104 protein-coding genes, 7 tRNA genes and 1 pseudogene (2 of these 112 running past the window's edge) are annotated in these 113,849 nt (G+C 70.0%); 64 read left to right on the top strand and 48 right to left on the bottom strand.

The features are described 5' to 3' along the window. Positions 1-800, top strand: the 3' portion of a protein-coding gene (hflX, locus tag AAFO60_RS01330; protein ID WP_347954347.1) for a GTPase HflX. It extends 628 nt beyond the left edge of the window; the window shows 800 of its 1,428 coding nt (coding positions 629-1,428); its start codon lies beyond the left edge, outside the window; the stop codon is at positions 798-800. Between the two features lie 49 nt (positions 801-849). Here hflX and AAFO60_RS01325 read toward each other — a convergent pair whose 3' ends face one another. Genes AAFO60_RS01325 through AAFO60_RS01310 form a run of 4 tightly spaced genes read right to left on the bottom strand, consistent with a single transcriptional unit; the run spans position 850 to position 4,921 of the window. Beyond that, positions 850-1,110: an HPr family phosphocarrier protein gene (locus tag AAFO60_RS01325; RefSeq protein WP_347954346.1), complete on the bottom strand. Its 261-nt coding sequence runs from the start codon at positions 1,108-1,110 to the stop codon at positions 850-852. 29 nt (positions 1,111-1,139) lie between these two features. After that, positions 1,140-3,170, bottom strand: coding sequence for a PTS fructose transporter subunit IIABC (locus AAFO60_RS01320; protein ID WP_347954345.1), 2,031 nt, complete (start codon positions 3,168-3,170; stop codon positions 1,140-1,142). Positions 3,171-3,206: 36 nt separating this feature from the next. Then, positions 3,207-4,154, bottom strand: coding sequence for a 1-phosphofructokinase family hexose kinase (locus AAFO60_RS01315; RefSeq protein WP_347954344.1), 948 nt, complete (start codon positions 4,152-4,154; stop codon positions 3,207-3,209). Beyond that, the gene (locus tag AAFO60_RS01310) at positions 4,151-4,921 is read right to left on the bottom strand and encodes a DeoR/GlpR family DNA-binding transcription regulator (protein WP_347954343.1); all 771 of its coding nucleotides are present in this window, start codon (positions 4,919-4,921) and stop codon (positions 4,151-4,153) included. Before AAFO60_RS01310 ends, AAFO60_RS01315 begins: the two co-directional genes overlap by 4 nt. 107 nt (positions 4,922-5,028) lie before the next feature. Here AAFO60_RS01310 and AAFO60_RS01305 point away from each other — a divergent pair, with 107 nt between their 5' ends. After that, positions 5,029-6,744 (top strand): phosphoenolpyruvate--protein phosphotransferase, encoded by a 1,716-nt coding sequence (locus tag AAFO60_RS01305; RefSeq protein ID WP_347954342.1) that lies wholly within the window; start codon positions 5,029-5,031, stop codon positions 6,742-6,744. 33 nt (positions 6,745-6,777) lie between these two features. Here AAFO60_RS01305 and lexA read toward each other — a convergent pair whose 3' ends face one another. Next, entirely contained in the window at positions 6,778-7,437 is a 660-nt protein-coding gene (gene lexA / locus AAFO60_RS01300) for a transcriptional repressor LexA (protein WP_347954639.1), read from the bottom strand. Between the two features lie 184 nt (positions 7,438-7,621). On the opposite strand from lexA, the gene AAFO60_RS01295 reads away from it, so the two are divergent. Both AAFO60_RS01295 and nrdR read left to right on the top strand, forming a co-directional pair. Next, entirely contained in the window at positions 7,622-8,176 is a 555-nt protein-coding gene (locus AAFO60_RS01295; protein WP_347954341.1) for a LysM peptidoglycan-binding domain-containing protein, read from the top strand. 65 nt (positions 8,177-8,241) lie between these two features. Continuing rightward, complete coding sequence (gene nrdR / locus AAFO60_RS01290; RefSeq protein ID WP_347954340.1) at positions 8,242-8,691, top strand: transcriptional regulator NrdR; 450 nt, start codon at positions 8,242-8,244, stop codon at positions 8,689-8,691. A gap of 21 nt (positions 8,692-8,712) precedes the next feature. Here nrdR and hrpA read toward each other — a convergent pair whose 3' ends face one another. Together hrpA and AAFO60_RS01280 are read right to left on the bottom strand one after the other, a co-directional pair. Continuing rightward, positions 8,713-12,450 (bottom strand): ATP-dependent RNA helicase HrpA, encoded by a 3,738-nt coding sequence (gene hrpA, locus AAFO60_RS01285; protein WP_347954339.1) that lies wholly within the window; start codon positions 12,448-12,450, stop codon positions 8,713-8,715. A gap of 56 nt (positions 12,451-12,506) precedes the next feature. Further along, on the bottom strand, positions 12,507-13,085 hold the full coding sequence (locus AAFO60_RS01280) for a TetR/AcrR family transcriptional regulator (RefSeq protein ID WP_347954338.1): 579 nt from the start codon (positions 13,083-13,085) through the stop codon (positions 12,507-12,509). 77 nt (positions 13,086-13,162) lie between these two features. On the opposite strand from AAFO60_RS01280, the gene AAFO60_RS01275 reads away from it, so the two are divergent. Next, entirely contained in the window at positions 13,163-13,843 is a 681-nt protein-coding gene (locus tag AAFO60_RS01275; protein WP_347954337.1) for a DUF899 family protein, read from the top strand. 340 nt (positions 13,844-14,183) lie between these two features. On the opposite strand, the gene AAFO60_RS01270 is transcribed toward AAFO60_RS01275, so the two are convergent. Continuing rightward, a complete protein-coding gene (locus AAFO60_RS01270) occupies positions 14,184-14,723 on the bottom strand; it encodes a carboxymuconolactone decarboxylase family protein (protein WP_347954336.1) in 540 nt (179 codons plus the stop codon). 52 nt (positions 14,724-14,775) lie between these two features. Further along, positions 14,776-15,363, bottom strand: a complete 588-nt coding sequence (locus AAFO60_RS01265) for a peroxiredoxin (RefSeq protein ID WP_347954335.1) — start codon at positions 15,361-15,363, stop codon at positions 14,776-14,778. 142 nt (positions 15,364-15,505) lie between these two features. Between AAFO60_RS01265 and AAFO60_RS01260 the strand changes: the two genes are divergently transcribed. Then, positions 15,506-16,465: a hydrogen peroxide-inducible genes activator gene (locus AAFO60_RS01260; protein ID WP_347954334.1), complete on the top strand. Its 960-nt coding sequence runs from the start codon at positions 15,506-15,508 to the stop codon at positions 16,463-16,465. On the opposite strand, the gene AAFO60_RS01255 is transcribed toward AAFO60_RS01260, so the two are convergent. Together AAFO60_RS01255 and AAFO60_RS01250 are read right to left on the bottom strand one after the other, a co-directional pair. Then, positions 16,449-18,563: a DEAD/DEAH box helicase gene (locus tag AAFO60_RS01255; RefSeq protein ID WP_347954638.1), complete on the bottom strand. Its 2,115-nt coding sequence runs from the start codon at positions 18,561-18,563 to the stop codon at positions 16,449-16,451. The two genes, AAFO60_RS01260 and AAFO60_RS01255, sit on opposite strands and share 17 nt — an antisense overlap. 36 nt (positions 18,564-18,599) lie before the next feature. Further along, positions 18,600-19,571, bottom strand: a complete 972-nt coding sequence (locus AAFO60_RS01250) for a proteasome assembly chaperone family protein (RefSeq protein ID WP_347954333.1) — start codon at positions 19,569-19,571, stop codon at positions 18,600-18,602. Between the two features lie 115 nt (positions 19,572-19,686). Here AAFO60_RS01250 and AAFO60_RS01245 point away from each other — a divergent pair, with 115 nt between their 5' ends. After that, entirely contained in the window at positions 19,687-20,355 is a 669-nt protein-coding gene (locus AAFO60_RS01245; protein WP_347954332.1) for a hypothetical protein, read from the top strand. A gap of 102 nt (positions 20,356-20,457) precedes the next feature. Next, entirely contained in the window at positions 20,458-21,567 is a 1,110-nt protein-coding gene (locus AAFO60_RS01240; RefSeq protein WP_347954331.1) for a DUF4192 domain-containing protein, read from the top strand. Between the two features lie 83 nt (positions 21,568-21,650). On the opposite strand, the gene AAFO60_RS01235 is transcribed toward AAFO60_RS01240, so the two are convergent. Beyond that, complete coding sequence (locus AAFO60_RS01235) at positions 21,651-22,331, bottom strand: metal-dependent transcriptional regulator (protein ID WP_347954330.1); 681 nt, start codon at positions 22,329-22,331, stop codon at positions 21,651-21,653. Positions 22,332-22,529: 198 nt separating this feature from the next. Between AAFO60_RS01235 and AAFO60_RS01230 the strand changes: the two genes are divergently transcribed. Further along, the gene (locus AAFO60_RS01230; RefSeq protein ID WP_347954329.1) at positions 22,530-23,774 is read left to right on the top strand and encodes an acetoin utilization protein AcuC; all 1,245 of its coding nucleotides are present in this window, start codon (positions 22,530-22,532) and stop codon (positions 23,772-23,774) included. Continuing rightward, positions 23,767-26,559 (top strand): GNAT family N-acetyltransferase, encoded by a 2,793-nt coding sequence (locus tag AAFO60_RS01225; protein WP_347954328.1) that lies wholly within the window; start codon positions 23,767-23,769, stop codon positions 26,557-26,559. Before AAFO60_RS01230 ends, AAFO60_RS01225 begins: the two co-directional genes overlap by 8 nt. A gap of 80 nt (positions 26,560-26,639) precedes the next feature. Here AAFO60_RS01225 and AAFO60_RS01220 read toward each other — a convergent pair whose 3' ends face one another. Continuing rightward, positions 26,640-27,638 carry a sigma-70 family RNA polymerase sigma factor gene (locus AAFO60_RS01220; RefSeq protein WP_347954327.1) on the bottom strand — a complete coding sequence of 333 codons (999 nt, stop codon included), beginning with the start codon at positions 27,636-27,638 and terminating at the stop codon, positions 26,640-26,642. A 155-nt stretch (positions 27,639-27,793) separates the two neighbouring features. Further along, positions 27,794-28,324 (bottom strand): DUF3099 domain-containing protein, encoded by a 531-nt coding sequence (locus AAFO60_RS01215; RefSeq protein WP_347954326.1) that lies wholly within the window; start codon positions 28,322-28,324, stop codon positions 27,794-27,796. Between the two features lie 36 nt (positions 28,325-28,360). Between AAFO60_RS01215 and AAFO60_RS01210 the strand changes: the two genes are divergently transcribed. Then, positions 28,361-28,591, top strand: coding sequence for a DUF3039 domain-containing protein (locus AAFO60_RS01210; RefSeq protein ID WP_347954325.1), 231 nt, complete (start codon positions 28,361-28,363; stop codon positions 28,589-28,591). Positions 28,592-28,621: 30 nt separating this feature from the next. Here AAFO60_RS01210 and AAFO60_RS01205 read toward each other — a convergent pair whose 3' ends face one another. Next, complete coding sequence (locus AAFO60_RS01205; RefSeq protein ID WP_347954324.1) at positions 28,622-29,707, bottom strand: YihY/virulence factor BrkB family protein; 1,086 nt, start codon at positions 29,705-29,707, stop codon at positions 28,622-28,624. A 247-nt stretch (positions 29,708-29,954) separates the two neighbouring features. On the opposite strand from AAFO60_RS01205, the gene AAFO60_RS01200 reads away from it, so the two are divergent. Continuing rightward, positions 29,955-31,652, top strand: a complete 1,698-nt coding sequence (locus AAFO60_RS01200) for a DEAD/DEAH box helicase (protein WP_347954637.1) — start codon at positions 29,955-29,957, stop codon at positions 31,650-31,652. Positions 31,653-31,810: 158 nt separating this feature from the next. Here AAFO60_RS01200 and AAFO60_RS01195 read toward each other — a convergent pair whose 3' ends face one another. Beyond that, positions 31,811-31,996 carry a DUF7455 domain-containing protein gene (locus AAFO60_RS01195; protein ID WP_347954323.1) on the bottom strand — a complete coding sequence of 62 codons (186 nt, stop codon included), beginning with the start codon at positions 31,994-31,996 and terminating at the stop codon, positions 31,811-31,813. A 115-nt stretch (positions 31,997-32,111) separates the two neighbouring features. Then, complete coding sequence (locus tag AAFO60_RS01190) at positions 32,112-32,744, bottom strand: TetR/AcrR family transcriptional regulator (protein WP_347954322.1); 633 nt, start codon at positions 32,742-32,744, stop codon at positions 32,112-32,114. Positions 32,745-32,919: 175 nt separating this feature from the next. On the opposite strand from AAFO60_RS01190, the gene AAFO60_RS01185 reads away from it, so the two are divergent. The 11 genes from AAFO60_RS01185 (at position 32,920) to AAFO60_RS01135 (ending at position 46,333) form a co-directional block, all read left to right on the top strand. Beyond that, entirely contained in the window at positions 32,920-33,687 is a 768-nt protein-coding gene (locus AAFO60_RS01185) for an SDR family oxidoreductase (protein ID WP_347954321.1), read from the top strand. Continuing rightward, entirely contained in the window at positions 33,687-34,499 is an 813-nt protein-coding gene (locus tag AAFO60_RS01180; RefSeq protein ID WP_347954320.1) for an SDR family oxidoreductase, read from the top strand. Before AAFO60_RS01185 ends, AAFO60_RS01180 begins: the two co-directional genes overlap by 1 nt. Next, positions 34,496-35,479, top strand: a complete 984-nt coding sequence (locus tag AAFO60_RS01175) for an NADPH:quinone oxidoreductase family protein (protein ID WP_347954319.1) — start codon at positions 34,496-34,498, stop codon at positions 35,477-35,479. Before AAFO60_RS01180 ends, AAFO60_RS01175 begins: the two co-directional genes overlap by 4 nt. 43 nt (positions 35,480-35,522) lie before the next feature. Continuing rightward, the gene (gene fabG / locus AAFO60_RS01170; RefSeq protein ID WP_347954318.1) at positions 35,523-36,278 is read left to right on the top strand and encodes a 3-oxoacyl-ACP reductase FabG; all 756 of its coding nucleotides are present in this window, start codon (positions 35,523-35,525) and stop codon (positions 36,276-36,278) included. Positions 36,279-36,281: 3 nt separating this feature from the next. Next, positions 36,282-36,752 carry a MaoC family dehydratase gene (locus tag AAFO60_RS01165; protein WP_347954317.1) on the top strand — a complete coding sequence of 157 codons (471 nt, stop codon included), beginning with the start codon at positions 36,282-36,284 and terminating at the stop codon, positions 36,750-36,752. Further along, positions 36,749-37,780, top strand: coding sequence for a phosphotransferase family protein (locus tag AAFO60_RS01160; protein WP_347954316.1), 1,032 nt, complete (start codon positions 36,749-36,751; stop codon positions 37,778-37,780). Before AAFO60_RS01165 ends, AAFO60_RS01160 begins: the two co-directional genes overlap by 4 nt. An 18-nt stretch (positions 37,781-37,798) precedes the next feature. Next, positions 37,799-39,019 (top strand): acyl-CoA dehydrogenase family protein, encoded by a 1,221-nt coding sequence (locus AAFO60_RS01155; RefSeq protein WP_347954315.1) that lies wholly within the window; start codon positions 37,799-37,801, stop codon positions 39,017-39,019. Then, positions 39,019-40,188 carry an acyl-CoA dehydrogenase family protein gene (locus AAFO60_RS01150; protein ID WP_347954636.1) on the top strand — a complete coding sequence of 390 codons (1,170 nt, stop codon included), beginning with the start codon at positions 39,019-39,021 and terminating at the stop codon, positions 40,186-40,188. The genes AAFO60_RS01155 and AAFO60_RS01150 overlap by 1 nt, the downstream gene beginning before the upstream one ends. Then, positions 40,167-41,306: an acyl-CoA dehydrogenase family protein gene (locus AAFO60_RS01145; RefSeq protein WP_424308112.1), complete on the top strand. Its 1,140-nt coding sequence runs from the start codon at positions 40,167-40,169 to the stop codon at positions 41,304-41,306. Before AAFO60_RS01150 ends, AAFO60_RS01145 begins: the two co-directional genes overlap by 22 nt. Before the next feature lie 144 nt (positions 41,307-41,450). Continuing rightward, positions 41,451-43,142 (top strand): AMP-binding protein, encoded by a 1,692-nt coding sequence (locus AAFO60_RS01140; RefSeq protein WP_347954314.1) that lies wholly within the window; start codon positions 41,451-41,453, stop codon positions 43,140-43,142. Next, on the top strand, positions 43,139-46,333 hold the full coding sequence (locus tag AAFO60_RS01135) for an acetyl-CoA carboxylase family protein (RefSeq protein WP_347954313.1): 3,195 nt from the start codon (positions 43,139-43,141) through the stop codon (positions 46,331-46,333). The genes AAFO60_RS01140 and AAFO60_RS01135 overlap by 4 nt, the downstream gene beginning before the upstream one ends. Positions 46,334-46,410: 77 nt before the next feature. Here AAFO60_RS01135 and AAFO60_RS01130 read toward each other — a convergent pair whose 3' ends face one another. After that, the gene (locus AAFO60_RS01130) at positions 46,411-47,847 is read right to left on the bottom strand and encodes an RNA polymerase sigma factor (protein ID WP_347954312.1); all 1,437 of its coding nucleotides are present in this window, start codon (positions 47,845-47,847) and stop codon (positions 46,411-46,413) included. 212 nt (positions 47,848-48,059) lie between these two features. Further along, the gene (gene ppgK / locus AAFO60_RS01125; protein ID WP_347954311.1) at positions 48,060-48,866 is read right to left on the bottom strand and encodes a polyphosphate--glucose phosphotransferase; all 807 of its coding nucleotides are present in this window, start codon (positions 48,864-48,866) and stop codon (positions 48,060-48,062) included. A gap of 70 nt (positions 48,867-48,936) precedes the next feature. Between ppgK and AAFO60_RS01120 the strand changes: the two genes are divergently transcribed. Next, positions 48,937-49,842, top strand: coding sequence for an inositol monophosphatase family protein (locus tag AAFO60_RS01120; protein WP_424326208.1), 906 nt, complete (start codon positions 48,937-48,939; stop codon positions 49,840-49,842). 35 nt (positions 49,843-49,877) lie between these two features. Here the strand turns inward: AAFO60_RS01120 and cei are convergent, their stop codons facing one another. Further along, positions 49,878-50,561: an envelope integrity protein Cei gene (cei, locus tag AAFO60_RS01115; protein ID WP_347954310.1), complete on the bottom strand. Its 684-nt coding sequence runs from the start codon at positions 50,559-50,561 to the stop codon at positions 49,878-49,880. Between the two features lie 291 nt (positions 50,562-50,852). On the opposite strand from cei, the gene AAFO60_RS01110 reads away from it, so the two are divergent. Next, a complete protein-coding gene (locus AAFO60_RS01110; protein WP_347954309.1) occupies positions 50,853-51,152 on the top strand; it encodes a DUF4193 domain-containing protein in 300 nt (99 codons plus the stop codon). 103 nt (positions 51,153-51,255) lie between these two features. Here AAFO60_RS01110 and AAFO60_RS01105 read toward each other — a convergent pair whose 3' ends face one another. Beyond that, entirely contained in the window at positions 51,256-51,771 is a 516-nt protein-coding gene (locus tag AAFO60_RS01105) for a DUF3093 domain-containing protein (protein ID WP_347954308.1), read from the bottom strand. A gap of 75 nt (positions 51,772-51,846) precedes the next feature. Here AAFO60_RS01105 and dut point away from each other — a divergent pair, with 75 nt between their 5' ends. Further along, positions 51,847-52,392: a dUTP diphosphatase gene (dut, locus tag AAFO60_RS01100; protein WP_347954307.1), complete on the top strand. Its 546-nt coding sequence runs from the start codon at positions 51,847-51,849 to the stop codon at positions 52,390-52,392. Beyond that, on the top strand, positions 52,389-53,291 hold the full coding sequence (locus AAFO60_RS01095; protein WP_347954306.1) for a DUF3710 domain-containing protein: 903 nt from the start codon (positions 52,389-52,391) through the stop codon (positions 53,289-53,291). The genes dut and AAFO60_RS01095 overlap by 4 nt, the downstream gene beginning before the upstream one ends. Here the strand turns inward: AAFO60_RS01095 and AAFO60_RS01090 are convergent. Next, positions 53,265-53,981, bottom strand: a complete 717-nt coding sequence (locus AAFO60_RS01090; RefSeq protein WP_347954305.1) for an alpha/beta hydrolase — start codon at positions 53,979-53,981, stop codon at positions 53,265-53,267. The two genes, AAFO60_RS01095 and AAFO60_RS01090, sit on opposite strands and share 27 nt — an antisense overlap. A gap of 72 nt (positions 53,982-54,053) precedes the next feature. On the opposite strand from AAFO60_RS01090, the gene AAFO60_RS01085 reads away from it, so the two are divergent. Then, a complete protein-coding gene (locus AAFO60_RS01085) occupies positions 54,054-54,428 on the top strand; it encodes an OB-fold nucleic acid binding domain-containing protein (protein ID WP_347954304.1) in 375 nt (124 codons plus the stop codon). Positions 54,429-54,559: 131 nt separating this feature from the next. On the opposite strand, the gene AAFO60_RS01080 is transcribed toward AAFO60_RS01085, so the two are convergent. From AAFO60_RS01080 to AAFO60_RS01065, 4 genes are all read right to left on the bottom strand, one after another. Further along, positions 54,560-55,720, bottom strand: coding sequence for a globin domain-containing protein (locus AAFO60_RS01080; RefSeq protein WP_347954303.1), 1,161 nt, complete (start codon positions 55,718-55,720; stop codon positions 54,560-54,562). A gap of 11 nt (positions 55,721-55,731) precedes the next feature. Further along, positions 55,732-56,223, bottom strand: coding sequence for an RrF2 family transcriptional regulator (locus AAFO60_RS01075; RefSeq protein ID WP_347954302.1), 492 nt, complete (start codon positions 56,221-56,223; stop codon positions 55,732-55,734). 169 nt (positions 56,224-56,392) lie between these two features. After that, positions 56,393-57,055, bottom strand: coding sequence for a potassium channel family protein (locus AAFO60_RS01070; protein ID WP_347954301.1), 663 nt, complete (start codon positions 57,053-57,055; stop codon positions 56,393-56,395). A gap of 2 nt (positions 57,056-57,057) precedes the next feature. Beyond that, positions 57,058-57,720 (bottom strand): potassium channel family protein, encoded by a 663-nt coding sequence (locus AAFO60_RS01065; RefSeq protein ID WP_347954300.1) that lies wholly within the window; start codon positions 57,718-57,720, stop codon positions 57,058-57,060. Between the two features lie 78 nt (positions 57,721-57,798). On the opposite strand from AAFO60_RS01065, the gene AAFO60_RS01060 reads away from it, so the two are divergent. The 3 genes from AAFO60_RS01060 (at position 57,799) to dxs (ending at position 63,152) form a co-directional block, all read left to right on the top strand. Beyond that, positions 57,799-59,880, top strand: coding sequence for an APC family permease (locus AAFO60_RS01060; protein WP_347954299.1), 2,082 nt, complete (start codon positions 57,799-57,801; stop codon positions 59,878-59,880). Continuing rightward, positions 59,877-61,154 carry a class I SAM-dependent RNA methyltransferase gene (locus tag AAFO60_RS01055; RefSeq protein ID WP_347954298.1) on the top strand — a complete coding sequence of 426 codons (1,278 nt, stop codon included), beginning with the start codon at positions 59,877-59,879 and terminating at the stop codon, positions 61,152-61,154. The genes AAFO60_RS01060 and AAFO60_RS01055 overlap by 4 nt, the downstream gene beginning before the upstream one ends. Positions 61,155-61,223: 69 nt before the next feature. After that, positions 61,224-63,152: a 1-deoxy-D-xylulose-5-phosphate synthase gene (gene dxs, locus AAFO60_RS01050; protein WP_347954297.1), complete on the top strand. Its 1,929-nt coding sequence runs from the start codon at positions 61,224-61,226 to the stop codon at positions 63,150-63,152. Between the two features lie 176 nt (positions 63,153-63,328). On the opposite strand, the gene AAFO60_RS01045 is transcribed toward dxs, so the two are convergent. From AAFO60_RS01045 to AAFO60_RS01030, 4 genes are all read right to left on the bottom strand, one after another. Beyond that, positions 63,329-63,523 (bottom strand): hypothetical protein, encoded by a 195-nt coding sequence (locus AAFO60_RS01045; protein WP_347954296.1) that lies wholly within the window; start codon positions 63,521-63,523, stop codon positions 63,329-63,331. A 174-nt stretch (positions 63,524-63,697) separates the two neighbouring features. Next, positions 63,698-63,856, bottom strand: a complete 159-nt coding sequence (locus AAFO60_RS01040) for a hypothetical protein (protein ID WP_347954295.1) — start codon at positions 63,854-63,856, stop codon at positions 63,698-63,700. A gap of 189 nt (positions 63,857-64,045) precedes the next feature. Continuing rightward, the gene (locus AAFO60_RS01035; RefSeq protein WP_347954294.1) at positions 64,046-65,272 is read right to left on the bottom strand and encodes a ribonuclease D; all 1,227 of its coding nucleotides are present in this window, start codon (positions 65,270-65,272) and stop codon (positions 64,046-64,048) included. After that, on the bottom strand, positions 65,269-65,910 hold the full coding sequence (locus AAFO60_RS01030; RefSeq protein ID WP_347954293.1) for a DUF3000 domain-containing protein: 642 nt from the start codon (positions 65,908-65,910) through the stop codon (positions 65,269-65,271). Before AAFO60_RS01030 ends, AAFO60_RS01035 begins: the two co-directional genes overlap by 4 nt. Positions 65,911-66,081: 171 nt before the next feature. Between AAFO60_RS01030 and hemE the strand changes: the two genes are divergently transcribed. The 3 genes from hemE to hemQ are packed head-to-tail and all read left to right on the top strand — an operon-like array spanning position 66,082 to position 69,261. Further along, complete coding sequence (gene hemE / locus AAFO60_RS01025) at positions 66,082-67,110, top strand: uroporphyrinogen decarboxylase (RefSeq protein WP_347954633.1); 1,029 nt, start codon at positions 66,082-66,084, stop codon at positions 67,108-67,110. Further along, positions 67,107-68,528 carry a protoporphyrinogen oxidase gene (gene hemG, locus AAFO60_RS01020; RefSeq protein WP_347954292.1) on the top strand — a complete coding sequence of 474 codons (1,422 nt, stop codon included), beginning with the start codon at positions 67,107-67,109 and terminating at the stop codon, positions 68,526-68,528. Before hemE ends, hemG begins: the two co-directional genes overlap by 4 nt. Positions 68,529-68,565: 37 nt before the next feature. Then, positions 68,566-69,261 carry a hydrogen peroxide-dependent heme synthase gene (gene hemQ / locus AAFO60_RS01015; RefSeq protein ID WP_347954291.1) on the top strand — a complete coding sequence of 232 codons (696 nt, stop codon included), beginning with the start codon at positions 68,566-68,568 and terminating at the stop codon, positions 69,259-69,261. A 110-nt stretch (positions 69,262-69,371) separates the two neighbouring features. Here hemQ and msrB read toward each other — a convergent pair whose 3' ends face one another. Genes msrB through AAFO60_RS00995 form a run of 4 tightly spaced genes read right to left on the bottom strand, consistent with a single transcriptional unit; the run spans position 69,372 to position 73,284 of the window. Beyond that, on the bottom strand, positions 69,372-69,791 hold the full coding sequence (msrB, locus tag AAFO60_RS01010) for a peptide-methionine (R)-S-oxide reductase MsrB (RefSeq protein WP_347954290.1): 420 nt from the start codon (positions 69,789-69,791) through the stop codon (positions 69,372-69,374). Further along, entirely contained in the window at positions 69,788-71,023 is a 1,236-nt protein-coding gene (locus tag AAFO60_RS01005) for a glycosyltransferase family 87 protein (RefSeq protein WP_347954289.1), read from the bottom strand. Before AAFO60_RS01005 ends, msrB begins: the two co-directional genes overlap by 4 nt. A 25-nt stretch (positions 71,024-71,048) precedes the next feature. Then, positions 71,049-72,602: an alpha/beta fold hydrolase gene (locus AAFO60_RS01000; RefSeq protein WP_347954288.1), complete on the bottom strand. Its 1,554-nt coding sequence runs from the start codon at positions 72,600-72,602 to the stop codon at positions 71,049-71,051. Between the two features lie 10 nt (positions 72,603-72,612). Beyond that, entirely contained in the window at positions 72,613-73,284 is a 672-nt protein-coding gene (locus AAFO60_RS00995) for a dihydrofolate reductase family protein (RefSeq protein WP_347954287.1), read from the bottom strand. A gap of 152 nt (positions 73,285-73,436) precedes the next feature. Here AAFO60_RS00995 and zapE point away from each other — a divergent pair, with 152 nt between their 5' ends. Next, on the top strand, positions 73,437-74,453 hold the full coding sequence (zapE, locus tag AAFO60_RS00990) for a cell division protein ZapE (protein ID WP_347954286.1): 1,017 nt from the start codon (positions 73,437-73,439) through the stop codon (positions 74,451-74,453). A gap of 28 nt (positions 74,454-74,481) precedes the next feature. After that, positions 74,482-75,132 carry a Type 1 glutamine amidotransferase-like domain-containing protein gene (locus tag AAFO60_RS00985; RefSeq protein ID WP_347954285.1) on the top strand — a complete coding sequence of 217 codons (651 nt, stop codon included), beginning with the start codon at positions 74,482-74,484 and terminating at the stop codon, positions 75,130-75,132. A gap of 4 nt (positions 75,133-75,136) precedes the next feature. On the opposite strand, the gene AAFO60_RS00980 is transcribed toward AAFO60_RS00985, so the two are convergent. Then, the gene (locus AAFO60_RS00980) at positions 75,137-75,760 is read right to left on the bottom strand and encodes a GNAT family N-acetyltransferase (protein WP_347954284.1); all 624 of its coding nucleotides are present in this window, start codon (positions 75,758-75,760) and stop codon (positions 75,137-75,139) included. A gap of 129 nt (positions 75,761-75,889) precedes the next feature. On the opposite strand from AAFO60_RS00980, the gene AAFO60_RS00975 reads away from it, so the two are divergent. Together AAFO60_RS00975 and AAFO60_RS00970 are read left to right on the top strand one after the other, a co-directional pair. Continuing rightward, positions 75,890-76,783, top strand: a complete 894-nt coding sequence (locus tag AAFO60_RS00975; protein WP_347954283.1) for a DUF4261 domain-containing protein — start codon at positions 75,890-75,892, stop codon at positions 76,781-76,783. A gap of 147 nt (positions 76,784-76,930) precedes the next feature. Beyond that, on the top strand, positions 76,931-78,520 hold the full coding sequence (locus tag AAFO60_RS00970) for a DUF222 domain-containing protein (RefSeq protein ID WP_347954282.1): 1,590 nt from the start codon (positions 76,931-76,933) through the stop codon (positions 78,518-78,520). A gap of 9 nt (positions 78,521-78,529) precedes the next feature. Here AAFO60_RS00970 and AAFO60_RS00965 read toward each other — a convergent pair whose 3' ends face one another. From AAFO60_RS00965 to AAFO60_RS00930, 8 genes are all read right to left on the bottom strand, one after another. After that, positions 78,530-79,381 carry a DUF4261 domain-containing protein gene (locus AAFO60_RS00965; RefSeq protein WP_347954281.1) on the bottom strand — a complete coding sequence of 284 codons (852 nt, stop codon included), beginning with the start codon at positions 79,379-79,381 and terminating at the stop codon, positions 78,530-78,532. A 64-nt stretch (positions 79,382-79,445) separates the two neighbouring features. Next, a tRNA-Val gene (locus AAFO60_RS00960) sits at positions 79,446-79,520 on the bottom strand. 18 nt (positions 79,521-79,538) lie between these two features. After that, a tRNA-Cys gene (locus tag AAFO60_RS00955) sits at positions 79,539-79,612 on the bottom strand. A 14-nt stretch (positions 79,613-79,626) separates the two neighbouring features. Further along, positions 79,627-79,699: transfer RNA gene (locus AAFO60_RS00950), tRNA-Gly, on the bottom strand. 124 nt (positions 79,700-79,823) lie between these two features. After that, positions 79,824-80,759: a hypothetical protein gene (locus AAFO60_RS00945; RefSeq protein ID WP_347954280.1), complete on the bottom strand. Its 936-nt coding sequence runs from the start codon at positions 80,757-80,759 to the stop codon at positions 79,824-79,826. A gap of 99 nt (positions 80,760-80,858) precedes the next feature. Continuing rightward, positions 80,859-80,933, bottom strand: a tRNA-Val gene (locus AAFO60_RS00940). Between the two features lie 18 nt (positions 80,934-80,951). Beyond that, positions 80,952-81,025, bottom strand: a tRNA-Cys gene (locus tag AAFO60_RS00935). A 14-nt stretch (positions 81,026-81,039) separates the two neighbouring features. Further along, positions 81,040-81,112 (bottom strand) — tRNA-Gly (locus tag AAFO60_RS00930). A gap of 447 nt (positions 81,113-81,559) precedes the next feature. Between AAFO60_RS00930 and AAFO60_RS00925 the strand changes: the two genes are divergently transcribed. Both AAFO60_RS00925 and AAFO60_RS00920 read left to right on the top strand, forming a co-directional pair. Then, positions 81,560-81,631 (top strand) — tRNA-Val (locus AAFO60_RS00925). Between the two features lie 172 nt (positions 81,632-81,803). Continuing rightward, a pseudogene (locus AAFO60_RS00920) lies at positions 81,804-82,445 on the top strand (DUF6461 domain-containing protein); the annotation flags it as partial. Positions 82,446-82,504: 59 nt separating this feature from the next. Here the strand turns inward: AAFO60_RS00920 and AAFO60_RS00915 are convergent. Further along, positions 82,505-84,349 (bottom strand): ABC transporter ATP-binding protein, encoded by a 1,845-nt coding sequence (locus AAFO60_RS00915; RefSeq protein WP_347954279.1) that lies wholly within the window; start codon positions 84,347-84,349, stop codon positions 82,505-82,507. Next, a complete protein-coding gene (locus AAFO60_RS00910; RefSeq protein WP_347954278.1) occupies positions 84,346-86,103 on the bottom strand; it encodes an ABC transporter ATP-binding protein in 1,758 nt (585 codons plus the stop codon). Before AAFO60_RS00910 ends, AAFO60_RS00915 begins: the two co-directional genes overlap by 4 nt. Before the next feature lie 182 nt (positions 86,104-86,285). Here AAFO60_RS00910 and AAFO60_RS00905 point away from each other — a divergent pair, with 182 nt between their 5' ends. From AAFO60_RS00905 to AAFO60_RS00865, 9 genes are all read left to right on the top strand, one after another. After that, positions 86,286-87,635: a glycosyltransferase 87 family protein gene (locus AAFO60_RS00905; RefSeq protein WP_347954277.1), complete on the top strand. Its 1,350-nt coding sequence runs from the start codon at positions 86,286-86,288 to the stop codon at positions 87,633-87,635. Positions 87,636-87,648: 13 nt separating this feature from the next. Then, positions 87,649-89,748 (top strand): threonine--tRNA ligase, encoded by a 2,100-nt coding sequence (gene thrS, locus AAFO60_RS00900; RefSeq protein ID WP_347954276.1) that lies wholly within the window; start codon positions 87,649-87,651, stop codon positions 89,746-89,748. A 13-nt stretch (positions 89,749-89,761) separates the two neighbouring features. Further along, on the top strand, positions 89,762-90,289 hold the full coding sequence (locus AAFO60_RS00895; RefSeq protein WP_347954275.1) for an HIT family protein: 528 nt from the start codon (positions 89,762-89,764) through the stop codon (positions 90,287-90,289). Between the two features lie 8 nt (positions 90,290-90,297). Beyond that, on the top strand, positions 90,298-90,990 hold the full coding sequence (gene pgsA / locus AAFO60_RS00890; protein ID WP_347954274.1) for a phosphatidylinositol phosphate synthase: 693 nt from the start codon (positions 90,298-90,300) through the stop codon (positions 90,988-90,990). 3 nt (positions 90,991-90,993) lie between these two features. Then, positions 90,994-91,959 (top strand): phosphatidylinositol mannoside acyltransferase, encoded by a 966-nt coding sequence (locus AAFO60_RS00885; protein WP_347954273.1) that lies wholly within the window; start codon positions 90,994-90,996, stop codon positions 91,957-91,959. Next, positions 91,956-93,080 carry a glycosyltransferase family 4 protein gene (locus AAFO60_RS00880; protein ID WP_347954272.1) on the top strand — a complete coding sequence of 375 codons (1,125 nt, stop codon included), beginning with the start codon at positions 91,956-91,958 and terminating at the stop codon, positions 93,078-93,080. Before AAFO60_RS00885 ends, AAFO60_RS00880 begins: the two co-directional genes overlap by 4 nt. 81 nt (positions 93,081-93,161) lie before the next feature. Continuing rightward, entirely contained in the window at positions 93,162-93,677 is a 516-nt protein-coding gene (locus AAFO60_RS00875; protein WP_347954271.1) for an NUDIX hydrolase, read from the top strand. Between the two features lie 94 nt (positions 93,678-93,771). Continuing rightward, positions 93,772-94,677: a pyridoxal 5'-phosphate synthase lyase subunit PdxS gene (pdxS, locus tag AAFO60_RS00870; RefSeq protein WP_347954270.1), complete on the top strand. Its 906-nt coding sequence runs from the start codon at positions 93,772-93,774 to the stop codon at positions 94,675-94,677. A gap of 202 nt (positions 94,678-94,879) precedes the next feature. Further along, positions 94,880-95,284 (top strand): hypothetical protein, encoded by a 405-nt coding sequence (locus AAFO60_RS00865; protein WP_347954269.1) that lies wholly within the window; start codon positions 94,880-94,882, stop codon positions 95,282-95,284. 614 nt (positions 95,285-95,898) lie between these two features. Here AAFO60_RS00865 and AAFO60_RS00860 read toward each other — a convergent pair. Beyond that, the gene (locus tag AAFO60_RS00860) at positions 95,899-96,573 is read right to left on the bottom strand and encodes a TetR/AcrR family transcriptional regulator (RefSeq protein WP_347954268.1); all 675 of its coding nucleotides are present in this window, start codon (positions 96,571-96,573) and stop codon (positions 95,899-95,901) included. A gap of 77 nt (positions 96,574-96,650) precedes the next feature. Here AAFO60_RS00860 and AAFO60_RS00855 point away from each other — a divergent pair, with 77 nt between their 5' ends. Beyond that, positions 96,651-98,477 carry an MFS transporter gene (locus AAFO60_RS00855; RefSeq protein WP_347954267.1) on the top strand — a complete coding sequence of 609 codons (1,827 nt, stop codon included), beginning with the start codon at positions 96,651-96,653 and terminating at the stop codon, positions 98,475-98,477. A gap of 23 nt (positions 98,478-98,500) precedes the next feature. Here the strand turns inward: AAFO60_RS00855 and AAFO60_RS00850 are convergent, their stop codons facing one another. Further along, positions 98,501-99,067, bottom strand: coding sequence for a TetR/AcrR family transcriptional regulator (locus AAFO60_RS00850; RefSeq protein ID WP_347954632.1), 567 nt, complete (start codon positions 99,065-99,067; stop codon positions 98,501-98,503). 159 nt (positions 99,068-99,226) lie between these two features. Between AAFO60_RS00850 and AAFO60_RS00845 the strand changes: the two genes are divergently transcribed. The 4 genes from AAFO60_RS00845 (at position 99,227) to AAFO60_RS00830 (ending at position 102,517) form a co-directional block, all read left to right on the top strand. Next, positions 99,227-100,114: a hypothetical protein gene (locus AAFO60_RS00845; protein ID WP_347954266.1), complete on the top strand. Its 888-nt coding sequence runs from the start codon at positions 99,227-99,229 to the stop codon at positions 100,112-100,114. A 256-nt stretch (positions 100,115-100,370) separates the two neighbouring features. Beyond that, positions 100,371-101,270: a PP2C family protein-serine/threonine phosphatase gene (locus AAFO60_RS00840; RefSeq protein WP_347954265.1), complete on the top strand. Its 900-nt coding sequence runs from the start codon at positions 100,371-100,373 to the stop codon at positions 101,268-101,270. Continuing rightward, positions 101,267-102,001 carry a hypothetical protein gene (locus AAFO60_RS00835; protein ID WP_347954264.1) on the top strand — a complete coding sequence of 245 codons (735 nt, stop codon included), beginning with the start codon at positions 101,267-101,269 and terminating at the stop codon, positions 101,999-102,001. The genes AAFO60_RS00840 and AAFO60_RS00835 overlap by 4 nt, the downstream gene beginning before the upstream one ends. Before the next feature lie 102 nt (positions 102,002-102,103). Beyond that, positions 102,104-102,517, top strand: a complete 414-nt coding sequence (locus AAFO60_RS00830) for a response regulator transcription factor (protein ID WP_347954263.1) — start codon at positions 102,104-102,106, stop codon at positions 102,515-102,517. A 25-nt stretch (positions 102,518-102,542) separates the two neighbouring features. Here AAFO60_RS00830 and AAFO60_RS00825 read toward each other — a convergent pair whose 3' ends face one another. Beyond that, positions 102,543-104,501 (bottom strand): acyl-CoA dehydrogenase, encoded by a 1,959-nt coding sequence (locus tag AAFO60_RS00825; protein ID WP_432211684.1) that lies wholly within the window; start codon positions 104,499-104,501, stop codon positions 102,543-102,545. Between the two features lie 64 nt (positions 104,502-104,565). On the opposite strand from AAFO60_RS00825, the gene AAFO60_RS00820 reads away from it, so the two are divergent. From AAFO60_RS00820 to AAFO60_RS00775, 10 genes are all read left to right on the top strand, one after another. Further along, on the top strand, positions 104,566-105,420 hold the full coding sequence (locus tag AAFO60_RS00820) for an acyl-CoA thioesterase (RefSeq protein WP_347954261.1): 855 nt from the start codon (positions 104,566-104,568) through the stop codon (positions 105,418-105,420). Further along, complete coding sequence (gene pdxT, locus AAFO60_RS00815; protein ID WP_347954260.1) at positions 105,417-106,028, top strand: pyridoxal 5'-phosphate synthase glutaminase subunit PdxT; 612 nt, start codon at positions 105,417-105,419, stop codon at positions 106,026-106,028. The genes AAFO60_RS00820 and pdxT overlap by 4 nt, the downstream gene beginning before the upstream one ends. A 52-nt stretch (positions 106,029-106,080) precedes the next feature. Further along, complete coding sequence (locus AAFO60_RS00810; RefSeq protein ID WP_347954259.1) at positions 106,081-106,836, top strand: YebC/PmpR family DNA-binding transcriptional regulator; 756 nt, start codon at positions 106,081-106,083, stop codon at positions 106,834-106,836. Positions 106,837-106,954: 118 nt separating this feature from the next. Further along, a complete protein-coding gene (gene ruvC, locus AAFO60_RS00805; RefSeq protein ID WP_347954258.1) occupies positions 106,955-107,548 on the top strand; it encodes a crossover junction endodeoxyribonuclease RuvC in 594 nt (197 codons plus the stop codon). Then, complete coding sequence (gene ruvA / locus AAFO60_RS00800; RefSeq protein ID WP_347954257.1) at positions 107,545-108,141, top strand: Holliday junction branch migration protein RuvA; 597 nt, start codon at positions 107,545-107,547, stop codon at positions 108,139-108,141. Before ruvC ends, ruvA begins: the two co-directional genes overlap by 4 nt. After that, positions 108,138-109,241 carry a Holliday junction branch migration DNA helicase RuvB gene (ruvB, locus tag AAFO60_RS00795; RefSeq protein ID WP_347954256.1) on the top strand — a complete coding sequence of 368 codons (1,104 nt, stop codon included), beginning with the start codon at positions 108,138-108,140 and terminating at the stop codon, positions 109,239-109,241. Before ruvA ends, ruvB begins: the two co-directional genes overlap by 4 nt. Positions 109,242-109,295: 54 nt before the next feature. After that, positions 109,296-109,643: a preprotein translocase subunit YajC gene (yajC, locus tag AAFO60_RS00790; protein WP_347954255.1), complete on the top strand. Its 348-nt coding sequence runs from the start codon at positions 109,296-109,298 to the stop codon at positions 109,641-109,643. A 9-nt stretch (positions 109,644-109,652) separates the two neighbouring features. Further along, positions 109,653-111,278, top strand: a complete 1,626-nt coding sequence (secD, locus tag AAFO60_RS00785) for a protein translocase subunit SecD (protein WP_347954254.1) — start codon at positions 109,653-109,655, stop codon at positions 111,276-111,278. After that, positions 111,271-112,314 (top strand): protein translocase subunit SecF, encoded by a 1,044-nt coding sequence (secF, locus tag AAFO60_RS00780; RefSeq protein WP_347954253.1) that lies wholly within the window; start codon positions 111,271-111,273, stop codon positions 112,312-112,314. The genes secD and secF overlap by 8 nt, the downstream gene beginning before the upstream one ends. Then, positions 112,311-113,849, top strand: the 5' portion of a protein-coding gene (locus tag AAFO60_RS00775; protein WP_347954252.1) for an ABC transporter substrate-binding protein. Its footprint extends 159 nt past the window's final position; 1,539 of the gene's 1,698 nt are visible here — the first part of the coding sequence; its start codon is at positions 112,311-112,313; its stop codon lies beyond the right edge, outside the window. Before secF ends, AAFO60_RS00775 begins: the two co-directional genes overlap by 4 nt.

Below are 113,849 nucleotides of genomic sequence, written 5' to 3'. Positions count from 1 at the left end.
GTGAGACGAAAATCGAGACCGACCGTCGCCGGATCCGCGAGCGGATGGCCAAGCTCCGCAAGGAGATCCGCGGGATGAAGACGGCACGGACGGTGAAGCGGGCGGCTCGCCGACGCGGCGGCGTTCCGGCGCTGACCGTCGTCGGTTACACGAACGCGGGCAAGTCGAGCCTGGTCAACGCGATGACCGGGTCGGGGGTCCTGGTGCAGGACGCCCTGTTCGCGACGCTCGATCCGACGACCCGCCGCGCGGAACTGGCCGACGGTCACGAAGTGGTCTTCACCGACACCGTCGGCTTCGTGCGGCACCTGCCCACCCAGTTGGTGGAGGCGTTCCGTTCGACGCTGGAGGAGGCGGTCGACGCCGACCTGCTGATCCACGTCGTCGACGGCTCGGACGCCTTCCCCGGCAACCAGATCTCCGCCGTGCGCCAGGTGCTCAGCGAGGTGCTCGCCGAAGAGGATCGGCCCGCGCCGCCGGAGATGTTGGTGATCAACAAGATCGATGCCGTCGACGGGGTGACGATGACGGCGCTGCGCGGGGAGTACCCCGATGCGCAGTTCGTCTCGGCGCGCACCGGCGAGGGACTGGACGAGTTGTTCGCGGCGATCACGGCCTTCCTGCAACGCGACGACGTCGACGCCACCCTGCAGGTGCCCTTCGACCGCGGAGAGGTGATCGCCCGGCTGCACCAGCACGCACACATCGTCAGCACCGAGCACAACGCCGAAGGCACCCGCCTGCGTGTGCGGATGCCTTCGGCGTTGGCCGCGGAGTTCGCGGACCTGCGGGTCGACTGACCCGGGACCTCGACTGACCGGCGACGTCGACTGACCTGGGAGGAGCCGGCTACTCGGCGTCGAGATCCTGGGCGACGAGCGCGGCGATCTGGTCGACGGCGGCCTGATCGTCGCCCGCGACGGTCACCGAGGCGCCCTTCTCGGCGCCGAGCGTCATGATCATCAGGGCGCTGCCCGCGTCGACCGGATCGCCGCCGTCGACGGCGAGGGTGACCGGGACGCCGAGCGCGGTGGCGGCGTCGGCGATGACGGTGGCGGGGCGGGCGTGCAGTCCCACGGCGGAACCGACGGAGACGGTGGTGCTTGGCATGATGCGCCTTTCTCTAGAGGGGGAAGGGGTCAGGCCGGGACGGCGACCAGGTCGGCGTCGGCCGCAGACTGCGGGCGGATGTGCTTGGCGGCCAGGACGGTGACTGCGGAGACGATCACACCCGCCACGATAGCGATCAAGAACTTCCACCACGTCCCGTTCATCGCGAACAGGACGAAGACGCCGCCGTGCGGGGCGCGGAGCTGGACGCCGAGCGCCATCGAGACCGCACCGGTGACGGCGCCGCCGAGCATCATCGACGGAATCACCCGCAGCGGGTCGGCCGCGGCGAACGGAATCGCGCCCTCGGAGATGAACGAGGCGCCCAGCAGCCAGGCGGCCTTGCCGTTCTCCCGCTCGGGCTCGGTGAACGCCGACGGCCGCAGCGTGGTGGCCAGCGCCAGCGCCAGCGGCGGCACCATTCCCGCGGCCATCACGGCGGCCATGATCTCCCACTGCGCGGTCCCGGCGTCGGCGAGTCCGAGGCCTGCCACGCCGAAGGCGTAGGCGGCCTTGTTGACCGGGCCGCCCAGGTCGAAGCACATCATCAGGCCGATGACGATGCCGAGGATCACCTTGGAGCTGCCCGACATCGAGTTCAGCTGGTCTTCCAGCGAGGTGTTGATCCAGGTCAGCGGCCGGGCGAGGAGCGCGAACATGACGAAGCCGGTGATCAGGGTTCCCACCAGCGGGATGATGACGACCGGTTGCAGGCCGCGGGCCCACTGCGGCAACGGGATCCGCGACAGCCAGAGCGCGACGACACCCGCGAGCAGGCCGCCGACGAGGCCGCCGATGAAGCCCGCGTTGACGGCGACGGCGATCAGGCCCGCGGTGAATCCGGGAGCCAGGCCGGGTCGGTCGGCGATCGCGTAGGCGATGTAGCCGGCGAGCACCGCGACCATCAGGCCGATCGCGAGGTTGCCGATCGCGAAGCTCACGGCGCCGAGGTACTGCATCAGCCCGCCGGGCGGAAGGTCCCACAGACTGTTGTGCAGCGAGTAGAACATCGCATCCGAGGTGCCCTTCTCCACGGTGGAGTTCGCGATCTGGTACCCGCCGAGCAGGAAGCCGAGCGCCATGAGCAGGCCGCCGGCGGCGACGAACGGAATCATGTAGCTGACGCCGGTCAGCAGAGACTGCTTGAGGCGGCCGCCGATCCCGACGCCGGCCGGTGCCGCCTCGGCCGCGGTGCCCGGTTCGCCTGCGACCTTCGCGGCGTGCGGATCACGTGCCGCCGTGAGGGCTTCGGCGATCATCTTGTCCGGTTCGTTGATCGCCCGCTTGACACCCGAGGCGACGACCGGCTTGCCGACGAACCGGTCGCGGCCCTTGACCCCGACGTCGGTGGCGAAGATGACCGCATCGGCGTCGGCGATCGCCGAGGCGGGGAAGGGCGTCGACCCGGTCGATCCCTGGGTCTCCACCTGGAAGTCGACGTCGGCTCGCTCGGCGGCGAGCTTGAGCGCATCGGCGGCCATGTAGGTGTGCGCGATTCCGGTGGGGCACGCGGTGATCGCGATGATCCGCGGCCGCTCGGCGGCCGGGGGCGCCGCAGCCGGGGGCGCGGCGGGCGAGGCAGCCGCGGCGGCGGGTGCCGCGGGCGCCTCACCGACCGCGTCGGCGACCAGCGCGACGACGGCGTCCGCGTCGGGTGCGTCGCGCAGGGCCTGGACGAAGTCGGGTCGGACCAGCGCCCGCGCCAGGGAGCTGAGCACCTTCATGTGCGCGGCGGCCGCTCCGGCGGGCGCGGCGATCAGGAAGACGATGTCGGCGTCACCGTCGGGGCCGCCGAAATCGACGGGCCGCGAGAGCCGAGCCATCGCCAGCGTGGCCGCCGTGACGGATTCGGCACGGGCGTGCGGGATCGCGATCCGGCCGGGCAGACCCGTGGCCGACTTCTGTTCGCGTTCCATGGCGGCCGCGACGAGCACGGCCGGATCCGAGCTGCGACCGGCGGCGCCCACCAAGTCGGCCAGGGCGGTGACGACCGCGGCGGAGTCGGCGCCCGCGTCGGCGTCGAGCAGGACCAGCTCGGGGGTGATGATCGGTTGGGACATGGTGGTGACTTTCTGCCGGAGGGGAGAGAACGGCGGTCAGGACAGCCGGGTGACGGCGATGGCGGACTCGTCGAGCAGGTCGGGGGTCGGCGGGGTGGTTCCGGGAAGCGAGGCGGCCGCCGAACCATGGGCGACGGCGCTGCGCAGCAGGTCCTCCTCGTCGCCGCCGCGCACATGGGCCAGGAGGTAGCCGGCCAGCGAGGCGTCGCCGGCGCCGACGGTGCTGCGGACCGCGATCGGAACGGCCTCGGCGAACCAGATTCCGGCCGGGGTGGTCAGCAGCGCGCCCGCGCCGCCGAGCGTGGTCAGCACCGAACCGCCGGTCCGGTCGGCCAGGGCGCGCGAGGCCTGCGCGGCCGCGCTCGGATCCCCGTGGGCGGCGGCCCGTTCCATCGCGCCACCGTCGGCGCCGGTGAGTTCGGCGAGCTCGTCGGCGTTGGGTTTGAGGAGGTCGGGGCGGGCGCCGGCGACGGCGGCGAGCGGTGCGCCGGAGGTGTCCACGGCCACGCGCGCCCCCCGCGTCGAGGCGGCCTCGACCAGACCGGCGTACCAGTCGTCGGGCAGGCCGGGCGGCAGTGAGCCGCACAGCGCCAGCCACTGCGCCGAGTCCGCCGCGGCCAGGATCGCAGCGTGCAGGGCGGCCGCCGTCGATGCGGTCAGTTGTGTCCCGCCGTCGTTGATCTTCGTGGTGGTGCCGTCGGGCTCGGCGACGGTGATGTTGGTGCGCACCGGCGCGGTGGCGGCGACGGCTCGGTGCGGCAGGGCCACCTCCCGGAGGCTTTCGATGAACGGGTCGTCGGCCCGCGCGGGGAGGATCGCCAGGGTCTGCAGGCCCGCGGCGCGGACCACTCGCGCCACGTTGACGCCCTTGCCGCCTGGCTGGTCGGTGACTCGGACGGCGCGGTTGACGCCGCCGCGTTCGAGCGGCCCGGGCAGTTCGACGGTGCGGTCGGTGCTGGGGTTGGCGGTCACGGTGACGATCATGCGACCACCACCTCGATGTCGTGGGCGCGCAGTTCCGACACGAAGCCGGGATCGATGCCGGTGTCGGTGATGACGACGTCGATGTCGTCCAGGGTGCCGAAGCGCACGAGTTCCTCCCGATTGATCTTGGACGAGTCGGCGAGCACCACGGTGGTGCCGCAGGCGGCGATCATGGCGCGCTTGACCGCGGCCTCGTCGGCGTCGGGCGTCGACAGCCCGTGACCGACCGACAGGGCGTTGGTGCCCAGGAAGCCGACCGAGGCGCGGACGGTCGACAGCATGGCGACCGCGTCGGCGCCGACCGTCGCGCCGGTGGTGGGGCGAAGCCGGCCGCCGGTGAGCATCACCGCCGACCCGGGAAGTGCCGCCAGCACTCCGCCGACCTGGATGCTGTTGGTGATAAACGTCAGGCGGGTGTCGGGGTGGATCGCCGAGGCCAGCTGCAGGGTGGTGGTTCCCGCGTCGATGAGCACCGAGCCGCCGGCAGTGGGAAGCAGGGCCAGGGCCGCGAGGCCGATGGCCGTCTTCTCGATCCGCCGACTCTGTTCCCGGATCGACAGGTCGGGCTCCTCGACGACCGCCGCGACGTCCGGTCGGACCGCGCCGCCGTGCACTCGCACCAGCTGGCCGCTGCGCTGGAGGATCGCCAGATCGCGCCGGACGGTCTCCCCGGTCACCGAGAACCGCGCCGCCAGGTCGGCGACGGACACCCGGCCCCGCGAGCGGACCTCGCTGGCGATCGAGGACTGTCTCTCCTCTGCGTACACCGGGGCAACCTCCGCTGATGTGGAAATATGTTGATTCGTGTGAATCTCATTCTGTTTTTACATGCGTCTATGTTGACACGTCAAGTGGTTCTTGTAATCTGACTCACATGACCGACTCGACTCCAGCCTCGCAGCCCGACAACCCTTTCGCGGCCGAAACCGTGGTCTCCGGCACCCCCGTGGTCGGGGGACTGGCATACGGCCCGATCATCCGGCCCGGCGATCGTCCGAGTTTCGACGGCATCGAGGATGTCTCCGTCGTCGAGGAGTCGCAGCGCGATGCGGAGATGGACCGCTTCAACGCGGCTGCGGCCGCGGTCGCCGACCGACTCGCGGCCCGTGCGTCCCGCAGCACCGGGGTGGCCGCCGAGGTCCTCACCGCGACCGCGGGACTGGCGAAGGACCGCGGATGGGCCGCCGCCGCCGGGAAGTCGATCAAGGAGGGGATCAGTGCGCCGCGCGCGGCGATCGCGGCCACCGACCAGTTCGTCGAGATGTTCACCAAGCTCGGTGGCCTGATGGCCGAACGGGTGACCGACCTGAAGGACGTCTGCGACCGGGTGGTCGCCGAACTCCTCGGTCTGCCCGAGCCCGGGATCCCGACTCCGCAGACCCCGTCGATCCTGCTGGCCGACGATCTGGCGCCGGCCGACACGGCCGGGCTCGATCCCGAGCGGGTCATCGGCCTGGCGATGCGACTCGGCGGACCCAGCAGTCACACCGCGATCATCGCCAGGCAGTTGGCGATCCCGTGTGTGGTCGCGGTCGCGGACCTCGACCGCGTGCCGACCGACGCGGTCGGCTACGTCGACGGCGACGCAGGCACGGTCGGGGTGGCCCCGGACGCCGACCTGATCGAGGCGGCGGTGGCGCAGGCGCGTGACGAGGCCGCGCGCGTCGCGGCCTGGCGGGGGCCGGGCCGCACCGCGGACGGGCATCCGGTCGACATTCTCGCCAACGTCGCGGACGGGGCGTCGGCGCGGGAGGGGTCGCAGGCGCCGGTCGTCGGCGTCGGACTGTTTCGGACCGAGCTCGCCTTCCTGGACCGGTCCGCCGAACCGTCGGTCGAGGAACAGGTGTCCCTCTATCGGGAGGTCATCGACGCGTTTCCCGGGCAGAAGGTGGTCATCCGCACTCTCGATGCGGGATCGGACAAGCCGCTGAAGTTCATCACCCACCCCGATGAGGCGAATCCGGCGATGGGGGTGCGCGGCAATCGCATCGTGCAGACCCACCCGGAGATCCGCGACCGCCAGCTCGATGCGATCGCCGAAGCGGCCCGCGGCGACGGCCGGGCCGTTCCATGGGTGATGGCGCCGATGATCGCCACGGTCGCCGAGGCGCGAGAATTCGCCGCGCAGGTGCGCGAACGCGGCCTGATTCCGGGAGTGATGGTCGAGGTGCCGTCGGCAGCGATCCTGGCCGAGTCGATCCTGGCCGAGGTGGACTTCGTCTCGATCGGCACCAACGACCTGACCCAGTACACGATGGCGGCCGATCGGATGTCGCCCGAGTTGGCGACGCTGACCGATCCGTGGCAGCCGGCGGTGCTGGCGCTCATCGAGCGAGTCGGTGCCGCGGGCGCCGCAGCGGGCAAGCCGGTGGGGGTCTGCGGTGAAGCCGCGGCCGATCCGCTGCTGGCCTGCGTGCTGGTGGGACTGGGTGTCACGTCGTTGTCGTCGGCCCCGGCCGCCGCACCTGCGGTCGGTCTGCGGCTGGCCGGCGTCGGCATCGAAGCGTGCCGGGCCGCAGCCGCGGCGGCGGTCGGCGCCGCGGGACCCGCGCAGGCCCGCGCCGCGGCACGCAGCGCGATCGGCGGGTGAGTCGGCCCCGGGGGCAGCGCCCCCGGGCTCGACTCAGATTCGCCGCATGACGGTGACGACCTTGCCCAGGATGGAGGCGTCGTCGCCGGGGATCGGCTCGAAATGCTCGTTGTGCGGCATCAGCCACACGTGACCGTCGGCCCGCTTGAAGGTCTTGACGGTGGCCTCGCCGTCGATCATCGCCGCCACGATGTCGCCGTTCTCGGCGACGCTCTGCTGCCGCACGACCACCCAGTCGCCGTCGCAGATGGCGGCGTCGATCATCGACTCGCCGACCACGCGCAGCATGAACAGGGAACCGTCGCCGACCAGCTCCCGCGGCAGGGGGAAGACCTCTTCCACGGCCTGCTCGGCCAGGATGGGGCCGCCCGCGGCGATCCGGCCGAGAACGGGAACGAAGGTCGGGGTCGGCAGACCGTCGGCCGCGGACTCGGCATTGTCGGCCGGGGGCGTGCGGTGGGCGTCGCGGACGTTGACCGCACGCGGGCGGTGCGGGTCGCGCTTGAGCAGGCCGCGGCGCTCCAGCGTGCGCAGCTGATGGGCCACCGACGACGTGGACGTGAGGCCGACCGCCTCGCCGATCTCACGGATGCTCGGCGGGTAGCCGCGCTCGCGGACCGAGGTGCGGATCACGTCGAGGACGTCCCGCTGACGCTGGGTGAGGGAGGCCTCGAGCGTCGCGGTCGAGAGCATCGGATCTGGCGTGTCGGTCACGGTCGGGCCCCTTTGTCGGCGGTGTTCGAACGATGAATCCAACGGTAGTTGAGTAGGTCACAAAACTCAAACAATTGTTCGACGGGTGTCGGCGGTTGTCGGAGGGGTGGTGTTTACTGTCGAACATCAGTTCTTCGAACATCCGATCGATTGGAGTCGAGTGATGGGTACCAAGACAGCGACCGCCCCGGCCGAGCGCCTTCCGTCCCATCGTCAACCGCAGTCGCGGGTCTACCTGACCCGCGATCTTCCGGTCTGTTTTCCGAGCGGCAGACCGGAGCGGCGAGGTCGGGCGGCGCTGCCGGCGGCCGAGCGCAGCCGACTGTGCTCGGAGGCCGTGTCGGCGTTCGAGGAACATCCAGTCTTCGGGGAACATCCAGACTTCGAGGAGTACCGCCTCCTCGAACAGGCACGCCATGCGGCCGCGGTCCGTCGCCGCCGACGCTGGGGAGCCTTCGCGGTCGGTGGGACCCTCGCCGCGGTGGTCTGGGTGCTGGCCCTGGTGGGCGCAGGCTACGAGGATGCGATGACGCCGGCGACACCGTCGTCGACGCAAGTGGTGTACGTGCGCGCCGGCGAATCGCTGTCGAGTCTGGCGCAGCGGCTCGCTCCCGATCTGCCGCCCGCCGGGGTCATCAGCCAACTGCGGGAGATCAACGGACTGCAGACCTCGGGATTGACTGTCGGACAGGCGCTCATCGCACCGCGATACCGATGAACGTCGGCCGATCTGCCCGGGTGCTGCCCGCCGGGGAGTGGCCGGCCGCCAGGTATTCTGATGCCATGCGCTGCCCGTTCTGCAAGAACGACGACACCCGTGTGGTCGATTCCCGAGTCGCCGATGACGGCCAGGCGATTCGTCGTCGCCGGTCGTGCAGTGAGTGCGGCCGCCGCTTCACCACGGTCGAGTCGGCGGTGCTGTCGGTGCTCAAGCGAAACGGCATCTCCGAACCGTTCAGCCGGGAGAAGGTGATGAAGGGCGTGCGCCGCGCGTGCCAGGGCAGGCACATCGACGAGGACGCCCTCGCCAAGCTGGCGGTCCAGGTGGAGAACACCGTGCGTTCGTCCGGCTCGGCGGAGATCCCGAGCAACGAGGTCGGGCTGGCGATCCTGGGACCGCTTCGCGAGCTGGACGAGGTCGGCTACCTCCGCTTCGCCTCCGTCTACCGCTCGTTCGAGTGCGCCGACGACTTCCAGCGAGAGATCGACGAACTGCGCCGCGACCGCCGCTGACGCGATCGGGAGCCCGCCGGCTCAGAACTTGTCGATCGCCTTCACGATGCGCTGCTCGGAGACCGAGCGGCTGGTGCCCAACTGCTGTGCGAACAGGCTGACCCGCAGTTCTTCGAGCTGCCACTGAACCATCTCGGCGAGGTCGTCGTGGCGTGATTCGGGGAGCTGGGCGATGCGCCTGTTCCACGCCGCGATGACACGGTCGACGGCGGCCATGGCGTCGTTGTCGCGCCGACCGCTCTGCGGCAGGTTCTCCAACCGGAGCCGGGCGGCGGTGAGATAGCGGGGCAGCGATCGCAGGTGCTCCAGGGCGGTCAGGCCGACGAAGCCGTCGAAGATCAAGTTCGCGAGCTGATCGGCGACGTCGTCGGCCGCGAGGGTTCCGGTCCGCAGCTCGATCGCCCGGCGGACCGGCGAGTACTCGGCGAGTGCGGCGACCGCCGCGGTGAAGTACTCCGGTGCCCGCGACCGGACGATCGGAGACAACCGAGCCGACAGTGCTTCGAAGTCGGCCGGGCTGCGCAGCTCGGCGAGACCCGTTTCGCGGGCGAGCGCATCGGTGATGGCTCGGGCCGTGCAGTCGGCGAGGAGCGCGTCGAGGTCGGGGTAAGGGCTCTGGCTGAGGGCGAGCCTGTTCGCGGGCGGCAGAGCGGAGGCGAGCTTGCGGCTCGCCGGAGCGATGTGCCTGCGAAGCAGTTCGGCGGCGCCGGCGCAGATGCCGGCGTCGCGTTCGGCGACCGTGGCGGCGACCGCGACCCGCACTCCGCGGCCCGGCACGACCGCGAGGGTCGGGTAGCGAGTGATCTGCTGTCCGGCGACCGTCGCGGTCTCGGAGTCGGGGAGGGTGCCGAGGCCGTCCGCGGTCCAGCGATCGTGAACCGGCGCCTGCGTTCGGGGTCCGGCGCCGCCGAGCTGGTCGCGCAGATGGGCCAGTCGATCGCCGCGGGCGATCACCGCGCCCTTGGCGTCGGTGACGGCGAAATGCATGCGCAGGTGATCGGGCAGCGCCGACGATCGGAAATCGCGCGGCGTCAACGTGATTCCGGAGATCTGCGACAGTTCGCGGGCCAGGCCGGTCAGCAGCGGTTCGCTGCGGGCGGTCAGTCGGCTCAGCGCCAGCGCCGCGTAGCGCGAGGCGGGCGACATCGACTTGCGCAGGCCCTTGGGCAGCGACTTGATCAGCGCGGTGGCCAGTTCGGCGCGCATGCCCGGCACCAGCCAATCGAAGCCGGCATCGCGCACGTGAGGCAGCAGCGGTTGCGGAATGACGACGGTGACGCCGTCGTCGGGGGCGCCGGGCGAGAAGTTGTAGCGCAGCTCCAGCCGTGTCTCGCCCTGCTGCCACGCGGTCGGGAAGTCGGCCGCCGTCGGCGCGTCGTCGGCCCGGAGGTCTTCGGGTCGCAGGTTCAGTAGTGTCGGGTCGGTGCGGCCGGCCTTCTTCCACCAGGAATCGAAGTGCCTGGTCGAGACCACGTTCGCCGGGATCCGCTCGGCGTAGAACTCGAACAGGTCCTCATCGGACAGGCGCAGATCGCGGCGGCGGGCGCGGTGCTCGGTCTCTTCGGCATCGCGGAGCAGCTCGGCGTTGTGGGCGGCGAAGGCGTGCCGATTGCGCCAGCGGGCGGCGACCAGGGCCTCCTGGATGAAGATCTCGCGGGAGGTCTTCGGGTCGATCGGTCCGTAGTTGACGCGCCGCTGCTCGACCAGCGGGACACCGTAGAGGCTGACCTTCTCATACGCCATCACCGCGCCGCGGCGGGTGGACCAGTGCGGCTCGGAGTACGTCCGGGTCACCAGCTCTCCGGCGACCTGTTCGACGGTGGCCGGATCGACGGAGGCGACGGTGTGCGCGAACAGGCGAGAGGTCTCCACCAACTCGGCGGCGACCACGAACGCGGGCGGCTTCCCCGAGAGGAAGGAGCCGGGGAAGATCGCGAACCGGGTGCCGCGCGTACCCAGGTAGTCGCGGGTATCTCCTTGGCGAGCACCGACATTGGTGAGCAGACCGGTCAGGACGCTGCGGTGGACGGCGGCCGCGTCGACGCTCGTCTCGGGGGTCTGCCATTTGAGATCGCGGACGGTTCGAGTCAGTTGGCGGTGCAGGTCGAGCCATTCGCGGATGCGCAGATAGTGCAGGAACTCGCGTTCGCACATCTTGCGGAACTGGTTGCCCGACAGCTCGTCGCGCTTCTCGGCGAGGTACTGCCACAGCTTGATCTGCCCGAGGAACTCCGAGCCGGGCACCGCATGCCTGCGGTGTGCGGTGGTGGCGGCGTCCCTCTTGTCGGTCGGGAACTCGCGGACGTCGGGCAGGGCGAGGGCGGCGGCGATCACCAGCGTGTGATCGAGACAGCCGTTGTCGTGCCCGGCGATGAGGATCCGACCCAGCCGCGGGTCGACGGGCAGGCGCGCCAGCTCCTTGCCGATCTTCGTCAGTCGGGCGGTGGCCGAATCGGTGTCGGTGACCGCGCCCAGCTCCGACAGCAGCGACATGCCGTCGCGGATCGCACGCGGATCCGGCGCCTGCACGAACGGGAACTCGGCGATGTCGCCGAGGCGCAGCGAGAGCATCGACAGGATGACCGCCGCCAGGTTGCTGCGCAGGATCTCCGGGTCGGTGTACTCGGGCCGGGCGTCGAAGTCGTCCTCGGAGTACAGCCGGATGCAGATGCCGGGAGCGACGCGACCGCATCGACCCGCACGCTGCCGGGCGCTGGCCTGCGAGACGCGCTCGACGGGCAGGCGGGTGACCTTGGTGCGGGTCGAGTAGCGCGAGATGCGCGCGGTCCCCGCGTCGATCACGTAGCGGATGCCCGGCACGGTCAGCGAGGTCTCGGCGACGTTGGTCGCCAGCACGATCCGCCGACCGTTCGACGGCGCGAAGACCCGCTGCTGCTCGGCGACCGAGAGGCGCGCGAACAGCGGGACGATGTCGGCGTCGCTGCGCCGACGCAGCGCGTCGGCGGTGTCGCGGATGTCGCGTTCGGTGGGCAGGAAGACGAGGATGTCGCCGCGGGCGTGCGACCACAGTTCGCCGACCGCGGCGTCGATGGCGGCGATCTGGTCGAGGTCGTCGTGGTCGGAGTCGGCGTCCTCCCTCGGCCGGTAGCGGATCTCGACCGGGTAGGTGCGCCCGGAGACCTCCAGGATGGGCACCTCGTCATCCGGTCCGGCGAAGTGCCGGGCGAACCGGTCGGGTTCGATCGTCGCCGAGGTGATGATGATCTTCAGATCCGGCCGACGCGGCAGCAACTGCTTGAGATAGCCGAGCAGGAAGTCGATGTTGAGGCTGCGTTCGTGCGCCTCGTCGATGATGATCGTGTCGTACCCGCGCAGCATCGGGTCGCGGCCGATCTCCCGCAGCAGGATGCCGTCGGTCATCACCTTGACCAGCGTGTTCTTGCCGACCTTGTCGGAGAAGCGGACCTGGTGGCCGACGGCCCCGCCGACGTCGGTGCCCAGTTCGTCGGCGATCCGCTTGGCGACCGAGGTGGCCGCGATCCGGCGCGGCTGGGTGTGGCCGATCGAGGTGCGCCCCAGCTCCAGGCAGATCTTCGGCAGCTGGGTGGTCTTGCCCGAACCGGTCTCGCCCGCGATCACCACGACCTGGTGTGCGCTGATCGCGGCGGCGATCTCGTCGCGGCATGCGCTGACCGGAAGCTCCGGCGGATACGTGATGGTCAGCGACAGGGACGGGGTCGGGGTCGACGGGGCGGCCGGTGACGAGGGGGCGGCCGGTGACGAGAGCGGGGAAGACATGATGACTCCGAGTCTACGGTGGACGAGAATGCAGCAGTGACCGGCGAGGCCGCCGACTACTCGGCGCAGATGCCGCGGATGATCGCGTCGACGGTGGCTTCGGCGTGCGACCACAGCTCGCCGCGGTCGATCGCCTGAAGCGGGCCCCGCAGAGCGAGTTCGGCGAAGCCGTGGACCGCCGACCAGCACGCCCACTGCGCCGAGCCGCGACGGTCGGCGGGGAGCGCGCCGCTGTGAACCAGCAGATCCAGGCTCGTCGTCAGGGCGCGGAAGGGAGGCGTGGCGGCCAGCGTCTCGCCACTGGGCGCTCCGGTTCCGAAGAACGACACCGAGAACCATCCGGGCTCGGTCAGCGCGAAGGCGATGTAACCGAGTCCGACGGCGCGGAGTCGCTCGTGAGGGCCGAGTCCGCGATCGGTCATGGCCATCGCGTCCGCCATCCGCTGCTGGATCGCCCCCGACACCGCTTCGAGGAGTGCGAGCCGGTCGGGGAAGTGGCGGTAGGCCGCATTCGGTGACACTCCGACCGCTCGAGTCGCCGACCGGATGGTGAGTGCGTCGGGACCGCCGGTTCGGGTCGCTTCCAGTCCGGCTTCGACGAGGGCGCGCGCCAGATCGCCATGGTGGTATGCCACTGCTCATTGCCTCGGGGTCCGATTATGTATACGCTGTGAACATAGCAGATGCGGACGATGTGAACATGGAGGTTGACATGACTGCACTGCCTCCGGTCGTAGACCGGACCACCTGGCAGCACGATCTGGACGAGCTGCGTATCCGGGAGAAGGCGGCGACCCGCGAACTCGATGCGATCGCCGCGCAACGAAGACGAATGCCCGCGGTCAAGTTGCCGGAGTACCGTCTGACCGCCGAGGGCGGCACCGAGCTGTCGTTGGCCGACGTCTTCGACGGTCGGTCCCAGCTGATCGTCTACAACCACATGTGGACCGACGGAAACGACTGGCAGTGCCTGGGGTGCACCGGGTTCACGTCACAGTTCACCAGGCTCGACGCGCTCGATGCGTGGGACGCGCGCTTCGTGATCGTGAGCAACGGGCCGATCGACGAACTGGTCGCCTACAAGCACCGACTCGGCAATCAGATGACGTGGTACTCGTGCGCGGGATCGTCGTTCGGGGCGGACGTGGGATCGCCGCCCGGCGGTGGATTCGCGCTGAACACCTTCCTGCGCGACGGCGAGGACGTCTACCACTGCTGGCAGACGTTCAGCCGGGGGATCGAACAGGTGAGTCCGCTCTTCGGACTGCTCGACACTCTGCCGTACGGCAGGCAGGAGGTGTGGCAGGACGGTCCGGACGGATGGCCGCAGTTCCCGACCTATTCGAAGTGGGCGACGAGTCAGCAGCTCGCCGCCCTGTACGGCAAGCGCTGAAATTCCGTTGCGACCCGCCGACCGCCCGGCGTAGCGTTCGAGGCGTCAAGGGAAAGGAGGTGGTCCGAGAAATGGTGAATTTCAGGACTGAGGAGGTGGCCGCCGTCTGACTGGCAGATTCTGTCAGGCGATGGTCGCCCACCTGAAGTGACGGCAGGCCCCGAGCCGGCGTGAAGTCCACGCGCTCGGGGCCTGTCCGTGTTCGGCTCGTGCCCGCCCTTGGTGTCCGCACGGGTGCCGGACGCCGAAGTGCCCCCACCGGAAACCGGTGGGGGCACTTCAGTTCTGGGCTGCAGAGATCACGCTGCAGGGACAGGCCCTGCAAAGCCGGCGTGGGTCGCTAGACGCTCGCGCCGGCCAGGGCCTCGGCGGCCGCGATGGCCTGGCCGACGCCCGCGACGATCGAGGCGACCTTGAGGGCCTCGAACACGACGTCGCGGTCCTGGCCGCCCTCGCGGACGACGTTCTCGTGCGCGCCGACGCAGTGCTCGCAGCCGTTCATCGCCGATACCGCCAGCGACCACAGCTCGAAGTTCACCTTGTCCACGCCGGGGTTGCCGATGATGTTCATCCGCAGGCCGGGGCGCAGGTCGTCGTACTTGCCGTCCAGGAAGCCGCGTCCACGGTAGAACACGTTGTTCATGCCCATGATGGAGGCGGCGCCGAGAGCGGCGTTGTACGCCTCCGCCGACAGGTTGTCGGCGGCCTCGTCGGCGATCTCACGCAGGACCGTGGCGTTGCGGGTGGCTGCGGCGGTGGCCAGCAGGCTGCCCCACAGCTGCTCCTCGTTCAGCACGGTGGTGCGGCTGATCGAGGACAGGTTCAGCTTCAGGTCCTTGGCGTACTCGGGGAGTGCGTTCTTCAGGTTGTCGATGCTCATGTGAGCGAATCCCTTCGAGTTGAGGTGGCGACTGGCGGAGCGGGGCTCCGGGTCAGACGCCCGCGGTCATCAGCTCGCCGGCGTTGATGGTCGGGTCGCCCTTCTTCCAGTTGCAGGCGCACAGCTCGTCCGACTGGAGAGCGTCGAGGACGCGCAGGACCTCGTCGACGTTGCGGCCGACCGAACCGGCGGTCACCGAGACGAACTGGATCTCGTTGTTCGGGTCGATGATGAAGGTGGCGCGATCGGCGACACCGTCGGCGTTCAGGACGCCGGCTGCCTCGGCGAGCTCACGCTTGAGGTCCGAGAGCATCGGGAAGGGGAGGGTCTTGAGGTCCTCGTGCTGGGCACGCCACTGGAAGTGGACGAACTCGTTGTCGACCGAGGCGCCGAGCACCTGGGCGTCACGATCGGCGAACTCGTCGTTCAGCTTGCCGAAGGCGGCGATCTCGGTGGGGCACACGAAGGTGAAGTCCTTCGGCCAGAAGAAGACGACGCGCCACTTGCCCGCGTAGTCGTCGCTGGTGACGGTGGTGAAGTAGTCGTCGGGCTGCTGGGCGTCGACCTTCGACAGGTCGCCGCCGATGACAGCGGTGAGGTTGTATGCCGGGAACTGGTCGCCGATGGTCAGCAGAGCCATGAGATGTACTCCTTCAATTCGGGGTCATGTTGCGAGAGAAAAGAATTCGGGCTGGGGGACGATCGGTTCCCCGCCTGCAACATCTATGGTGCCCCATCCCCAATGAAAAGTAAAGGTGATGGTAGGCACTATATTGATAGGCATGACCGATCAAAGTTATCAGCCGCCCATCACCGCGCTGCGCGCCTTCGTCGCCGTGGCCAAGCACCTGCACTTCGGCTCGGCCGCGGCCGAGCTCGGGGTCAGCCAGCCCTCGCTGTCGCAGTCGCTCGCCGGCTTGGAGGCGGGGCTGGGCCTCAAGCTCGTCGAGCGCACCACCCGCCGGGTGATGCTCACCGCCGAGGGGCGCCGACTGCTCGGTTCGGCGATCGCGGTGTGCGACACCGTCGACGACTTCCTGCTCGACGCCGCGGGCGACCTCGACCCGCTGTCGGGGACGCTGCGGCTCGGCTTGATCCCGACCATCGCGCCATACATCCTGCCGCGCCTCCTGCACGGCCTGGCCGAGCGCCGACCGATGCTCGATCTGCTGGTCGTCGAAGACCAGACCGACCGCCTCCTGGGGCAGCTGCGCGACGGCGCGCTCGACGCCGCGGTGCTGGCCCTGCCCGCGGGAGCGCCCGGGATCGGGGAGATCCCCATGTACCGGGAGGACTTCGTTCTCGCACTGCCGCAAGGACATCCGCTCGCCGGCCGCAAGAGCCTGGCGCCGAAGACGCTCGAAGACCTGCCGCTGCTGCTGCTCGACGAAGGCCACTGCCTGCGCGATCAGGCGCTGGAGGTGTGCCAGCTCGCGGGCGTCTCACCCGACGTGCGTCAGACGCGTGCGGCGTCGCTCACCACGGCGGTGCAGTGCGTGGAGGGCGGGCTCGGCGTGACGCTCATCCCGCGGACCTCGGTGGCGGTGGAGACTGCAGCCGGGTCGCTGACCACCGCCGAGTTCGCCAAGCCGAGCCCGGGGCGTCGCATCGGCCTGGTGTACCGCGAGTCGTCCGGGCGCGGTGAGGCCTACCGGATGCTGGCCGCCGACATCGCCGAGCTGGTCGCGGCGAGCGGGGCGGTCGAGCGAGAGGGGCCCGGCGACGCTACGCCTGCGCCGTGAGCGCTTCCCATTCGTCGATCAGACTGGAGTCGACGCCGCGGATGAGGTCGCCGAGCTCATCGGTGATGTCCTCGATCTCGTCGGTGACCGCGGACATCGGCAGCCCGCTGTTCAGCGCGCGGTAGCAGTCGGTCAGGTAGCGGAGCACGACGCCCTCGCTGCGGGCCAGGCCGAGGTCGGAGACGAACTCGGCGAAGGTCATCGACCGCTCACGCATGTACCGCAGCACCGACTTGGGTGAGGGCGGGGTGTTCGCCAACCACGGATGCCCGCGGCGGTAGGTCTCGTAGGCGAACCCGATCTCCTCGGCCAAAGGCTGCGGCCAGGTGATCTCCTCGAGCCGCTCCATCCGCTCCTCGTACTCGATGCCGTCGGCCTTCATCTCGGCGATCGCGGCGTCGCGCGCCTGCTTGCGCTGCGCCATGAGGACCTGTCGGGGGTCGTCGAGGGTGCATTCGAGGATCGAGATCACATCGAGCGCGTACGTGTCGGAGTCGCGGTCGAGCAGTTCGAAGGCGGCGACGGCGAACGCCGACAGCGGATTGGTGAGCGCGAAGTTCTCCGGCAGGTCGATCGACAACTCGACGTGCTTGCCGTCGGGCGCCGGCCGGTCGAGCTTGGTAACGATCCCGGTCTCGCACAGGTCGCGGTACAGGGCGATGGTGTGCTTGATGTGCCGCAGCTGCCGCGCGCGCGGCTCATGATTGGACTCGAGCAGGTGCCGCAGGGCGGCGAAGCAGTCGCCGGGGCGCTCGAGGACCTCCATGAGCATCGAGGTGGTGATCCGGAAGTGCGACTTCAGCTCCTCGTCGGGCGCGTCGATCAGCGTGGTGAAGGTCTGCTCACCCCAGCTGACGAATCCTTCGGGAGCCTTGCGCCGCACAATCTTTCGGAGCTTCTTCGGGTCGTCGCCGGCCTTCGACAGGGCGCGGGCGTTCTCCACGTCGTGCTCGGGAGCCTGGGCGACGACGTAGCCGACGGTGTCGTAGCCCGCGCGTCCGGCGCGGCCGGCGATCTGGTGGAACTCGCGGGCCCGGAGCCGGCGGACCCGGTGGCCGTCGTACTTGGTCAGGCCCGCGAACAGCACGGTGCGGATGGGCACGTTGATGCCGACGCCGAGGGTGTCGGTGCCCGCGACCACCTTCAGCAGGCCCGCCTGGGCCAGGCGTTCGACGAGTCGGCGGTAGCGGGGGAGCATGCCTGCGTGGTGCACGCCGATGCCCGAGCGCAACAGCTTCGACAGGGTCGCGCCGAAACCGGTGCGGAAGGTGAAGTCGCCGATCGCCTCGGCGATCGCCGCCTTCTCCTCCTTGGTGCAGATCTTCACCGACATCAGCGCCTGCGCGCGCTCGACGGCCTGCTGCTGGGTGAAGTGCACCACGTACACCGGCGCCTGCCCGACCTCGATCAGCTCGGCGATCGTCTCGTGGATGGGCGTCATCGCGTAGCGGTGCTCCAGCGGGACCGGTCGTTGCGCGCCGGTCACCGGCACCGTGGTGCGGCCGGTGCGCCGGGTCAGGTCGTCGACGAAGAAGTCCATGCTGCCGAGGGTCGCCGACATCAGCAGGAACTGGGGTTGCGAGTCGATCGGCGCATCGGGGGCGGAGTTCGGCAGTTCGATCAGCGGCACCTGCCAGGCCCAACCGCGATCGGACTCGCCGTAGTAGTGGAACTCGTCGGCGACGAGCACCCCGACGTCGGAGTCCGATCCGTCCCGCAGGGCGATGTTCGCGACGATCTCGGCGGTCGCGCAGACGATCGGCGCGTCCGCGTTCACCGAGGCGTCTCCGGTCAGCAGCCCCACGTTGGCCGCGCCGAACTGCTCGCACAGGTCGAAGAACTTCTCGCTGACCAGCGCCTTGATCGGCGCGGTGTAGTAGGCGCGCTTGCCGCGGCCCAGCGCGAAGTAGATGGCACCGGAGGCCACCAGCGACTTCCCCGATCCGGTGGGTGTGGCGAGGATGACGTTGCTGCCGGACACCAGCTCCAGGAGCGCCTCCTCCTGATGCGGATACAGGTCGATCCCGCGGGACGCCCACCACGTCGTGAACGTCTCGAATGCGAGGTCCTCGTCAGTGGTGGGCGTCAGCGGCGACAGTTCGCCAGGTCTCTCCTCCGGAGCGGTCAGGTCGGTTCACTCCCCGTGGTGATCGTCGTCGGACTGGTCGGGCCGGTCGGCCTGCGCGGCGTGCTCGGCCAGGAACTTCTCGAACTCGGCACCCAGTTCCTCACCGGACGGGACCTCCTGGTCGGCCGCGAGCAGCGAGACCTGTTCGTCCTTGGCTCGCATGTAGGCGTCGTACTGGTTCTCCAGCGAAGCGACGACCGAGGCCACCTCGGTGTTCGACGCGACCTCGCCGTCGATCTGCTCGCGCATCTGCTCGGCGGCGTTCTCCAACGCGGCGACCGGCAGATCCAGGCCGGTGACCTGGGAGATCGCATGCAACAGGGCCGCCGAGGCGCTCGGATAGTTGGCCTGGGCGAGATAGTGCGGCACGTGCGCCGACAGCCCGGCCGTGTGGTAACCCGCCTCGCCCAGACGCAGTTCGAGCAGCATCGACACGCTCGCCGGCAGCTTCATCGGGTTGCCCCAGCGATTGAGGTCGCCGAGCGCCGCCGCGTCGTTGCCGTGCGCGGTGATCGACGCCGGCCGCGTGTGCGGCACCGCCATCGGGATCGAATTGAGGCCGACGACCTGCGAGACGTCGAACCGCTCGGCCAGTCGGATGATGGCGGCGGTGAACTGCTCCCAGCGCAGATCGGGCTCGGGGCCGTCGAGCAGCAGGAAGGGCACCCCCGCGTTGTCGCGGACCGCATGCACGGTCAGCTTGTGCATGTCGATGCCGTCGAACTCCTCGCCGCTGAACGAGATCGTCGGGCGACGGGACCGGTAGTCGATCAGCTCGTCGGCGTCGAAGGTGGCGACCAACTCGGAGTCGAGCGCCTCGCGCAGGTGGGTCGCCGCGAGGGCGACCGCATGGCCGGCATCGGCGTAGCCCTCGAGGGCATGGATCAACACCGGTCCGTCGCCGTCGGCGCCGGCCACGGCGGGTGACGGGAACTCGAGATCGTAGAGGTGGCGCGAGTCCGGTGACCGCTCGTCCATGGTCTCTCCCTTCGATGTGACTCTTCATTGTCCCGTACGGAACTCTCCTGGTTCAACAGGGGCACCCGGCGGGTCATTCCCGCGCCGCCGACTCGCGGATGGCACAGTGGACAGGGTGCGAGTAGTCACCGGAGTGAAGGTCGTGGCGGCAGTGGCGGTCGTGGTCGCTGCGGCCGCGTGTTCGGTACCGGGGGAGGCGGTCCGACCGGTCGACCTGTCGGCGAAGGCCGCACCCGCGGCGGCCTTCCCGTACGGACCCGGCCAGGCCATCGGATCGGCCCAGGTCGCGGGCCTTCTCGCCGATCTCACCTTCCGGCCCCTGCGGGGCGAGAACGATCCGGCCGACTGCACGCCGGCCCCGGTCGACACCGACACCGCCCAGGTGCGGGTGGGGCCCGGCGGTACGGCGCAGGGCACCCTCACCGCGGTCGTGGTCCGTACCGCCGAACCCTTCGACGACTTCCTCGGCCGGCTTCGCCGCTGCCCGACGTTCACTCTCGGCGGAACCGTCGGGACGACGGTGACCACCGAGGTCGCCGCCGCCGACGCGGCCGCGGGGACGGTGGAGATCGAGCGCCGGATCACGATGGGTCCGCCGCCGGCGACCGGCGGCACCCCGCCGCCACGGACGTCGGTGACCGAGTTCGTCGCCCAGCGCGGAAATCTGCGCGTCTACGTCCAGAACCGGCGCGCCGGCGACGGTGCGCTCGGCGCCGAGGAGATGACGGCGACCCGCGGCCTGTTCGACGCGGCGCGCGCGAGCGCCTTCCCGGCGGGCTCCTGACCCGAGACGTCGGGCCAGGCGAGATTGTGGATGAACACTCTCCTCGTCCACATTCGGCCGCCGGCCCTTCCGCGGCGGGGTCGGCGCGATCAGCCTGGGGACATGACGAACTCGCTGAGCCTTCCCGCAGACGGACACACCGACGGCCACCACGATCCGGACCGACTCCTCGCAGCGGTCCCGGGGCTGCTGGGCTTCGTGCCCGAGCATTCGATCGTGCTGCTGGTCTTTCGCGACGAACGGTCGGTGATGGCGACAATGCGCCACGATCTGGCGCTGACCGGTCGCGGTGCGGCGTCGGCCGGGATGCGGCAGCTGTTCGGCAGGCTCGGCTCGCTGGCCGCGTCGTACGGCTCGGTCGGCACCGTCGCGGTGATCGTCGACGACCGCTTCGCCCCCGACGACGCCCGGTACCGCCGGGTCGCCGAAGCGGCGGACCGCGCCTTCGAGCCGGCCGGCGGACTGTCGGCAGCCTTCGCGATGAACGAGGCGGCCGCCGGCGCGCGGTGGCACACGGTGTGGAGCCCCGACCCGGTGCGGGCCTCGCTGCCGTTTCCGGGGCCGATCCTGTCGACGGGGCTGCTCAGCGACCCGAACGCCTCACCGGTCGCACTCGAGCGCGCGGTCGCCTCGGGACGCCGGATCCTCGCGCGCCGGTCGGAGATGGCCGCTCTGCTGTCCCCGGAGGCGCACTGCGCGCAGACCGAGTGTCGCGAGGTGACCCCGGTGGCGGTCCGACATCCGCCGAATGCGACCGATGCGCGGGGACTGGCGGCGGTGCTCGCGGTCGTCGACCGCTTCGATCACGGTGACACCGAACTGACCTGCGCGGACCTCAACGTCGTCGCCGAAGCACTGGTGTCCGTGCATGTGCGCGATGCGCTGCTCGGGCTGGCGCTGACCGGTCTGCGCGGCACGGCCGAGGACCTGTGGCGCACCCTCGCGCGGCGCCTGCGGGGCCGGCCGCGCGCGGCCGCCGCGACGCTGCTCGGATACCTGCACTACATGGCGGGGGAAGGCGCGTACGCGGGCGTCGCGTTGCAGGTCGCCCTCGACGCCGACCCCGACTACAACCTGGCGAACCTGCTCGACACCGCGCTGGCGAACGGGATGCGGCCCCGAGAACTCGTCGGGCTGGCCGAGCTGGCCTTCGGGATCGCCGACCGGTTGGGCGCCGGTCTGCCGCCCGCGGTGTACGAGGCCGCGGGATAGCGCCCCGCCACACCGAAGGACCCCCGCCGGACAGCGTGTCCGGCGGGGGTCCTTCTCCGAGGGTGCGCTATGTCGCGGTGCGGCTACGTCTTGTGGACGAAGATCGCGTGCGAGATCTCCGACGACAGGGTCAGCCCGCTGTGGCCCGGGGTGGTGATGATGACCGCCTGCGGCGTCACCGTCACCGAGACGCGGGCGTTGGGCACCACGCCGGCCTGCCGGAGCTCGGAGATCAGTTCGGGGTCCGACTGTGCGTGCTCGGACATCCGCGCGATGATCACGGTGCTCTCGCCGTGCGGCAGATCGACGAGGCGGACCGCCTGGTCCTCGCGTGCCACGACGTCGATGCCCAGCAGATCGAGCCCGGGGATCGGGTTGCCGTACGGCGAGGTCGTCGGATTGTCCAGCACCGCGACGATGCGACGTTCGACGTTCTCGCTCATCACGTGCTCCCACCGGCACGCCTCGTCGTGGACCTCGTCCCACGGCAGGCCGATGATGTCCACCAGCAGCCGTTCGGCCAGCCGGTGCTTGCGCATCACCGACACGGCCAGATTGCGGCCCTTCTCGGTGAGTTCGAGGTGCCGGTCGCCCGCCACCCGCAGCAGCCCGTCGCGCTCCATCCGGGCCACCGTCTGAGAGACGGTCGGACCACTCTGTTCCAGTCGCTCGGCGATACGCGCGCGCAGCGGGATGATCCCCTCCTCTTCAAGGTCGTAGATCGTCCGCAGATACATCTCTGTGGTATCGACAAGATCGTTCACGAAGACTCAGTCCTTTCGCCTGCATCAAGGCTACCTGTAAGACCGTGACGCCGGGGCAGGCGATGCGGTCCCCGCGCGGCGTGAAACCGTTAGCGTGACAGTAGTGATCGGAATTTCGGGGTGATCGGAATTTCGGCGGCGGGCGGATGCACACCGGCGTCCGACCGGTCGGCGTTCATGGCGGAATGAGGCGAGACGATGAGTGCGGCGATCATCTGGAGTGAGCACTTCATGGACTACAAGTGGGCCTACACCCACCCGATGAGTCCGGTTCGACTCGCGTTGACGATGTCGCTGGCGCGCAGCCTCGACATCCTCGACGGCGTCGACACCGTCGAACCGCTGCCGGTCGACGACGCACTGCTGACCACGGTGCACTCGCAGGGCTACGTGGACGCGGTCCGGGCGATCAGCCACGGCGCGTCGTCGCTCAACGCTCCGGTGCTCGAGCGGCTCTTCGGACTCGGCAGCGCCGACAATCCGATCTTCGAGGGCATGCACGAGGCCGGGTCGATGCTGGTGGGCGGTTCGGTCGCCGCCGCGCAGGCGATCGCCTCGGGTGCGGTGCGGCGTGCGGTCAACATCGGCGGCGGCATGCACCACGCGATGAAGGGGCACGCGGCGGGCTTCTGCATCTACAACGACTGTTCGATCGCGATCCGCTGGCTGCTGGAGAACGGATACGACCGGATCGCCTACATCGACGTCGACGCCCACCACGGCGACGGCGTCCAGGCGGAGTTTGTCGGCGATCCGCGAGTCATGACGATCTCGCTGCACCAGCATCCGGCGACGCTGTGGCCGGGCACCGGCTGGGCCACCGAGGTCGGGGAGGGCGAGGCGAGCGGCACCTCGGTCAACGTCGGGCTGATGCCGGGACTGGGCGATTCGCTGTGGCTGCGCGCCTTCCACGCGGTGGTCCCGTCGATGGTCGACGCCTTCAAGCCGCAGATCCTGGTGACGCAGATCGGCGTCGACAGCCACCGTGACGATCCGCTGACCGATCTCGCGCTGACCGTCGACGGTCACGCCGCCGCCATCCGGGCGCTCCGCGACCTGGCCGACAAGCACTGCGAGGGCCGCTGGCTCGCGGTCGGCGGGGGCGGCTACGGCGTGGTGAACGTGGTGCCGCGCAGCTGGACGCACCTGATCGCCGCCGCGCTCGACCGTGACGTCGACACGCAGACCCGCATCGGCGAGGACTGGCTGGCCGGCGCCCAGGACCTGTCGAAGACCGTCCACCCGGACTACGCTCGACCGCCGGAGGCCACGATGGGCGACGGCGGCGACATCGACTACGTCCCGTGGGACGGCGACGGCGCCGCCGAGCCGCCCCCGGGTGTCTCGGAGGCGGCGCAGCGTCAAACCGACAAGGCCATCATCGCCACCCGCCGCGCGGTGTTCCCGCTGCACGGCCTGGACCCGGAGGACCCTCGTGACTGAATCACCGGCTGCCGATCAGACCACCGACTCCGCGGCCCCCGCCGACGAGCAGGCGCTGCCCCGCGAGTATCCGCGGCAGTGGGCCGCCGACGTGCTCGCCTCCGACGGCGGCGTGGTCCACCTGCGACCGATCGTTCCGGCCGACGCCGACCTGCTGGTCGAGTTCCACAACGGGCTCAGCGAACGCACCCGCTACATGCGGTACTTCGGGCCGACGCCCACCCTGCCGCCGCGCGAAGTGGTCCGGATGACCACGATCGACTACCGCAACCGCGTGGCGCTGCTGGCCTTCCTGGGCGATCGGGTGATCGCGATGGGGCTGTACGAGGGGTTGGCGGCCGACGGGAAGCCGACCGCGGCGGAGGTGGCGTTCGTCGTCGCCGACGACCATCAGGGACGCGGGCTGGGTCCGATCCTGCTCGAGCACCTCGCCGGCGCCGCCGCCGAGAACGGTTTCACCCGGTTCGAGGCCGAGGTCCTCTCGGAGAACCTCAACATGGTGGCGGTCTTCCGCGACGCCGGCTATCAGATCAGCCGGGCCTTCGACGGCAGCACCGTCCACGTCGAGTTCTTGATCGACCCCACCGAGGCGCTGACCGTGGTGCGCAATGCGCGTGAACGCGCGTCGGAGGCGCGCAGCATCGCGAACCTGCTGCGTCCGCAGTCGGTGGCGGTGATCGGCGCGTCGACCGACCCGAAGAAGGTCGGCAACGTTTTGCTGGCCAACGTGCTGGCGGCCGGCTTCACCGGGCCGGTGTTCCCGGTCAACGGCCCCGGACTGATCCCCGACGCCGCTGAGACCGAACCCGACACCCCGGCCCGCACCGGGCCGGGCGGCAAGCGCGTCGCGCCGCCGTCGGTGCGCGGCATCCGTTCGTACGCGACCGTGCGCGACATCCCCGACCCCGTCGACCTGGCGGTGATCGCGGTGCCCGCGGCCCGGATGGACCAGGTCCTCGACGACTGTCTGGCGAAGGGCGTGCGGACGCTGGTCGTGGTGTCGGCGGGCTTCGGCGAACGGGGCGAGGCCGGCCTGGAGAACGAGAAGCGGCTCGCCGAACAGGTCCGCGCGCACGGCATGCGGCTGGTGGGGCCCAATGCGCTCGGCGTGGTCAACAACCACCACGACATCGCCCTGAACGCCTCCCTCGCCCCGCGGATCCCGGGCATCGGGCGAGTCGGCTTTTTCTGCCAGTCCGGCGCCCTCGGCATCGCGATCCTCGACACCGCCGCCCACCGGCAACTCGGCCTGTCGACCTTCGTCTCGGCGGGCAACCGCGCCGACGTGTCGGGCAACGACGTCCTGCAGTACTGGGACACCGACGACGACACCGACGTGGTGCTGCTGTACCTGGAGAGCTTCGGCAACCCCCGCAAGTTCGGCCGCATCGCGCGGCGGGTGGCGGCGAAGAAGCCGATCGTCGCCATCAAGTCGGGCAGCGGCGCGATGTCGCCGGTGCATGCGCAGCGGACCGGACCGGTCCGCGACGACCGGGTGGCGCAGATGGTGCTGGAGCAGGCCGGGGTGATCCAGGTCGAGACCATCTCCGAACTCTTCGACTGCGCGACCGTGCTCGCCTATCAGCCGCTCCCGAAGGGACCGCGGACCGCGATCCTCGGCAACTCCTCGGTGATCGCCTCCCTGGCGGCGAACACGGCGCGCTCGTCGGGCCTGGAGGCGGTCTCCAGCATCGACCTCGGGCCTGCGGTGACCCACGAGGAACTGGCCGGCGCGGTGGCCGCGGCGATGGCCGACGACGACATCGACTCGGTGATCGTGGTGTTCGTGCCCCCGGTGGCGGTCGACTCCGCCGACTACGCCTTCGGGCTGATGGAGGCCACCCGGCCGGAGGGCGGCGGCGATGTGCCCGCCAAACCGGTCGTCACGACCTTCCTCGCCGTCGAAGGCGTGCCGCCGGGGTTGTCGAGGACCGGTCCCGAGGGGCTGCCGGTGCGCGGGTCGATCCCGTCGTACCCGACCCCCGAGCGAGCGGCCAGCGCGTTGGCGCAGGCGTGGCGATACGCCCGCTGGCGCGCCCGTCCCGACACCCAGCCCGCGCCGATTCCCGACGCGCACCCCGAAGACGCGCGCGGCTACGTCCGCGAGGCGATGGGCGAGGGCGGCGATCGTCGGCTCACCGACCGGGACGCCGCCTACGTGCTGGGACGGTTCGGCATCGAGGTGGTGCCATTCCGGGACGTCTCGACGATGCACGAGGCGTCGGCCGCCGCGCGCGAGCTCGGCTTCCCGGTGGTCGTCAAGTCGTCGTCGCCGCAGTGGGTGGGCCGCGTCGACCGCGAGGGCGCCCGCCTGGACCTGTCCGATGCGACGGCGGTGATCACCGCGTTCAACGAGCTGCAGGCGCTGACCGGCAGCTCCGAGCTGCAGGTGCAGCGGATGGCGGCCAGGGGAGTCGGCATCTACTTGAGCGTCAGCGACAGCCCGTCGTTCGGGCCGTTGATCTCCTTCGGGCTGTCGGGGCGGTTGTTCGAAGCGCTCGGCGACCGCAGCTTCCGGTCGATTCCGCTCACCGAGCACGATGCGCGCGAGCTCGTCGACCAGCCCAGCGTGCGCACGCTGCTGGCCGAGGACGACACCGATGCCGACGCCCTGGTGGATCTGCTGCAGCGGGTGTCGGCGCTGGTCGAAGCCGTCCCGGAGATCCGGGAACTGCGCCTGGACCCGATCCTGACCTCGCCCGACGGGCTGGCCGTCCTCGGCTCGCAGATCCGAGTGGGTCCGGTGCCCACCCTGGCCGACACCGGACCCCGACGGATCGGGTGAACAAGCGCTGAGCCCGGTGCCCGCGTCGGCGGGCACCGGGCTCAGCAGCGCGGGTACAGGGGCGCGGGTGCAGGGGCGGACTAGCTGGCGTACGCGCGGAGCTTCTCGGCGCGGTCGCCCTGGCGGAGCTTGCCCATCACTTCGCGTTCGATCTGGCGGACGCGCTCGCGCGACAGTCCGAAGGCGCGGCCGATCTGGTCGAGAGTGCGGGGCTGGCCGTCGTCGAGGCCGTAGCGCATGGTGATGACCTGCATCTCGCGCTCGTCGAGCGTTGCGAGGACCGAGCGGATGTCGGAGTGCAGCAGGTTCGCGATCACCACGGTCTCCGCGGAAGTGGCCTCGGCGTCCTCGATGAAGTCGCCCAGCGGCGCCTCCTCGTCGTTGCCGACCGGCATGTCCAGGCTCACCGGGTCGCGGCTGTGGTCCATCAGATCGGCGATCTTGGCGGCCGGGATGCCCGACTCCTCCGACAGCTCCTCATCGGTGGCCTCGCGGCCCAACTGCTGGTGCAGTTCGCGTCGGATGCGGGCCAGCTTGTTCACCTGCTCGACGAGGTGGACGGGCAGTCGAATGGTGCGGCTCTGGTCGGCCATGCCGCGGCTGATCGCCTGCCGGATCCACCAGGTGGCGTAGGTGGAGAACTTGTAGCCCTTGGCGTAGTCGAACTTCTCGACCGCGCGGATCAGACCCAGGTTGCCCTCCTGGATGAGGTCGAGCAGCGGCATGCCGCGTCCGGTGTAGCGCTTGGCCAGTGAGACCACGAGACGCAGGTTCGCTTCCAGCAGGTGAGCGCGGGCCTGCTCACCCTCGCGGACCAGGATCGCGTAGTCGCGCTTCTTGGCGGGGGTGAGCCGCTTCTTGGTGGCGAGCAGGTGCTTGGCGTACAGGCCGGCCTCGATGGCCTTGGACAGGTCCACCTCCTGCTCGGCGTTGAGCAACGCGGTACGGCCGATGCCGTTCAGGTAGACGCGGACGAGATCGGCGGAGGGGGATTGCGCATCGAGATCCTGCTCGGTCAGTGCCGGGCGCGTACGGGTGGATCGTGCTTCGGACGGGCGGGCAATCGTCGAGTGAGCCATGCGACCTCCTGGAGATGCGATTCATCGGTGCGTTCAAGGGGTACAACGCTTCCGATGCCGGAAAGGTTCCCGGGCATACTGAGAAGTTTCTGAAGATCAGGGGGAAGTTTCTGAAGATCGGGGGCTCGGTTCGCGAGGCCGTCGAGCGGCGTGCGTCAGCTCGCGGCGGCGTCGCCCGGGTGCTCGTGCGGATCCCGGTGCGAATCGCGGTGCGGCTCGTCGCGCGGCGCCTCATCCGGTCTGGGCTCGACCTCCGAGTCGATCACCGGATGGGCGGCGTCGTCGTCGTAATGCGGCGGGTGCAGGGCGCCTTGATCGTTCGACAGTTCGGGTTGCACGTTGCGCGCGTCGCCGTAGTGGTAGGTCCGCACCTCGCCGTGCTTGCGCGGTTCGGCGTCGTTCGCCTTGAGGACCGCGATCCACGGAATGGGAATGGACGCCACGATGATGGCGAGCGCGATCCAGCCGTTCTGCGTGACCCCGTACACGATCGAGGCGATGATCAGCGCCGGGATCCGAATGCTCATCATGATGAAGTAGCGCCGCTTGCGGGCGCGGAAGACGGCGTCGCGGTCGGGTGCGGCGGTGGTGATCAGGAAGCTCTCCGGATCGGCCGATCGGTGCTGATCGGCGTCGCCGTCTCGGTTCCCGTTCTCCCGATCTCCGTACCCGTGTTCGTCCGCCATACCATCCATCGTTGCACAGTGGGTCACAATGGAGTCATGGCTACTCAGACGATCGAACGTCCGGACATCGACGAGCGGACGGACAAGGACGACGACACTCCGAAAGTCTTCCACTATGTGAAGAAGGACAAGATGGCCGAGAGTGCCGTCATGGGCACTCACGTGGTCGCCTTGTGCGGTGAGGTCTTCCCGGTGACGAAGGCCGCCAAGCCCGGTTCGCCGGTGTGCGAGAAGTGCAAGAAGATCTACGAGAAGCTCAAGAAGTAGTCCGCCCGCACGACCCGGCCTCCGACCGACTCACTCGTCGGTCGGAGGCCGCCCGCCTGTGCCCGTCCCGTGTGCATTCGTGCCGCGCCCGCCGAGCGTCCGGTTGCGCAGGGTGTCGGTGAGTTCGGTGGTCTGTGCCGTGACCCAGTTGCGGACCACGCCGCCGTTGGCGCCCGACGGCCACATCTCCTCGATCGCCGCATTGAACTCGGCGCCGAGCACGATGGCGAAGCCGAGGAAGAACGTGAACAGCAGGAAGGCGATCGGCGTCGCGAGCGCGCCGTAGGTGTAACCGGTGCGCGTCAGCGCAGTCAGGTAGAACCGCAGAACGTAGGTCGCCACCCAGAAGAAGACGCCGGCCAGCAGGGCGCCGGGCAGCAGTCGGCGCCACGGCATCGGGTGGGGCAGGGCGAATCGGTAGAGGCACACCAGGGCGCCGATCAGCAGGATCCCGACGAAGGGGAAGTATCCCCAGTCGACGACGTCGGTGATCGCCGGATCCCAGGCGTCGGGCAGGATCTGGTGCAGATAGGTGGGTCCGAGCGCCACCAGCGGCAGCACCAGCACGCACGCCACGACGAAGAACAGGTAGATGATCAGCGCGAAGATCCGCTGCCACACCGGATTGCGGATCTGATGCTGCTGATGGGCGTGGACGATTGAGGAGACGAAGCACGACATCGCCGATGATCCGGCCCACAGCGACATCAGGAAGCTGACCGACATCACCGCGACGCGGCCCCGGCCGAGCACGTTGTCGAGAGTCGGGCTGATGAGATCGTCGACGACGTTCGGGGTGAAGGCCCGTTCGGAGAAGGCGATGATCCGCGCGGTGATGATCTGCACGGTGTCCGGACCGAACCAGTCGGCGATGTACCCGAGGCTGCCGAGCACGCCGAGCAGCAGCGGAGGCAGCGACAGCGCTTGCCAGAACGCCGCCTGAGCAGCCCAGCCGATGATGGAGTCGTCCCACGCCTTGACGGTCGTGCGCCACGCCAGCCGTCCGCTCGCGCGGACGGCTGCGACCGGGCCCGGCCGCGCGCGGCGGTCGTCCCCGGTGGTTCGGTCGGTGCCGGCGGGCGGCGTCTGATCGTCGATGTCGATGCCTACCAGCATGGCGGATGGGCGGCCTCGGCCCGCGCAGTGCCCCGCGTCGGGCGTGGCGGACCGGTGCCGGCCTGCGCGGATGGGGACCGGGCGCGCCGGGGGATAGAATCGCCGGAGGTTTTCTTCAGGAGGGTGCAGAGACACGGTGACCAGCGCACAGGTCGACAACGGGGTGGACGCGGCCGACGGCCGCCAGACGAGCGACGGCCGACTCGGCGACGACGACGCCGTCCGACGCGTCGGATCGGGTGCGCCGCTGCGTGCTTGGCAGCGGCGGGCGCTGACGAAGTATCTGACCCGGCGCCCCACCGACTTCCTCGCCGTCGCGACGCCGGGCGCGGGCAAGACGACGTTCGGGCTGCGGGTGGCCTCCGAGCTGCTCTCGGATCGCACGGTCGACCGGATCACCGTGGTGGCGCCCACCGAGCACCTCAAACACCAGTGGGCGCAGGCCGCCGCCCGGGTCGGAATCGCCCTCGACTCCAACTTCTCCAACTCGACGGGGTCGACCAGCACCGACTTCGACGGCGTCGTTCTGACCTACGCGCAGGTCGCCGCGCATCCGTCGCGGCACCGGGTGCGGACCGAGCAGTACCGCACGCTGGTGATCCTCGACGAGATCCACCACGGCGGCGACGCGAAGTCGTGGGGCGACGGCATCCGGGAGGCGTTCAGCGACGCCGAGCGTCGGCTGTCGCTCACCGGTACGCCCTTCCGCTCGGACGATTCGCCGATCCCGTTCGTCACCTACGAGCCCGAACCGGGCGGGGGACAGCGGTCGAAGGCCGACCACACCTACGGATACGCCGATGCGCTGCGCGACGGCGTCGTGCGCCCGGTGGTCTTCCTGGCCTATTCGGGGCAGGCCAGCTGGCGGACCAGCGCGGGCGAGGAGTTCACCGCGCGGTTGGGCGAGCCGCTGTCGGCCGAGCAGACCTCGCGCGCCTGGCGCACCGCGCTCGACCCGCACGGCGACTGGATTCCGGCGGTGTTGTCGGCGGCCCACCGGCGGTTGATGAAGCTGCGCGACTCGGGCGTCCCGGATGCCGGCGGACTGGTCATCGCCACCGATCAGAAGATCGCGCGGGACTACGCCGACCTGCTGCACGCGATGACCGGGAAGAAGCCGACCCTGGTCCTGTCGGACGATCCGAAGTCGTCGTCGCGGATCGCCGAGTTCGCCGCGTCCGAGGACGAATGGATGGTCGCCGTCCGCATGGTGTCCGAGGGCGTCGACGTGCCGCGGCTGGCGGTCGGGGTGTATGCGACCAACGCCGCCACACCGCTGTACTTCGCGCAGGCGATCGGCCGGTTCGTGCGATCGCGCCGGCCGGGGGAGACGGCGAGCGTCTTCCTGCCGTCGGTGCCGGTCCTGCTGGATCTGGCGAGCAAGCTGGAGGCCCAGCGCGACCACGTGCTCGGCAAGCCGCATCGGGAGTCGGACGGTCTGGACGACGCGCTGCTGGTCGAGGCCAACAAGCGCCAGGACGAGCCGGGCGACGACGAGAAGACCTTCGAGTCGCTGCATGCCGACGCCGAGCTCGACCGGGTGATCTACGACGGCGCGTCCTTCGGGACCACCACGCTCGTCGGCTCCGACGAGGAGTCGGACTATCTGGGACTGCCCGGGCTGCTCGACGCCGAGCAGGTGCGGACGCTCCTGCAGCAGCGGCAGGCCGATCAGGTGACCCGGCGGACGGCTGCGGCCAAGGCTCGCCCCGCCGACGACGCCCAGGCGCAGGCCGCCCCCAACGCGGCGGAGCGGCAGACCGGGGAGAACCTGCACGCCCTGCGCAAGGAGCTCAACACGCTCGTCGCGCTGCATCACCATCGGACGGGTAAGCCGCACGGTCAGGTCCACAACGAACTGCGGACTCGGCTCGGCGGGCCGCCGACGGCGATGGCCACCGCCGATCAGCTCCGGGAACGGATCAAGGCCCTGCGCACCTGGTGAGGTGCCACAGGGCCTTGACGAGATGCTCTTCGAGGGCCTTGACGGGATGCTCGTCGTCGGGGTGGTCTTCGCCGGGGTGATGCCGAGCCCTTGCGCTGCTCAGCGCCCGCGATGATCCGGGGCGGGTCGGTGAACACCGGGTTCACCGACCGACGGGATCACTCGACCACTGCTCCGATCTCGACGAGGCGTGCCTCGTGGCTGTTGTAGTGGTGGCGGCAGAACAGCAGCTCTCCACCGGTGGGCAGTGTGGCCCGCACCTTGGCGGCGGCACTGCAGCGATCGCAACGGTCAGCGGCGGTCAGCGGCGTCCGTGCGGGTGCGGTCGTGGCGATGTCACTCATGTCGTCCTCCGTCCCATAGCCGGCGAACCGCGAGTCGGTTCGTCGTCCTTCACTCTGTCAGACGTTTGCCGGTGCTGAAATGTTCCCGCGCCGTGCGGTCGCCTGGCAAATCAATTCATTCGGGGGACCGCGGAGTGGCGCCGACCACGCGAAGGGCGAGTTTCGCGTAGAAGTCGCGGATCTGGGTGGGGCTGAGGGCGCCGTCGTCGGAGTACCAGCGGGCGATGTCGATGCCCATCGACAGCAGCGTGTTGGTGGTGGTGCGGGGATCGTCGACGTCGAACTCGCCGGATTCGACCCCGCTGTCGACGATGGCGCGGACGCGTCGGGTGATGTCGCGGCGCAGCTCGAGGATCTCGCGGCGATGGTCGGGGTGCAGCGAGGCCAGTTCGTAGTTCACGATCCGCGCGCTGGTGTGACCGCGCGCATGGCGTTCGGCGAAGGCGCCCATGACCGAGGCCAGACGGGCGGCGGCGGGCGCTGCCGGATCGTCGGCTTCGACGATGGTGTCGATGGTCGCGAGGTGACCTGCGCGAGACAGCTCGTGCAGCAGGTCCTCCTTCGAGCGATAGTGGACGTACACCGCGGCCGGGCTCATGCCCGCGGCCGAGGCGATGTCCCGAGTGGTGGTTCCGTGGAAGCCGCGTTCGGCGAAGGCCTCGAGCGCGGCGTCCAGCAGCTTCTCCCGAGTGGGGTGCGGCTTCGGCCGGCTGGGCTCCGCCGACCGCGGACTCTCCTCGTCGGACACGCGATCCTCCTTTCGCGAGCAGGTCATCGGCGTCGACGCGCAGACTGGACGTCTATGAACCCGGTCTCTTCGGTGTCGATGGTTGACGTATGTCTCAGTATCGTGCAAGGTGGATCGTAACACCTAAGCAAGCGCTTAGTTACCCATTGAGTGTAGGCCATCGTTAGGAGTCTTCGTGGTTGAGATCGATCCCCAGCGCTTCACGGGGCAGACCGCGATCGTCACCGGCGCGAGCCGGGGCATCGGGTTCGCCATCGCCGACCGGCTGGTCGCCGAAGGCGCGAAAGTCACCATCACCGCGCGCAAGCAGGAGGCACTGGACGAGGCCGTCGCCAAGCTCGGCGGCCCCGAGGTGGCGATGGCCGTCGCCGGTCACGCCGACGATCCCGATCACCACGCCGACACGGTGGCCAAGACCATCGAACGCTTCGGCAGCGCCGACCTGTTGGTGAACAACACCGGCATCAACCCGGTCTACGGCCCGCTGATGGAGATGGATCCCGACGCCGCCCGCAAGATCATGGACGTCAATGTCGTCTCGGCACTGCGGTGGGCGCAGGCGGTCCACGGCGGCTGGCAGCGCGAGCACGGCGGGGCGATCGTCAACGTCGCCTCCATCGCCGGGCTGCGGCCGGCGCCCGGCATCGCCTTCTACGGCGTGTCGAAGGCGGCCGTCATCCATCTCACCGAGGAGCTCGCGTGGGAACTGGGCCCGACGGTCCGCGTCAACGCGGTGGCGCCCGCGGTGGTCAAGACCCGCTTCGCGACCGCCCTCTACGAGGGCCGCGAGGAGAAGGTCGCCCAGGCCTATCCGCTCAAGCGGCTGGGCGAGCCGGACGACATCGGCTCGGTGGTGGCCTTCCTGCTGTCGGCTGACGCGGGCTGGATGACCGGGCAGACGCTCGTCGTCGACGGCGGTGTGCTGCTCGGCGGCGGCGTCTGATGACGGCTTTCGACCCGGCCCGCCAGACGGTGGTCGTCACCGGCGCGGGCAACGGCATCGGCGCCGGTCTGGCGACCATGCTGGCCGCTCGCGGTGCGCGGGTGGTGGTCGCCGACGTGGATGCCGCGGGCGTCGACCGCACCGTCGCGGCGATCACCGCGACGGGCGGCACCGCGCTCGGCGCACCGGGCGACGCCGCCTCGCAGACCGGGGTCGACGCGCTGATCGAGACCGCCGCCCTCGCCTTCGGGCCGATCGACGCCTGGTTCGCGAACGCCGGCGTCGACCGCGGCCGCGGTCTGGCGGCCTCCGACGCCGACTGGGACCTGTCGTGGAACGTCAACGTGCTCGCCCACGTGCACGCCGCCCGCCGGCTGGTACCGGGGTGGATCGAGCGGGGCGGCGGCCGCTTCGTCGTCACCGCGTCGGCCGCCGGGCTGCTGACCATGCTCGAGGCCCCCGCCTACTCGGTGACCAAGCACGGCGCCGTCGCCTTCGCCGAATGGCTCTCGGCGACGTACCGGCACCGCGGCGTCGTCGTTCAGGCGATCTGCCCCCAGGGCGTGCAGACCCGGATGCTCGACGACTCCGGGCCGCTGAAGGAACTCCTCAGCCACGATGTCGCGCTGACCGTCGACGACCTCACCGCAGCGGTGGAACGGGCGTTGACCGGCGACGACTTCCTGATCCTGCCGCACACCGAGGTCGCCGGGTACTACGCGGCCCGCGCCGCCGACACCGGTCGCTGGCTCACCGGAATGAACAAGATCCAACAGCGGATGGAAACGCTGACCGAGGAGGACGAACAATGAGGGCATGGCGCGCTGCCGAGCTCGGCGAACCCGCCGAGGTGCTGCGGCTGGAAGACATCGACACCCCCGAACCGGCGGCCGGCCAGGTGGTGGTCCGGGTGCTGGCGTCGGCGGCGAACTTCCCCGATGTGCTGATGTGCCGCGGGCTGTACCAGGTCCGCCCGGACCTGCCGTTCACCCCCGGCGTCGAGCTGTGCGGTGAGATCGTCGCCCTGGGCGACGGCGTCGAGGGCCTGGCCGTCGGCGACCGCGTGCTCGGCGCCGCGGTCCTGCCGCACGGCGGCTTCGCCGAGTACGCGGTCATGTCGGCCGGGGAGACCTTCCCGGCTCCTGCCTCGCTCGACGACGGACAGGCGTCGTCGCTGTTCATCGGCTATCAGACGGGCTGGTTCGGGCTGCATCGGCGGGCGAACCTCCAGGCCGGACAGACACTGCTGGTCCACGCCGCCGCGGGCGGCGTCGGCAGCGCCGCCATTCAGCTCGGCAAGGCGGCCGGTGCCCGCGTGATCGGTGTCGTCGGCGGCCCGGAGAAGGCCGAGGTGGCCCGCGCGCTCGGCGCCGACGTGGTCATCGACCGGCACGCGCAGGACTTCGTCGAGGTCGTCAAGGCCGAGACCGGCGGGCGCGGCGCCGACGTGATCTACGACCCGGTGGGCGGCGAGACGTACCTGCGGTCGACGAAGTGTATCGCGTTCGAGGGGCGGATCCTGGTGATCGGATTCGCCGGCGGCACCATCACCGAGACCGCACTCAACCACGCGCTGATCAAGAACTACTCGATCGTCGGCCTGCACTGGGGCCTCTACAACCGGTACGCGCCCGACCTGGTGCGTCAGTGCCACGCGGAGCTGACCGCGCTCGCCGACAGCGGGGCGATCGCCCCGCTGGTCAGCGAACGGCTCGCGCTGACCGAGGTCGCCGATGGACTGCAGCGACTCGCCGACGGCAAGACCGTCGGGCGCGTGGTCTACCAGGCCTGACCCCCGAACCTCGTTCGACTCAACCCCTTAAGGAGAAATCGCAATGACCACACAGCGCATCGCCATCGTCACCGGTGCGGCTCGCGGCATCGGCGCGCAGGTGGCGCGTCGCCTGGCCGACGACGGGCACGCCGTCGCCGTCTTCGACCTCGACGAGGCCGCCTGCCAGAAGGTCGCCGACGAGATCAACGCCGCGGGCGGCAAGGCCATCGGCGTCGGCGTCGACGTGTCCGACGAGGTGAAGGTGGAGGCCGGCGTCAGCCGTGTCGCAGCCGAGCTCGGCGCACCGACCATCCTGGTCAACAACGCGGGGATCATCCGCGACAACCTGCTGTTCAAGATGACGCTCGACGACTGGGACGCGGTGATGGCGGTGCACCTGCGGGGCGCCTTCCTGATGTCGCGCGAAGTGCAGCAGTACCAGACCAAGCAGGGGTGGGGCCGGATCGTGAACCTGTCGAGCACCTCGGCGCTCGGCAACCGCGGGCAGGCCAACTACTCGGCCGCCAAGGCGGGCATGCAGGGCTTCACCAAGACCCTCGCCCTCGAACTGGGCCGCTACGGCGTCACCGCCAATGCGATCGCCCCCGGATTCATCGAGACCGACATGACCGCGGCGACCGCCGAACGCATCGGCGTCTCGTTCGAGGATTTCAAGACCGCGATGGCCAAGGAGATCCCGGTGCAGCGAGTCGGCCAGCCCGCCGACATCGCGCACACGGTCAGCTTCTTCGCCAGCGAAGGCGCCGGCTTCGTGTCCGGCCAGGTCATCTACGTCGCCGGCGGACCGAAGGACTAGGACATGTCAGAGAACAAGGCAACCACGATCAACTCCGCCGACGACCTCGTCGCCGCCGTCGGCACCCATCTCGGCTACTCGGACTGGTACGAGGTCACGCAGGAGAAGGTGAACCTGTTCGCCGAGGCCACCGGTGATCACCAGTGGATCCACGTCGACCCGGAACGCGCGGCCGCGGGTCCGTTCGGCGGGACCATCGCGCACGGCTACCTGACGCTCTCGTTGATCCCGGTCCTGCGGCAGACCGCATGGCGCCCGGGCAACATCGAACTGGGCATCAACTACGGCGCCAACAAGGTCCGCTTCCCGGCGCCGGTGCTGGTCGGCTCCCGCGTCCGCGCGGGCTTCGAACTCCTCGAGGTCAACGAGGCGGCGACCGGGCACCAGCTGATCGAGAAGGTCGTCATCGAGGTGGAGGGCGGCCAGAAGCCGGTCTGCATCGCCGAGACCGTCACCGTGCTGGTGTTCTCGTGACCGACGACGGAGGCTCCTCGCGCCGACATCCCGGACTCGACCTCGACGTCCTCACGCCGTGGTTCGTCGAGAACGTCGGTCCGATCGCCGCGGACCTGCAGGCGGAGTTGATCGCGGGCGGAAAGTCGAACCTCACCTACCGGCTCACCGACGGCACCGACCACTGGATCCTCCGTCGTCCACCGGTGGGGAAGCTGCTCGCGACCGCCCACGACATGGGTCGGGAGTACACGATGATGTCGGCGCTGGCGGGCACCGACGTCCCCGTCCCGACGATGTTCGCCCGCTGCGACGACACCGACCTGCTCGGTGCCCGCTTCTACGTGATGGAGGCCGTCGAGGGCACCCCGTACCGCAAGGCCGCTGAGCTGGCGAAGCTCGGCGCCGACCGGACCCGCGCGATCTCCGAGCGGCTGGTCGACACCCTGGCCGCGCTGCACGGGGTGGACCCGGCGCAGGTGGGCCTGGGCGACTTCGGGCGCCCGGAGGGCTTCCTCGGCCGCCAGGTGTCCCGGTGGCGCAAGCAGTTCGACGCCGCGCACACCCGTGACCTCCCGGAGATGGAACGCCTGCACGCGCTGCTGGCCGACCGCGTCCCCGCCGACGCCGCACCCGGCATCGTCCACGGCGACTACCGCCTCGACAACGTCCTCGTCGACGACGACGATCAGCCGCGCGCCGTCCTCGACTGGGAGCTGTCGACGATCGGGGACTCGCTGACCGACCTGGCGTTGATGTGCGTGTACCACCGCCTCGGCGCGGCGGGCGGCGGCGTCACCGACGTCTCGACGGCCCCCGGCTTCCTGTCCGAGGACGAGGTGATCGCCCGGTACGCCGCCCAGACCGGCCGCGACCTGTCGGACTTCGGCTTCTACGTCGCCTTCGGTTGTTTCAAACTCGCCGGGATCGTCGAGGGAATCCACTACCGCTACGTCAACGGTCAGACGGTCGGCGACGGCTTCGCCGACGCGGGTCAGGCCGTCGGACCGCTGCTGGCCGCGGGCCTCGACGCACTCGGCACCAGCTGACACACAGGGAGAACTGACATGGAGTTCGAGTTCGACACCAAGACGCGGGACCTGCAGGAGAACCTCCTGGAGTTCATGGCCGAGCACGTCTATCCGGCCGAGCCGGTGTTCGCCGAGCAGCTCGCCGCGCAGGACGACCGCTGGGACTGGGACTCGGTCCCGATCCTGACCGAACTGCGCGCGCAGGCGCGCAGTCGCGGACTGTGGAATCTGTTCCTCCCCGGCGAGCACGGGGCCGGGCTGACGAATCTGCAGTACGCCCCGCTCGCCGAGATCACCGGCCGCAGCCCGGGCCTGGCGCCGGCGGCGCTCAACTGTGCGGCTCCCGACACCGGGAACATGGAGGTGCTCGCCGCCTTCGGGAACGACGCCCAGCGCGATCGCTGGCTGACCCCGCTGCTGAACGCGGAGATCCGGTCGGCGTTCGCGATGACCGAACCGGACGTCGCGAGCTCGGACGCGACCAACATCGAGCTGTCGATCGTGCGCGACGGCGACGAGTACGTCATCAACGGTCGCAAGTGGTGGATCACCGGGGCGATGAGTCCGCGAGCCGAGGTCTTCATCGTCATGGGCAAGACCGACCCGGCCGCCGAACGACACCGCCAGCAGTCGATGATCCTCGTCGAACGCGACACCCCGGGTCTCGAAGTGGTCCGCGGCATGCACGTCTTCGGCTACGACGACCACGACCACGGCGGTCACGCGGAACTGCGGTTCACCGACGTGCGGGTGCCCGCCGAGAATCTGATCGGCGCCGAGGGCGACGGATTCGCGATCGCCCAGGGCCGGCTCGGCCCCGGCCGCATCCACCACTGCATGCGGGCGATCGGCATGGCCGAACGCGCACTGGAGATGATGTGCGACCGCGCCGCCGGCCGCGTCGCCTTCGGCAAGCCGCTCGCCGACCAGGGCGTCATCCGCGACTGGATCGCCGAGTCCCGGGTGCGGATCGAGCAGCTGCGACTGCTGGTCCTCAAGACCGCCTGGCTGATGGACACCGTCGGCAACCGCGGCGCGCACACCGAGATCCAGGCGATCAAGATCGCCACCCCGACGACGGTGGAGTGGATTCTGGACAAGGCCATTCAGACGCACGGGGCGGGCGGCGTGTCCCAGGACTTCCCGCTCGCCGCGATGCAGGCGGGGGTGCGCACGCTGCGCTTCGCCGACGGCCCGGACGAGGTCCACAAGAACTCCCTGGCCCGCGCCGAACTGCGCAGGCGGGCGGCCCGGTGATGTCCGCGAACCGACTCGTCGCCGACTTCCTCGCGACGCACGACCCGACGACCACCGACCCGGGAGAGTTCCTCCGCGCCCGCTACGACGCCGGCCTGGCCTGGGTGGCCTACCCGGTGGGACGCGGCGGCCTCGGCCTGTCCCGGTCGCTGCAACCGGAGGTGGACCGGCTGTTCGCCGAGGCGGGCGCCCCGGGCAACCGCAGTGAGGTCAACGGCATCGGACTGGGCATGGCCGCCCCCACCATCCTGCGCTACGGCACCGACGCTCAGCTCGACCGCTATCTGCGTCCGCTGTGGACCGGGGAGGAGATCTGGTGCCAGCTGTTCAGCGAGCCGGGCGCGGGATCGGACCTCGCGGCCGTCGCGACCCGCGCGGTGCGCGACGGCGACGACTGGATCGTCAACGGACAGAAGGTGTGGACCTCGGGCGCGCACAACGCCCGGATGGCGATCCTGGTGGCCCGGACCGACGGCGATGTGCCCAAGCATCGCGGCCTGACGTACTTCCTGTGCGACATGACCGATCCCGGCGTCGACGTGCGGCCGCTGCGCCAGATCACCGGGGAGGCCGAGTTCAACGAGGTCTTCCTCACCGATGTCCGCATCCCCGACAGCCAGCGGCTGGGCGCGATCGGGCAGGGCTGGGAGGTCGCCAACGCGACGCTCAACAACGAACGCGTGGCGATCGGCGGCCGGGCGGCCCGGCGCGAGGACGGCATGATCGGGGTGGTCGCGCAGACCTGGCGTGATCGGCCCGACCTGCGGACTCCCGAACTGCACGGCGACCTGCTGAAGCTGTGGGTCGACGCCGAGGTGGCACGCGTGACCGGCGTCCGGCTGGGGCAGAAGCTCGCATCCGGGCAGCCGGGGCCGGAGGGCGCGGCGATGAAGCTCTCGTTCGCCCGCATCAACCAGCAGTTGTCGGGGCTGGAACTGGAGATGCTGGGCGCCGAAGGCCTGCGCTACAGCGACTGGACGATGGTCCGCCCGCAGCGGGTGGACTTCTTCGGACGCGATGCGGGCTACCGGTACCTGCGGGCCAAGGGCAACTCGATCGAAGGCGGGACCTCGGAGATCCTGCGCAACATCGTCGCCGAACGGGTGCTGGGGCTGCCGCCCGAGCCCCGCGTCGACAAGGACATTCCGTGGAAGGACGTACCGAGATGACGGAGTCGACCGTCGGGAGCGACTACGTTCCCGTGCTGGTGCACAGTGAAGTCGAGGACGACCTGCGCGCGGCCGTGCGCGATCTGCTCGCGCGGCGCATCGACGAGACCACCCTGATCGGTGCCTACGACGGTGCGCAGCAACCCGATCTGTGGCCGGAGATGGCCGGGCTCGGGCTGGCCGGTCTCCTCATCGCCGAGGAGCACGGCGGCGCCGGCGCCACGCCCGCGGTGGCCGCGGTGGTCCTCGACGAACTGGGCGCCCTGCCCGCGCGCACACCGATGCTGACCAGCGCGGTGATCGCGACCACGGTGCTCACCGCGCTCGGTGACGACGAACGCGGCAGCACCGCGCTGCTGCCCGGCCTGGCCGACGGGACGACGGTCGCGGCGTTGGCCGTGCCCTTCTCCACCGCCCCGTACTCGGCGGTGACGACGGTGTCGGCGGCGAACGGCCGACTGTCGGGCCGGGTGCCGGGCGTCGCCGGCGCCGAGGCCGCCGACATCCTCCTGGTACCGGGCTCGGACGGGGCGCTGTACGCGGTCGACGCCGCTGCGGCGATCGTCGAACCGGTGGTCTCGCTCGACATGACGCGCCCGATCAGCGACCTGTCCTTCGCCGACGCCCCGGGGCGGCGACTGACCGACGACGGCGCCGACGCGGTGCGTGCCGGCCTCACGATGGGCGCCGCGCTGCTGGCGTCCGAGCAGGCGGGCATCGCCCGACGGTGCGTCCGCACGACCGTCGACTATCTGCAGGAGCGTCGGCAGTTCGGTCGTGTCGTCGGCGGCTTCCAAGCCGTCAAGCATCGGCTCGCCGACCTCTACGCCGATGCCGAGCAGTCCGCGGCGATCGCCCGGGCGGCGGCCGTCACGATCACCGATCGCGGCGTCGACGACCACGAATCCGCCCTCACCGCCGCGGTCGCCGCCGCCTACTGCAGTGACCTGGCGGTCCGGGCGGCCGAGGAGTCCGTGCAGCTGCACGGCGGCATCGGCATGACGTGGGAGCATCCCGCGCACCTGTATCTCAAGCGCGCGAAGGCCGACCAGATCGCCCTCGGGTCACCCGGCCGTCATCGTCGGGCGCTGGCGGACCTGGCGCGCCTGCCCGCCTGAGACCCGAGAGCCAGAAGAACCGAGAGCCAGGGCAAAACCGAGAGCCAGAACAACCGAGCCAGAGAAACCGAGAGCTGGAGACACCGCAGGCGTGCGGCGCGCAGTGTGCGGCCGGGCGGGTCACCGGATAGGAGCATCGTCACCATGTCCCACCCCGCGCAGACCGGTCCGGATCCGAAGGAGACTGCGATCGCGCAGATCCGCGCGCTGCAACTGGAGAACTGGCCCGCCGAGGTGCCCCGGCACTATGACTATCCGGCCGGCCGCGCGACCGTCGTCGATCACCTGCGGCACTGGGCCGATCGGCGACCCGACGCGATCGCGATCAGCTTCTACGGCCGTGATCTCACCTATGCGGAGTACGACGAGATCTCGGATCGTTTCGCCGGTTGGCTCGAATCGGTCGGCGTGCGGGAGGGGGACCGGGTCGGCGTTCACCTGGCGACCTGCCCGCAGTTCCTCGTCGCCATGCTGGGCATCCTCAAGGTCGGCGCGGTGCACGTGCCGGTGAATCCGCTGTTCAAGGCCATCGAGCTCGAGCACGAGCTGACCGATGCGAAGGTCGAGGTCCTGCTGACCGAGGTCGGCAGCGTGGACCTGGTCGAGACGGTCCGCGCCCGGACGCCGGTGCGCGTGGTCGCGGCGACCGGCCTGCAGGATCTGGTCGGCGGCGCGGCGGCCCACTCGGACTGGCCCGAGATCATGCGGGCCCGGCGCGCCGCCGCCCGGCCCGCCGACCCGGATGCGCTGGCCGCGCTCAACTACACGGGCGGGACCACCGGCCTGCCGAAGGGGTGCGAGCACACCCAGCGGCACATGGCGTACACCGCGGCGACCGCGACCATCGGCGCGGGCGGCACGATCGGCGACCCGGCCGCGGTGTCGTTGAACTTCCTGCCCGTCTTCTGGATCGCCGGTGAGGACTTCGGCATCCTGAAGCCGCTGATCAACGGACAGCGCGTGGTGCTGCTGTCGCGATGGGACGCGCGGACGGTCCTCGAGCAGGTCTCCTCCTGCGCGGTCACCGATCTGGTCGCGACCGTCGACAACTACCTGGAGATCCTGGAGCTGCCCGATCTCGACACCGCCGCGCTGGCGAGCCTGACGTCGACCCTCGCGGTCTCGTTCGTGACCCGCCTGGACCCGGCGATCCGCGACCGGTGGCGCGCGGAGGTCGGCTCGACGCTGCGCGAGGCGTCGTACGGGATGACCGAGACGCACACGGCGGACACCTTCACCCTCGGCTTCCAGGACGGCGACCGCGACCTGCTCGCCGACCCGGTCTTCTGCGGCCTGCCGGTGCCCGGCACCGACATCCTGATCGTCGACGACGCCGGGCACCCGGTTCCGGTCGGCGAGACAGGCCAGATCATCGTGCGCAGCCCGTCCATTCTCACCGCGTACGCGGGCAACCCGCAGGCCACGGCCGACGCCATCCGCGACGGCTGGCTGCACACCGGCGATGTCGGCCGGTTCGACGAGTGGGGCGCCCTGCACTACTTGGCTCGCACCAAGGAGATGATCAAGATCAACGGCATGAGCGTGTTCCCGTCCGAGGTGGAGTCGCTGATGCGACACCACGGGGGAATCGAAGCGATCTCCGTGGTGCCGCGGCCGGATCCGGCGAAGGGACAGATCCCGGTCGCCTTCGTCGTGGTGGGCGCCGACGGGCCGGGCGAGGTCGAGCTGACCGCGTGGGCGCAGGAGAACATCGCCGGGTACAAGGTGCCCGAGATCGTCGTCGTCGACGACCTGCCGATGACCGCGACCGGCAAGATCCGCAAGGGCGAGCTGCTCTCCCGCGCGGCCGAGCGGACACCGGGAGCTGCGCGATGAGACTGCTCGTCGCCAATCGGGGAGAGATCGCCCTGCGGATCATTCGCACCGCCCGCGAGGCGGGTGCGACGACCGTCGCGGTCTACGCCCCCGACGACGCCCGCACCCCGCACGTGCGGGCCGCCGACGACGCCGTCGCACTGACGGCGGAGGGGGCCGCGGCCTACCTCGACATCGAGGCGATCATCGACGTCGCTCGGCGGACCGCGGCCGACACTGTCCACCCCGGCTACGGCTTCCTGTCCGAGAACGCCGACTTCGCTCAGGCGTGCATCGACGCGGGCCTGCGGTTCGTCGGGCCGTCGCCGGCGGTGCTGCGCAGCTTCGGCGACAAGCAGGCCGCACGCGCCGCGGCCCTCGAGTGCGGGCTCGACGTGCTCGCGGCGACCGACGTCGCGGCCGGCCTGCCGGAGATCGTCGAATTCGCCGCCGCGCACGCGGGCGGGGTGATGCTCAAGGCTCGCGCCGGCGGCGGGGGACGCGGCATGCGCGCGGTTCCGGCGGGCGGCGACGTCGAAGCCGCCTATCGGTCGGCGACCGCGGAGGCCGAGCTCGGCTTCGGCGACGGGCGCGTCTTCGCCGAGGAACTGCTCACCGGTGCCCGCCACATCGAGGTCCAGGTGATCGGCGACGGCCGCGGCGCGCTGGCCCTGGGCGACCGTGACTGCAGCGTCCAGCGGCGCAGGCAGAAGCTCATCGAGGTGGCGCCGGCCCCGGGACTGCCGCAGTCGCTGCGCCGGCGCCTGCACGGTGACGCGGCCCGACTCTGCGCCGCCGCGGGTTACTCGGGGCTGGCCACCGTCGAATTCCTCGTCGCCGACGACCGCGCGGTGTTCCTCGAAGTGAATCCGCGAATCCAGGTGGAGCACACCGTGACCGAGGAGGTCACCGCGGTCGATCTGGTCGCCGCCGGGCTGACCCTCGCCGAGGGCGGCACGCTAGCCGACTGCGAGCTCCCCGAGGGGATCGTCGCCGACGGCGCCGGCGCAGTGATCGGAGCGCCGGCGGCGGCCGCCGGCGCGGCGGTGCAGGCGCGGGTGAACCTGGAGACGATGACGGCCGACGGCGGCGCGAATCCCACCGGGGGTCTGCTGCGCGCCTTCACTCCGCCGGTCGGTCCCGGCATCCGCGTCGACACGTTCGGCGTTCCGGGACTGGAGACCTCGCTGCGGTACGACTCGCTGCTGGCGAAGGTGATCGTGCGCGCACCGAGCCTTCCCGCGGCGCTCGCGAAGGCCGACCGCGCCCTCGCCGAGTTCACCATCGACGGCCCCGACACCAACATCGCGCTGCTGCGGGCCGTCCTGACCGACGCCGAGTTCCGCAGCGGACCCGTCGACACCGGCTTTCTGGACCGGCGCCTCCCGACGCTGATCACTCCGGCAGCCGCCGCGGTCCCGGTGCCGCGCGCCGACATCGGGTCGGCACCCGGCGAGCACGCCGCGGTCGCCGCCCTCACCGGCACCGTCGTCGACATCGCCGAACCCGGCGACACGGTGCCCGCCGGTACGCCCCTGGCCGTGCTCGAGGCGATGAAGATGCAGCACGAGGTCCTCGCCGACACCTCGGTTACGGTGGTGCGGGCGTGCACGGAACCCGGTCGCACGGTGTCGGCGGGCGCGCCGCTGGTGATCTATCGGCACGAGGCGAGCGGGGCGGCCGGAGTCGCCGACGGCGGCGTCGCCGACCTGGACCGACCGCGCGCCGACCTCGACGAGGTGCGCCGCCGTCATCTCGGAACCCGCGATGAGGGCCGACCCGAGGCGGTCGCCAAACGGCATCGACTCGGGCGGCGCACGGCCCGCGAGAACATCGCCGACCTCGTCGACGAGGGCAGCTTCGTCGAATACGGCGCCCTGGCCGTCGCCGCACAGAAGGCCCGGCGGTCCGAGGAGGACCTGATCGCCAACACGCCCGCGGACGGTCTCGTCGGCGGTGTGGCCACCATCGGCGCCGACCGCGTGGGGCGCGACCGCGCCGCGGCGGTCGTGATGTCGTACGACTACACGGTTCTCGCGGGCACGCAGGGGTGGCGCAACCACGCCAAGACCGACCGCCTGCTCGAGGTGGCGTTGCGGCGGAGCCTGCCGGTCGTCTTCTTCACCGAAGGCGGCGGGGGCCGCCCGGGCGACACCGACTACGACGTCGTCGCGGGCCTGGACGTGCCGACCTTCCGGGCGATGGGGAGCGTTCGCGGCCGGGCGCCGTCGATCGCGGTGGTGTCGGGCCGCTGCTTCGCGGGCAATGCCGCACTCGCCGGGACGTGTGACATCCTGATCGCCACCCCCGATGCGAACATCGGGATGGGCGGTCCGGCGATGATCTCCGGCGGCGGGCTCGGCGAGTATCCGCCCGAGGCGATCGGGCCGATCGACGTGCAGCGCCGCAACGGCGTCGTCGACATCGTCGCCGACGACGAGGCGCACGCCGTGTTGCTGGTCCGACAGGTCCTCGGGTACTTCCAGGGGCCGCGGGCCCAGTGGTCGGCCCCCGATCCCCGGCTCTCGAGGCAGGTGGTTCCGGAGAACCGGCTGCGCGCCTACGACATCCACGCCGCCATCGGGGCGGTCGCCGACGTCGACTCGTTCCTGGAACTGCGCCCCGATTACGCGCCCGGCGTGGTCACCGGCTTCGCGCGAGTGGAGGGACGGGCCTTCGGGGTCGTCGGCAACAGCAGCCGCCACCTCGGCGGGGCCATCGACGCGGCCGGCGCAGACAAGCTCGCCGAGTTCCTCGAGCTGTGCCAGCTTCGCGGGCTGCCGATCGTATCCTTCTGCGACACACCGGGTTTCATGGTCGGCCCGGAATCGGAGGAGCAGGCCGCGGTGCGACGATTCTCCCGCCTGTTCGCGGTGGGTGCCGCGCTGACGGTGCAGGTCGGCGCGGTGGTCCTGCGCAAGGGCTACGGCCTGGGCGCGATGGCGATGACCGGCGGCAGCTTCCACGCGCCGCAGTTCACCGTCGCCTGGCCGACCGGGGAGATTGGCGGCATGGGGCTGGAGGGAGCGGTGCGGCTCGGCTTCGCGAAGGAGCTGGCCGCCGCGCCCACCGAGCAGGCCCGGACCGAGCTGTACGACCAGCTGGTGGCGCTGGCCTACCAGCGGGGCCGAGGCTTGAGTGCGGCGGCGACCTTCGAACTCGACGATGTGATCGATCCGGCCGACACGCGGTCCTGGATCGCCACCCTGTAGACGCCGAGAACCCCGAACGACGAACCCCGAACGGACGAACCCCGGGCGACAGATCCTGTCGCCCGGGGTTCGGGTTGCTAGTCCAGATAGTCTCGCAGGACCTGCGAGCGGCTCGGGTGGCGCAGCTTGCTCATCGTCTTCGACTCGATCTGACGGATGCGCTCGCGGGTGACGCCGTAGACCTGGCCGATCTCGTCCAGGGTGCGCGGCTGCCCGTCGGTGAGGCCGAAGCGCAGCCGGACCACGCCCGCCTCGCGCTCGGAGAGCGTGTCGAGGACGTCCTGCAGCTGATCCTGCAGCAGGGTGAAGCTGACGGCGTCGACGGCGACGACGGCTTCGGAATCCTCGATGAAGTCGCCGAGCTGGCTGTCGCCCTCGTCGCCGATCGTCTGGTCGAGGGAGATCGGTTCACGCGCGTACTGCTGGATCTCCAGCACCTTCTCGGGCGTGATGTCCATCTCCTTGGCGAGCTCTTCCGGCGTCGGCTCGCGGCCCAGATCCTGGAGGAGTTCGCGCTGGATGCGGCCCAGCTTGTTGATGACCTCGACCATGTGCACCGGGATGCGGATGGTGCGGGCCTGGTCGGCCATCGCGCGGGTGATGGCCTGCCGGATCCACCAGGTGGCGTACGTGGAGAACTTGTAACCCTTGGTGTAGTCGAACTTCTCCACCGCGCGGATCAGACCCAGGTTGCCTTCCTGGATCAGGTCCAGGAACGCCATGCCGCGGCCGGTGTACCGCTTGGCCAGCGAGACGACCAGGCGCAGGTTCGCTTCGAGCAGGTGATTCTTGGCGCGGTTGCCGTCGCGGGAGATCCACGACAGGTCGCGGCGCTGGGCCACCGAGAGCTTCTCGCCGGCATCCATGATGCGACGCAGCCGCTCGGTCGCGAACAGGCCGGCCTCGATGCGCTTGGCGAGTTCGACCTCCTCCTCGGCGTTCAGCAGGGCGACCTTGCCGATCTGCTTGAGGTAGGCGCGCACCGAGTCGGCGGAGGCGGTGAGCTCGGCGTCCTTGCGAGCCTGTCGCAGGGCCTCGGACTCGTCCTCGTCCCAGACGAAGTCCGGCTTGGCCTCGGCTTCCTTCTTCGCCTTGGTGGTGCGGCCCTTGGTGGTCTTCGCCGCGGGCTTGTCGTCGTCATCATCGTCGTCGTCATCGTCGACGATGAGATCGCTGTCGGCGAGATCGATCTGCGAGTCGTCGACGTCGTCGAGGCCCTCGCCGGTCTCGTCGATCTCGGTCTCGTCGACCGACGGGTCGGCCGCCTTGGTGCCGGCGCGCTTGGTCGCGGTCTTCTTCGCGGCGGTCTTCTTGGCCGCGGTCTTCTTCGCGGCGGTCTTCTTCGCCGCCGTCGCCTTCGCAGCGGTCTTCTTCGCAGCAGCCTTCTTGGCGGGGGCCTTCTTGGCCGGCGCCTTCTTGGCGGGGGCCTTCTTTGCGGGAGCCTTCTTGGCTACCGGAGCTTCGTCGGCTCCGGTGGCTTCAACTGCTGCGTCGGTGGACTTGCTGGTTGCCACTTACAACCTTTCGACAGAACGAACGCGCGGCACGGCTGGGCGAGTCCCGAGGGGGACCGGTGTGCCGTGGGCGAAGGGGCTTGAGGGCTCGGTGCGGGACCGATGCGTTCCATTGTAACGACATCGCTGTCGCGAGCACATGCGCATGCCCGTCTCCAGTCCCGAATCGTCGCCCCTCCGGCCGCGTGCGCCGACCCGCCTGAACCCGACGATCAGAACGAAAGCCCCTCGTCGACGGCCATTGCGGCGCCGACGATGCCTGCCGTGTTGCGGAGCCGGGCGGCCACGACGGGCGTGTCGTTGGTCAGCAGGGGGATCCACTGGTCGGCCTTGCGGCTGATCCCGCCGCCGACGATGAACAGGGACGGGGAGAAGATGGCTTCGTAATGAGTCAGGACCTTCGAGACCTTCTTGCTCCACTTGGCCAGCGACCACCCCTTGTCTTCGCGGACCTTGGCGGAGGCCTGGTGCTCGGCCTCCTTGCCGTCGACCTCGAGGTGGCCGAACTCGGTGTTCGGCACCAGCGTCCCGTTGTACAGCAGCGCCGACCCGATGCCGGTGCCGAAGGTCAGCAGGATGACGGTTCCCTCGGTGCGGCCCACGCCGCCGCCGAAGCGGTGCTCGGCGATGCCCGCCGCGTCGGCGTCGTTGAGCACGCTCACCGGTCGGCCGCCGAGGCGTCCGCTGAACAGCGAGTACAGATCGGTGCCCAGCCAGGTCTCGTCGATGTTCGCCGCCGACCGCATGACGCCGCCGCGCACCACGCCGGGAACGGTCAGCCCCACCGGGCCGGTCCACCCGAAGTGGTCGACGATCTCGACGACGGTGTCGGCGACGGCCTCGGGGGTGGCGGGCCGAGGGGTGTCGATCCGATGGCGGTCGCCGACGAACTCGCCGGTGCGCAGATCGACGATGGCGCCCTTCACCCCGGACCCGCCGATGTCGACCCCGAAGCCCAGATGCGAGGACGGGCTCGTCGTGTTGTCGGAGGCCAAGAGGGTGACACGCGCATCGGACATCGGTGTGGTCCGCCTTTCTGGGCAGGTGCAGACACCGGGTGGGTCTCCCGGCACACCCTAGACTCTAGGTGTGACGTTCCCTGGAGACCCTGTTCCGTCCGAAGCCGCCGTGTCTGCGCCGATCCCCGATGCCGGTGAGCTCGCGCTGATCGCTCGGCGGGTCGCCGAGCGGGCCGCCGAGCACGTTCGGCACCGCCGGGGCGAACTGTTCGCTCCCACGGGCACGCGCACGGCCGACGCGTCGGTGTCGGCCAAGTCGACGCCGACCGATCCGGTGACCGTGGCCGACACCGAGACCGAGGCGCTGGTGCGTGAGCTGCTGCACGCCGAGCGGCCCGGCGACGAGGTCCTGGGCGAGGAGGCGGGCGGATCGCTGACCGTCCCGACCGGAGTGCGGTGGGTGGTCGACCCGATCGACGGCACCGTCAACTTCCTGTACGGCGTGCCCGCCTACGCGGTGTCGGTGGCGGCCCAGGTCGACGGTCGGTCGGTGGCCGGCGCGGTCGTCGACGTCGCGCGCGGGGTGACGTACTGGTCCTGGTCGGGCGGGGGTGCGTGGGCGGCCGGGCTGACCGCTGAACCGGTTCGCCTGCAATGCAATCCGATCAGCGACCTGTCGCTGGCGTTGATCGCGACCGGCTTCGCCTACAGTCGGCGGCGCCGCGAGCGGCAGGGGGCGTTGATCGCGCAGATGCTGCCCCGGGTCCGCGACATCCGGCGGGTGGGCGCGGCGGCGCTGGATCTGTGCATGGTGGCCTCCGGTGCGGTCGATGCACACTTCGAGCACGGACTGAGCCCGTGGGACTGGGCGGCGGGCGGGCTGATCGCCGCGGAGGCCGGTGCCGTCGTCACGCTTCCGCCCGCCGACTCGCGCTCGGCCGACGGGCACGTGACGATCGCGGCCGCGCCCGGCATCGCCGCCGCCTTCGAGGCAGCGCTCGGCGCCGCAGACGGACTGTCGACGATCGGGGAGTAGCAGGCGGGGGAGTAGCAGGCAGGCCCGCCCTTCGCTCAGCAGGCCTGGTGGTGCACCGCTTCGATCAGGGAGCGGTCGATCGCCGTCTTGGGGTTCTTGGGGTCGACGGACCGGAGGGCCTCCAGCGCGGCCTGCGTGTCCTGGGTGGGGCGGCCGTCGGTGTAGTACTCGCCCAACGCCAAGTCGACGTCGGTCCCGCGCCTGCCGTCGTTGACGAGTTGGGCGCACGGGGCGGCGAGCCAGACGGCGGCTGCTCCGGCCTGTCCGGCCTGACCGAACCGGATCTGCGCGACGCAGTGCAGGTTCCGGTCGGGGTACACGGTGTCGTCGCCGTAGGCGGGATCGGCGGGAGTGAACCCGGAGGCGACGAGGTCGTCGCTCGTCGAGCGGGCCGCGCCCCGGGACGCCGCCGAGTTCAACACGCGCACACGGAAGGTCGTCAATCCGGCCGGCGCCACGCTGAGCATGTCGGTGGCGCTCACCGGCGTCAGCGAGGGCACTGCCGGGGCGGGACCCCCGGCGGTCGGGGAGGCGGCCACGGGGAGGTTGCAGTCGGTGGGGCGTGCCTCGGCGCCGCCGCGGGTCAGCGCCACCGACCAGGCGGTGATCGCCGCGACCGCGAGCACGCCCACGACGATCAGTGCGGGCATCAGGTGGCGACGTCGGAAGGGGCGTCCCCTGACATCGGTGGTGTAGCCGGTGGCGATCTTGGAGACCACGATGCTTCGGTGCCTTCCTTCCGGGGACGGGGGTCTGCCCAACTCTAGAGCGCCGACCCCGAGCTGTTCGAACACGACGCGCCGAGTGCCGACATAAGTCAGCTTCGGTGCCTCTGAACTGGCGATTCTCTCGTTGGTTGACTTTGCTGTCGAGCACACCTAGAATTCGGGCGCCCAACAACATCGTCCGGCGATGTGAGGACGGGGGGAGTGAGGCCACAAGTGTGTGCTCCCCAAGCAAGCCACAACAGCAATCCGCAACCCACCTAGAGAACCCAGGTTAGGCAAATTATGGCAACCGATTACGACGCTCCGCGCCGCAGCAACGACGACGACATCGCGGAGGACTCGCTGGAGGAGCTGAAGGCTCGTCGCAATGAAGCGAAGTCCGCCGACGTGGATGTCGATGAAGGCGATACCGCCGAATCGTTCGAGTTGCCGGGCGCGGATCTGTCGGGCGAGGAGCTCTCGGTGCGGGTGGTGCCGAAGCAGGACGACGAGTTCACATGCTCGAGCTGCTTCCTCGTGTACCACCGGAACCGACTCGCCGAACAGCATGGCAGTCAGATGATCTGCGTCGACTGCGCCTGATAGATCACCGGAAACGATAGGTCACCGGAAACGATAGGCCACCGGAAACGGTAGGTCGCCGGAAACGCAGAAGCGCAGATCAGCGGACACGCCGCGCGGAGCCTCAGCTCTGCGCGGCGTCCTGCTTTCCGGGGTCGGCGCCCGCATCGCCCATGCCCAGGGCGGCGAGGACCTGGTCGGGGTGGCGCGTCGAGACGAGCCAGTAGGGCGTGGGGTCGTCGGGGTCGTCGAGTACCACGAGCACCATCGTCTTCACCCAGGCGCGGTGCAGCACGTAGGCGGCGGGGTCGAGCTGGCGTCCCATCGCGGCGCTGCGCTGGGAGGCGGCGATCGCGGCACCGCGCGCGATCACCTCGGCGGGCAGAACCGCCTTCCCCGCGTGCAGGGAGCCGTCGGCGTCGACGCGGACCGGGGTGCGACCCATGGAGAACAGCATCCAGGCGATGAGAACGGCCAGAATCGGGTAGGCGATGGCGCTCCAGGGCTGCCGGTAGGCGGCCAGCTGGATCTCGTAGCCGAGAAGCGCGGTGATGACCGCGCCGGCGAACCACCACCACCAGGGAACGAAGAGCTGTTCGCGGTAGCGGTCCGGTGCGGGAGTCGGGGCTGCTTGTGTCACGTCCACCAGCGTAGTGCGGTGGCACCCCGGTGAGCCTTCCGGGTGACGGGGGAGCGACCGCAGTAGGCTGCGGGGGTGACCACGTCTGTGCCGCCCGATACGTTCCCACCCCTGCGGATCCGTCGTCTGGATCCCGACCTGCCGCTGCCTACTCGCGCACATCCCGGTGACGCGGGAATCGACCTGTTCGCGGCCACCGATCTGGTGCTGGCGCCGGGCCGGAGGCAGCTCGTCGGCACCGGCATCGCCATCGCGCTGCCGCCGGCCACCGTCGGCCTGATCCATCCGCGCTCGGGCCTGGCTGCGCGCGCGGGTCTGTCGATCGTCAACACGCCCGGCACCATCGATGCCGGCTATCGGGGCGAGATCAAGGTGTGTCTGATCAATCTCGACCCCGAGGCGCCGATCACGATCACCCGCGGTGATCGGATCGCGCAGTTGCTGGTCCAGCGCGTGGAGCTGCCGGAGGTCCTCGAGGTCGACGAGCTCGACGACACCGAGCGCGGTGCCGGCGGCTACGGGTCGAGCGGCGGCCATGCAGTGCTCGATACACCAGTGCTCGATACAGCCGGGCTCGACACAGCGGCGCAGGATCGATCCGGAACGGAGGGAGAACGATGACTACGACTGGCAAGCATGCGATCGGCGACAACGCGGGTCCCTACGACATCGCCGAGGTGAGCACGCCTCCCGGTGAGCTCGCGAACTCCCACCTCGATCTCGGGTCGATCCTGATGCCGGTGGTGGAGGGCGGTCAGGTGACCGTGGAGATGTCGGCGACCCACGAGCCGGAGGCGGTGTACCTGGTGACGCCGGTGGGCCGGATCGGCCTGCACGCCTTCGCCGCCCCGCGCAGCGGCGGCCTGTGGCGCGAGGTGGTACGGGAGCTGGCCGAGTCGCTGCGCGCCGAGGGCGCCCAGACGGCCGTCGAGGACGGCCACTGGGGCCGCGAGGTGATCGCTCGCGTGCCCGGCGGCAGCCATCGGTTCATCGGGGCCGATGGATCGCGATGGATGATCCGCTGCGTGGCCAGCGGCCCCGAGGAGAGCGAGGTGCAGTTGGCGCAGTTGGCGCGCGCCGTGCTGGCCGAGACCGTGGTGCGCCGTGGAGACGAGCCCTTCCCGCCGCGCGAGCTGCTGCCGATCGTGCTGCCGCCGGTCCTCGCCGAGCAGGTGGCGGCCGCGCAGCAGCAGATGGCCGAGCAGGCGGTGACCGAGTCGGGGATGGATCCGGAGACCGGGGCCTTCCCGTCGCAGCCGTTGTCGGCCGCACCGACCGCCGCCGGCGGGGGCGAGGCCGAACCGGTCGACGTGGTGCCCGGCGGCGCCGTCGAACAGAGCGCGTCGGCGACGGTCTACTCCGACCAGGAGACGGCCGGTGCGGTGGTCGAGCCCGAACCCGAGGTCGCCGTCACCGACGAGGCGTTGGAGGCCGACCAGGAAGCAGTCGAGTCGGACGCGCCGGAAGCCGCACCCTCGCGCGGTTCGGCGATGTCACGGTTCCGCAGGCGTCGCCGCTGAGCTCGCGGCGCGCCACGCCGTCAGACAGGCCTCGCCGAGCAGATGCTCGGCGAGGCCGAACTCGGTGAGGGGGACCTCGCGCACGGCAGCGTGCGGGGCCGCGTGCGCCCAGGCCCGTCCGACTGCGGCGGGGTGCAGCGGATCGTCCGGCGCCACGGCGATGCCGACGGGGACGGGCAGGGCGGCGAGCTGATCGAGGTTGGGTGCGGTGTGCCCGGCGGCAGCACGCAGTTGGCCGACGAGCCCGCGGGACGCCAGGGCACGCCAGGACCGGGACAGCTCGTCGGCGAGCCACGCCGGACTGGTCGCGATCATCGAGGCGATCGTCGGCTCGAGGCCGTCGCGTTCCACCGAGTCGGCGGTGAGCCGCGCCGAGAGCGCGGCCATGCAGTCGCCCGGCGCCCCGGTCCACGGCGGCAACGCTGCGAGCACCCCCGTGCATCGGTCCGCGAGGGGCGACTGCAGAACCCAGTCGAGGGCGATGACGGCGCCGATGGAGATGCCGCCGACGATCACCTCGTCACTGTCGGCGGCGAACTCGTCGAGTTGCCGCCGATAGCCTCCGACCAGGTCGGATTCCGGTTCCAGGGCGACCAGCCGGGCGCCCGCGGCGGGCGCTGCGGTGCCGAACACGCGGGCGGCGAAGTCGGCGTCGGACCCGGTGCCGGGCATCACGATCACTGTGGGCATACATCGATCATGCCTCGGTAGTATCGTGGGCCGTGCAAGTGAGTTCGGCAGTGACGTTCCGCGGAGGATGGAATGGCTAATTCGGGTCTGCTCAAGAGGCTCGGACGGATGTTGACCGAGGATCTCGACGACATCGAGGACGATCGCATCCAGCGAGAGTGTCAGGCGCACGGCGCGCAACGCGCAGTCGACTGCGAGCGCGGCGACGAGGCGACGATGGTCGGCGAGTTGAGGTCGGTCGAGACCTGCTCGAAGACGACCAAGACGGGCGTCGTCGCGGAGTTCTTCGACGGGACCGACACGGTGATCCTGAAGTGGATGGGCCGCAACCGGATTCCCGGCATCGAACCCGGCAGGCGGCTGACCGTCCGCGGTCGGGTGGCGAACTCCGACGGAATGAAGGTCATGTACAACCCGTACTACGAGTTGCACGCCGCCGACGAGTAGACATTCGGCCCTGGCCGAGCATCAGCCCCGACTGGGCATCGACCCTGACTGAGCATCGGCCCTGACCGAGCATGAACGGCCTCAGCCGCCCGGATGACCGGGCGGCTGAGGCCGTTCTGCGGTGCGGCGACTCAGTGGAAGGCGCCGAAGGCCTCGAAGTGGATGCGATCGGCGGGCACGTCGCGCCCGAGCAGCGCCGAGCGGATCGCGCCGAGGAAGCCGGTCGGGCCGCACAGGAGCGCCACCGTGTCGGGGGCGATGTGCACGTCGTCGATGTTCATCAGGCCGATGCGGGTCGCGTCGTCGGTGGCCAGCCCGTGCTCGTACCACTGGACGAGTTCGGCGCCGGGCAGCTGGTCGACGAGTTCGGCGAGGTCGCCGCGGTGCGGCTGCCTGCTGCGCGAGCGGTCCGCGTGCAGCACCGTCACCGGACGGGTGTCGCCGGTGGCCACCATGTGGTTGAGCAGGCCGATGACCGGCGTGCAGCCGATTCCCGCCGAGGCCAGCAGCAGCGGCTCCTCGCCCTCGGGGAGGGTGAGATCGCCGAAGGGCATGCTGACCCGGACGATGTCGCCCTCGAAGACGTTCTCGTGCAGGTAGCCGGACAGCTCGCCGTCGAGCTTGACGCTGATGTGCCAGGCGGGATCGGCGGTGGAGCCGGTGAGGCTGTACTGCCGGATCTGCTTGGCGCCGTCGGCCATCGGCGCCTGGATCGAGATGTACTGGCCGGGCACGAAGCTGTTCAACGGCGAGCCGTCGACGCTCTCGAAGGTGTAGCCGACGGCGTCGGGGGAGAGCTGGTTGCGGGCGCTGACCCGCACCGACTGCCACACGTCGCCCGGCTCCACTCCGGCCTGGGCGTAGAGCTCGTTCTCCTTGCCGATCAGGACGTGCGCCATCTCCCAGTACAGCTCATCCCAGGCGGCGGCGACCTCGGGGGTGACGGCCTCACCGAGCACGTCGACGATCGCGGCGAACAGGTGCTCGTGCACGATCGGGTACTGGTCGGCGACGATGCCCAGCGAGGCGTGCTTGTGGGCGATCCGGTCGATGATGAAGCGGAGTCGGGCCGGATCGGGCTCCAACTGCAGGCGGGCGAAGCCGGCGACCGCCTGGGCCAGCACCTGGGCCTGTCCGCCGCTGCCCTGGTTGGCACGGTTGAACAGGTCGCGGAGCAGCTCCGGGTGAGCGGTGAACATCCGGTCGTAGAACCGCGGGGTGATCTCCGGCAGGGCGCCTTCGACGGCCGGGATGGTGGCTTCGAGCACTCGCTTGGTTTCCGACGAGATCATCGAACTACTCCTCACTGGACTTCTGTGGACTTCATTACGGCCGCCGGGGCCACGGAATCGATGGTCGGCGGAGTTCGGGGCAGGAGCGTCAGCAGTTGCGCTCCGGTGGGATCGGCGATCAGGTCTTGGACCGTGAGCCGATCGAGGCTGCTGTAGAAGGCGTCCTGGGCGGCGGCGAGGGCCCCGCGCAGGCGGCACGCCGATCGCAGCGGGCACGGGGTGGCGCCTTCGCAGTCGACGATCGCGTCGTCGCCTTCGAGGTGGCGGGCCAGCCAGCCGACGCCGGCGCGGGGGCCGAGCTCGGTGATCGCCAGACCGCCGGAGCGGCCGCGACGCGAGTGAACCACGCCGAGCTCGGCGAGGCGGCTGACGACCTTCGCCACGTGGGTGTAGCTCAGGTGCAGATCGTCGGCCAGCTGCCGTGAGGTGTGCGTGGATTCCGGATCGGCCGCCAGCGCCATGACGACGCGAAGACCGATGTCGGTGAACCGGGTCAGTTGCATGAACTGATCAGAACATAATCGGAACCCGAGACTCCAATTAATGTGTCGGACGTCTCATGACCTGCATAAATGCCTCGATTTCGGGACGGAAAGAGGTCATTTCAGAGGTCGAAGAGGAGACCAAAGTCCCTGGTCTACTACAGGCTGTAGGAGGTAATCGGGGCGCCCGTCAGACGGGGGCCTTGATCGTGCGATGGAGTTCGGCCTCGGTCTCCTCGGGGGCGATGAAGACCAGCTCGTCGCCGACCTCGAGCGAGTCGTCGGCCTGCGGGACGATGACCCGCTTGCCGCGGATGATCGCGACCAGCGCCACATCGCGGGGGAGCTGAAGGCGTCGGACCGCCTTGCCGGCCAACGGGGTGTCGTCGGGCAGCGTCAGCTCGACCAGGTTGGCCTGCCCCTGGCGGAAGGTCATCAGGCGGACCAGGTCGCCGACGGTCACCGCCTCCTCGACCAGCGAGGCGAGCATCCGCGGGGTGGACACGGCGACGTCGACGCCCCAGTCGTCGTTGAAGAGCCATTCGTTGCGCGGATCGTTGACGCGGGCCACGACGCGGTTGACCGCGAACTCCGTGGTCGCCAGCAGGCTGACGACGAGGTTGGCCTTGTCGTCGCCGGTGGCGGCGATCATCACGTCGTAGGTCTGCAGGCGGGCCGCCTCCAGGTCCGACAGCTCGCACGCATCGGCGTGGACCCAGCCGGCCCCCGGCACGGCGACCGGATCGATGTGCGTCCGGTTCCGCTCGAACAGCGTCACCTCGTGGTGGTTGATCAACAATTCGCGGGCGATGGCGCGGCCGACGGCCCCGGCTCCGGCGATGGCGACTTTCACGACTACTCCCGGGGCATCTCGGCGCCGGCGACGGCGCGGGCGTTATCGACATTCGAGGCCAGCGCGGCGATGTACAGCACGTCGTCGTCCTGGATGACGGTGCGCGGCTCGGGCAGCACCGTCTGACCCATGCGCGACAGGAAGGCCACCCGCGCGCCGGTCAGTTCTTGGAAACGGGTGGCGTCGGTGCCGACCCAGGACTCGTGGAAGTCCAGGACGGCCATCACCACCGAGCCCGACGGATCGTGCCAGACCGGGGTGCTCGAGGTCTCCCCGAGGGCGGCCACGAACCGTTCGGTGGTCCACGGCACCGTCGCCACCGTCGGAATGCCGAGGCGCTCGTAGACGGCGGCTCGTTTGGCGTCGTAGATGCGCGCGACGACCCGCTCGACGTCGAACATCTCGCGGGCCACCCGCGCGGCGATGATGTTGGAGTTGTCGCCGGAGGAGACGGCGGCGAAGGCGTCGCAGTCGGCGATGCCCGCCTCGTTGAGGACGTCGCGGTCGAAGCCGACGCCGCAGACGGTCCGACCGCGGAAGCCTTCGCCCAGTCGTCGGAACGAGGCCTCGTCTCGGTCGATGACGACCACGTCGTGGCCGAGGCCGGACATCGCTCCGGCCAGTGCCGATCCGACGCGGCCGCAACCCATGATGATTACGCGCACGGTGATCGAGATTACTGCCCGCCGAAATTATTCGCACCCTGGTGGGTACGGGGGCCGTGCGGGCCTTAGTGTTGCGGAGTGTCCACGATGTCGAAGGTGTCGGTCGCGACGAAGAGGCTGCTGCTCGGTCGCCCGTTCCGCAGTGACCGTCTCGGTCACACCCTGCTGCCGAAACGGATCGCCCTGCCGGTGTTCGCCTCGGACGCCATGTCGTCGGTGGCCTACGCGCCGCAGGAGATCTTCCTGGTCCTGTCGATCGCCGGGATCAGCGCCTACGCGCTGGCCCCGTGGGTGGCCGTCGCCGTCGCCGTGGTGATGGTGGTCGTCGTCGCCAGCTACCGCCAGAACGTGCACGCCTATCCCTCCGGTGGCGGCGACTACGAGGTGGCCACCGTCAACCTCGGATCCAACGCCGGCCTGACGGTGGCCTCGGCCCTGCTCGTCGACTACGTGCTGACGGTCGCGGTGTCGGTGACCTCGGCGGCCGAGAACATCGGCTCGGCCGTACCCTTCGTCCACGAGCACAAGGTGCTCTTCTGCGTGGCGGGCATCGCCCTGCTGGCGGCGGTCAACCTGCGCGGCATCAAGGAGTCGGGCGCGGTGCTGGCGCTGCCGACCTACGCGTTCATCGTCGGGGTGCTCCTGATGCTGCTCTGGGGCGCGGTCAAGATCTTCGCGCTCGGCGACGAGGTGCAGGCTGAGACCTCGCAGTTCGGCATCGTCGCCGAACAGCCGCACCTGATGGGGCTGGCGATGGCCTTCCTCGTCGCGCGGTCGTTCTCGTCCGGATGTGCCGCACTGACCGGTGTCGAGGCCATCAGCAACGGGGTGCCCGCCTTCCGTAAGCCGAAGTCGCGCAACGCGGCGACCACCCTGCTGCTCCTGGGGTCCTTCTCGATCGCGCTGCTCCTCGGGATCGTCATGCTCGCTCAGCAGATCGGCGCCAAGTACGTGCTCGATCCGGCCAAGGATCTCACCGGCCTGCCGAACGGCTATCAGCAGAAGTCGATCCTGGCGCAGTTGGCCGAAGCCGTCTTCCGCGGCTTCCCGCCCGGCTTCTACTTCATCGCCGTCGTCACCGCCCTGATCCTGTTGCTGGCCGCCAACACCGCCTTCAACGGCTTCCCGGTCCTGGGGTCGGTGCTCGCGCAGGACCGCTACCTGCCGCGACAGCTGCACACGCGCGGCGACCGCCTGGCCTTCTCCAACGGCATCGTCTTCCTGGCGCTGGCCGCGATCGCCTTCGTGGTGGCCTTCGGCGCCGAGGTGACCTCGCTGATCCAGCTGTACATCGTGGGCGTGTTCGTCTCGTTCACGCTGAGCCAGACCGGCATGGTGCGCCACTGGACGCGCCACCTGAAGACCGAGACCGACCCGGACGCGCGTCGCCGCATGCAGCGCTCGCGGGTCATCAACGCCATCGGCATGGTGATGACGGGCACGGTCCTGATCGTCGTGCTGCTCACCAAGTTCACCGCGGGCGCCTGGATGGCGATCCTGGCGATGGTGCTCCTGTTCGGCCTGATGAAGCTGATCCACCGGCACTACTCGGCGATCGAGGAGGAGCTCGAGACGGCGGAGGACTCCGATGAGGTCCTGCCCAGCCGCAGCCACGCGGTGGTCCTGGTCTCGACCCTGCACCTGCCCACCCGCCGCGCCATCCGCTACGCCCGCGCCACCCGGCCGGACTCGATCGAGGCGGTGACGGTGAACGTCGACGACCGCGACACCCGGATCCTGGTCGGCGAGTGGGAGGACAGCGACATCACGGTGCCGCTCAAGGTGCTGGCCTCGCCCTATCGCGAGATCACCCGGCCGATCATCAACTACGTGCGCCGCGTGCGCCGCGAGTCGCCGCGCGACGTGATCACCGTCTTCATCCCCGAATACGTCGTCGGACACTGGTGGGAGCAGATCCTGCACAATCAGTCGGCGCTGCGCCTCAAGACCCGCCTGCTCTTCGAGCCCGGCGTCATGGTGACCTCGGTGCCCTGGCAGCTCAACTCGTCCGAGAGCCGCGCACGCCGAGCCGAGTCGAAGTACCTGGCACCGGGTTCGGCCCGCCGCGGCTTCGCCGGAGCCGACCAGCAGGGCAGGCAGGCGGCCGACGGGCGGAGCGAGCCGGCGATGCCACCGAAGGATGGAGACCAGCGGCGATGACGGCGAACGAACGATCGGTGCAGGTGCAGGTCACCGGCTTCGCGAACGGCGGCGCGGGCATCGCCCGACGCGACGGTCGCGTGGTCTTCGTCGAGGGCGCACTGCCCGGCGAAGAGGTGATCGCACAGCTCACCGACGACTCCCACGCCGCCTACGCCAAGGCCCGGGTGACCCGGGTGGTGGCACCCGCGCCGCAGCGGATCGAGCCGCGTTGCCCGGCGGCCGCGGCCGGCGCAGGCTGTTGCGACCTCAGCTTCGTCGAACCCGACTACGCCCGCGAACTCGGCGCGCAGACGCTCGCCGACGTCCTGCGCCGGATCGGCGGCTTCGACTTCGCCGATCTCCCCGCACCCGCCGTGGCGCCGCTGTCGGCCGACCCCACCGGGTGGCGGATCCGCACCCGCCTCGCCGTCGACGGCCGCGGCCGCGTCGGACTGCGTGGCCGGCGATCGGCCGAGATCATCACCGAGCCGTGTGCCGGACCGGTGCCCGGCCTGCTGGCCGACGCCGACCGTCTCGGTGCCGAACCGGGCACCGAAGTGGTGCTGGTCGCCGATGCCGACGGCGCACGGCACGCCGGGGAGCTGGCGGCACCGGCCCCGCCGCGCCGAGCACGCGGTGGCGGCGACCGACGCCGGACCCAGCGTTCGCGCGGCGCCCGGAGCGCACCGCGCACCCTGCGGATGCTCGCCGGCGACGAGTCGGTGACGCATCGGGTCGGGGACCGGCAGTGGGAGATTCCGGTCACCGGCTTCTGGCAGGCTCATCGGGCCGCGCCGGCCGCCTACACGACGACCGCGCTGGAGATGCTGGCCGCCGTCGGCGTCAGCGGGCCGGTGCACGCCTGGGACCTGTACGGCGGCGCGGGCGTTTTCAGCGCCGCCCTGCTCGACGGCGGCGCCGCTCACGGCTTCGAGGTCACCGCCGTCGATCTCGTCGACACCGACCCGGGCGCGCTGGCCGCCGCGGCGAAGACCCTCGGCGACGACCCGGTGCGGGCCCATCGCGGCGCGGTCGCCGACCTGCTGACCGGGCTGACCGCACCGCAGATCGTGATCAGTGATCCGCCCCGGTCGGGCTCGGGGCGGCAGGTCGTCGATGCGATCGCCGCCGCCGGCCCCGCGGTGATCGTCCACGTCGGCTGTGACGCCGCCTCCTTCGCGCGCGACCTCGGGCGTTACGTCACACACGGATACCGGGTGCGTCAGTGGCGTGGATTCGACGCATTCCCGATGACCCACCACCTGGAGGCCATCGCCGTTCTCACTCGCTGAACGCGAGTCCGTAGACTGGGTCTGTTATGCGGTCGCTCGGGCCGCTGCGGCTGTGAAGGAGGACTACGGATGGGCGTGCTGGATCGGGTGGATTCACCGGCAGACGTACGTGCGTGCTCGCCAGAGGAACTGGCCGAGCTCGCCGACGAGGTCCGGCAGTTCCTGATCCAGAAGGTCGCGGCCACCGGCGGTCATCTGGGCCCCAACCTGGGCGTGGTGGAGCTGACCCTCGCCCTGCATCGCGTCTTCGACTCGCCGACCGATCCGATCCTCTTCGACACCGGCCACCAGTGCTACGTGCACAAGATCGTCACCGGCCGCAAGGACCGCTTCGACACCCTCCGTCAGCGCGGCGGACTGTCCGGCTACCAGGACCGCACCGAGAGCCCGCACGACTGGATCGAGTCGTCGCACGCCTCGGCGGCGCTGTCGAACGCGGACGGGCTGGCGAAGGCCTTCGCCCTGCGCGGGGAGGATCGGACCGTCGTCGCCGTCGTCGGCGACGGCGCCCTGACCGGCGGCATGTGCTGGGAGGCGCTCAACAACATCGCCGACGGCGACCGCCCGGTGGTGGTCGTCGTCAACGACAACGGTCGCTCCTACGCCCCGACGATCGGCGGGCTGGCCCGCAACCTGTCGGCGCTGCGCCTGCAGCCCGGATACGAGAAGTTCCTGCGCAGCGGCAGGCGGACCCTGCGCACCATCCCGGTGGTCGGCGACGCCGCCTACGCCGTCCTGCACGGGATGAAGAGCGGCATCAAGGACCTGGTGTCGCCGCAGGCCATGTTCGCCGACCTCGGCATCAAGTACGTGGGCCCCGTGGACGGGCACGACCTGGTCGAGATGGAGTCGGCGCTGCGGCGCGCGAAGGCCTTCGGCGGACCGGTGATCGTGCACGCGGTCACCCGCAAGGGCAACGGCTACGCGCCCGCCGAGAACGACGTCGCCGAGCAGATGCATGCGACCGGCAAGATCGATCCGGTCACCGGCCGGGCCCTGTCCGCCTCCGCGGTCGACTGGACGTCGGTGTTCTCCGAGTCGCTCGTCGCCGAGGGCGCACGTCGCCCGGAGGTCGTCGCCATCACCGCGGCGATGCCCGGCCCCACCGGTCTGTCGGCCTTCGGCGACCGGTATCCGGAGCGAATGTTCGACGTCGGCATCGCCGAACAGCACGGGATGGCGTCGGCGGCCGGCCTCGCACTGGGCGGCATGCACCCGGTGCTCGCCATCTACTCGACCTTCCTCAACCGTGCCTTCGACCAGCTGCTGATGGACGTGGCGCTGCTCAAGCTGCCGGTGACGGTGGTCCTGGACCGTTCCGGCGTCACCGGCCCGGACGGCCCGAGCCACCACGGCATGTGGGATCTGTCACTGATGTCGCTGGTGCCCGGGCTGCGGGTGGCCGCCCCGCGCGACGCGGCCACCGTGCGCGAAGAACTCGCCGAAGCATTGGACGTCGGCGACGGACCGACCGCCGTGCGCTTCGGCAAGGGCCAAGTGCCCGAGCAGATCCCGGCCGTCCGTCGGCTCAGCGACGGTGTGGACGTCCTCGTGGAGGCCGACGAGCCGGGCGGAGTGCTGATCGTCGCCGTCGGCGCCTTCGCCCAGTTGGGCATCGACACCGCGCGCGTGCTCGAGTCGCGCGGGATCACCGCCACCGTCGTCGACCCCCGGTGGGTGCTGCCGGTGCCCGAGTCGGTCGTCGAGCTCGCGCGAGAGCACACCGCCGTCGTCACGATCGAGGACAGCGGGGTGCAGGGCGGAGTCGGAAGCGCCGTCGAACTGGCCGTCGAACGTGCCGGAGTCGACGTGCCGGTGCATCGCCGCGGTATTCCGCAGCAGTTCATCGCGCACGCCTCGCGTGATGAGATCCTCGTCGACTGCGGCCTCACCCCGTCGGCGATCGCCGACTCGATCTGCGTCGAGGACGATGCGCCGTCGCTGGTCGGTCCGGAAGAGCCGGTGGCGCTGGAACTGCCGGTCCGAGCGGCGCGCTAGCGTCGGCTCGTTCGACCGGCCCGGGGAGGGGCTGGTTCCGGGCTGGGATGCTCTGAGCAGACCGATCGCGGGTAGAGACTTTGCTTTGGTGGGGCGCGCAGTGCAAGTTTCGTCAGTCATGAAGCACCTGGCGGTGGTGTGCCGCCGCACGAAACGGCGGCACACCTCGGCTCGGTTCAGAGCCGGACGAACAACAGCACGTACAGCACCCAGAGCAGAAGCCAGATCGTCGCACTTGTGCCGACGATGTGTCTGCCCTGCCAGTCGAGTTTCCGGTACGCCCGCACGTACAACCAGACGCACGTGAGGATCGCAGGCAGCCAGATGAGGTTGTCGACGATGCTGTTGATCAGCACCTCGATTGTCGTCATTGTTTGGTTCATTCGTCTTTTTTCTTTCTGCGAGGGAATAGATCTGGGTGTCAGGGTGTTTCCCTTTTGCGGTTTGACCGCGTGACTTCTCCCAGAGAGAGGCATCTGACCTCTCTCGTTCTTTCCCCCGGGCACAGCTCCGCTGTGCCTGCTCGTCACCCCTGCTCGTCACCCTCAGTGCTCGTCGACGCAGTTCCACTGCGTCCACGCATCGAGCCGCGCCTGCTCGATCGGTGCCGCGCCTGCTCGATCGGTACAGCCGTCACGCGGCCAGACCGCGCGGACGTCGGCGAGATCCACCCGACCGCCGGTCTTCGCGGTGCTCCCGGCCAACGGGCATCTGCACGGGGTTGGTGGGCAGACCAAGACCGCGGTCTGTACGGGCCGGACGAGGTGACGTAGACGGTCCTGCCTCATCGGAACCTTGTAGAACCGGAAGTCCGCGAAACAGAACCGGAAGTCCGTGAAATGGAAAAGCGCACAGTCGGGATGACTAGCGCGCGCCGACCAGGGCCGACTAGTTCAGGACTGGACCGAATCGATCGCCTCGGCGATCGGGTCGGCCACCAGTTCGCGCTGCCACGGTCGGGCGTCGTGCTCGGCGAGCCACTGGTCCACGGTCTGGTCCGCGGCGACGCCCTCCCAGCAGAGATTGCGGATCACGTCCGGGGCGAGGAGATTCTCCTGCGGCACGCCGACGTCTTCGGCGATGGTCTTGAGGACCGGGCGGGCGGCGCCGGCGCGCGCGGCGGCCTCCGGGTTGCGCTGATCCCACCGGTTGTACGGCGGCAGCCCCACCTGCGGGGCCTTTTTCGGGGGCAGCTGCGCGTCGGGCAGCTCGCGGGCGCGTTCGATGGCCCGCATCCACCGGTCGGCCTGCCGCCGCTGCCGGGGGCCGCCGAAGACGGGCAGGCGCACCAGCGCCGACAGGTCGGCCGGATTCGCGGTCGCCGCGGTCACGATCGCCGAGTCCGGGAGGATGCGGCCGGGCGCGATGTCGCGGCGCTGGGCGATCTCCTCACGCGTCGTCCAGAGCTCCCGCACGATCGCCAGCTGTCGAGGCGTGCGCAGATCGTGAATGTTCGAGGTCCGCCGCCAACGGTCGGTGCGCGGCGGCGCGGGCCGACGACTCAACACGTGCTCGAACTCCTGCGCCGCCCAGTCGGCCCGACCGGCGTCGGCGAGGGCCTCGGCGATGTGGTCGCGCAACTCGACCAGGACCTCGACGTCGAGCGCGGCGTAGTTGAGCCAGTCCGCGGGTAGCGGCCGGCGCGACCAGTCGGCCGCGCCGTGCCCCTTCGCCAACCCCAGGTGCAGGAACTCGGCGACCATCGCCGCCAGATTGACCTTCGGAAAGTTGAGCAGACGACCGGCGAGTTCGGTGTCGAACAGGGCCGCGGGCCGGAAGCCGAGCTCGCGCAGGCAGGGGAGGTCCTGGTCGGCGGCGTGCAGGATCCACTCGGGGCCGTCGATCGCGTCGATCACCGACGTCAGCGCCTCGGGGTGCTCGATCGGATCGATGAGGAAGCTGCCCGCGCCGGCGCGGCGCAGCTGCACCAGGTAGGCGCGCTGCGAGTAGCGGTAACCGCTGGCGCGTTCGGTGTCGACGGCGACCGGCCCGGTGCCCGCGGCCAGCTTCTCGGCGGCCTCGTCGAACTCCTCGGGCAGCAGCAGGACCGGGGGCACACCGTCGCGCGGAGTCGACAGCGGCACGACCGGGGTGGCGGCGGGTGCGGGGGTGTCGTTCACGAGGGATGAACCGAACCGAGTGCGGTGATGCCTGCGGGCGGAAGTCCCGCGGCCGAGGCGAGGACCTCGCAGAACGCCTCCAGGTGCGCGGTCAGGTTCGGGGTCGTCGCCGTCCACGAGGCCCGCAGCTCCAACTGGTGCGACTCCGGCGGGCCGGCGATGTCGCCGTACCGGACCGACGAGGTCGCGGTGACCGTGCCGCCGAGCGCCCGGACCAGGGGCGTCTCGTCGTCGTCGAAGACCTCGGATTCGGTGGCGCCGTCGGGTACGCCGAGCGCCTCGGCCAGCCACGTCCAGGCGACCTGCGGGAGCAGGGGATCGGCGGCCAACGCCTCTTCGACCTCGGCCTGGACGAAGGCCACCAGGCGGAACGAACCGTTCCACGCGTCCTTGCCCGCCGGGTCGTACAGCACGACCAGCCGACCGAAGGCGTTGCCCGCGACGTCTGCCGAGACGAGATCGGCGTCGCCCTCCTCGGGTTGGTTGACCTCCACGCCGAGGGCGTAGCTGTAGGGCGCCAGCCGCTGCGGCGGCCGGATCGAGCCGATCTCGATCTCGCGGCGCACGACGGCGTCGTGAAGCGAGGCCACCGCGGTGCGGAATTCGGCCGGCTCGCTCGGGGCTCCAGAAGTGGTCACGGCGCCAGGTTAAGCCTCCCGGCCTGGCGTTGGTCGGAGGCGCGCCGCAGGAGGAACGGAGCCGAAGTGAGCGATCTCACCGGCCTAAGGGCGCCAGATGGCTAATGACGCGGCGTTGGTGGCAGAGTTGACGACATGACATCGATTCGAGGCCGTCGTTCGCCGAACCGGATGCCGTTGATCGCCGCCGCCACCGGCGCCACCCCGTCCCGCCGACCCGTCTGGTTCATGCGTCAAGCAGGGCGTTCGCTGCCCGAGTACCGAGAGATCCGCGCGGGCCGCGGGATGCTCGAATCGTGCTTCGACGCCGAACTCGTCGCCGAGATCACCATGCAGCCGGTCCGTCGACACGACACCGACGCCGCGATCCTGTTCTCCGACATCGTGGTCCCGCTGAAGGCCGCCGGGGTCGACCTCGACATCGTCGCCGGCACCGGACCGGTGATCGCCTCGCCGATCCGCACCGCCGCCGACGTGGCCGCCCTGCCGCGACTGGATCCGGCGGAGGTCGGCGCGGTCACCGCGGCGATCGGCGCGATCCTCGGCGAGCTGCCCGACGAGAAGTCGCTGATCGGGTTCGCCGGCGCGCCGTTCACGTTGGCGTCGTACCTGATCGAGGGCGGCCCCAGCCGCACCTATGAGCACACCAAGGCCATGATGCTCGCCGAGCCCGCGCTCTGGCACGACCTGATGGGCCGACTCACCGACATCACCATCGCCTTCCTGCGCGTGCAGCTCGATGCGGGCGTCGACGCCGTCCAGCTCTTCGACTCCTGGGCGGGCGCGCTGTCGAAGGCGTCGTACCTGGAGTACGTGGCACCACATTCGTCGCGTGTGCTGGCCGAAGTCGCCGAGTACGGGGTGCCGCGCATCCACTTCGGCGTCAACACCGGCGAGCTGCTCGGGGCGATGACCGACGCGGGCGCCGACGTGATCGGCGTCGACTGGCGCATCCCGCTCGACGAGGCGGCCGCGCGCGTCGGCCACCGCGTCGCCGTGCAGGGCAACCTGGACCCGACCGTGCTGCTGGCCGGCGACGACGAGGTGCTCGAGCGGGAGATCGACCGGGTGGTCGCGGCCGGTCGGCGCGCCGTCGACGCCGGCGCGCCCGGTCACATCTTCAACCTCGGTCACGGCGTGCTGCCGAACACCGACGCCGGCGTGATCACCAGGGCCGTCGAACTGATCCACTCGCTGTGAGCGGGGGCCGCACGCCGCGACTGGCGGTCATCGGGGCCGGAGTGTCCGGGCTGACCGCTGCGTTCCGGCTGCGGCAAGGTCTCGGCGACGACGCGGTCATCGACGTCTACGACGCGGCCTCGGAGCCGGGCGGGCTGCTGCACACCCGGACGGTCGGCGGCGTCGCGGTCGACGCCGGGGCCGAGGCCTTCATCGTCCGGCGGCCCGAGGCGCGCGACCTGGTCGCCGAGCTCGGCCTGGCCGAGCGAGTGGTCTCCCCGGGCGGGTTGCGGCCGGCGATCTTCGCCCGCGGTGCGCTGCACACGCTGCCGTCACCGGCCGTCATGGGAATCCCGGCCGATCCGTCGGTGACGGCCGGGCTGGCCGACCCCGACGACCTCGCCCGGATGACCGCCGAACCGGACACCGCGCTGGCGTGGACGGCGGGCGCCGATCCCTCGGTCGGCGACCTGGTCGCCGACCGATTCGGCCCGTCGGTGGTGGCCCGCAGCGTCGACCCGATGCTCGGCGGCGTCTACTCGGCGCTGGCCGGGCAACTCGGACTCCGGGAGACGATCCCGGCGCTGGCCCGCGCCCTCGACGACGGCGCCCCGTCGCTCACCGCGGCCGTCCGCACGGTGCTCGACGCGGGCTCGGCCGCTTCCGGGCCGGTCTTCGGCGCCTTGCGCGGCGGCTACCGGGAGCTCGTCGACGCGCTGGTCGCGGCCGGTCGGGCACACCTGCGCCTCGGCGTCGAGGTGATCGGCGTCGAGGCGCTCGGCGGCGAATCGGCCGGCGGTGGACCCGGTTTCGCGGTCCGTACCGCGACCGGCGGCGGCCGCGACGACGCCGTCGAGTACGACGGTGTCGTGGTCGCGGTCCCGATCTGGACGGCGGGCCGACTGCTGGCCGCGCTCGCGCCGGAACCGGCCGCGGTCTTCGCCGACGTCGCACCCGCGGGGTCGGCGATCGTGGCCGTCGCCGTCCCGGAAGCGGCCGCGCTGCCCGCACACTCGGGTGTCCTCGTGGCGACCGACGAGGATGCGGTCCGGCTGAAGGCGATCACGTTGAGCAGCCAGAAGTGGCCGCACCTGCGCGGCGGCCCGGTGGCCACGCTGCGCACCTCCTTCGGGCGACTCGGGGATCGGGTTGACGCCACCGACGACGAGCTCGTCCGCCTCGCCCTGGCCGACCTGGAGACGGTCTTCGGGGCCGCGGGGCTGGCGGCACCCGACATCGTCGACGCCGTGGTTCAGCGGTGGCCGACGGGTCTGCCGCACTACGCGCCCGGGCACCTGGCCCGGGTGGGGGCGGCGGCCGGGGACCTGCCGCGCGGGATCGCGGTCGCCGGTGCGGGCTACGCGGGTGTCGGAGTCCCCGCGTGCATCGGCACGGCGACGGCGGCAGTGGGTAAGGTCACCGCCGACCTGCGGACCTGAGGGCCCGTCACAGCGTCGGCGGTGGCACGATGGAGGCATGACTCGCCTCGACTACGCCGAACTCAATTCCACGATCCGCTACCTGATGTTCTCGGTCTTCAAGGTCCGAGCGGGCGAACTGCCCGAGGACCGGGAGGCCGTCGCCGCCGATCTGCAGCGGTTCCTGGACGAGATCGCCGACAAGGGCGTCGTGGTCCGCGGCATCTACGACATCGCGGGGATGCGCGGCGACTCCGACTTCATGTTCTGGTGGCACGCGGAGACGATCGAGCAGTTACAGGACGCGTACTCGACCTTCCGCCGCGCGACCGTCCTCGGCCGCGTCAGCGATCCCTTCTGGAGCGCGTCGGCACTGCACCGGCCGGCCGAGTTCAACAAGAGCCACATCCCGGCGTTCCTGGCCGGTGAGGACCCGGGTGCCTACATCTGCGTGTACCCCTTCGTCCGCTCGTACGACTGGTACCTGCTGCCCGACGCCGAGCGTCGCAAGATGCTCGCCGACCACGGCAAGGAGGCCCGCGACTACAAGGAGGTGCGGGCCAACACGGTTCCGGCGTTCGCGCTCGGCGACTACGAGTGGATCCTCGCCTTCGAGGGCCCGGAGCTGCACCGCATCGTCGACCTGATGCGCGACCTGCGCGCCACCGAGGCCCGCCGCCACGTGCGCGTCGAGATCCCGTTCTTCACCGGCCCGCGCATTGACGCGGCCAAGCTGGCGAACTCGCTGCCCTGATCCGGCTCCACCGGCGATCATCCCCGCAACAGCGATCAGCGGTGTGGTTCCCGTTCCTCTGACGGACGCTGAACCACACCGCTGGTTCTTGCTCGGAGCGACTGACTGCTTCAGTCCGCGAGCGGTTCGAAGCTCAGGCTGATCGAGTTGATGCAGTAGCGCAGGTCGGTGGGGGTCGGGTAGCCCTCACCGGCGAAGACGTGGCCGAGGTGGCTGCGGCAGTTGGCGCACAGCACCTCGGTGCGGGTCATGCCGAGCGAGTCGTCGACCCGTTCGATGATCGCCTCACCGGCGAGCGGCGAGAAGAACGACGGCCACCCGCAGTGCGAGCTGAACTTGGCGGTGCTCCGGAACAGCTCCGCGCCGCACGCCCGGCAGCGGTACACGCCGACGTCGGTGGCGTCGGTGTACTCGCCGGTGAAGGGCCGCTCGGTGCCCGCCTCCCGGAGGACGTGGAACTCCTGCGGCGTCAGACGTTCACGCCACTGTTCATCGGTGAGGTCGGTGAGATCGGTCGGCTGCTGGGTCATGACCCCAGGGTAGCGCGCGCTCCGTCGTCGGCGGCGGGTCCGCGGTCGGCGTTCTCACCGGCCTGCCGGATGTCGAGGTACCGGAACAGCAGCACGCAGAAGACGCTGATCATCAGCAGCGACCACCCCAGCGGCACCTTGTTGTACTCGAGGTAGCGGCCGAAGGGCTCCCACTCGTTCGACGCGAAGACGTCGAAGGTCATCGCGCCGTACACGCCCAGCCAGGCGGGCCAGTTGCGCATCGTCGAACCCGGCCGGAACACCGTCATCAGCAGCGGGAAGAGCATCATCGAGTAGTAGCCCTGGCCCAGCGAGCCGACGAGGAAGGTGGTGCCGAGCAGGACGCCCGACGAGGTCGCCAGCCACAGCAGCTCGTCGGTGCGACGGTAGTACTTGTACAGGAACCACAGCGAGAACGCGGCCATCGCGACGAAGGCGATCCGCAGCACCCAGGTGAGCCAGCCGTCGACGCCGAAGTATGCGGCGTTGCCGGTGATCGAGCTGTTGTAGTAGTCGCGGGTCTCGCCAAGGTACGGAACGGTCCGTTTGACGAAGTCCATCGGGTCGTTCGACAGCGGCCACGCCACGACGTTGAGCAGCAGCGGCACGCCGACGGCGGTGATCAGGATGCGCCACTGGCGGTTGAGCAGGACCAGCAGCAGCAGGGGCGCCAGGACGGGCTTGACCGCCAGCGTCAAGCCGATCGCGACGCCGGCCCACAGGTCGTGGCGGCCCAGCATCAGCATCATGAAGGCGAGCAGGCCCAGCAGCACGAAGGCGTTGAAGTTGGTGAAGATCAGCGTGTGCGCGACGGTCTCGGTGCTGAAGAAGAAGAACAGCACGACCGGCAGCACCCAGGACCGGTGGTCGAAGCCGAACATCCGGGTGAGCAGGTAGGCGCAGACGATCAAGACGACGACGCTGGCTGCGATGAACAGCCAGCGCGAGGTCTGCGGGTCGATCACGGCCAGGGGCGACATCAGCAGGGTGCCCGACGGCGGATACAGGTAGTGGGGGTCGACGGTGCTGTAGTTCTCGTTGTAGACCGGCAGCCGGTTGAGGAACTTGAAGGCGGCGTCGTAGACGGGTGTGAAGTCGTCGGTCCGGTGGCCGTTGACGCCGAGGATCAGCGACCGCTGGATGATCATCATCACGGTGATCGGCCACAGGATCAGTGGAATGATCCGCTGCGAATCCATTCGCGGGTACAGGGCTCGGTCGAGAACATTCACCCGCGCACCGTACTACATGCGGGGCTCACGCCGGGCACGTGCGTTCGGCGGGTGCCGTCAGCGGCGCCTCGCCGAGGTACTGGCCGATCAGGTCGGTCGCGCAGCGCGAGTGGGCCGCCACCGAGTAGCCGAGACCGTCCCAGGTGACGGTGGTCTGCGCGGTGTTCGCCGCCAACATGAGCGGGATCAGGTTCTGGGCGGCCTCGGCGCCGTTGATCGGATCGTTCTGACCCACCAGGATCAGCGGGTTCACCGCGAACCGGTCGGGGGCGGGCGGGGTGTCGGTGACGCCCCAGCCGTCGCACCGCACCAGGTCGAGGGCGCTGGTCGCGGCGGTCAGCGGCGCGCGCGCCGCCCAGTCGGCGGCGAGCGAGGCGACCCGGTCGGTTCCGGGGCGACCGCGCATGTCGTTGCAGCGGGCCACGATCTGCCCGTCGGCCAGGCGCAGCGGCCGGGAGCGGTCGGCGAGGGCGCGCAGCGCCGCGGTGTCGCCGCGGTCGGCGGCCGACAGCGCGTTGCCGAGTTCCTTCAACCCGGCGGGGGAGGTGTCGCCGACGGCGAGGGCGGTGGTGAGCGCTTGCAGGACCTCGGTGTCGGCGAGCGCGTCGTCGCCTGCGGTGGCCCCGCCCGACATCAGCCTGCCCAGGACCGCGCCGCCGTTAGCGCCGATCGAGCAGCCCGCGCCGGCGCAGCGCTGCACGAAGGCGGTGAGGGAGGCCTGCAGTCCGCGGGCCCGGGCGGCGGCGGCCTCGTCGGCCGTCACGTTGTATCCGACCGGCGTGTCGAGGATGAGACGGCCGACCGCGTCCGGATGAGCGGCCGCGTAGGCGAGCGCGACCGACGACCCGCTGCCGACGGCGAGCAGGGCGAGACGGTCGACGTTCCAGCGTTGGCGCAGTTGCTCCAGATCCTCGCCGGCGTCGGCGGCGGAGTAGTCGAGCTGATCGGGGTGCAGGGTGTCGTTGCACTGGTCGGCGGCGGTGCGCGCCGACTCCGACAGCTTCTCGGCCCGGTCGCCGATGCTGCGGCCGGGCCCGGCCGCATTGACGTCGTACGTCGCGCGCTGGGCGGTCGTCATGCAGTCGATCAGGCCGGAGGTGCCCATCCCGCGGTGGTCGACCGCGACGAGCGGGTGGCGGTCGAGCAGACTGCGGCCCGCACCGTCGGCGAAAGTCAGCAGGGTGCGGGAACTGGGCAGGTCGTCGCCGCTGGTGAGCACGATCGGCGCGGCGTCGGCGGGGGTGGCGGCGCTGCGGGCACGGACCGCGCCGACGCGGATCGTCGCACCCGATCTGTCGGTGGAGCTGACCGGCACGTCGTAGCGCGCGCACTCGAGGGTGACGCCGTCGGGGGCCGACGTCCGGTACTGGGCGGCGAGGGCGCTCGCGCACGGGCGCCAGTTCAGGTCTCGTTCCGGAGCCTGCAGCGCGGGCTGCGTGACGATGTCGGCGGGTGCGGCGCCGCGGTCGCCGCGCACGATGTCGGGCCCGGTGTCGGGGCCGACGGCGCATCCGGCGAGCAGGGCGGCAGCGGTGAGCAGCCCGCCGGCGGTGGCCGCGAGGCGTCCGGAGAAAAGCATGTTCGCGAGCCTAGTCGGAGCGAGGGGCGTCGTCGCCGACGGCACGCTCCCACAGTTGGTACAGGTAGCCCTCGTCGTCGCCGAGCACGTGGCGCAGCCGCATCGGGGCCGAACCGTCCGCGCCGTGCGCGATTCGCGGAGCGGCGCCGCCGACCAGGATCGGGCTCACGGTGAGCGCCAACTCGTCGAGCAGCCCGGCAGCGGTCATCTCGGCCAGGAAGCGGGGGCCGCCCTCGCAGAGCACGTTTCGGTGTCCGCGCGCGGCCAGCTCGTCGAGCAGGATCTGCGGGTCGACGGTGTCGGTCCCGCAGTCGAACAGGGTGGCGCCCGCGTCGATCAGCCGCTCGCGCGCCTGCGCGGGGGCCTTCGCGCAGGTGGCGATGAGGACGTTCGGATCGGCCACGGCGGTGTAGTCGGGGGCGATCCCGAGCGAGCGGGTCACCAGGACCAGGGGCGGCGGGTCGGCCCGGCCCGTCGCCGCCCGTAGGTCGCGGTAGCGCTCGTCGACGGTCGGCGGGCGGTATCCCTCGGTGACCGCGGTCTGGGCGCCGACGACGATGACGTCGGCCAGGGCGCGCTGCAGATGGAAGATCGCGTTGTCGCCCGCACCGCCGAGCGCACCGGACCGACCGTCGGCGGTGGCCGCGCCGTCGATGCTCGCGACCATGTTGGCGCGGACCACGGGCCGGGACGATCCTGAGAAAGCGGAAGAATCCGGGAAGGCGGAGGAATCCGGGAAAGCGTAGGCCAGGGCCAGGTCGCGGGCTGTGACGTCAGTCGCTTTCTGCAGGGTGAACATGAGTCCATCATGGCGGTGGTCGTTACCCTTGGCTAATGCTGGCACGACTTAGCGATCGGAACCCGGTCCTGGCTCCCGACCAACTCATCGGTGAGATGATCCCGCCGACGATGTTCGACGAGGTGAGCTTCGACTCCTACATCCCCGACCCGAACGAGCCGAGCCAGACCGCGGCGGTCAACGCCACCCGCGACTTCGTCGCCCGCGCGTCGAAGGTGCGCAGCGGCGGCAAGCGGAGCTTCTTCCGCAAGGCGACGCCGCCGCACGGCATCGGGCTGTACCTGGACGGCGGCTTCGGCGTCGGCAAGACGCACCTGCTGGCGTCGATCTATCACTCGATGCCCGGACCGAAGGCGTTCGCGACCTTCGGCGAGGTCACCAACGTCGTCGGCGCGCTCGGCTATCTCGATGCGCTCGAGCGGCTCGCGGACCACAGCGTCCTGTGCATCGACGAGTTCGAGCTCGACGATCCGGGCGACACGATGGTCGTCTCACGGCTGCTCACCGAGCTGACTGCACGCGGCGTGTCGATTGTCGCCACGTCCAACACGCTGCCCGGCCAGCTCGGGGAGGGGCGCTTCGCCGCCCAGGACTTCCTGCGCGAGATCCAGAAGCTGTCGGCGATCTTCGAGACCGTCCGCGTCGACGGACCCGACTACCGGCACCGCGATCTGCCGCCCGCCCCCGAACCCCTCGGCACCGAGGAGCTCGAGGCGCTCGCGCAGAACACCGTCGGCGCCACGCTCGACACCTTCGACGACCTGGTCGCGCATCTGGCGAAACTGCATCCGTCCAAGTACAAGTCGCTGGTCAACGGGGTGAAGCTCGTCTGCGTCGAGAACGTGCGCCCGGCGCCCGACCAAGCCGTCGCCCTGCGCCTGGTGGCGCTCGCCGACCGGCTGTACGACGCCGAGATCCCGGTGAGCATCTCCGGGGCCAAGCTCGACGAGCTGTTCACCCCGGAGATGGTGGCGGGCGGCTACCGCAAGAAGTATCTGCGCGCCACGTCCCGTCTGCTCGCCCTGTCGCGATTCGCCGAAGCCAACGACTGATCGGGGACGAGTGCGGGATAGTCGGGGAATGTCGGACGACACGTCGGGGCACGGACGCCTCATTCTGCTGTCGCTGGGCGCCGGGGCGCTGCTGACGCATCTGCCGCCCGGTGACGGTGCCGAGCCCCTGCGCATCGGCTACATCGACGAGGCGCAGCGGCACCTGCTCGACGAGCCCTTCACCGGGCCCGAACGCGAACGGCTGGTCCGCTTCGGTTACCGAGTCGTCGACGTCGACCTGCGCCGCAGCGGGTTCGAGAGCGTGCTCGCAGGCGTCGACGCGGTGTATCTGTCCGGCGGCGACACCTTCGCGTTGATGTCCGGGCTGCGGCGCAGCGGCGCCGACACCGTGATCGCCGATCTGGTGCGCGCCGGGATGCCCTTCGTCGGACTCAGCGCGGGCGCCGTCGTCGCCGGCCCCGACATCGAACCGGCGGCCCTGATGGACGACCCGGGGATGGGACTGGACCTCGAGGACTTCCGCGGTCTGGGGCTGACCGAGACCGTGGTCATTCCACATGCCGACGGGCAGCTTCCGCCGTACCCGCTCGAGCTGATCGACCGGACGCTCACCGAGTACGGCGATCGTTTCACCCTGCTGCCGCTGTACGACGATCAGGCGCTGGTCGTCGACGACGAGGGCTCGCACGTGGTCCCGTCCGCCGACCCGATCGACTGACCGCTCACCGCGCGGCGTCGGGCTCCGTGCCGCGGGCCAGCACGTAGTCGTGCTCGATGGCGCCGTTCATGTCGAAGGTCTTGGTCCCGATCCGCTCGAAGCCCATCTTGGCGTAATAGCGCTTGGCACGTTCGTTGCCCGAGTGGACGCCCAGCCAGATCAGGGTCGCGCCGCGGTCGCGTGCGGCGTCGATCGCGTAGGCCATCAGGGCGTGCGCGGGGCGGGCGTCGCTGCGGGCCGAGTGGTGGTCGGGCAGCACGTACATCTTGGAGATCTCGGTGACGGTCCCGTCGGCGAGCGCCGCGGGGCCGCCCGGGGTCGACTGCAGGGCCGCGCGCACGTCGGGGTCGTCGGGTGCGGTGTGCACCAGCAGCGAGTACCCGAGGATCGGTCCGGCGGGATCGGCTCGGACGGTCAGGACCTGCCGGTCGGGATCGGCGAGGTACTCGGTGAATCGTTCGGCCGACAGCACGCGCTCGATGTGGGCCGCGATGTTCTCCGGCGTGGAGTGCGGGGGACAGGCCAGCGGGAAGGTGATCGCGGCGACCTGTGCGATCGCCGAGGCCGCGGCCGGATCGGCGACCGTCTCGATGACCAGATCATCGGTGGGAGCGGGGTGAATCGTCACCGCTCCATTCTGCCAGGATCACCGGTGCCGACCGGGTGTCGGCATGACGGTGCCCGCCGAACCTGCTGAGATGGGGGTAGCGCCCGCGCCCGGACGTTCGCCCGAGCTGATCGATAGGACAACCATCTCATGGGACCTCTGTTCGTCACCCTGTTCCAGACTCGTTCCGATACCGCTCTCGATGCGCAGGCCGTGCTCGATCAGATCCGTGAGGACTGGGGCGAGCGGCTCGCCGAGGAGTTCGACGAGGTCGGTGCGCGGACGCTCACCGGAGATCTCGGGCCCGGCCTGAGCCCAGATGCACGGGTGCTGAGCTTCGCCTTCGACGAGATGCGGATCATGGTGGCCCCGGCGCAGACGCAGTACGACCTGGACCTGGATGTCGAGGCCGCGGCGTCGGTGAGCCCCTTCTGGGACTCCCGCCGGGACCTTCCCGATGTGAACGGTCCGTCGCTGATGGTGATGGCGGTGCCGGATGCGACCGACGATGACGATTTGGAGGCCTACCTGCTCGATGAGGAGCGCGATGTCGTCGAGGAGGCCATGTGGGTCTCCAACGTGACCGCCTCGCTGGTCGCGTGCACCGACTCGGTGAGCGCGGTGTACCTGCCGACGTCCGAGCAGATCGCTGCCCCCGACCGCTATCGCGAAGCCGCGCTGGATGTCGCGCCCGACCTGCCGCTGACGATGTGGGTCGACTTCCTGGTGTCGGAGGAGGCGGGCGTGGTGACCGGGGAGACGCTCGGCATGAGCGATCTCGGTCTGATCGACATCGAGATCGACGAGTGCGAGCTGCCCGGCGAGGACGTGGTCAAGGTGCTCGTCGACGCGGCGGTCGTGCTCTACGACGACGGTCTCGTGATCGGCGACGGTGACATCGTCGAGAGCGATGGGGGGAACTTCACGGCCTCGATCGCCGCGTCGAAGTACGACCCCGAGCAGCCCGTCCTCCGGTTGTCCCTGGTCGTCGCCGCCAACCGGGCCCAGCGACGGGCCGCGGCCCGCAAGCGCGGGAGTCGCTGACGGGTTTGCGCCGACGGGGGTGCGCTGTCGGGTTTGCGCTGACTGGTTTGCGCTGACGTTGCCCGGCCGGCCCTCGCGACGGCCGAATTGTCAGACCCTGCCGCTAGTGTCGAACGTGAGTTCGTTACCGAGCGGAAGGTGCAGGTCATGGGAGCAGCAGTCGTGGACCGGGCCGGGGCGGGCACCGGGTCGTCGGTGAAGGTCACCGAGGACTCGGTGGTCATTCGGATCGGCCGTCCCGAAGCGTCCGACCGCGCGGCGCTGGTCGGTTTCGCGGCGCGCGCGGACTGCTACCAGGGGCTCGTGATGTGGCACCGCTACGAGGCGGTGTACACGGTGCTGCAGGACCGGACTGCCGAGCTGGCGGCCGACCCGGACGCCGACGCCTACACCCGGCTCTACGATCCGCAGTGCCAGGTCGCCGCCTCCTTCGCGGCCGCCTCGGGCGTGCGGCAGTGCACGGCCGAGTTCTTCCTCGAGCGCGCGATCGCGTGCATGGACCGCATTCCCGCCGTCGGCCGCCTGATGCGCGACGGGCTGATCACCCCGGCATGGTTCGCGCGGGCGGTCGAGCAGGTCTCGCTGGTGGTCGACGCCGATCTGTTGGCGGTCATCGACGCCGAGATCGCCCACCGGTTGGCGGGCATGGGCTCGTTGTCGGCGGCGCGTGTGGAGGCCGCCATCGCGGCGGTCGTCACCGAGTTCGACCCCGACGCCGTCACCTTGACGCGCGAGCAGGTCAAGGCCTCGAAGTCCGTGTCGGTCGAGCCGGTCAACGAGGACGTCTCGGCCTTGACGATCACCACCTCTGTCGAGGACGCCAAGCTGTGCTGGGAGGTGATCGAGGCGATCGCGGCCGGGGTGTGCCCGAACGACCCGCGCACCAAGGCCGCCCGTCGCGCGGATGCGGCCGTCGCCCGCCTGCAGGGCACCGAGTTCGGTTGCCAGTGCGGAGAGGACGATTGCCTCGCAGAGCTGTCGGCCGAGCAGGTCGCGGCGCGGTGCGCGCGGATCGTGCTGCACGTGGTGGTCCGTGAAGAGACCCTCGACGGTGCCGCCGACACGCCGGCATGGTTGGACGGGTTCGGGCCGGTCTCGGCGCCCCACGTGCGGGAGTTGGCGACACGCCGGGATGCGACACGCCGCCCGGTGAACCTCGACGAGGTGCTCGCCGGGCGGTGCGCTCGCGCCGGTGATCCGTACCGACCCACGACGGGGTGCGATGTGCTGGTGCGAGCCTTGTTCGGGACGTGCACGTGGGCGGGGTGCGACCGGCCGGCCTTCGACTGCGATCTCGATCATGTGGCCGAGTTCGACCACGTCGATCCGGCGGCGGGCGGTCCGACGTGCGTGTGCAATCTCAACCCGAAGTGCCGGTTCCACCACGGCCTGAAAACACATGCGGACGGCTGGCTCGACGACCAGATCGTCGACGCGAACGGGGTGATCTGGACCGAGGTCACCGGCCCGGAGGGGATCACGGCGCGTCAGCGGGCACAGAACCTGTGGCTGCTGCCCGAACTGGGCCACATGCAGTGCCGCCACGGCCAGGACATTGCGGGGTACGTGGTCTCGACGACACGCCCAGAATCGCGACACGCCGAGGATGAACCGGAACGGGCGCGGACCCGCACCCAGGCCAAGCACCGGTACCGTCGTCGGCAGCGGGCCGTCAACCGTCGTCGCCGAGAAGCGGTTGAAGCGGCGGCCGTCGCCTACGGGGAACCGCCCTTCTGACCGGGACTGCTACTTCCGCCCGAACCAGCGGCGCTTCTTCGGAGCGGGCCGGTCGTCGGGGACGTCGAGGTCCGGGAACTCCTCGCCGACGAACTCCAGCGCCAACACCGTCTTGTCGGCAGCCACCTGCGACGGGGCGTGCCGCGCCACGATCTCGGCGGTGTCGGTGGCACCGAGCGTGTCGCCGTCGCCGATGACCGGACCGTTCTCCAGCAGATAGATCGCGGTGTTGACGATGCGCCCGAAGGTCTCCTCCGCGGTCTCGTGGGAGGCGACGATCTCCACGTCGGGAAGTCCCAGCATGTCCAGACCGCGAGTATGGCCGGTCATGATGCCGTCGGGGCGCGGCGCGACATTGAGCGCGACCCAGGCCGGCAGCATCGGTTGGGGGAGGGTCTCCAGGGCCATCTCGCGGAATAAGGCGGGCAGCACGACGTGGTTGGCGCTGCCGAAGTAGACCGCCACGATCGACTCCGACAGCGCGACAGCGGCGGCGATGACCTTCGATGCCAGGATCGCGTCGGCGATTCCCTCCACGTGCGTGCCGTCGGGGCCGGGACGTCTGACGCTCACGATGGTGTGGGCGCCGTAGTCGGCGGGGACCGGTGCCTGGTGCGGCCACAGACGGCTGTAGGCGGCGATCTCCGCCAGATCATCACCGACCGGCTCCGGGGTGCCCAGGAGCAGGATCTGCTGGTCCCCGTAGGTCATCGACAGCGGAGCGTCGGCACCCGCGGACTCGTCGACGCGGAAACGGCCGGGATCGAGGTCGGGGAAGTCGGCGGACATCTGGGCGATCAGGCGGGCGGCAGTCAGGTCCGGGTCGAGTCGACTCTGGAACAGCATCGCAAGGCTCGGCACGAGATTCGGTCCTTTCGGTGTGGAACGAAAGCAGGCCCGAGCTTCTGCTCGGGCCTGCTTTTCATGGTGCGCGATACAAGGATTGAACTTGTGACCTCTTCCGTGTCAGGGAAGCGCTCTCCCACTGAGCTAATCGCGCAAGTATGTAATTCTCTGGTGGAGGTGGCGACGGGAATCGAACCCGTGTGCACGGCTTTGCAGGCCGTTGCCTCACCACTCGGCCACGCCACCGGGGAAGAACTCCGAGCGGATGACGGGATTCGAACCCGCGACCCTCACCTTGGCAAGGTGATGCGCTACCAGCTGCGCCACATCCGCATGCCGGCGAACTCGTCTTGTGGACGTGTTGCTCACCGGCGAGAACAAACACTAGCGGCACAGCGGCGGCATTTGCAAACTGGGGGTCTGGAACGGGGTGGAAAACGGTGTGTGACATGCAGATTCAGCGCGGGGGCGCATCGGGTGAACTGGGGAGCCGGATCAGCGTCAGCGACTGGGCGAGGGTGTCGAGGTGGACTGAGGCGAGCAGCGACGACTCGTCGGCGCTGGCGCGGAGTGCGTCGGCCGCGTGACGGTCGACGACGGCGTCGACGGTGTGATCGAAGTCGTCGATCGCCGTGGCGGCGTCGAGCCAAGCGCGCCGGTCGAGACGGTCCCGAACGTCGGCCACGCCGACCCGAAAGTCCTCGAGGGCGGCCACGCGCTCGGCGAGGGCATCGGTCCGGTCGTCGAGGGCGCGGGAGCGGTCGATGTAGGTACGGACGATCTCCGCGTCGCGAGCGCGCTGCCCGGTCGGGGTCGCGCCCAGGGTCTCCCATCCGCGGTGGACCTCGCGCGCGGTCGTCGCAGCGTGGGTCACCTCCGCGGCGAGGTCGACGCGAAGTCCGTATCGATCGAAGAAGTCGTTCTTCCACGCCGGGTCGTCGATCACCCGATCCGCGGCGGCGGCCGCGATGAGGGCGATGCGGCCGGCGTCATCGGCGTCGATCGTCGACAGCGCCTCCTTCTCCTCCGAATCGAGTCGATAGCGGCGGCGCAGCCTCATCTCGGAGTACTCGGGCGTCTCGTGGTGCTCGGGTGGGGCGACGAACGGCAGCCAACTCAGCCCTACCGCGCGGGCGCGGAGCGTGAAGTCCTTCCGCAGCCAGGTGTCGACCACGAGCGTGGTGAATCCGGAGGCGGTGCCGTCGGGGTCGAGTGGGGCCGCGTGGAGGCGCATCTGGGAGCTGCGGCGCGCACGGGCCATGGACAGGTCGGTGGCGTGGGCCGTCAACTCTGCTCCGAGCCGGTCGATGCGGGCGTGAACGCGGGGCGCGATGACGCGCACGCAGAAGCCCACGACCAGCAAAGCGGCCGCGATGGTGAGGATGGTGCCCATGCGAGGATGAAATCACACGGCTGTGACAGGGCGGACCGATGTCGATGACCGACAAGCAGTCGACGCCCGGCGATGAACCGGGCGTCGACTGCTTGTACGTGGTGCGCGATACAAGGATTGAACTTGTGACCTCTTCCGTGTCAGGGAAGCGCTCTCCCACTGAGCTAATCGCGCAAGTATGTAATTCTCTGGTGGAGGTGGCGACGGGAATCGAACCCGTGTGCACGGCTTTGCAGGCCGTTGCCTCACCACTCGGCCACGCCACCGGGGAAGAACTCCGAGCGGATGACGGGATTCGAACCCGCGACCCTCACCTTGGCAAGGTGATGCGCTACCAGCTGCGCCACATCCGCATGCTTGTGAGCTGCCTTGTGGGCGCTGCTCACCAGCGATGAGAACATTAGCGGGGTGCACGACGAGAACACAAATCGGCTGGTGAGCGACTTACAGCCGTGTGATTCGGGTGCGGTGGAGCCGGGGCCGACATGTTCGGCGCCGGTGGACTCCGGTGTATGCGCTTTCTGCCGTCAGGTGGAGCTTGCGTCGGGGCAGCGTGCGGCCGTCAGTCTGTGCCCGGTGGTGATGCGGCGGGAGGATGAGTCCGGGCGGAGTGTGCGGCAGGGAGGAGGGGTGCGGGCGCCCTTCAGGTCGAGGCCGAGACGGTGCTCCAGTCGGGGTCGTCGACCCGCGATGAGGCGGCTGCCCAGGGGATTTGGCAGGCCAGGTCAACGATGTGTAGTCTCATTTCTCGTGCGACGCCGAGGTGTTGCGCCGACTGCATGCGGTCGTCAACTTCATACGGTCCCGTGGCTCAGTGGAAGAGCGTCCCGTTCACACCGGGAAGGTCGCTGGTTCGATCCCAGCCGGGACCACAACGAAAACCGCCTGTTCGCAGGCGGTTTTTTCGTTCTCCAGGCGTTCAATATTCAGGTTCAGGGCCCGCGTCTGTCCTGGCCGGTGACGACGGCACCTGCCCTGCGGTCTCCACGCCGACCGGTGGTCGGAAGCAGGCGAAGTTCGCAACTTCGGTGGCCTGCCCGTGGCATGGTCCAAGGCGTGTCCACCTTTCGTGACTATGCCTGGATCGACGATCTCGTGCCCGACGAGTACCTGGTCAGCTTGATCCGCGACGCTACGGCGGACGGGGTCCTCGACGCACTCGGCGCGTTCAGCCGGCGAACACGCGGAATCGGCTTTCCCGGATTCATCACCAGGTCATACGAGTTCGAGGATCTGGGACTCAAAGAACCGATGGCGATGTGCGCGCAGACCGTCGGTGTCGCCGACCTCGGCGAGGGATGGGTGCTGATGGTCCAGACCGCCAGTGAGTACGTGGGCGTCACCGAAGAGCTGATGCGACCGATCATCGACGAGCACGAGGTCGTCAGTCACTTCTGCAACGTGAACGCAGTTTCGAGATTCGTCTGGTGGCGAGACGGCGAATGCCAGATCTCGTTCGACACTCTGTTGCCGGACTGGGACCTCGACCGCGCCGCGGAGCAGCCGACCGCCGGATCACGTCGAGTCCTCGAACTGATCGAGGAGGTCGGCGGCATCGCGCGCGAAGAGGGCGCCGAACCACGTACCGAATTCTTTCATGTCCCCGGCAGTTTCGCGCTCGCGGAACGGTTGACCGGCGTCCGCCTCACCGGGGAGGTCATCGCCGGTGCAGAGTTCACTGTGGCGTTGGCCCCCACCGTCCCCGAGTCGCGATGTGCAATGTCGCACGAACTGAACAGCGTCCGTCACTCGACGGCCTCCGCCCGCGCGTACAGGCGGGCGAACTCACCGCCCGCGGCCAACAGCTCATTCGCGGTGCCGGTCTCGATGATCCGACCGTCGGCGAGCACGGCCACCGTGTCGGCGGTGGCGAGAGTGGAGAAGCGGTGCGTCACGACCAGCGTGGTGGTGTGATCGCGCAGCGCCTGCAGTCCGCGGCCGATGACCAGTTCGGTGCGCGGATCGGCGGCGCTGGTCGCCTCGTCGAGGATCAAGACGTCGGGCGCGGCGGCCAACGCCCGCGCGACCGTCAGCAACTGCTTCTCGCCCGCGCTGAGCAGGCCGCTGTCGCCGGAGACGAGGGTGTCGCGGCCGTTGGGCAGGCCCGCCAGCAGCGAGTCGATCATCTCCCGATCGGGGACGCGCCCGTCCTGGGCGCCGAAGTCGACGTTCTCACCGGCCGTCCCGCTGAACAGCCATGGATCCTGGGTGACGACCGCCAACTGGGAGCGGACCGCCGAGCGCGACATCTGCGCGATGTCGGCGCCGTCGAACGTGATGGTGCCCTCGGTGGGTTCGGCGAACCGCTGCAGCAGCATCGTCAGGGTGGTCTTGCCCGACCCCGTGGCGCCGACCAGTGCGGTCGTGCGGCCTGCGGCCAATTCGAGCGTGACGCCCTGCAGGACAGGCGTGTCGCCGTATCCGAAATGGACGTCGTCGAAGACGATCCGCGGCGGCACTCGGCGCCGCCCGTGCTTCGGCTCGGGGGCGTCGTCGACGGCGGGGGAGGGCTCGTCGGGTTCGGCGAGGAAGTCGCGGATGCGACCGAACGAGATGAACCCCGACTGCAGCTTGGGCAGCGTACTGGTCAACTCCGAGACCGGTGACGCCAACTGCTGGGTGTAGAGCAGCACGGCCTGCAGGGTGCCGAGGGTGACGGCGCCGTCGAGCATCTTCAACGCGCCGAGCACCGCGAGCACCACGAAGACCAGCGCATTGCAGAAGGTCAGCACCGGGGTGATCGCACCGCTCCACGATTGGCCGCTGCGCGTGGCCCGCTGCAGTCGCCGGTTGAGCTCGTCGAACTCGCGCGTGGTCTGCCGGTGACCGTAGTATGCGGCGATCATGTCGCGCGCACCGTAGACGTCCTCGACGTGCGCGGTGATCGAAGCCGTGGTCTGCCACTGGCGTTTCATGTGCGGGCGGGCATAGCGCAGCACGACGACGGCGAGGACCACCGTCACCGGAATCGTCGCGAACGCGATGAGGGAGAAGAACGGAGAGATCACGATCAGCGCGGCCGCCACCGCGACGATCGTCAACACCAGGACCGGCAGTTGGACGAACAGCGGGCCGATGACCGTGGCGAAGTTGTCGACGTCGACGGTCATCGCGTTCAGGACCTCGCCGCGGCGCCTGCCCTCCAGCTCGGCCACCGGCAGCCGGTGGACCTTGTGCTCGACCCGCGCACGAAGACGTCGGACCGCGTTCTGCACGGCGGTGTTGACCAGCAGACCGCTCCCGATGCGGGAAGCGGTGACGATCACCAGGGCGACGCCGACATAGGCGGCGACCGTCCACAGCCGGGTCCAGTCGATGCCCGCCCCCGGGTCGACGTGCTGGCGGAGCACGATGTTCGCGCGGTCCGGATCGCCTGCTCGACGCAGCGCCTCCGCGGCCTGCTCGCGCGACTGCCCCGCGGGCAGTTCGGCGCCGATCACACCGGCGAAGATCACATCGGTGATGCGAGCGAGCAGGACGGGCACGATCACGGTGACCGCGGCCGCGATCACCGCCAGCACCAGCGCCGCCGTCAGCCGCCGATCGGAGCCGAGGAAGGCGCGCACCGCTCTGCGGCTGCCGCCCTTCACGGTGCGATCACCGGGGCCTGCGCGTCGGCGAACTCGCGGTACACCGCGCACCGGTCGACCAGTTCGTCGTGACCGCCGACGTCGACGACGCGCCCGGCATCGAGGACGGCGATCTGATCGGCGGCCCGCACGTGCTCGACCTGCTGGTCGGCCAGCAGGACCGCCGCATGGGGCAGCTCTGTCCTGATCGCGCGCAGGACCGCGTCCGCGGTGCTGCGATCCATCGCCGAGAACGAGGCGTCCAGGCACAGGACCCGCGGCCGGCGGACGAGGGCGCGCGCAATCGCCAGGCGCTGCCGCTGGCCGCCGGAGAAGTTGGCGCCCGCCTGCTTGACCTCGGCGTCCAGGCCGCCGCGCTCGGCGACGGTGTCGCCGATCTGCGCGGTCTGCAGCGCCCACCACAGCTCACCGTCGTCGGCGTCGGCGGCGCCGAGGCGCAGGTTCTGAGCGACGGTTCCGGCGATCATCGACTGCCCCTGGCCCACATGCGCGACCGCGGCGCGCAGTTGGGGGAGCGCCCACTGCTGGACGGGCAGGCCGCCGACCTCCACCGAACCCGAGGTCGGGTCGAGCAGACGCGGAATCAGGGACAGCAGCGTCGACTTTCCACTGGAGGTGCTGCCGATGATCGCGGTGACCATCGCCGGCGGGGCCGACAGCGTCACCTCGTCGAGCGCCGACCGGCCGGCATCCGGGTAGCGGACCGTCACCGACCGCAGGTTCACCGCCAGCGGACCGATCACCACGCCCCGGCCGCCGCGCGCGAGCCCCGACGGCCGGTCGATCACCTCCGCCAGCCGCGTCGCGCTGGCTCGGGCGCGCGGCAGGACGCCGGCGAGTGCGATGAACAGCGTGATTCCGGCGACGATCTGGATCAGATACCCGGTGAACGCGGTCAGCCCGCCGATCGTCAGGTCGCCGGACTCGATGAGCCGCGCACCGAACAGGCTCGTCGCCACCGTCGCCGCATTCGAGACCAGCAGCACACCGGGCAGCAACAGCAGTTGAATGGCGCCGACGCGCCGTGCCAGGGCCGTCAGGTCGGCGTTGGCGGCGTCGAACCGGTCGCTCGCCTGCTGCTCGCGGCGAAAGGTACGGATGATCCGGGTGCCGCTCAGCTGCTCGCGGACCACCCGGTTCACCGCGTCGACGGCGCGCTGGAGGCGCGCGGCGAGCGGTGTGACGAACGAGACGAAGACGCCGACGCCGATCCCGAGCACCACCGCGGCGACGACGATCACCGGCGCCAGACGGACCGATTCGCGCAACGACAGCACGACGGCCCCGATCGTGATCAGCGGCGCCGACACCGCGACGCTGGTGGTGAGGAAGACCGCCTGCCCGACCACCGCGGTGTCGAGTGAGGTCCGCGTCAGCATCGTCGCCGTGCCGAGTTCCTGATACGTCGCGGTGGAGTATTCGGCGACGCGCCCGTACACCTTGGCGCGCAGGTCGGCGGCCGTGCCGGCCGACAGGGCCGCGCCGAATGCGATGGCCGCCAGCGAGGCGATCAGTCCGCCGACGGCGACGGCCAGCATCCAGCCGCCCATCCGCTGGATGTAGCCCACGTCGCCGGCGATGACGCCGTTGTCGACGATCAGGGCGTTGAACGTCGGCTGCGCGAGGCTCGCACCCATGGCCGCGAGCTGCGCGAGGACGACCGCGGCGACGATTCCCCGGCGGCGGCGCAACGAGGACGCGGCGAGCTTCGACAGTGCGGCGCCGGACGACCGGTTGCGCGACGAGCGGTTCACGCCGGCGGACTCCCTTCTCAACAGCGAGGCTTCTCAACAGCGAAGTTCTCAACAGCAGTGCCTCCCAACGACACTGATCGCTGAGACAGTCAGTATGGCGAGTCCGACACGGTGAGAACGCGCAGACGGGCCGAACCGGGCGTAAACCAGGCTACGGGGCGCGCCGGCAGTACTATCGCGAGGTGATAATCAGCGGGGGGCGAACCCGACCGGTGACCTGGGCGATGGTGGCCCTCGCCGGAGTCGGTGCGCTGTTGATCGTGGCCTGGCACATCTGGGTGGTCCCGATCGGACATCCGACGTACGGGCTGTTCAATCTGGGCATCGACACCCGCGTCTATCGCGGCGGCGCCCTGGCGGTGTGGAACGGCACGCCGCTCTACGACCTTCCCGTCTACCGGGTGTGGCAGTTCACCTATCCGCCCTTCGCGGCGTTGATCCTGGTGCCGCTGGCCTGGCTGCCCGAGCACTCGGCCCAGTTCTGGTGGGACGTGGGCAATGTCGTGTGCCTGCTCGCCCTGATCGCGGTCTCGCTGCGGGCGCTGAGGTTCCGGGTCGACGCACGCTTCGTCGCCTTCACCGTCCTGTTCGGGGTGTCGGTGGTCAGTCTGGAGCCGGTCCACACCACCTTCTGGAACGGTCAGATCAACCTGCTGTTGGCCCTGATGGTCATCGGCGATCTGCTGCGGCGCAGCGGTCGCCTCCGCGGCATCGGCATCGGTCTGGCGGCCGGAATCAAACTGACGCCGATCTTCTTCACCGCCTACCTCGTCATCACCCGGCAGTGGCGGGCCGCGGTCGTCGCGGTGGCGACCTTCGCGGCGACGATCGCGGCCGGCCTGGTGGTGCTGGGCTCGGAGGCCCTGGGCTTCTGGACCGACAGCCTGTCGCAGACCGGGCGGATCGGCCCCCTCGAACACCCCGCGAACCAGTCGCTCAACGGCTTCTTCGCGCGGCTCGCGCCGATGGGGCTCGGGCACGCCCCGAGTTGGCTGTGGATCCCGACCGGTCTGGTCGTCGGCGTGCTCGGCCTGTGGGCCGCCTACGCCGCGCACCGCGACGGGCGGGAGCTGCTGGCGCTCGCCATCACCGGCATGACCTCGTGCGCGGTGTCGCCGTTCTCGTGGGGGCATCACTGGGTCTGGATCGTCCCGCTGCTGCTGGTGGCGATCACGCACTGCTTCGACACCGTCGACCTGCGGCGACCGCTGACCTGGCTGTGGTGGCTCGCACCGGCGACCATCGTCGCGATGACTTTCACCTGGTGGCACCGCACGGTGACGGTGGCCCCGAACGGTGACGAACGCCTCACCCTGACATTCGGCGTCTTCCGGGTGTTCCGTGCGCCGCGCGGGCCGGAATGGGAGTTGCCGCTGCGGTTGATCGGCAGCGGGGCCTACGTGCTGCTGCTGTTGCTGACGATCGCGGTCACGCTGTGGATGTGTCACGGACTGCGCGCGATACGATTCTCTGCGACCGTGTCTGATACCGGCCGACGCCCGGCCGCAGACGTATCCGCCGACACCGAATAGAGGAACCACGACCGTGCCCGACAACGTCGCGTCCGAAAGAGTCCGCCTGCCCGAGACCGTCCGGGTGCCGGCGGGCACTACCGCGGGCGCCGCGATGCGGGACGCGGACCTGCCCGACGGCGTCGAACTGCCCAACAAGGGACCGCAGGCGATCGTCGTGGTCCGCGAGTCCGACGGCACTCTGCGCGACCTGTCGTGGGCGCCCGACGCCGACACCGACGTGGAACCGGTGCCCGCAGACTCCGAGGACGGCCGCGCCGTGATCCGGCACTCCTGCGCGCACGTGCTCGCCCAGGCCGTGCAGGAGCTGAACCCGAAGGCGCACCTGGGCATCGGCCCGCCCATCACCGACGGCTTCTACTACGACTTCCAGGTCGACGAGCCGTTCACTCCCGAGGACCTCAAGGCCCTCGAGAAGCAGATGCGCAAGATCATCAAGTCGGGCCAGAAGTTCTCCCGCCGCGTCTACGACTCCAAGGAGTCCGCCCGCGAGGAGTTGGCGAACGAGCCCTTCAAGCTGGAGCTGATCGACGACAAGGGCGCCGCCGACGACGCTGAGATCATGGAGGTCGGCGGCGCCGAGCTGACCGCCTACGACAACCTGAACCCCCGCACCGGCGAGAAGGTCTGGGGCGACCTGTGCCGCGGCCCGCACGTGCCGACGACCAAGTACATCGCCGCCTTCAAGCTGACCCGCAGCTCGGCCGCCTATTGGCGCGGCGACCAGTCGCTGGCCGACCTGCAGCGCGTCTACGGCACCGCGTGGGAGTCGACCGAGGCGATGGACCTGTACCTCGACCGGCTGGCCGAGGCGGAGAAGCGCGATCACCGCAGGCTCGGCGCGGAGCTGGACCTGTTCAGCTTCCCCGACGAGCTGGGCTCGGGTCTGCCGGTCTTCCACCCCAAGGGCGGCATCATCCGCAAGGAGATGGAGGACTACTCCCGCGAGCAGCACGCGGCGGCCGACTACGAGTTCGTCAACACCCCGCACGTCACGAAGGGCCACCTGTTCGAGGTGTCGCGGCACCTGGACTGGTACGCCGAGGGCATGTTCCCGCCCATGCACCTGGACGCGGAGTACAACGAGGACGGCACCGTCCGCAAGCCCGGCCAGGACTACTACGTCAAGCCGATGAACTGCCCGATGCACAACCTGATCTACCGCTCCCGCGGTCGGTCGTATCGGGAGCTGCCGCTGCGGCTGTTCGAGTTCGGCTCGGTGTACCGCTACGAGAAGTCGGGCGTGGTGCACGGCCTGACGCGCGCCCGCGGCTTCACCCAGGACGACGCGCACATCTACTGCACGCAGGAGCAGGTGGTCGAAGAGCTCACCACGACCCTCAACTTCGTCCTCCAGCTGCTCAAGGACTACGGCCTGGACGACTTCTACCTGGAGCTGTCCACCAAGGACCCGGAGAAGTACGTCGGCACCGACGAGGTGTGGGAGGAGGCCACCGAGACCCTGCGCAAGGTCGGTGAGGCCTCCGGCCTGGAGCTGGTCCCGGATCCGGGCGGCGCCGCCTTCTACGGCCCCAAGATCTCCGTCCAGGTCAAGGATGCGCTGGGGCGCACCTGGCAGATGTCGACGCTGCAGCTGGACTTCTTCGAGCCGGAGCTGTTCGAGCTCGAGTACACCGCCACCGACGGCACCAAGAAGCGCCCGGTGATGATCCACCGTGCCCTGTTCGGCTCCATCGAGCGGTTCTTCGGCGTCCTCACCGAGCACTACGCCGGCGCCTTCCCGGTCTGGCTCTCGCCGGTCCAGGTGGTCGGGATCCCGGTCGCCGAGGCCTTCGCCGATCACCTGCAGACCGTCGTCCGGCGCCTCAAGGGCCGCCGGGTGCGCGCCGAGGTCGACTTCTCCGACGACCGGATGCAGAAGAAGATCCGCAATCACACCACCGCCAAGGTGCCGTTCATGCTGCTGGCCGGCGAACGCGACGTCGAGGCGGGTGCGGTGAGCTTCCGATTCCGCGACGGCACGCAGCTGAACGGGGTTCCGGTCGACGACGCGATCAACGCGATCGACGACTGGGAGGAGTCGCGGCGCAACGACTCGCCGACCGCCGACACGATGGGCGAGTTCCTCGAAGCCGCCCGGAAACGGCGATGAGCCGGGGCGCACGATGACTGATCCCGATCACCTGCAACGCCTGTGGACCCCGCATCGCATGAGCTACATCACCGCGGCCGCGCCCAAACGCGCGGCCGACGGCGGTGAGCTCACCGGGCATCCGTTCCTCGACATCCCGCGGATGTCGGACGAGGACGGGCTGATCGTCGCCCGCGGCGAGACGGTGTACACGGTGCTGAACCTCTACCCGTACAACCCCGGACACGCGATGGTCGTGCCGTACCGCCAGGTCGCCGACCTGGAGGACCTGACCGCCGCGGAGAGCGCCGAGCTCATGGAGTTCACCCAGCGCACCATCCGGGTCATCAAGTCGGTGTCGCGGCCCGACGCCTTCAACGTCGGCCTGAACCTCGGTGCGGCTGCGGGCGGCTCGCTGTCCGAGCACCTGCACCAGCACGTCGTGCCGCGATGGACGGGCGACGCGAACTTCATCACCGTCGTGGGGGACACGAAGGTGCTTCCGCAACTGCTCCAGGAGACCCGCGGTCTGCTGGCGCAGGCGTGGAACGAACTTCTGTAAGGACGGACATGCTCAGCATCCTCGGACGCGCTTCGGTCTCCAAGGTCACCTTGCCGATCGGGCGTGCACTCATCCGCACCGGTCTGACCCCGGACATGATGACGATCGCCGGGACCGTCGTCACGGTCGCGGCGTCGATCACGCTGTTCTCCCAGGGCTACCTGTTCGCCGGCGCCCTGGTGACGTGGGCGTTCGTGATGTTCGACATGCTCGACGGCGCGATGGCGCGCGCCCGCGGCGGCGGCACCCGGTTCGGCTCGGTCCTGGACGCGACGTGCGACCGGATCGCCGACGGCGCCATCTTCGGCGCGCTCGCGTGGTGGGCGGCGATCACGCAGCCGCACGAGCTGCTGCTGATCGCGACGCTGATCTGCCTGGTCACCTCCCAGGTGATCTCGTACGCCAAGGCGCGCGCCGAGGCCGCCGGACTGTACGGCGACGGCGGCCTCATCGAACGCCCCGACCGCCTCATCATCGTGCTCGTGGGCGCCGGATTCACCGATTTCCCGGGCCTGCACTGGAGCTGGGCCATCCACGTCGCGATGTGGGTGCTGGCGGCCGGTTCGATCATCACCGTCGGTCAGCGGATGTGGTCGATCTACGCCTCGCCGGGCGCCCGCGACCTGATCCCGACCGCGGTTTCCGACGATGAGGGGGCCGGGCGCGGCGACGCGTCGGGCGAACCCAAGGGCGAGGGCTGACCGATGCTCGGGCGACTTACCGATGCGGCGTCCGACCTCGGCTACCGGGCCGGATGGGCGGCCGTCCGCCATGCGCCGGAAGCGATGGCGCGCGGCCTGTTCGACGCGGTCGGCACCTTCGCCGGCCGTCGCGGCGGGGGACCGGACCAACTCCGCAAGAACTTGGCGCGGGTCATCGACGCGGCGCCCGAGGACGTGCCCGGCGAACTCGTCGAGCAGGCGATGCGCTCGTACGCGCGGTACTGGCGGGAGGCCTTCCGCCTGCCGTCGACCGATCCGGCGGACATCGTGGCGAGCGTCCGCATGTCCGACCACGACCGGCAGGTCGTCGACGAGGTCTGCACCTCCGGCAAGGGCGTCGTGATGGCGCTGCCGCATTCGGGGAACTGGGACGTCTGCGGCGTCTGGCTGGTCGCCCACTACGGACAGTTCGCGACCGTCGCCGAACGCCTCAAACCCGAATCGCTGTTCGACCAGTTCGTCGCCTATCGCGAGTCGCTGGGCTTCGAGGTCTTCCCGCTGACCGGCGGCGAGCAGCCGCCCTTCGAACTGCTCGCCCAGCGGCTGCGCGCCGGCGGCATCGTCTGCCTCATGGGCGACCGCGACCTGAGCCATCGCGGCGTCCCCGTCGAGCTGTTCGGGGAACGGACCCGCATGCCCGCCGGTCCGGCGAAGCTCGCCGTCGACACCGGCGCGACCCTGCTGGCCGTGCACCACAGCTACCTCGACGAGCACACCTCGCTGATCCGCTGCGGGACGGTCATCGACACCTCGGTCGGCGTCGCGGCCGCCACCCAGTCGCTGGCCGACGCCTTCGCCGAGGGCATCGCCGCCGCGCCCGCCGACTGGCACATGCTGCAACCGCTGTGGGAGAGCGACTGGTCGCAGGCCAGACGTGATCGGCTCGGGTCGGGTACCGACCGCGGAACCGGCGCGCCGAACGAAGCGGGCGAGGCGGGCGGCCGATGAAGATCGGCATGATCTGTCCGTATTCGTTCGACGTGCCCGGCGGCGTGCAGGCCCACGTGATCGAGTTGGCCGAGGTCTTCATCCGGCGCGGCCACGAGGTGCGGGTGCTGGCGCCGGCGGGCCCCGACCTGGATCTGCCCGACTACTTCGACTCCGCCGGGCCGGCGCTGGGCATCCCGTACAACGGCTCGGTGTCGCGAGTCACGTTCTCGCCCAAGGCCTATCACCGTCTCCGCCGGTGGATCGAGGTGAACTCCTTCGATGTGCTGCATGTGCACGAGCCCAATGCGCCGAGCCTGTCGATGCTCTCGCTGATGGTGGCGACCGGCCCCATCGTCACGACCTTCCACACCGCGACCACCAAGTCGCTGTGGCTGACGGTCTTCGACTCGATGCTGCGCCAGTACCGCGAGCGGATCTCCGGCAAGATCGCGGTCTCCGAGCTCGCGCGCCGCTGGCAGATGGAGTCGCTCGGCAACGACGCCGTCGAGATCCCCAACGGGATCGATGTCGCCTCGTTCGCCGACGCCGTCCCGCTCGAGGGCTTTCCGAAACCGGGCCGCACGGTGATGTTCCTGGGCCGCTACGACGAGCCGCGCAAGGGCATCGACATCCTGATGCGCGGGCTGCCCCGCATCGTCGAGGAGTTCCCCGACGTCACCGTCCTGGTGGTGGGCGGCGGCGACGAGAAGGCGCTGCGACGCCGGGCGCGCGAGCTGTCCGGGCACCTGCACTTCCTCGGCATGGTCGACGACGAGACCAAGGCGCGCGCGCTGGCCAGCGCCGACGTCTACGTCGCTCCGAATCTGGGCGGCGAGAGCTTCGGCATCGTGCTCGTGGAGGCGATGGCGGCCGGCGCCGCGGTGGTCGCCAGCGACCTGGTGGCCTTCCAACGGGTCCTCGACGGGGGCACCGCAGGCCGCGTCGTCGAAACCGGCTCCCCGGTGGCCCTCGCCGACGCCGTCGTCGAACTGCTCGGCGACGAGGGCGCGCGGCAGCAGCTGATCGCCCGCGGCCGCGCTCGCGCGGACCGCTACGACTGGAGCCGGGTCGCCGATCAGATCCAACGCGTCTACGACACCGTCACCCGCGGCGCCGGGCCGGTCGTGGTCTCGGACTAGGGGCGCGATGACTGGGAGTGCGATGACTGGGGGAGCGATGACCGGGGGTGCGATCGCTGGGGATGCGATGAGGAGAATCACATGACGGGGCCCGCGGTTGCATTGGTCGCCGTCGGGGTCGTCGCGGGCGCCGCGTTGATCTGGCTGGCGATTCTGGCCGCCACCCGGGCCACCCGCCTGGATCGGCTCAACATTCGGGTCGACCTGGCCTACGAGTCGCTGCTGGCCGCCCTGGAGCGGCGCGCGGTGGTCGCGCGCGCGATCGCCGCCACCGACCCGGCCGCGCCGGGCGCAGGTGAGCTCGCCGCCGCGGCGAACGCCGCCGAAGCGGCGCCGCGCGACCAACGCGAGGCCGCCGAGAACCGTCTGTCGGTGGCGTTGGCCAGCTGCTCGGACGGCGATCGCGCCGCGGGCCTGGTCGCCGAGCTGGCCGACGCGCAGACTCGGGTCACGATGGCCCGACGGTTCTACAACGACGCGGTCCGCGATGCGCGGGCGCTCGGCGGGCGGCGCATGGTGCGATGGCTCCGGTTGGGCGGACATTCGCGACTCCCGCAGTACTTCGAGATCACCGAGCGCGTCAGCGGCGCCGTCTGAGCAGCCCGCGACGAGGACCCGGCATCGCCGTGTGCGACTCGATCGGGTTTACTTGACGAGACATTCCGACACCACTGAACAGGGAGATCAATCAGTGTCCACTGAGGCTCAGAACGCACCGGCGACCGGTACTGCGCGCGTCAAGCGAGGCATGGCCGAAATGCTCAAGGGCGGCGTCATCATGGACGTGGTGACCCCGGAGCAGGCCAAGATCGCCGAGGACGCCGGCGCAGTGGCCGTCATGGCGCTCGAACGTGTTCCCGCCGACATCCGTGCTCAGGGCGGCGTCTCGCGGATGAGCGACCCGGACATGATCGACGGCATCATCGAAGCCGTCTCGATCCCGGTCATGGCCAAGGCCCGCATCGGCCACTTCGTCGAGGCCCAGATCCTGCAGAGCCTGGGCGTGGACTACATCGACGAGTCCGAGGTCCTGACCCCGGCCGACTACGAGAACCACATCGACAAGTTCTCGTTCACCGTTCCCTTCGTGTGCGGCGCCACCAACCTCGGTGAGGCGCTGCGCCGCATCAACGAGGGTGCCGCGATGATCCGGTCGAAGGGCGAGGCCGGCACCGGCGACGTCTCGAACGCCACCACCCACATGCGTCAGATCCGCCAGCAGCTGCGCCGCCTGTCGTCGCTGCCCGAGGACGAGCTGTACGTGGCCGCCAAGGAGCTGCAGGCCCCCTACGACCTCGTCGTCGAGGTCGCCAAGGCCGGCAAGCTGCCGGTGACGCTGTTCACCGCAGGCGGCATCGCGACCCCCGCGGACGCCGCGATGATGATGCAGCTCGGCGCCGAAGGGGTCTTCGTCGGCTCGGGCATCTTCAAGTCCGGCAACCCCGAGCAGCGCGCCGCGGCCATCGTCAAGGCGACCACCTTCTTCGACGATCCCGATCAGCTCGCCAATGTCTCGCGCGGACTGGGCGAGGCGATGGTCGGCATCAACGTCGACGACATCCCGGCACCGCACCGGCTCGCCGAGCGCGGCTGGTAGTCGACTTCTCACCAAGGCAAACGGGTCCACGCTGCGAGTTCCATGCAGCGTGGACCCGCGTCCTTGGGGCCGGTCAATCCCTGGTGCCAGTTGAATAGCGGACTGCCGTGCGCTGAAGCAGGGGCCGGGCCGAGCAACTCGATCAATGCGTCGAGGCGGGCGTAGACGGCCGCGCGGCGCGGAGCCAGTCAGATTCCAGGGGTTGCATTCGGGGCTCGTCGATCCGGACGTACCGCTGTCGGCGGTCTCGGAGGATGCGCTGGGGGAGCTGCTGTATCCGGAGGGGCTGCCGCTGACGAACCCCGATCCCGAGTATCCGAAGTCGAGCCGGTTCGACGGTGTGATTCCGAGGCTGCGCAACAGCTACCTGCGCAAGGCTCCGTCCCGGCTCACCGCCGATGAGCGCGCCGGCCTCGCCCGAGTCGTCTCCCGCGCGACCTGCCCGGACTGCGACGGGACGCGCGTGAACGCCGCCGCGCGCGCCAGCGTGATCGACGGCCGCTCGATCGCGGACTGGTCGTCGATACCGATCAGTGAGCTCATCGCCGTGGCCGGCGCGGTGCACGATCCGCGCGTGGCCCCGTCCGGCACCTCGGCAGCGCACTGAGCGAGGTCTGCTATGTCTTCGACGAACCCAGCGCAGGTCTGCACCCACACGACGTGCACCGGCTGCTGGGTCTGCTCGCCCAGCTGCGGGATGCTCGGAACACCGTCCTCGTCGTCGAACACCACCCGGCCGTGATCGCCGCCGCAGATCACGTGATCGACCTCGGCCCCGGCGCGGGAGCCGACGGAGGCCGGGTCCAGTTCGACGGCGCGCCCGACCACCTCGGCTCCGTTGACACCGCGACCGCCCGGATGCTGCGAGACCCGGTGCGACTGAACCACCGGCCGCGCGCGGGCTCAGGGGTCGTCACCGTCGATCGAGCCGATGCGCACAACCTCAAGTGCATCACGGTGAACGTTCCATTGGGTGTGCTCACCGCGGTGACCGGTGTCGCCGGGTCCGGCAAGAGCAGCCTCGCGGCCGACGAACTCCCACACCAGCATCCGGATTTCACGGTCGTCGGCCAGGAGCCGCTGCGGGGCGGCATCCGCTCGACCCCGGCTGCTGGCCAAACACCTCGCGAGCACGTCCGACGCTGCCTCGCTGAAAATCGTGTTGGACGAGCCGGTATCTGCGCAGGCACCGCCAGGGCTGAACCGCCGCCGAAATACGACTCAGGAGTCGGTGTCGCCGCGTCGAATGAGGCCGTCCACGAGTGCCCGCAGCCCCGCCCGATAGGTGTCGCGCCGGGTGATCTGAGGCCATTGTCCGGCCAGGCTCGCCAGTGTCGGCAGTCGGTCGGCGTCGAGTCCTTCGAAGACTGCGTCCCGGTAGTTGGGCCGGTTCTGTTCCGCTGCCCGCCGCGCGGAGTGAGAACGGACCAAGATCTCGCCGGCCGTGAAATACCAGATCGACCGATACAGGTCCGCTGCCGCGATGGGGGATAAGCCGCACTCGATGCCCGCGGCGACGATGGCTTCGACGGCCCACAGGGCGTCGTCCCCGACGAGGTCGTCGGCGATGAGGATCTCCGTCGCCCACGGGGCCGCGGCGAGCGTGTCGTGGATCGCGGTGGCCGCGACGAGGACACGTTCCATCGGATCCTCCGGCATGTCCGGGTGCGCCAGTTCGGCGGCGCGGTCGTTGAGCAGTTGGACGAGAAGATCCTCGCGATCACGCACGTGGCTGTAGAGCGTCGCTGCGCCGACGCCGAGATGCGAAGCGAGACGGCGAATCGTCAGCTTCTCCCATCCGTCGCTGTCGACGAGCTCGCGCGCACCGGCGAGGATCTGCGCTCGAGACGTCGACGGCGGGCGTCCGGTGCGTCCTGGGCCGGTGCGCTTCGTCATGTCGCCATCATCGCAGGACGGCTTGCCCAGGCTCATTCATGGTTGCCTCCCAACGTATCGAGTGCTACTTTCCGAACATGTTCGATAATGCCTCGGCTGCAGTCTCCGCTCCCACGGCAACACCGGTCTCGCGTGGTTCCGATCCGCCGTCGAGTGTGCGACCGATCCTGCTGGTGTGCGTCGCTGTGTTCGGCCTGATGACCGGGCAGCAGATGGTGACTCCGATCCTGGCCCCGCTGGCCCGTGAGCTCGGGCTCTCGGAGCTCGCCCTGGGCGTCGTGATGGCCGTCGGCGCATCAGGGGTCGTCTTCGCCAGCGGGTTCTGGGTCCGGCGCGCACACGCTCGGGGGCACCGGACGGTGCTGCTGACCTCGCTCGGCGGTGCGGCAGTGGGGCTGGCCGGCTTCGCACTCGTCGCACAGATCGGGCTGTCGGGTTCGCTACCGACATGGTTGGTGTTCGTCCTGGTCGTCCTGAGTCGAGGTCTGCTCTTCGGCATCGCCTGGGCCGCGACTCCGGCCACCGCGCAGTCCTATATCGCGGCCGCGACGGCGGGTGAGGTCGAGCGGGTCCGCGGCATGGCGAGTTTCGGTGCCGCGCAGGGTCTCGGGCTCGCTGTCGGGCCTGCACTCGGCGGACTGCTCAGCATCGGCGGGCTGCTGGTTCCGATGTACGCGGCCCCGGTCGTCCTCGTTCTGATCGCGATCGTGCTGGCTGCGCGCCTTCCGCGGGCCTCCGCTCAGCCACTCGGCGCTGCTCCGAAGCGGGTTCGGGTGCTCGATCGGCGGATCTGGCCCTTCCTGCTGATCGGCTCCGGTCTCTACAGCGCGATCACCATCGTCCTGATGACCGCGGGCTTCCTGCTGCAGGACCGCATGCACGTGCCCACCGACCGCACCGGCGTGCAGACCGGCCTGATCACCCTCGCCGGCGCGGCGCTGATCGTGGTCGTGCAGGCGGTCGTCGTCCGCAGGCTCGCATGGCCGCCGCACCGCCTCATCCGCGTGGGATGCGCAACGATGACAGCCGGAATGATCGTCGTCGCGGCCGCCCCCACTGCACTGTGGCTCGCCCTCGGGGTCGCGATGCTCGGAGCGGGGCTGGGGTTCGGGATGCCCGGCGTCTCCGCGGCACCGAGCCTGCGAGCGACCGCCGCGGAACAGGGGTCGGTGGCGAGCCTGGTCAACGCGACCGTCGCCGTGGCCTTCGCCGCCGCACCGCTGATCGGGAACGGGCTGTACGAAGTCGGTACCGCGGTGCCGTACCTGGTATCGGCCGCAGCCCTGCTCGCCCTCACCGGCTTCGCGATCGGCCACCGCGGCATCGGTCCCGACTCGACTCAGGCCGCGGTGAACCGGCCCGCCGACCCCCGAACCCATCCCCGAAATCCGAGTCTCCACCGGAAAGATCGTCAACAGGAAGGCACTCTCATGCGCACCACCACCACGTCCCACTCCGCGATCATCGCCATGTGTCTCGGGCTCGTCCTCACGGCGACGGTCACCGCCGTTCCGTTCCTGGGCTCGCCCCGCGGGGAACTGATTTCGCGGCACATCGCCTCGGGGTACCCGTCCTACTCGGCGTCCGAGGTGGCAACGGCCACCGACACGTACCTGGCCGGGCTGGCGATCGTCGGAGTCCTCGGCCTGATCTGCTGGGCCGCGTGCATCGCCGCCGCCTGGGTCGGCAAGCGATGGGCACCATGGGCGGCACTCGGCGGACTGATCGTCGGCGCGAGCATCGCACTTTTCGATCTAACGATCCGCGACACCTCCGGCGACACCGGCCTCCCGCCGCTGATCGGCTGGCTGGGCCTGCTGCCCAGCCTTGCGGGACTCGTCGCCGTCGCCCTGCTGTGGACCCGGCGCTCAGATCGATCGGCCGTCATCGGGCCTGTGCTGTGATGACGTACCGACGGCTGCGGCCGTCAGGTGAGCCGCTCCACGGCATCTCCGATGAGTTCCTCGGCCTCCTCCTCGGAGAACACGTCTGGGAGGGTGAGCCGCTCGACGATCAGCCAGTTCAGAGCAAGGTGCAGCAGTCGCACCGAGGTCGCGTCGCCGGGGAAGTCGGATGCCTGATGCGCCGACACGTTATCGTCGATGTCCTTCCGGACGTCGCGGGTGAGAACCGCTCGGATCTCGGGTCGGCGCGTGGCTTCGAGTCGAAGCTCGAGCAGTGCCAGGTAGCCCGAGCGAAACTCCGAGATCCGACGCACGGCCGCGCGCATCACGGTGACGAGATGGTCGCGGTCCTGCTCGCCGACGAGTTGGCGGGCGATGCTCTCCTCGTCTGGCCGAATCCGCTCGTACACGCGGGCGGCAATGTGACCGAGCAGGTCGTCGCGCCCTGCGAAGTAGTTCGACGCCGTCCCCGGCGGAACCTCTGCGGCCGCGTCGATGGCACGGAAGGTCAAACCGCGTGCACCCTGTTCCGCGAGCACCTCGATCGCAGCATCGACGAGTGTTGCCCTTCGGTGGCTGTTCCTCCGCACATTGAACCACTGTACCTGTAGTGGTAGTCTCCGGATCACTCCATTCGTAGTTGTCTGAAAGGGGTAAAGGTGCGCGAGCTCGTGTACATCGCAATCGACCATGGCGCAGGGCCGTCGAGCGTTCACCGCTCCCGTACAGTTCCACTCGCGTTCGGGCTCGTGATCGTCGCCATCGTGCCGTACGTCGCGCTCAAGGTGCTGTGGCTGACCGGATCGACCGTCGGGTTCAAGGATGCGAGCGCCGCCGCCGAGATGCACAGCACGCGCCTGGTCGTGGGAAACAACGTTACGATCGGGCTCGAGCTGATCGCCGTTGCATTGGCGATCGGGCTGATCCATCCGCGCGGCGTCAGGGTGCCGGCGTGGGTGATGCTGGGCATCGGCGCAAGTGCCACCGGTCTGCTGGCTCCGATCCTCATCGGGCTGCCGCTGGGCAGTCTCCTGCAACTCGCCGTCGACGGCGAGTTGCACACCGACGGGATGGACCACCTGAGCGGGTGGGTGTTCGCGCTCGTCTACGGCGGCTTCTGCCTGCTCGCGATCTCCCTGTTCTTGCTCGCCTGGCGCTACGCGCTCATCAGGTGGAGCTCTCGGCTGAACCGATTCCCACCGCTTCCCACGCGGTGGACGCTCCTGGCCGGCGTCCTGGGTCTCCTGCCCTTCGCCGCTGCCATGCTGTGGTGGGGCCTCTCCGGTCCCGGAAACAGCGGGCCCCAGTCCATGGACGCCATCGCGCAGCGGAGCGTCCTCGTCGTGGCCGGGCTGCTCGCACTCGGCGGGTTCCTCGCGCCGCTCGTGGCGCAGACCTGGCGGTGGCGGCCTCGCGTGGCCTGGCTGATCACCTGGACAGGCTGTACCACCGCCGCATTGCAATCGCCCGCGATGCTGCTGCTCGCCGATCAAGGCCGACCCACCCCGGCCGGTGCAGCCCTCGCATTGATCACCATCCCCGGGGCCACCGCCTACGGGCTGCTCGCGCTGCGCCAACCGTCATCGCGCCGACCCGCGCCTGCCGTCGGCGGCGGCAGACGACGGCGAGTCCGGTAGGTAGTCCGGACGCTCACACGCGAGTCAGTAACCTTCTTCCCAGGGGGTCCGGTTCGTCCTTCCAAGCACGCCTCCACCGCGCGGCTTCGGTGCCGACGCGCGAGTCCACTGGCAGTTGTCTGAGACTCTGGTAAGTAGACTCTGTGGCGTGACGCAATGCGGCACCATGGGGCGGACGGACAGACCGAACGGGCGCCCTGCCGGGCGCGGTCGGTGATCGACCGGTGAGCGCCGACATCTGATCGCAGGGAGCACGATGGACGAACCGAGGATTCTGCGCGACGAAGCAGTCGCCGGCCGCCACGAGATCGGCGACGTGAGCGTCGACTGGGCTGTGGCGTGCCACGTGGGACGGGTTCGAGAGGCCAACGAGGATGCGGCCCTGGCCAGTCCGGGCCGCTACATCGTCGCCGACGGCATGGGCGGGCACGACAGCGGCGAGCTGGCCAGCGAGGCGGCGCTGCGGACCCTGGCACAGGCGCCGGTCGGACAGGCCGTCGACGAGACCCGCGAGAACCTCAAGGACCTGCTCGTGCAGGCGCAGGATCGCATCGGCGAGCTCGGCTCCGAGACCGGGCGACGGGCCGGCACCACGGCGACCGGCGTCGTGCTGGCGATGGACAGGGGTGAGCCGCGCTGGGTGTCGTTCAACATCGGCGACTCCCGCACCTACCTGTACTCGGCCGGCCGGCTGAATCAGGTCAGCGTCGATCACTCGCAGGTCCAGGAGCTCGTCGACGCCGGGCTGCTGACGCCCGAGCAGGCGCGCGTGGACTCGCGCCGCAACGTCATCACCCGGGCTCTCGGCGCGGGGATGGCCGTGCCGGTCGCCGACTACTACGCCTTCGAGGCGACGCCGGGCGACATCGTGCTGCTGTGCTCGGACGGACTCGACGGCGAACTCGCCGACGACGAGATCGCGGTGATCCTGGAGACGGCGCCCGACAACGAGGTGGCGGCCGCGGCCCTGGTGGAGGCCGCCCTGGAGAGCGGTGCCCACGACAACGTCACGGTCGCCGTTCTGTCGGTCGACTTCGCGGTCGACGATGCCCCGACCGACGGCGCCCAGACCGAAGATGCACAGGTCGAAGAGGTGCAGACGGAGCAGGCTCAGACGGGCGACGCGCAGACGGGCAGCGCGCCGGCCGCGGAGTGACGGTGCCCCCGCAGGCGGGTTCCACCTTCGTCGAGTACTGCGGCGAACGGTGGCCGGTCGTGGCGGGCGCACCGTTCTACATCGGGCGCGAGGCCACCCTGTCCCTCGACGACAATCCGTACCTGCACCGTCGCTTCCTCGGGCTCCACGACGAGAACGGCATGTGGTGGCTGACCAACCTCGGCACCCATCTGTCGGCGACGGTGACCGCCGCCGACGCCGGTTTCACCGCGACCCTCGGACCGGGGGCGCGCATGCCGCTCGTCTTCGGCCGCACGAGCATCGTCTTCACCGCGGGCCCGACCACCTACGAGATCGGGGTCGAGGCCCGGCGACTCGACGTCAGCGCCCCGACCGTCGAATTCCTCATCGGCGGACAGACCACGCGCGGCGTGCCGAACTTCACCGACAGCCAGCGCCTCGCGATACTGGTGCTCGCGGAGGCGATTCTGCGGCGCGACGGAACCGGGGCCAGCGCCATCCCGACGTCGGCGCAGGCCGCACGCCGATTGGGCTGGTCGCTGACCAAGTTCAACCGCAAGCTCGACAACGTCTGCGACAAGCTCGACCTGATCGGGGTCAGCGGTCTGCGCGGCGGCGGCGGTCGCCTCGCCACCAACCGTCGGCTGCGGCTGGTGGAGTACGCCTTGTCGACACGGGTCGTCAGCCGCGACGACCTCGGCCTGCTCGACGCGGAGTACGCCCGCAATCGAGGCTCTGACCAGCAATGATGCCATGGGTAGTTCTCCCCATCGACGGCGGTGACCGAACGCCATAGCGTTCCCTTCATCAGCCGCGGACACTCGGGGTCCGTGCTACGGAAGGAACCCGCGATGACCGTCAGCGAAACCGTCCCACTGCTCGATCAGCGGCGGCGTGAGGCCCTCGATCGGCTCCGCAGGCGGGCCATGCCCCTGCCCGGACGACCCCTGCCCGGACGAGGGTTGTGCGCCGTCCCGGCACCCTCGGCACCCTCGGCACCTGCGCCGCAGCCGGTGAAGCCGCCGCGGCCGTCGCACCCGCACCCGGACCTGACCAGACGCGAGATCCAGGTGCTGCGCACCTGGTTGATGCTCGACTCGAAACCGGCCGTGGCGCAGGCGCTGTCGATCTCGCTCGGCACCGTCAACACCCACCTGACCCGGATTCGCGCCAAGTACGCCGATCTCGGCCGACCCGCGTCGACCAAGGCCGCGCTCGTCGCCCGCGCCATTCAGGACGGCATCGTCGACCTCGATGAGCTGTGATGCCGCGCGAGCACCCGCGTCGGCCTCAGCCGTGCCGGAGCATCGGCACGTCGAGGCAGACCTCGGGCACCCCGAAGGCGTCGACGAGTGCGCCGGCGTGCGGTCGCAGCGTTCCGCAGAGGTCGTTGACCCCGCGCCGGATCGCCTTGGCGCGCTCCACGCTCACGTGACGGTGCATCAGGAACCAGCCGAGATCGTCCTCCAGCAGCGAGTAGACGAACAGGTTGCGCACCTGCTTGAGGACGGTTCGGGTCTCGCAGTCGGTGACCTCGCCGATGGCGTCGACGAAGCTCTCCAGCACGATCCGCTCGATGTGCGCCTCACCGACCTTCACCAGGTGGTCCTGGGTGTCGGTGAAGACCTCCAGGGGGTCGGCGTCGTCGTCCCGGGCGCGCCGGATCCGGGCGGCAGCGGTGCGGGTCAGGTGATCCTCCCGGTTCCGCAGCAGCCGCAACTGGGTGCCCGGGTGGGTCAGCGCGCTGTTCTCCGGGTCCTCATCGGAGTCGTCGAGCAGGGTCTGCACCACCTGGCGTGCCGCGGTCTTCTCCAGGGCGACGTCGGTGGCCATGTTCGCGACGAACTTGATCCACCCGATCGCGTCGAGTCCCTCGACGTCCTCGGCGTAGGAGGTGAGCCGATGCTTGGCCACCAGCTGGGTGAGAACCAGGTTGTCGCCTTCGAAGGTGGTGAACACGTCGATGTCGCCGCGGAGGAGGGGGAGCAGGTTCTCCGACATGTAGCCCGCGCCGCCGCAGGCCTCGCGAGCCGCTGAGATCGCCTGCTGGGCGAGCGCGGTGTGGCCGGACTTGATGGCGGCGGCACGGGTCTCGAGCAGCCGGACCCGGTCGTGGTCGACGTCGTCGGGGTCGGCGGTCTGCAGCCGGTGCAGTTCGGCGGTCACCTCGTTCTGGGCGATCGCGAAGGCGTACGCCCGGGCCACCAGCGGCAGCAGCCTGCGCTGGTGGGTCCGGTAGTCCATCAGCAGCTGCTCGTGCTCGCCGTCGGGTGCCTGGAACTGGCGGCGCACCAGGGCGTACCGGACGGCGAGAGCGAGGCCGAAGCGGCCCGCGGCCCCGGCCGACGCGCCGACGGTGACGCGGCCGCGCACGAGGGTGCCCAGCATGGTGAAGAAGCGCCGGTTGTCGGACTCGATGGGACTGGAGTAGGTGCCGTCGGGAGCGACGTCGGCGTACCGGTTGAGCAGACTCTCGCGCGGGATGCGGACCCGGTCGAACATCAGTCGGCCGTTGTCGACGCCGGGCAGTCCGCCCTTGAAACCGCAGTCGGAGGTCTGGACGCCGGGCAGGTCGGCGCCGCCCTCGTCGCGGATCGGGACCACGAAGCAGTGCACGCCCCGACTCACCGGCGCCTCGCCCGGGCCGCCGGTCACCAACTGCGCGAACACCGCGGCGTATCGAGCGTGTGCGGCGGCGCCGCCGATGTAGTCCTTCCGGGAACTCGGTGTGGGAGAAGTGATCTCGAACTCTTCGGTGGCCGGGTCGTAGGTGGCGGTGGTCTCCAGTGACTGCACGTTGGAACCGTGGCCGGTCTCGGTCATCGCGAAGCAGCCGAGGATGTCGAGGTCGATCAGCCCGCGCACGTACTGCTCGTGATGCACGTCGGTGCCAAGGTTCTCGATCGCCCCGCCGAACAGTCCCCACTGGACTCCGGCCTTCACCATCAGCGACAGATCGCCGTAGCCGAGGGTCTCGATGGCGGTCACCGCCGCGCCGACGTCGCCGGTGCCGCCGTGGGCGGGTGCGAACCCGGCCGCCGGAAAGCCCAGCGGCACCATCGCACCCATCTCGTCGAGGACCCGGCTGCGATATTCGGCGAGCGACAGGTCGGTGCGCGGCAGGAGGTGGCGGTCGGTGATGTGGGCGCGGACCGCGTCGCGGGTGGAGCCCCACCTGCCGTCCAACACGGTGCGCAGTCGATCGGTCAGGGACTCGGACGTGCTCTCGTCGGCCATGTCGCCGACCATACCCGCGGGGCCCAGGACCACCCGGGCCGCCGACCGTCGCATGTCGCGGTGCGATAATCACGAAGTGGCGAGCATTGAAGAGATCCTGGCGGTGGAACGGATCGACAACGACATCTACCGCGGCGGGGCGTTCCCGAGCCAGCTGAGGCGGACCTTCGGCGGTCAGGTCGCCGGGCAGGCGCTGGTGGCGGCCACCCGGACGGTGGACCCCGCCTTCGCCGTGCACTCGCTGCACGGCTACTTCCTGCGCCCGGGACGGCCCGACAAGCCGGCCGTCTTCCTGGTCGACCGGATCCGTGACGGCCGGTCGTTCGTGACGCGCCGGGTCAACGGCGTGCAGGACGGCGAGACGATCTTCTCGATGTCGGCGTCCTTCCACATCACCGACGACCAGGGGATCGAGCATCAGGACACGATGCCGATCGCCCCCGACCCGGAGACCCTGCCGAGCGAGATCGACGTCGCGACCGACGCCCAGAAGATGCTCTTCGCCGAGTGGGACAACTTCGACGTCCGGATCGTCGGGCAGTCCGACACCGCGAAGTTCCCGGGTCTGGCCGCCCAGCAGCGGGTGTGGTTCCGCTACCGCTTCCCGCTGCCCGACGACCATCTCCTGCACGTGTGCACGCTGGCGTACATGTCGGACATGACGCTGCTGGGGTCGTCGGCGGTGATCCACCCGGAGGAGAAGACGCAGAACGCCTCCCTCGACCACGCGATGTGGTTCCTGCGGCCCTTCCGGACCGACGACTGGCTGCTGTACGACCAGACCTCGCCGTCGGCGGGCGGCGGTCGCGCCCTCACCCAGGGGCGGATCTTCGACCGCGCGGGTCGGATGGTCGCGGCGGTCACTCAGGAGGGACTGACCCGCAGCGGGGTGCCCGCCTCCGCGGCCTCGATCATGAAGCCCGCGCAGTGACCCCGACGATCGGCGTCCTGGCCCTGCAGGGCGACGTCCGCGAGCATCTGGCCGCCCTGACCGCCTGCGGCGCCCGCGCGATCCCGGTTCGCCGCCGGGCCGAGCTGGAGTCGGTCGACGGCCTGGTGCTGCCGGGCGGCGAGTCGACGACGATGAGCCGCCTGCTCGGCGTCTTCGAGCTGTACGAGCCGCTGGTCGCCCGGCTGCGGGAGGGGCTGCCGGCCTACGGTTCGTGCGCGGGCATGATCCTGCTGTCCTCCCGCATCCTCGACACCCGGCCCGACGCCCGGCACCTCGACGCCCTCGACGTGACCGTGCGTCGCAACGCCTTCGGGCGCCAGGTGGCCTCCTTCGAGACCGATCTGGCCTTTGCGGGCATCACTGATCGACCCGACGCGGCGCCGCTGCGCGCGGTCTTCATCCGCGCGCCCTGGGTGGAGGAGACCGGCCCGGACGTCGAGATCCTGGCGAAGGTCGACCACGGCCCGGCGGCCGGGCGTGTCGTCGCGGTCCGCCAGCGAAACGTGCTGGCGACGTCGTTTCACCCCGAGGTCACCGGCGACGTGCGCGTGCACGAGTACTTCGTCGATATGGTGGCCACAGCGTAGAATCTGCCCGTGCCCTCACCGGCATCTGGACATTCAAGAAGGGAACACCACAATGAGCGGCCACTCCAAATGGGCCACCACCAAGCACAAGAAGGCTGTCATCGATGCCAAGCGCGGCAAGATGTTCGCCAAGCTGATCAAGAACATCGAGGTGGCAGCCCGCACGGGTGGTGGTGATCCGGCCGGCAATCCGACCCTGTTCGACGCGATTCAGAAGGCCAAGAAGTCGTCGGTCCCCAACGACAACATCGAGCGGGCGCGCAAGCGCGGCGGCGGTGAAGAGGGCGGCGGCGCGGACTGGCAGACGATCATGTACGAGGGCTACGGGCCGAACGGCGTGGCGGTGCTCATCGAGTGCCTGACCGACAACCGCAACCGTGCCGCCACCGAGGTGCGCGTGGCGATGACCCGGAACGGCGGCAACATGGCCGACCCGGGTTCGGTCTCGTACCTGTTCACCCGCAAGGGCGTGGTGACGCTGGAGAAGAACGGTCAGACCGAGGACGATGTCCTCATGGCGGTGCTCGACGCGGGCGCCGAAGAGGTCACCGACCTCGGCGAGAGCTTCGAAGTGGTCAGCGAGCCGGGCGATCTCGTCGCCGTCCGCAGCGCGCTGCAGGAGGCGGGCATCGACTACGACTCGGCCGAACCGGACTTCCGGGCGTCGGTGGAGGTCGCGGTCGACGCCGAGGGCGCCCGCAAGGTGATGAAGCTGATCGACGCGCTGGAAGACTCCGACGACGTCCAGAACGTGTACTCGAACGTCGACATCAGCGACGAGGTGCTCGCCGAACTCGAGAACGACTGATACGCTATCGAACAACTGTTCTCAAAGGCCGCCGCCGTACCCGGAACGGGTGCGGCGGCGGTTTTGATCGGCGGCGGTTCTTGATTGACCGTGGATTCTTGATCGGAGGTGGACTCGAGTGCGTGTGATGGGCGTCGACCCCGGCCTGACCAGGTGCGGCATCGCGCTGGTGGAGTCGGGCGCCGGGCGCACCGTGACCGCCCTCGACGTCGACGTGGTGCGCACTCCGGCCGACCAGGACCTCGCCGAGCGGCTGCTCGCGATACACGACGCCGCCGTCCACTGGATGCAAACCCATCGCCCCGAAGTGGTGGCGATCGAGCGGGTCTTCGCGCAGCGCCAGGTCAGCACTGCGATGGGCACCGCGCAGGCTGCGGGCGTCATCGCGCTCGCCGCGGCCCAGCGGGACATTCCGGTGCGCTTTCACACGCCCAGCGAGGTGAAGGCGGCGGTCACCGGCTCCGGCCGCGCCGACAAGGCGCAGGTCACCCTGATGGTCACCCGCATCCTCGGGATGCAGACCGCGCCCAAACCCGCCGACGCCGCCGATGCGTTGGCGCTGGCCATCTGCCACTGCTGGCGCGGACCGGTCAACGACCGGATGGAAGAGGCCGCCAAGAAGGCCCGCGCCGCACAGAACCGTCATCGGGCCCGCCTCAAGGCGGCCCAGGAAGAGGCCCGCGTCGTGCTGGGCGGAAAGGCTGCGCTGTGATCGCGTCGGTCTCCGGAGAAGTCATCGACATCGCGCTCGACCACGCGGTGGTGGAATGTGCCGGCGTCGGCTACCGGGTCCTCGCGACGCCGCCGACGCTCGGCACCCTCAAACGCGGAAGTCAGGTGCGGTTGCTGACCACCATGATGGTCCGCGAGGACTCGATGACCCTGTACGGCTTCACCGATCCTGAAGCCCGCGACCTGTTCGCGCTGCTGCAGACCGTCACCGGAGTGGGGCCGCGGCTCGCGATGGCGACCCTGGCCGTTCTCGAACCCGACAGCCTGCGGACGGCTCTGGCCGGCTCCGACGCCAAAGCGCTGACCGCGGTGCCGGGCATCGGCAAGCGGGTCGCCGAACGCCTCGTGGTGGAGCTGCGCGACAAGGTGACCGCCGCACCCGGGGCCGCCGGGGCGGTCGGGGCGCCCGTCGTCGGCGGCGTGAGCGGACAGGTCACCGAGGCGCTCGTCGGTCTCGGCTTCACCGAGCAGGCGGCGCAGAAGGCCGTGGCCGCGGTGGTCGCCGCCGATCCCGGCGCCGACTCGTCGACCCTCCTGCGCGCCGCGCTGTCGGCGCTCGGACCCCGCCGATGACGCCCGAGCCGGAGGTCGGCCCGTCGGATCTCGGGTTCGACGGCGACGACTTCCTGAGCGCGGGACCGCTGCCGGGCGATCGCGACCTCGACGCCGGTCTGCGACCGAGCAGCCTGGCCGATTTCATCGGACAACCGCGGGTGCGCGAGCAGCTCGAGCTGGTCTTGCACGCGGCGCGGGCACGCGGTCGGACCCCCGACCACATCCTGCTGTCCGGACCGCCTGGCCTCGGCAAGACCTCTCTGGCGATGATCATCGCCGCCGAGATGGGCGCCGCCATCCGCATCACCTCGGGGCCGGCGCTCGAACGCGCGGGCGACCTGGCCGCGATGCTCTCCAACCTGGTCGAGGGCGACGTCCTGTTCATCGACGAGATCCACCGCATCGCCCGACCGGCCGAGGAGATGCTGTACCTGGCGATGGAGGACTTCCGCGTCGACGTCGTCGTCGGCAAGGGCCCGGGTGCCACCTCCATTCCGCTGGAGGTGGCGCCGTTCACCCTGGTCGGCGCCACCACGCGGTCGGGCGCCCTCACCGGCCCGCTGCGCGACCGGTTCGGGTTCACCGCGCACATGGAGTTCTACGAGACCGGCGAACTGGTGCGGGTCATCACCCGCTCGGCCGCCATCCTGGGCATCCCGATCGAGCCGGACGCGGCCGCCGAGGTGGCCGGACGCTCGCGCGGGACCCCGCGCATCGCCAACCGCCTGCTGCGACGCGTGCGCGACTACGCGGAGGTGCGCGGCGACGGGCGAGTGGACGTGACCGCCGCGCGCGCGGCGCTCGCGGTGTACGACGTCGACGAACTCGGCCTGGACCGACTCGACCGCGCGGTGCTCGGCGCCCTGGTCCGCGGCTTCGGCGGCGGACCGGTCGGCGTCTCGACCCTGGCCGTGGCGGTCGGGGAGGAGCCCGCCACCGTCGAAGAGGTGTGCGAGCCCTTCCTGGTGCGCGCGGGCATGATCGCGCGAACGCCGCGCGGACGAGTCGCGACCGGGGCCGCCTGGGTCCACCTGGGGCTGACTCCGCCGCCCGACGCCGTGGACCAGGTGCACGGCGTCCGTGCGCGCGAGGACGGCACCGAGACCCTGTTCGACTGACCGACGGGTACCTGTTGGACGGCGCCCGGCCCGACGCCTGGCACACTGGTTCGCATGGAATCGTTGATCCTCCCGTTGATGCTGGCGCTGATGGCCGGCTTCATGTTCTTCAGCATCCGCAACCAGAAGAAGCGTGCGGCTGCGCAGAGCGAGATGCAGAACTCGCTGACCGCAGGCGCCCGCGTGCAACTGCACTCGGGCCTGTTCGCCACCGTCGTCGACGCCGACCAGGGCGACGTGGTGACCCTGGAAGTGGCGCCCGGCGTGGTGACCGAGTGGAATCGTCTCGCGATCCGCGAGGTCGTCGCCCCCGACACCGGCGACGCCGAGGAGTTCACGTCACTGGACGAATCCGCCGACGACACCGTGTCGCTCGACAAAGAGCAGAACGAAGAGAAGTAGAACACTCAGGTGACTAACCCCAATCCTCGCGGCGGGGGGAGCAGACTGCGGCCCGAGGTGCCGCCGTGGCAACCCCTCACGGTCTTCTTCATACTCCTGGGTCTGATCTACGCGCTGGTGTTCTTCACCGGCGGCGGCAGCCCCACGCCCAAGCTCGGCATCGACCTGCAGGGCGGCACCCGCGTGGTGCTGACCGCACGCACCGACGACGGCAAGGCGCCGACCGCCGAACAGCTCGACCAGGCCCGCCAGATCATCGATCAGCGCGTCAACGGTCTGGGCGTCGGCGGCTCCGAGGTCGTCGTCAACGGCAGCACGATCGTCATCACCGTTCCGGGCGACGACGGCAAGCAGGCCCGCGCGCTCGGCCAGACGGCCCGCCTCTACATTCGCCCGGTGGTGCAGCAGCTCCCCGCGCAGGTGCAGAAGCCGAACCCCGCCGCCAAGAAGGTCGCGGACATGACTCCCGCCGAGCAGGCCGCCGCCATCGAGGAGCAGCGGGCGCTGCGGCAGGCGCCGGCCAAGGCCGACGAGGCCACGCTGGCCAAGCTGCGGGAGGAGATGACCAAGCTCGACTGCTCGCCGTCGGCCAACGACCCCCTCATCGGCCACGACCGGCCCGGTGAGTACCTCGTGACCTGCGGTGACGGCGACGGCATGGTGTACCTGCTGGAGCCGATGCTGATCGACGGCCGCGACATCGCCGACGCCAAGGCGGGCCAGAACCAGGCGGGCGCCTGGACGGTGAACGTCGACTTCAAGGGCGACGGCAAGAAGACCTGGGCCGATTACACCGGCTCGCACGTCGGCACGCAGACCGCGGTGACGCTCGACACCCGCGTGCTGAGCGCCCCGGCGATCAACCAGCAGATCCTCGGCACCACCGAGATCAGCGGCAACTTCACCCAGGCCGAGGCCCAACAGCTGGCCAACGCCCTCAAGTACGGTTCGCTGCCGCTCTCGTTCGCGATGTCCGACGCCCAGACCGTCTCGGCGACCCTCGGCCTGCATTCGCTGCAGGCCGGTCTGATCGCCGGCCTGGTCGGTCTGATCCTCGTGCTCATCTACTCGCTGCTGTACTACCGGGCGATGGGCTTCCTGTCGGTGCTCTCGCTGGTCTTCGCCGGCGCCATGGTCTACGGCATCATCGTCCTGCTCGGGCGGTGGATCGGCTTCACCCTCGACCTGGCCGGCATCGCCGGTCTGATCATCGGCATCGGCATGACCGCCGACTCGTTCGTGGTCTACTTCGAACGCATCAAGGACGAGATGCGCGAAGGTCGCACCGTCCGGTCGTCGGTCACCCGCGGTTGGCAGAGCGCACGCCGCACGGTGTGGACCGGTAACGCCGTCAGCTTCATCGGCGCGGCGATCATCTACCTGCTCGCCGTCGGCGCCGTCCGCGGCTTCGCCTTCACCCTCGGCCTGACGACCCTGATCGACATCGTGATCGTGTTCATGGTCACCCATCCGATGGTGGTCCTGGCCAGCCGCAACGAATTCCTGTCGCGTCCGGCCGTCAACGGTCTGGGCGCGGTGTCGGAGGTGGCACGCGCCCGGCGTGCGGCCGCCGCGAAGGCCCGCACCGAGGCGACGGCCGCCGAGCGATCAGAGGAGGGGAGTCGCAGTGAGTGACAAGAAAGCGACGACCGAATGGGCCGACGCCGACTACGTCGCCGACACCAGTCAGTCGTTCCTGTCCCGGCTCTACTCGGGCACCGGAGCCTTCGACGTCATCGGCAAGCGGCGCATGTGGTACGCGATCTCCGGGGTGATGGTCGTCATCTGCCTGCTCTCGATCGTGATCCGCGGGTTCACCTTCGGCATCGACTTCGAGGGCGGCACGCAGGTGTCGGTCCCGGTTCGCGGCGCGGTCAGCACCAGTGAGGTGTCCAAGGTCTTCTCCGACACGCTCGGCAAGTCGCCGCAGTCGGTGCAGCAGGCGGGCACGGGCAACTCGGCGACCATCCAGCTTCGGACCGAGACGCTCTCCTCCGACGAGACCGGGCGACTGCTGCATGCGCTCGGCACGGCCTTCGCGCCCGAGGTGACCCAGGCCGATGTGAGCTCGTCGGACGTCAGCTCCACGTGGGGCAAGGAGATCACGCGCAAGATGCTGATCGCCCTGGCCGTGTTCCTGGTGGTGGCGTTCGTGTACATCGCCGTCCGCTTCGACAAGGAGATGTCGATAGCCGCGATGGCGTCGCTCATCTTCGACCTCGTGGTGACCGCCGGAATCTACTCGATCATCGGCTGGGAGATGACCCCGGCGACCGTCATCGGCCTGCTGACGATCCTCGGCTTCTCGGTCTACGACACCGTCGTGGTGTTCGACAAGGTCGAGGAGAACACCAGATCGGTGTTCGCGACCACCCGGCGCACCTACGCCGAGCAGACCAACCTCGCGGTCAACCAGACCCTGATGCGGTCGATCAACACCACCGTCATCTCGGTGCTGCCGATCATCGCGCTGATGGTCGTCGCCGTCTGGATGCTCGGGGTCGGCACGCTCAAGGACCTGGCGCTGATCCAGTTGGTCGGCGTCGTCGTGGGCACCTACTCGTCGGTGTTCCTCGCCTCCCCGTGGGTGGTGTCGATGAAGGAACGCAAGGCCGACGTCAAACGGCACACCGCCAAGGTCCTCGCGCGACGGGAGAAGGTCTCCGCATGAGTCACCCGCGGCTGCGCCGTGCCGCAGCATTGCTCGCGGTCGGCGCGGCCGCGGGCAGCGTGCTCGTCGCCTGCGGCGGCGCCGAGCGATCGGACGTCGACTACGTGATCGACGCCCGCGTCGCGTCGTACAACGCGAACACCGTCGACGGTCACGCCGACGGAGCCGTCATGGCGCTCACCCGGGTCCTGCCGGGCTTCTCGATCGTCGGACCCGAGGGACAGATCATCGCCGATCGCGACGTCGGCACCGTCACCCCGGTACCGGGGCCGGAACCGACCCTGCGCTACGAGTTCACCAAGGGTGCCGTCTTCTCCGACGGCACGCCGCTGGCCTGCGACGACCTGCTCCTGGCCGCCACCGCGATGAGCGGGACGACGCCGGGCTTCGCCGCGGCCACCAACGCGGGCTACCGCGACATCGCGCGCGTCGACTGCGGCGCGGGCGAACGCGCCGCGACCGTCGTCTTCAAGCGCGGCACGAATTACCGCCAGTGGAACGAGCTGTTCGGCGCCGGCACACTGCTGCCCGCCCACGTGGTCGCGAAGAAGGCCGGCGTGCCGAACGTCGTCGACCCGATCCGCCGCGGCGACAAGGCGGCGATCGCCAAGATCGCGCAGGCGTGGAACACCGGCTTCGCCCTCACCCCGGGCAAGGCCGTCGATGAGAACGCCTTCCCGTCAGCCGGGCCCTACCGGATCGAGTCCTACACCGTCGACGGCGGCCTGAAGCTCGTCGCGAACGACAAGTGGTGGGGTGCGGCGCCCGACTCCGACACCATCACCGTGTGGCCGCGCGGGACCGACGGCCAGTCGGCCCTGCAGGGATCGCGGGCGACGGTCGTCGACACCGGCGACCTCGCGCTCGCGGACAAGCTGTCCGGCGCCGCGTCGACGAGCGCCCCGGCCGACCGCACGGCGCTGCGCGAGCCGCCGCCGCTGTCGGTCACCCAGCTCGTCTTCGCCGCCAAGGGCGTCGCAGCCGATCCGCTCGTCCGCAAGGCCCTCGCCGCCTGCATGCCCCGCGACGCGCTCGCGCGGGAGTTCGGCGCCAACGGAATCGTGTGGAACCTGCGGTCGGCGTCGCCCGCCGACCCGCTGGGAACCTCGCTGAACGTCCAATACGGTCGGCGCTATCCGCGGTCGGATGTGCCCCGAGCACGAGACCTGTTGTCGCAGCGGGAGATCGATGACGGCGGTCGGCGCGCGAAGCCGACCGTCCGGATCGGCTACCTCGCCCCGGACCCGCAGTCGGCCCAGGCGGTGCGAATGATCGCCGACGCCTGCCGACCCGCCGGGCTCACCGTCACCGACGCGGCCTCGCCGGAGACGACGGTGACCGCACTCGGCGAGGACACCGACGCCCTGCTCCTGTCGGACGGGAGCTTCGCCGCGTCGAGCACCGCCTCGGGCTTTCCCGAGACGTTCTCCCTGTACCGCGGCGATCCGCTGAACCTGTCGGGTTTCCGCAGTAAGCCCGTCGACGACGCGATCGTCGAGCTGGCGGGCACCACCAGCGACAGCGCGCGGCTGCCG

It is taken from the genome of Gordonia aichiensis (genome assembly GCF_039946255.1).
Taxonomy (GTDB): domain Bacteria; phylum Actinomycetota; class Actinomycetes; order Mycobacteriales; family Mycobacteriaceae; genus Gordonia; species Gordonia aichiensis_A.
The sequence above is the reverse complement of the archived record's forward strand: the minus strand, read 5'-3'. Positions and strand labels throughout refer to the sequence as shown.

Bases quoted from the DNA above. Each gene is read 5' to 3' on its own strand.
- AAFO60_RS01325 (WP_347954346.1), bottom strand. From the start codon at position 1,110: ATGCCAAGCACCACCGTCTCCGTCGGTTCCGCCGTGGGACTGCACGCC.
- AAFO60_RS01320 (WP_347954345.1), bottom strand. From the start codon at position 3,170: ATGTCCCAACCGATCATCACCCCCGAGCTGGTCCTGCTCGACGCCGAC.
- AAFO60_RS01315 (WP_347954344.1), bottom strand. From the start codon at position 4,154: ATGATCGTCACCGTGACCGCCAACCCCAGCACCGACCGCACCGTCGAA.
- AAFO60_RS01305 (WP_347954342.1), top strand. From the start codon at position 5,029: ATGACCGACTCGACTCCAGCCTCGCAGCCCGACAACCCTTTCGCGGCC.
- lexA (WP_347954639.1), bottom strand. From the start codon at position 7,437: ATGCTCTCGACCGCGACGCTCGAGGCCTCCCTCACCCAGCGTCAGCGG.
- AAFO60_RS01295 (WP_347954341.1), top strand. From the start codon at position 7,622: ATGGGTACCAAGACAGCGACCGCCCCGGCCGAGCGCCTTCCGTCCCAT.
- nrdR (WP_347954340.1), top strand. From the start codon at position 8,242: ATGCGCTGCCCGTTCTGCAAGAACGACGACACCCGTGTGGTCGATTCC.
- hrpA (WP_347954339.1), bottom strand. From the start codon at position 12,450: ATGTCTTCCCCGCTCTCGTCACCGGCCGCCCCCTCGTCACCGGCCGCC.
- AAFO60_RS01275 (WP_347954337.1), top strand. From the start codon at position 13,163: ATGACTGCACTGCCTCCGGTCGTAGACCGGACCACCTGGCAGCACGAT.
- AAFO60_RS01270 (WP_347954336.1), bottom strand. From the start codon at position 14,723: ATGAGCATCGACAACCTGAAGAACGCACTCCCCGAGTACGCCAAGGAC.
- AAFO60_RS01265 (WP_347954335.1), bottom strand. From the start codon at position 15,363: ATGGCTCTGCTGACCATCGGCGACCAGTTCCCGGCATACAACCTCACC.
- AAFO60_RS01260 (WP_347954334.1), top strand. From the start codon at position 15,506: ATGACCGATCAAAGTTATCAGCCGCCCATCACCGCGCTGCGCGCCTTC.
- AAFO60_RS01250 (WP_347954333.1), bottom strand. From the start codon at position 19,571: ATGGACGAGCGGTCACCGGACTCGCGCCACCTCTACGATCTCGAGTTC.
- AAFO60_RS01240 (WP_347954331.1), top strand. From the start codon at position 20,458: ATGACGAACTCGCTGAGCCTTCCCGCAGACGGACACACCGACGGCCAC.
- AAFO60_RS01230 (WP_347954329.1), top strand. From the start codon at position 22,530: ATGAGTGCGGCGATCATCTGGAGTGAGCACTTCATGGACTACAAGTGG.
- AAFO60_RS01220 (WP_347954327.1), bottom strand. From the start codon at position 27,638: ATGGCTCACTCGACGATTGCCCGCCCGTCCGAAGCACGATCCACCCGT.
- AAFO60_RS01215 (WP_347954326.1), bottom strand. From the start codon at position 28,324: ATGGCGGACGAACACGGGTACGGAGATCGGGAGAACGGGAACCGAGAC.
- AAFO60_RS01210 (WP_347954325.1), top strand. From the start codon at position 28,361: ATGGCTACTCAGACGATCGAACGTCCGGACATCGACGAGCGGACGGAC.
- AAFO60_RS01205 (WP_347954324.1), bottom strand. From the start codon at position 29,707: ATGCTGGTAGGCATCGACATCGACGATCAGACGCCGCCCGCCGGCACC.
- AAFO60_RS01195 (WP_347954323.1), bottom strand. From the start codon at position 31,996: ATGAGTGACATCGCCACGACCGCACCCGCACGGACGCCGCTGACCGCC.
- AAFO60_RS01180 (WP_347954320.1), top strand. From the start codon at position 33,687: ATGACGGCTTTCGACCCGGCCCGCCAGACGGTGGTCGTCACCGGCGCG.
- AAFO60_RS01175 (WP_347954319.1), top strand. From the start codon at position 34,496: ATGAGGGCATGGCGCGCTGCCGAGCTCGGCGAACCCGCCGAGGTGCTG.
- fabG (WP_347954318.1), top strand. From the start codon at position 35,523: ATGACCACACAGCGCATCGCCATCGTCACCGGTGCGGCTCGCGGCATC.
- AAFO60_RS01165 (WP_347954317.1), top strand. From the start codon at position 36,282: ATGTCAGAGAACAAGGCAACCACGATCAACTCCGCCGACGACCTCGTC.
- AAFO60_RS01155 (WP_347954315.1), top strand. From the start codon at position 37,799: ATGGAGTTCGAGTTCGACACCAAGACGCGGGACCTGCAGGAGAACCTC.
- AAFO60_RS01150 (WP_347954636.1), top strand. From the start codon at position 39,019: ATGTCCGCGAACCGACTCGTCGCCGACTTCCTCGCGACGCACGACCCG.
- AAFO60_RS01140 (WP_347954314.1), top strand. From the start codon at position 41,451: ATGTCCCACCCCGCGCAGACCGGTCCGGATCCGAAGGAGACTGCGATC.
- AAFO60_RS01135 (WP_347954313.1), top strand. From the start codon at position 43,139: ATGAGACTGCTCGTCGCCAATCGGGGAGAGATCGCCCTGCGGATCATT.
- ppgK (WP_347954311.1), bottom strand. From the start codon at position 48,866: ATGTCCGATGCGCGTGTCACCCTCTTGGCCTCCGACAACACGACGAGC.
- AAFO60_RS01110 (WP_347954309.1), top strand. From the start codon at position 50,853: ATGGCAACCGATTACGACGCTCCGCGCCGCAGCAACGACGACGACATC.
- AAFO60_RS01095 (WP_347954306.1), top strand. From the start codon at position 52,389: ATGACTACGACTGGCAAGCATGCGATCGGCGACAACGCGGGTCCCTAC.
- AAFO60_RS01090 (WP_347954305.1), bottom strand. From the start codon at position 53,981: ATGCCCACAGTGATCGTGATGCCCGGCACCGGGTCCGACGCCGACTTC.
- AAFO60_RS01085 (WP_347954304.1), top strand. From the start codon at position 54,054: ATGGCTAATTCGGGTCTGCTCAAGAGGCTCGGACGGATGTTGACCGAG.
- AAFO60_RS01080 (WP_347954303.1), bottom strand. From the start codon at position 55,720: ATGATCTCGTCGGAAACCAAGCGAGTGCTCGAAGCCACCATCCCGGCC.
- AAFO60_RS01075 (WP_347954302.1), bottom strand. From the start codon at position 56,223: ATGCAACTGACCCGGTTCACCGACATCGGTCTTCGCGTCGTCATGGCG.
- AAFO60_RS01055 (WP_347954298.1), top strand. From the start codon at position 59,877: ATGACGGCGAACGAACGATCGGTGCAGGTGCAGGTCACCGGCTTCGCG.
- dxs (WP_347954297.1), top strand. From the start codon at position 61,224: ATGGGCGTGCTGGATCGGGTGGATTCACCGGCAGACGTACGTGCGTGC.
- AAFO60_RS01045 (WP_347954296.1), bottom strand. From the start codon at position 63,523: ATGACGACAATCGAGGTGCTGATCAACAGCATCGTCGACAACCTCATC.
- hemE (WP_347954633.1), top strand. From the start codon at position 66,082: ATGCCGTTGATCGCCGCCGCCACCGGCGCCACCCCGTCCCGCCGACCC.
- hemQ (WP_347954291.1), top strand. From the start codon at position 68,566: ATGACTCGCCTCGACTACGCCGAACTCAATTCCACGATCCGCTACCTG.
- msrB (WP_347954290.1), bottom strand. From the start codon at position 69,791: ATGACCCAGCAGCCGACCGATCTCACCGACCTCACCGATGAACAGTGG.
- AAFO60_RS01000 (WP_347954288.1), bottom strand. From the start codon at position 72,602: ATGCTTTTCTCCGGACGCCTCGCGGCCACCGCCGGCGGGCTGCTCACC.
- zapE (WP_347954286.1), top strand. From the start codon at position 73,437: ATGCTGGCACGACTTAGCGATCGGAACCCGGTCCTGGCTCCCGACCAA.
- AAFO60_RS00985 (WP_347954285.1), top strand. From the start codon at position 74,482: ATGTCGGACGACACGTCGGGGCACGGACGCCTCATTCTGCTGTCGCTG.
- AAFO60_RS00975 (WP_347954283.1), top strand. From the start codon at position 75,890: ATGGGACCTCTGTTCGTCACCCTGTTCCAGACTCGTTCCGATACCGCT.
- AAFO60_RS00970 (WP_347954282.1), top strand. From the start codon at position 76,931: ATGGGAGCAGCAGTCGTGGACCGGGCCGGGGCGGGCACCGGGTCGTCG.
- AAFO60_RS00945 (WP_347954280.1), bottom strand. From the start codon at position 80,759: ATGGGCACCATCCTCACCATCGCGGCCGCTTTGCTGGTCGTGGGCTTC.
- AAFO60_RS00895 (WP_347954275.1), top strand. From the start codon at position 89,762: ATGACTGATCCCGATCACCTGCAACGCCTGTGGACCCCGCATCGCATG.
- pgsA (WP_347954274.1), top strand. From the start codon at position 90,298: ATGCTCAGCATCCTCGGACGCGCTTCGGTCTCCAAGGTCACCTTGCCG.
- AAFO60_RS00885 (WP_347954273.1), top strand. From the start codon at position 90,994: ATGCTCGGGCGACTTACCGATGCGGCGTCCGACCTCGGCTACCGGGCC.
- AAFO60_RS00880 (WP_347954272.1), top strand. From the start codon at position 91,956: ATGAAGATCGGCATGATCTGTCCGTATTCGTTCGACGTGCCCGGCGGC.
- AAFO60_RS00875 (WP_347954271.1), top strand. From the start codon at position 93,162: ATGACGGGGCCCGCGGTTGCATTGGTCGCCGTCGGGGTCGTCGCGGGC.
- AAFO60_RS00860 (WP_347954268.1), bottom strand. From the start codon at position 96,573: ATGACGAAGCGCACCGGCCCAGGACGCACCGGACGCCCGCCGTCGACG.
- AAFO60_RS00855 (WP_347954267.1), top strand. From the start codon at position 96,651: ATGTTCGATAATGCCTCGGCTGCAGTCTCCGCTCCCACGGCAACACCG.
- AAFO60_RS00840 (WP_347954265.1), top strand. From the start codon at position 100,371: ATGGACGAACCGAGGATTCTGCGCGACGAAGCAGTCGCCGGCCGCCAC.
- AAFO60_RS00830 (WP_347954263.1), top strand. From the start codon at position 102,104: ATGACCGTCAGCGAAACCGTCCCACTGCTCGATCAGCGGCGGCGTGAG.
- AAFO60_RS00825 (WP_432211684.1), bottom strand. From the start codon at position 104,501: ATGGTCGGCGACATGGCCGACGAGAGCACGTCCGAGTCCCTGACCGAT.
- AAFO60_RS00810 (WP_347954259.1), top strand. From the start codon at position 106,081: ATGAGCGGCCACTCCAAATGGGCCACCACCAAGCACAAGAAGGCTGTC.
- ruvB (WP_347954256.1), top strand. From the start codon at position 108,138: ATGACGCCCGAGCCGGAGGTCGGCCCGTCGGATCTCGGGTTCGACGGC.
- yajC (WP_347954255.1), top strand. From the start codon at position 109,296: ATGGAATCGTTGATCCTCCCGTTGATGCTGGCGCTGATGGCCGGCTTC.